Origin of the sequence: Lelliottia nimipressuralis (assembly GCF_004115925.1) — a bacterium.
GTDB classification, from domain to species: Bacteria; Pseudomonadota; Gammaproteobacteria; order Enterobacterales; family Enterobacteriaceae; genus Enterobacter; species Enterobacter nimipressuralis.
Genome location: NZ_SDDX01000021.1, coordinates 1 through 115,343 on the forward strand (window position 1 = coordinate 1; position 115,343 = coordinate 115,343).

General features: G+C 53.5%; 96 protein-coding genes, 2 tRNA genes, 2 pseudogenes and 1 other annotated feature (1 of these 101 running past the window's edge). Of the genes and pseudogenes, 33 read left to right on the top strand and 67 right to left on the bottom strand.

Annotation, left to right across the window (positions count from 1 at the left end; genetic code table 11):
- Together ETG88_RS17275 and ETG88_RS17280 are read right to left on the bottom strand one after the other, a co-directional pair.
- Positions 1-2,031: HAD-IC family P-type ATPase (locus tag ETG88_RS17275; RefSeq protein WP_129035938.1), on the bottom strand; the 2,031-nt coding region annotated here is incomplete at its 3' end.
- 51 nt (positions 2,032-2,082) lie between these two features.
- Entirely contained in the window at positions 2,083-2,514 is a 432-nt protein-coding gene (locus tag ETG88_RS17280) for a universal stress protein (RefSeq protein ID WP_100779664.1), read from the bottom strand.
- Between the two features lie 516 nt (positions 2,515-3,030).
- On the opposite strand from ETG88_RS17280, the gene ETG88_RS17290 reads away from it, so the two are divergent.
- Genes ETG88_RS17290 through ETG88_RS17300 form a run of 3 tightly spaced genes read left to right on the top strand, consistent with a single transcriptional unit; the run spans position 3,031 to position 8,140 of the window.
- On the top strand, positions 3,031-4,116 hold the full coding sequence (locus tag ETG88_RS17290) for an efflux RND transporter periplasmic adaptor subunit (protein ID WP_164971812.1): 1,086 nt from the start codon (positions 3,031-3,033) through the stop codon (positions 4,114-4,116).
- Positions 4,116-7,178 carry an efflux RND transporter permease subunit gene (locus ETG88_RS17295; RefSeq protein WP_129035940.1) on the top strand — a complete coding sequence of 1,021 codons (3,063 nt, stop codon included), beginning with the start codon at positions 4,116-4,118 and terminating at the stop codon, positions 7,176-7,178. Before ETG88_RS17290 ends, ETG88_RS17295 begins: the two co-directional genes overlap by 1 nt.
- Complete coding sequence (locus tag ETG88_RS17300; RefSeq protein WP_129035942.1) at positions 7,175-8,140, top strand: acyltransferase; 966 nt, start codon at positions 7,175-7,177, stop codon at positions 8,138-8,140. Before ETG88_RS17295 ends, ETG88_RS17300 begins: the two co-directional genes overlap by 4 nt.
- A gap of 25 nt (positions 8,141-8,165) precedes the next feature.
- Here the strand turns inward: ETG88_RS17300 and pagP are convergent, their stop codons facing one another.
- Positions 8,166-8,741 (bottom strand): lipid IV(A) palmitoyltransferase PagP, encoded by a 576-nt coding sequence (pagP, locus tag ETG88_RS17305; protein WP_369804788.1) that lies wholly within the window; start codon positions 8,739-8,741, stop codon positions 8,166-8,168.
- A gap of 223 nt (positions 8,742-8,964) precedes the next feature.
- Here pagP and shiA point away from each other — a divergent pair, with 223 nt between their 5' ends.
- The 3 genes from shiA to ETG88_RS17320 all read left to right on the top strand — a co-directional run bounded on the left by shiA (position 8,965) and on the right by ETG88_RS17320 (position 13,597).
- Positions 8,965-10,278 (top strand): shikimate transporter, encoded by a 1,314-nt coding sequence (shiA, locus tag ETG88_RS17310; protein ID WP_107703303.1) that lies wholly within the window; start codon positions 8,965-8,967, stop codon positions 10,276-10,278.
- Positions 10,279-10,354: 76 nt separating this feature from the next.
- Complete coding sequence (locus ETG88_RS17315) at positions 10,355-11,809, top strand: AMP nucleosidase (protein ID WP_107703302.1); 1,455 nt, start codon at positions 10,355-10,357, stop codon at positions 11,807-11,809.
- A 15-nt stretch (positions 11,810-11,824) separates the two neighbouring features.
- Positions 11,825-13,597, top strand: a complete 1,773-nt coding sequence (locus tag ETG88_RS17320; RefSeq protein ID WP_129035944.1) for an aminopeptidase P family protein — start codon at positions 11,825-11,827, stop codon at positions 13,595-13,597.
- Positions 13,598-13,692: 95 nt separating this feature from the next.
- Here the strand turns inward: ETG88_RS17320 and ETG88_RS17325 are convergent.
- The 3 genes and pseudogenes from ETG88_RS17325 to ETG88_RS22655 form a co-directional block, all read right to left on the bottom strand.
- Positions 13,693-13,768, bottom strand: a tRNA-Asn gene (locus ETG88_RS17325).
- 80 nt (positions 13,769-13,848) lie between these two features.
- Positions 13,849-15,291, bottom strand: coding sequence for a multidrug efflux MATE transporter EmmdR (gene emmdR / locus ETG88_RS17330; RefSeq protein ID WP_232731026.1), 1,443 nt, complete (start codon positions 15,289-15,291; stop codon positions 13,849-13,851).
- Between the two features lie 126 nt (positions 15,292-15,417).
- Positions 15,418-15,498: pseudogene (locus ETG88_RS22655) on the bottom strand (DUF5951 family protein); the annotation flags it as partial.
- Between the two features lie 21 nt (positions 15,499-15,519).
- Between ETG88_RS22655 and ETG88_RS17335 the strand changes: the two are divergent.
- Positions 15,520-15,595: transfer RNA gene (locus tag ETG88_RS17335), tRNA-Asn, on the top strand.
- Between the two features lie 111 nt (positions 15,596-15,706).
- On the opposite strand, the gene ETG88_RS17340 is transcribed toward ETG88_RS17335, so the two are convergent.
- The 4 genes from ETG88_RS17340 to dacD form a co-directional block, all read right to left on the bottom strand.
- Positions 15,707-16,042 (bottom strand): DUF496 family protein, encoded by a 336-nt coding sequence (locus ETG88_RS17340; protein WP_095282548.1) that lies wholly within the window; start codon positions 16,040-16,042, stop codon positions 15,707-15,709.
- Between the two features lie 168 nt (positions 16,043-16,210).
- A complete protein-coding gene (locus tag ETG88_RS17345; protein ID WP_129035946.1) occupies positions 16,211-17,269 on the bottom strand; it encodes an FUSC family protein in 1,059 nt (352 codons plus the stop codon).
- A 99-nt stretch (positions 17,270-17,368) separates the two neighbouring features.
- The gene (gene sbmC / locus ETG88_RS17350; RefSeq protein WP_107703299.1) at positions 17,369-17,842 is read right to left on the bottom strand and encodes a DNA gyrase inhibitor SbmC; all 474 of its coding nucleotides are present in this window, start codon (positions 17,840-17,842) and stop codon (positions 17,369-17,371) included.
- A 120-nt stretch (positions 17,843-17,962) separates the two neighbouring features.
- Complete coding sequence (gene dacD, locus ETG88_RS17355) at positions 17,963-19,129, bottom strand: serine-type D-Ala-D-Ala carboxypeptidase DacD (RefSeq protein ID WP_129035948.1); 1,167 nt, start codon at positions 19,127-19,129, stop codon at positions 17,963-17,965.
- A gap of 198 nt (positions 19,130-19,327) precedes the next feature.
- On the opposite strand from dacD, the gene sbcB reads away from it, so the two are divergent.
- Positions 19,328-20,764 (top strand): exodeoxyribonuclease I, encoded by a 1,437-nt coding sequence (gene sbcB, locus ETG88_RS17360; RefSeq protein WP_187469896.1) that lies wholly within the window; start codon positions 19,328-19,330, stop codon positions 20,762-20,764.
- Positions 20,765-20,827: 63 nt separating this feature from the next.
- Here the strand turns inward: sbcB and ETG88_RS17365 are convergent, their stop codons facing one another.
- The 4 genes from ETG88_RS17365 to ETG88_RS17380 form a co-directional block, all read right to left on the bottom strand.
- Positions 20,828-22,186 carry an APC family permease gene (locus ETG88_RS17365; protein WP_164971814.1) on the bottom strand — a complete coding sequence of 453 codons (1,359 nt, stop codon included), beginning with the start codon at positions 22,184-22,186 and terminating at the stop codon, positions 20,828-20,830.
- On the bottom strand, positions 22,176-22,238 hold the full coding sequence (yoeI, locus tag ETG88_RS22605) for a membrane protein YoeI (protein ID WP_100780850.1): 63 nt from the start codon (positions 22,236-22,238) through the stop codon (positions 22,176-22,178). Before yoeI ends, ETG88_RS17365 begins: the two co-directional genes overlap by 11 nt.
- Positions 22,239-22,459: 221 nt before the next feature.
- Positions 22,460-23,389, bottom strand: coding sequence for a LysR substrate-binding domain-containing protein (locus tag ETG88_RS17375; protein ID WP_100780849.1), 930 nt, complete (start codon positions 23,387-23,389; stop codon positions 22,460-22,462).
- Between the two features lie 41 nt (positions 23,390-23,430).
- On the bottom strand, positions 23,431-24,255 hold the full coding sequence (locus ETG88_RS17380) for an SDR family oxidoreductase (protein WP_107703296.1): 825 nt from the start codon (positions 24,253-24,255) through the stop codon (positions 23,431-23,433).
- Between the two features lie 175 nt (positions 24,256-24,430).
- On the opposite strand from ETG88_RS17380, the gene hisL reads away from it, so the two are divergent.
- The 9 genes from hisL to hisIE all read left to right on the top strand — a co-directional run bounded on the left by hisL (position 24,431) and on the right by hisIE (position 31,686).
- The gene (gene hisL, locus ETG88_RS17390) at positions 24,431-24,481 is read left to right on the top strand and encodes a his operon leader peptide (protein ID WP_099516347.1); all 51 of its coding nucleotides are present in this window, start codon (positions 24,431-24,433) and stop codon (positions 24,479-24,481) included.
- Positions 24,457-24,580, top strand: a sequence feature (His leader region). (Overlaps the previous gene by 25 nt.)
- A 36-nt stretch (positions 24,581-24,616) precedes the next feature.
- Positions 24,617-25,516 carry an ATP phosphoribosyltransferase gene (gene hisG / locus ETG88_RS17395; RefSeq protein WP_100779649.1) on the top strand — a complete coding sequence of 300 codons (900 nt, stop codon included), beginning with the start codon at positions 24,617-24,619 and terminating at the stop codon, positions 25,514-25,516.
- Between the two features lie 53 nt (positions 25,517-25,569).
- Positions 25,570-26,874, top strand: a complete 1,305-nt coding sequence (gene hisD, locus ETG88_RS17400; RefSeq protein WP_129035953.1) for a histidinol dehydrogenase — start codon at positions 25,570-25,572, stop codon at positions 26,872-26,874.
- Positions 26,871-27,932, top strand: coding sequence for a histidinol-phosphate transaminase (hisC, locus tag ETG88_RS17405; RefSeq protein ID WP_129035955.1), 1,062 nt, complete (start codon positions 26,871-26,873; stop codon positions 27,930-27,932). The genes hisD and hisC overlap by 4 nt, the downstream gene beginning before the upstream one ends.
- Positions 27,929-28,996 (top strand): bifunctional histidinol-phosphatase/imidazoleglycerol-phosphate dehydratase HisB, encoded by a 1,068-nt coding sequence (hisB, locus tag ETG88_RS17410; protein ID WP_129035957.1) that lies wholly within the window; start codon positions 27,929-27,931, stop codon positions 28,994-28,996. The genes hisC and hisB overlap by 4 nt, the downstream gene beginning before the upstream one ends.
- Complete coding sequence (gene hisH / locus ETG88_RS17415) at positions 28,996-29,586, top strand: imidazole glycerol phosphate synthase subunit HisH (protein ID WP_107703291.1); 591 nt, start codon at positions 28,996-28,998, stop codon at positions 29,584-29,586. The genes hisB and hisH overlap by 1 nt, the downstream gene beginning before the upstream one ends.
- Positions 29,586-30,323, top strand: coding sequence for a 1-(5-phosphoribosyl)-5-[(5-phosphoribosylamino)methylideneamino]imidazole-4-carboxamide isomerase (hisA, locus tag ETG88_RS17420; protein ID WP_129035959.1), 738 nt, complete (start codon positions 29,586-29,588; stop codon positions 30,321-30,323). The genes hisH and hisA overlap by 1 nt, the downstream gene beginning before the upstream one ends.
- Complete coding sequence (gene hisF, locus ETG88_RS17425; RefSeq protein ID WP_100779643.1) at positions 30,305-31,081, top strand: imidazole glycerol phosphate synthase subunit HisF; 777 nt, start codon at positions 30,305-30,307, stop codon at positions 31,079-31,081. Before hisA ends, hisF begins: the two co-directional genes overlap by 19 nt.
- The gene (hisIE, locus tag ETG88_RS17430) at positions 31,075-31,686 is read left to right on the top strand and encodes a bifunctional phosphoribosyl-AMP cyclohydrolase/phosphoribosyl-ATP diphosphatase HisIE (protein WP_129035961.1); all 612 of its coding nucleotides are present in this window, start codon (positions 31,075-31,077) and stop codon (positions 31,684-31,686) included. Before hisF ends, hisIE begins: the two co-directional genes overlap by 7 nt.
- Positions 31,687-31,725: 39 nt before the next feature.
- Here hisIE and wzzB read toward each other — a convergent pair whose 3' ends face one another.
- Positions 31,726-32,706, bottom strand: a complete 981-nt coding sequence (gene wzzB, locus ETG88_RS17435) for an LPS O-antigen chain length determinant protein WzzB (RefSeq protein WP_129035963.1) — start codon at positions 32,704-32,706, stop codon at positions 31,726-31,728.
- A 193-nt stretch (positions 32,707-32,899) separates the two neighbouring features.
- Here wzzB and ETG88_RS17440 point away from each other — a divergent pair, with 193 nt between their 5' ends.
- Positions 32,900-33,904, top strand: coding sequence for an NAD-dependent epimerase (locus tag ETG88_RS17440; protein ID WP_129035964.1), 1,005 nt, complete (start codon positions 32,900-32,902; stop codon positions 33,902-33,904).
- Positions 33,905-33,958: 54 nt separating this feature from the next.
- Here the strand turns inward: ETG88_RS17440 and ugd are convergent, their stop codons facing one another.
- The 39 genes and pseudogenes from ugd to ETG88_RS17635 form a co-directional block, all read right to left on the bottom strand.
- Complete coding sequence (ugd, locus tag ETG88_RS17445; RefSeq protein WP_129035966.1) at positions 33,959-35,125, bottom strand: UDP-glucose 6-dehydrogenase; 1,167 nt, start codon at positions 35,123-35,125, stop codon at positions 33,959-33,961.
- 253 nt (positions 35,126-35,378) lie between these two features.
- A complete protein-coding gene (gnd, locus tag ETG88_RS17450; protein ID WP_100779638.1) occupies positions 35,379-36,785 on the bottom strand; it encodes an NADP-dependent phosphogluconate dehydrogenase in 1,407 nt (468 codons plus the stop codon).
- A gap of 207 nt (positions 36,786-36,992) precedes the next feature.
- Entirely contained in the window at positions 36,993-37,799 is an 807-nt protein-coding gene (locus ETG88_RS17455; protein ID WP_129036054.1) for a glycosyltransferase, read from the bottom strand.
- A 2-nt stretch (positions 37,800-37,801) separates the two neighbouring features.
- Positions 37,802-38,863, bottom strand: coding sequence for a glycosyltransferase family 4 protein (locus ETG88_RS17460; protein WP_164971815.1), 1,062 nt, complete (start codon positions 38,861-38,863; stop codon positions 37,802-37,804).
- Positions 38,864-39,009: 146 nt separating this feature from the next.
- Positions 39,010-39,984, bottom strand: coding sequence for a polysialyltransferase family glycosyltransferase (locus ETG88_RS17465; protein WP_129035969.1), 975 nt, complete (start codon positions 39,982-39,984; stop codon positions 39,010-39,012).
- Positions 39,981-41,285 carry a DUF6418 domain-containing protein gene (locus tag ETG88_RS17470; RefSeq protein ID WP_129035971.1) on the bottom strand — a complete coding sequence of 435 codons (1,305 nt, stop codon included), beginning with the start codon at positions 41,283-41,285 and terminating at the stop codon, positions 39,981-39,983. Before ETG88_RS17470 ends, ETG88_RS17465 begins: the two co-directional genes overlap by 4 nt.
- A gap of 196 nt (positions 41,286-41,481) precedes the next feature.
- Positions 41,482-42,735: a lipopolysaccharide biosynthesis protein gene (locus tag ETG88_RS17475; RefSeq protein WP_129035972.1), complete on the bottom strand. Its 1,254-nt coding sequence runs from the start codon at positions 42,733-42,735 to the stop codon at positions 41,482-41,484.
- A gap of 71 nt (positions 42,736-42,806) precedes the next feature.
- Entirely contained in the window at positions 42,807-43,361 is a 555-nt protein-coding gene (locus ETG88_RS17480) for an acyltransferase (RefSeq protein WP_129035973.1), read from the bottom strand.
- On the bottom strand, positions 43,358-44,122 hold the full coding sequence (locus tag ETG88_RS17485; protein ID WP_129035974.1) for an oxidoreductase: 765 nt from the start codon (positions 44,120-44,122) through the stop codon (positions 43,358-43,360). Before ETG88_RS17485 ends, ETG88_RS17480 begins: the two co-directional genes overlap by 4 nt.
- The gene (locus ETG88_RS17490) at positions 44,123-44,824 is read right to left on the bottom strand and encodes an acylneuraminate cytidylyltransferase family protein (protein ID WP_129035975.1); all 702 of its coding nucleotides are present in this window, start codon (positions 44,822-44,824) and stop codon (positions 44,123-44,125) included. It lies immediately after the preceding gene.
- A complete protein-coding gene (locus ETG88_RS17495; RefSeq protein ID WP_129035976.1) occupies positions 44,821-45,789 on the bottom strand; it encodes a Gfo/Idh/MocA family protein in 969 nt (322 codons plus the stop codon). Before ETG88_RS17495 ends, ETG88_RS17490 begins: the two co-directional genes overlap by 4 nt.
- Positions 45,789-46,847 (bottom strand): nucleotidyltransferase family protein, encoded by a 1,059-nt coding sequence (locus tag ETG88_RS17500; protein WP_129035977.1) that lies wholly within the window; start codon positions 46,845-46,847, stop codon positions 45,789-45,791. The genes ETG88_RS17495 and ETG88_RS17500 overlap by 1 nt, the downstream gene beginning before the upstream one ends.
- A 20-nt stretch (positions 46,848-46,867) precedes the next feature.
- A complete protein-coding gene (locus ETG88_RS17505) occupies positions 46,868-47,503 on the bottom strand; it encodes an acetyltransferase (protein WP_129035978.1) in 636 nt (211 codons plus the stop codon).
- Positions 47,496-48,569, bottom strand: a complete 1,074-nt coding sequence (gene neuB, locus ETG88_RS17510; protein ID WP_129035979.1) for an N-acetylneuraminate synthase — start codon at positions 48,567-48,569, stop codon at positions 47,496-47,498. The genes ETG88_RS17505 and neuB overlap by 8 nt, the downstream gene beginning before the upstream one ends.
- A gap of 6 nt (positions 48,570-48,575) precedes the next feature.
- Positions 48,576-49,745, bottom strand: a complete 1,170-nt coding sequence (gene neuC, locus ETG88_RS17515) for a UDP-N-acetylglucosamine 2-epimerase (RefSeq protein ID WP_233446120.1) — start codon at positions 49,743-49,745, stop codon at positions 48,576-48,578.
- The gene (locus ETG88_RS17520; protein WP_129035980.1) at positions 49,745-50,887 is read right to left on the bottom strand and encodes a LegC family aminotransferase; all 1,143 of its coding nucleotides are present in this window, start codon (positions 50,885-50,887) and stop codon (positions 49,745-49,747) included. The genes neuC and ETG88_RS17520 overlap by 1 nt, the downstream gene beginning before the upstream one ends.
- A 15-nt stretch (positions 50,888-50,902) precedes the next feature.
- Positions 50,903-52,093, bottom strand: coding sequence for a UDP-N-acetylglucosamine 4,6-dehydratase (locus tag ETG88_RS17525; protein WP_129035981.1), 1,191 nt, complete (start codon positions 52,091-52,093; stop codon positions 50,903-50,905).
- Positions 52,094-52,547: 454 nt separating this feature from the next.
- Positions 52,548-53,444: a GalU regulator GalF gene (gene galF, locus ETG88_RS17530; RefSeq protein ID WP_129035982.1), complete on the bottom strand. Its 897-nt coding sequence runs from the start codon at positions 53,442-53,444 to the stop codon at positions 52,548-52,550.
- Between the two features lie 216 nt (positions 53,445-53,660).
- Positions 53,661-54,656 (bottom strand): NAD-dependent epimerase/dehydratase family protein, encoded by a 996-nt coding sequence (locus ETG88_RS17535; RefSeq protein ID WP_102104085.1) that lies wholly within the window; start codon positions 54,654-54,656, stop codon positions 53,661-53,663.
- Between the two features lie 180 nt (positions 54,657-54,836).
- Positions 54,837-56,234, bottom strand: coding sequence for a colanic acid biosynthesis protein WcaM (wcaM, locus tag ETG88_RS17540; RefSeq protein WP_129035983.1), 1,398 nt, complete (start codon positions 56,232-56,234; stop codon positions 54,837-54,839).
- A gap of 11 nt (positions 56,235-56,245) precedes the next feature.
- Positions 56,246-57,466, bottom strand: a complete 1,221-nt coding sequence (gene wcaL / locus ETG88_RS17545) for a colanic acid biosynthesis glycosyltransferase WcaL (RefSeq protein ID WP_123427439.1) — start codon at positions 57,464-57,466, stop codon at positions 56,246-56,248.
- Entirely contained in the window at positions 57,463-58,743 is a 1,281-nt protein-coding gene (wcaK, locus tag ETG88_RS17550; RefSeq protein ID WP_100779621.1) for a colanic acid biosynthesis pyruvyl transferase WcaK, read from the bottom strand. The genes wcaL and wcaK overlap by 4 nt, the downstream gene beginning before the upstream one ends.
- A 19-nt stretch (positions 58,744-58,762) precedes the next feature.
- Positions 58,763-60,241: a colanic acid undecaprenyl disphosphate flippase WzxC gene (gene wzxC, locus ETG88_RS17555; RefSeq protein ID WP_102104089.1), complete on the bottom strand. Its 1,479-nt coding sequence runs from the start codon at positions 60,239-60,241 to the stop codon at positions 58,763-58,765.
- 32 nt (positions 60,242-60,273) lie between these two features.
- A complete protein-coding gene (gene wcaJ, locus ETG88_RS17560) occupies positions 60,274-61,668 on the bottom strand; it encodes an undecaprenyl-phosphate glucose phosphotransferase (protein WP_100779619.1) in 1,395 nt (464 codons plus the stop codon).
- A gap of 48 nt (positions 61,669-61,716) precedes the next feature.
- Positions 61,717-63,087, bottom strand: a complete 1,371-nt coding sequence (gene cpsG / locus ETG88_RS17565) for a colanic acid biosynthesis phosphomannomutase CpsG (protein WP_107703268.1) — start codon at positions 63,085-63,087, stop codon at positions 61,717-61,719.
- 110 nt (positions 63,088-63,197) lie between these two features.
- The gene (gene cpsB / locus ETG88_RS17570; protein ID WP_100779617.1) at positions 63,198-64,634 is read right to left on the bottom strand and encodes a mannose-1-phosphate guanyltransferase; all 1,437 of its coding nucleotides are present in this window, start codon (positions 64,632-64,634) and stop codon (positions 63,198-63,200) included.
- 3 nt (positions 64,635-64,637) lie between these two features.
- Positions 64,638-65,861, bottom strand: coding sequence for a colanic acid biosynthesis fucosyltransferase WcaI (gene wcaI, locus ETG88_RS17575; protein ID WP_129035984.1), 1,224 nt, complete (start codon positions 65,859-65,861; stop codon positions 64,638-64,640).
- Positions 65,858-66,337, bottom strand: a complete 480-nt coding sequence (locus ETG88_RS17580; RefSeq protein WP_107703266.1) for a GDP-mannose mannosyl hydrolase — start codon at positions 66,335-66,337, stop codon at positions 65,858-65,860. Before ETG88_RS17580 ends, wcaI begins: the two co-directional genes overlap by 4 nt.
- Before the next feature lie 2 nt (positions 66,338-66,339).
- Positions 66,340-67,305: a GDP-L-fucose synthase gene (gene fcl, locus ETG88_RS17585; RefSeq protein WP_129035985.1), complete on the bottom strand. Its 966-nt coding sequence runs from the start codon at positions 67,303-67,305 to the stop codon at positions 66,340-66,342.
- 3 nt (positions 67,306-67,308) lie between these two features.
- A complete protein-coding gene (gene gmd, locus ETG88_RS17590; RefSeq protein ID WP_100779613.1) occupies positions 67,309-68,430 on the bottom strand; it encodes a GDP-mannose 4,6-dehydratase in 1,122 nt (373 codons plus the stop codon).
- Positions 68,431-68,455: 25 nt separating this feature from the next.
- Positions 68,456-69,004, bottom strand: a complete 549-nt coding sequence (wcaF, locus tag ETG88_RS17595) for a colanic acid biosynthesis acetyltransferase WcaF (RefSeq protein WP_102104095.1) — start codon at positions 69,002-69,004, stop codon at positions 68,456-68,458.
- A gap of 15 nt (positions 69,005-69,019) precedes the next feature.
- Positions 69,020-69,765 (bottom strand): annotated as a pseudogene (gene wcaE / locus ETG88_RS17600) (colanic acid biosynthesis glycosyltransferase WcaE).
- Between the two features lie 16 nt (positions 69,766-69,781).
- Positions 69,782-71,002, bottom strand: a complete 1,221-nt coding sequence (gene wcaD, locus ETG88_RS17605; RefSeq protein ID WP_100779610.1) for a colanic acid polymerase WcaD — start codon at positions 71,000-71,002, stop codon at positions 69,782-69,784.
- Positions 70,977-72,194, bottom strand: a complete 1,218-nt coding sequence (gene wcaC, locus ETG88_RS17610; RefSeq protein ID WP_129035986.1) for a colanic acid biosynthesis glycosyltransferase WcaC — start codon at positions 72,192-72,194, stop codon at positions 70,977-70,979. Before wcaC ends, wcaD begins: the two co-directional genes overlap by 26 nt.
- Positions 72,191-72,679 (bottom strand): colanic acid biosynthesis acetyltransferase WcaB, encoded by a 489-nt coding sequence (gene wcaB, locus ETG88_RS17615; RefSeq protein WP_100780848.1) that lies wholly within the window; start codon positions 72,677-72,679, stop codon positions 72,191-72,193. Before wcaB ends, wcaC begins: the two co-directional genes overlap by 4 nt.
- A 2-nt stretch (positions 72,680-72,681) precedes the next feature.
- Positions 72,682-73,524, bottom strand: a complete 843-nt coding sequence (wcaA, locus tag ETG88_RS17620) for a colanic acid biosynthesis glycosyltransferase WcaA (protein WP_100779608.1) — start codon at positions 73,522-73,524, stop codon at positions 72,682-72,684.
- 83 nt (positions 73,525-73,607) lie between these two features.
- A complete protein-coding gene (wzc, locus tag ETG88_RS17625) occupies positions 73,608-75,770 on the bottom strand; it encodes a tyrosine-protein kinase Wzc (protein ID WP_107703264.1) in 2,163 nt (720 codons plus the stop codon).
- A 2-nt stretch (positions 75,771-75,772) separates the two neighbouring features.
- Entirely contained in the window at positions 75,773-76,216 is a 444-nt protein-coding gene (wzb, locus tag ETG88_RS17630; protein WP_100779606.1) for a low molecular weight protein-tyrosine-phosphatase Wzb, read from the bottom strand.
- Between the two features lie 6 nt (positions 76,217-76,222).
- On the bottom strand, positions 76,223-77,362 hold the full coding sequence (locus ETG88_RS17635; protein ID WP_100779605.1) for a polysaccharide export protein: 1,140 nt from the start codon (positions 77,360-77,362) through the stop codon (positions 76,223-76,225).
- 694 nt (positions 77,363-78,056) lie between these two features.
- Here ETG88_RS17635 and ETG88_RS17640 point away from each other — a divergent pair.
- Positions 78,057-79,640: a TerC family protein gene (locus ETG88_RS17640; RefSeq protein ID WP_100779604.1), complete on the top strand. Its 1,584-nt coding sequence runs from the start codon at positions 78,057-78,059 to the stop codon at positions 79,638-79,640.
- A 47-nt stretch (positions 79,641-79,687) separates the two neighbouring features.
- Here ETG88_RS17640 and asmA read toward each other — a convergent pair whose 3' ends face one another.
- From asmA to udk, 3 genes are all read right to left on the bottom strand, one after another.
- Entirely contained in the window at positions 79,688-81,535 is a 1,848-nt protein-coding gene (asmA, locus tag ETG88_RS17645; RefSeq protein ID WP_129035987.1) for an outer membrane assembly protein AsmA, read from the bottom strand.
- 22 nt (positions 81,536-81,557) lie between these two features.
- A complete protein-coding gene (gene dcd, locus ETG88_RS17650; RefSeq protein WP_100779602.1) occupies positions 81,558-82,139 on the bottom strand; it encodes a dCTP deaminase in 582 nt (193 codons plus the stop codon).
- A 91-nt stretch (positions 82,140-82,230) separates the two neighbouring features.
- A complete protein-coding gene (gene udk, locus ETG88_RS17655; RefSeq protein WP_100779601.1) occupies positions 82,231-82,872 on the bottom strand; it encodes a uridine kinase in 642 nt (213 codons plus the stop codon).
- Between the two features lie 342 nt (positions 82,873-83,214).
- Here udk and ETG88_RS17660 point away from each other — a divergent pair, with 342 nt between their 5' ends.
- Positions 83,215-86,544 carry a diguanylate cyclase gene (locus ETG88_RS17660; protein ID WP_107704247.1) on the top strand — a complete coding sequence of 1,110 codons (3,330 nt, stop codon included), beginning with the start codon at positions 83,215-83,217 and terminating at the stop codon, positions 86,542-86,544.
- Here ETG88_RS17660 and alkA read toward each other — a convergent pair.
- Entirely contained in the window at positions 86,509-87,381 is an 873-nt protein-coding gene (alkA, locus tag ETG88_RS17665; protein WP_123427421.1) for a DNA-3-methyladenine glycosylase 2, read from the bottom strand. The genes ETG88_RS17660 and alkA overlap by 36 nt on opposite strands.
- A 132-nt stretch (positions 87,382-87,513) precedes the next feature.
- On the opposite strand from alkA, the gene yegD reads away from it, so the two are divergent.
- The 10 genes from yegD (at position 87,514) to yegS (ending at position 103,190) form a co-directional block, all read left to right on the top strand.
- A complete protein-coding gene (gene yegD, locus ETG88_RS17670) occupies positions 87,514-88,866 on the top strand; it encodes a molecular chaperone (protein WP_129035988.1) in 1,353 nt (450 codons plus the stop codon).
- Between the two features lie 207 nt (positions 88,867-89,073).
- Positions 89,074-90,321: an MdtA/MuxA family multidrug efflux RND transporter periplasmic adaptor subunit gene (locus ETG88_RS17675; protein ID WP_129035989.1), complete on the top strand. Its 1,248-nt coding sequence runs from the start codon at positions 89,074-89,076 to the stop codon at positions 90,319-90,321.
- Complete coding sequence (locus tag ETG88_RS17680) at positions 90,321-93,443, top strand: MdtB/MuxB family multidrug efflux RND transporter permease subunit (RefSeq protein ID WP_129035990.1); 3,123 nt, start codon at positions 90,321-90,323, stop codon at positions 93,441-93,443. The genes ETG88_RS17675 and ETG88_RS17680 overlap by 1 nt, the downstream gene beginning before the upstream one ends.
- Positions 93,444-96,521: a multidrug efflux RND transporter permease subunit MdtC gene (gene mdtC / locus ETG88_RS17685; protein ID WP_129035991.1), complete on the top strand. Its 3,078-nt coding sequence runs from the start codon at positions 93,444-93,446 to the stop codon at positions 96,519-96,521.
- Positions 96,522-97,937, top strand: a complete 1,416-nt coding sequence (locus ETG88_RS17690) for an MFS transporter (protein WP_102104104.1) — start codon at positions 96,522-96,524, stop codon at positions 97,935-97,937.
- The gene (baeS, locus tag ETG88_RS17695) at positions 97,934-99,337 is read left to right on the top strand and encodes an envelope stress sensor histidine kinase BaeS (protein WP_129035992.1); all 1,404 of its coding nucleotides are present in this window, start codon (positions 97,934-97,936) and stop codon (positions 99,335-99,337) included. Before ETG88_RS17690 ends, baeS begins: the two co-directional genes overlap by 4 nt.
- Entirely contained in the window at positions 99,334-100,056 is a 723-nt protein-coding gene (baeR, locus tag ETG88_RS17700; RefSeq protein WP_123427411.1) for an envelope stress response regulator BaeR, read from the top strand. The genes baeS and baeR overlap by 4 nt, the downstream gene beginning before the upstream one ends.
- A 135-nt stretch (positions 100,057-100,191) precedes the next feature.
- Positions 100,192-100,524 (top strand): YegP family protein, encoded by a 333-nt coding sequence (locus tag ETG88_RS17705; RefSeq protein WP_129035993.1) that lies wholly within the window; start codon positions 100,192-100,194, stop codon positions 100,522-100,524.
- 153 nt (positions 100,525-100,677) lie between these two features.
- The gene (trhP, locus tag ETG88_RS17710; protein ID WP_100779590.1) at positions 100,678-102,039 is read left to right on the top strand and encodes a prephenate-dependent tRNA uridine(34) hydroxylase TrhP; all 1,362 of its coding nucleotides are present in this window, start codon (positions 100,678-100,680) and stop codon (positions 102,037-102,039) included.
- A 251-nt stretch (positions 102,040-102,290) separates the two neighbouring features.
- A complete protein-coding gene (yegS, locus tag ETG88_RS17715) occupies positions 102,291-103,190 on the top strand; it encodes a lipid kinase YegS (RefSeq protein ID WP_100779589.1) in 900 nt (299 codons plus the stop codon).
- An 87-nt stretch (positions 103,191-103,277) separates the two neighbouring features.
- Here yegS and ETG88_RS17720 read toward each other — a convergent pair whose 3' ends face one another.
- The 7 genes from ETG88_RS17720 to fbaB all read right to left on the bottom strand — a co-directional run bounded on the left by ETG88_RS17720 (position 103,278) and on the right by fbaB (position 111,000).
- Positions 103,278-104,051, bottom strand: coding sequence for an ABC transporter ATP-binding protein (locus ETG88_RS17720; RefSeq protein ID WP_102104106.1), 774 nt, complete (start codon positions 104,049-104,051; stop codon positions 103,278-103,280).
- Positions 104,052-104,060: 9 nt separating this feature from the next.
- Positions 104,061-104,924: an ABC transporter ATP-binding protein gene (locus ETG88_RS17725; RefSeq protein ID WP_129035994.1), complete on the bottom strand. Its 864-nt coding sequence runs from the start codon at positions 104,922-104,924 to the stop codon at positions 104,061-104,063.
- Positions 104,896-105,801 carry an ABC transporter permease gene (locus tag ETG88_RS17730; RefSeq protein ID WP_123427338.1) on the bottom strand — a complete coding sequence of 302 codons (906 nt, stop codon included), beginning with the start codon at positions 105,799-105,801 and terminating at the stop codon, positions 104,896-104,898. The genes ETG88_RS17725 and ETG88_RS17730 overlap by 29 nt, the downstream gene beginning before the upstream one ends.
- On the bottom strand, positions 105,798-106,835 hold the full coding sequence (locus ETG88_RS17735; protein ID WP_129035995.1) for an ABC transporter permease: 1,038 nt from the start codon (positions 106,833-106,835) through the stop codon (positions 105,798-105,800). Before ETG88_RS17735 ends, ETG88_RS17730 begins: the two co-directional genes overlap by 4 nt.
- Positions 106,832-108,448: an ABC transporter substrate-binding protein gene (locus ETG88_RS17740; protein ID WP_100779584.1), complete on the bottom strand. Its 1,617-nt coding sequence runs from the start codon at positions 108,446-108,448 to the stop codon at positions 106,832-106,834. The genes ETG88_RS17735 and ETG88_RS17740 overlap by 4 nt, the downstream gene beginning before the upstream one ends.
- A gap of 33 nt (positions 108,449-108,481) precedes the next feature.
- Positions 108,482-109,636 carry a mandelate racemase family protein gene (locus tag ETG88_RS17745; protein WP_100779583.1) on the bottom strand — a complete coding sequence of 385 codons (1,155 nt, stop codon included), beginning with the start codon at positions 109,634-109,636 and terminating at the stop codon, positions 108,482-108,484.
- 311 nt (positions 109,637-109,947) lie between these two features.
- Entirely contained in the window at positions 109,948-111,000 is a 1,053-nt protein-coding gene (fbaB, locus tag ETG88_RS17750; RefSeq protein ID WP_129035996.1) for a class I fructose-bisphosphate aldolase, read from the bottom strand.
- Between the two features lie 252 nt (positions 111,001-111,252).
- On the opposite strand from fbaB, the gene ETG88_RS17755 reads away from it, so the two are divergent.
- The 3 genes from ETG88_RS17755 to ETG88_RS17765 are packed head-to-tail and all read left to right on the top strand — an operon-like array spanning position 111,253 to position 114,484.
- On the top strand, positions 111,253-112,530 hold the full coding sequence (locus tag ETG88_RS17755) for a nucleoside permease (RefSeq protein ID WP_100779581.1): 1,278 nt from the start codon (positions 111,253-111,255) through the stop codon (positions 112,528-112,530).
- Entirely contained in the window at positions 112,527-113,531 is a 1,005-nt protein-coding gene (locus ETG88_RS17760; RefSeq protein WP_129035997.1) for an ADP-ribosylglycohydrolase family protein, read from the top strand. The genes ETG88_RS17755 and ETG88_RS17760 overlap by 4 nt, the downstream gene beginning before the upstream one ends.
- Positions 113,528-114,484 (top strand): PfkB family carbohydrate kinase, encoded by a 957-nt coding sequence (locus tag ETG88_RS17765; protein ID WP_129035998.1) that lies wholly within the window; start codon positions 113,528-113,530, stop codon positions 114,482-114,484. The genes ETG88_RS17760 and ETG88_RS17765 overlap by 4 nt, the downstream gene beginning before the upstream one ends.
- Here ETG88_RS17765 and ETG88_RS17770 read toward each other — a convergent pair.
- Positions 114,458-115,204 carry a GntR family transcriptional regulator gene (locus tag ETG88_RS17770; protein WP_129035999.1) on the bottom strand — a complete coding sequence of 249 codons (747 nt, stop codon included), beginning with the start codon at positions 115,202-115,204 and terminating at the stop codon, positions 114,458-114,460. The genes ETG88_RS17765 and ETG88_RS17770 overlap by 27 nt on opposite strands.
- A 49-nt stretch (positions 115,205-115,253) precedes the next feature.
- A protein-coding gene (gene thiD / locus ETG88_RS17775; protein ID WP_129036000.1) for a bifunctional hydroxymethylpyrimidine kinase/phosphomethylpyrimidine kinase crosses the window boundary here: on the bottom strand, positions 115,254-115,343 show its end. The gene runs 711 nt beyond the window's last position; only the last 90 of its 801 coding nucleotides appear in the window; the start codon falls outside the window, past its right edge; it ends in the stop codon at positions 115,254-115,256.

Sequence of the window (115,343 nt, forward strand, 5' to 3'; positions counted from 1 at the left end):
GCTGGCGATGGTGGCGAAGTTATCATCCGTAAGCACCATATCCGCCGCCTCTTTGGTCACTTCGGTCCCTTTGATACCCATGGCGATACCGACGTCAGCCTGTTTCAGTGCAGGCGCATCGTTAACCCCATCGCCGGTCATCCCGACCACCTCTTTCTTACTTTGCAGCGCCTGCACCAGACGGAATTTATCCTCCGGGCTGGTACGGGCAAAAATATCATAGCTCTGCGCCGCTTCGCTCAACTGCTGGTCATCCATGACCTCCAGCTCACGTCCGGTAATCGCGTTCCCGGCATTGCCAATTCCCAGCATTTTGCCGATGCTCATTGCCGTTTGCGGGTGGTCGCCGGTGATCATTTTCACGCGAATGCCCGCCTGCAGGCATTCGCCAATTGCGGTAATGGCTTCCGGGCGCGGCGGGTCCATCATTCCGGCAATACCGAGCAGAATCACGCCCTGCTGCAAATCCGGATGGTCCAGCGTCGTTTGATCAACACCTGCGGGCTTCCAGGCTGCCGCCACCATACGTAAACCTTCCCGCGCATACTCTTCAATCTGCGCTTCCCAGTAAGGTTGATTCAGCGGTTGCAGCCCGCTTTCCGTCTGCTGATGCTGGCACAGCCTGAACAGCACGTCTGGCGCACCGGTAATCAGGATCACCTCTTCATCGCCGATGCGATGGAGGGTCGACATGTATTTATACTGGGAATCAAACGGGATTTTGCTGCGCAACTCCGTCTGCAAAGGCGGCAGCGGCACTTTAGCGGCCAGCACCTTCAGCGCCCCTTCCGTTGGGCCACCGGTAATTTTCCACATCCCCTGTTCGTCTTTCATCAGCTGGCTGTCATTGCAAAGATCGATCGTGCGCAGATAGCGCTCGAGCAGCGAACCGTGAGTCACCGCCACCGGTGTCGGGTCGTCAATCGGGTGAATATTCCCCACCGGCTCATAGCTATCACCTTCGACGCGATAGATTTTCTCCGCCGTGATCACCGCTTTCACCGTCATCTCATTCATGGTCAGGGTGCCGGTTTTATCTGAGCAGATTACCGTCATCGCCCCCAGGGTTTCGACCGTCGGCAGCTTGCGGATAATCGCTTTCTGCCGCGCCATGGTCTGTACACCCAGGGAGAGAATAATCGAGATAATCGCAGGCAGACCTTCCGGGACCGACGCCACCGCCAGGCTGATGAGCGATAGCATCAGCTCGGAAACCGGCATATCGCGGAACAGCAGGCTGAAGACGAACAGCGCCGCCATCATCACCAGGATAATAATGAAAATGGCTTTGCCGAGCTTATCCATCTGCACCAGCAGCGGCGTGCGGTGCTGTTCAATATCCGCCATCATCTGGTTGATATGGCCCAGCTCCGTGTCGCCGCCCGTCGCCACCACAATGCCTTTACCGCCACCGGCGCTGACCGTGGTCCCGGAGAACAGCAGATTGGTGCGATCCCCCAGCGGCAGCTCCCCTTCCAGCCTCTCGGTGCTTTTTTCCACGACGGTAGACTCCCCCGTCAGAATCGCCTCCTCCACCCGAAGGTTGTGCGCTTCAAGCAGTCTTAAATCGGCAGGAATTCGATCGCCCGCGCGGATCACCACGATATCCCCCGGCACCAGCGCAGTGGTCGGGACCGTTTCATGATTGCCGTGACGAACCACCACCGCTTCGCTGGAGAGCATATTGCGAATGCTCTGCAGGGATTTTTCCGCATTACTTTCCTGAATATGGCCAATGAGGGCGTTGATTACCGCCACGCCAAGTATCACCAGCGTATCAACCCAATGCCCCATTACGGCGGTCAGCAGCGCCGCCGCCAGCAGGACATAGATCAGGACATCTTTAAAGTGCGCCAAAAAGCGCAGCCAGGCGGGTTTGCCGGGTTTCTGCGGCAGGGCATTTTCACCGTACTGCGACAGGCGCGCCGTCGCGTCCGCCCCGCTGATGCCGTCTGGGGTACTGTTTGTTTGAGCCAGGGTTTCTTCTACGGAGAGCCGGTAAAAGGGCTGGACCGGTTTTTCTGTATTCATTCTTCCGTCCTCAAGTCCTGCAACGAAAAACGCACACTGTCACTTTCGCTCTCAGCGCACGACAAAAACCGGAACGTGGGCATAGCGAACAATATTGGCCGCATCCGAGCCGAGCAAATGGGTCTGAATATTCGGGTTGCGCGAACCGATAATGATCACCTCTGCCATCAGCTCGTCGGCGAGTTTGGTGACCTCATCGCGCACGTTGCCGCTGCGCACGTGAAAATGGAGCCGATCGGCTGCGAAAGTGGTTTTCTGCGCCAGAGCAGTGAGTTTTTCTTTTGCGTTATTAATCATATAGTCATCCATCTTTCGCGCGTCGGAAATAAACCCGCGCGTCAGTTCCGGCGAGAATTTTGGAATCACATGCAATAAGTGGATATCAGCGGAAGCCGCCTCGGCGAGAAACTGTGCGTGAGCCAGCGCCTTATCGGCCAGCCCGATTTCATAGACATCGACCGGGACCAGAATATTTCTGTACATAGTGAGCATCCTTTAATTACCAATAGAATATGTAATGAATAACGCTACGGGTCATGACACACAGGGGAATAAGCACCACAACCGGGTACAAAGAAATGAACGGGATGCTATTAAACGTAGCACAGGACACTCGGTATTTTCTGACGTCTGACTAATCTCATGAAAAATAATAAATTAACGTTTAGTTCTTTCGCATATCTCATTCAAAGGTAGCAATTTCATCTGCCTGCCAATTTTAGGCGCTGTTTAACCTTTTCCCGCTTCACAGGCTATGCTTTGCTTAAACATCCGCGACTGACGCTGCATGAGCCGCCCTGGCTTACCGGCGTTGAGATCCTGGGAGGAATGATGTTTGGATATAGCCTGATTCGCCTCGCGTTGTTTATTGTGCTGGCCATTGTGTCCAGTGCCGCCGTAGGACTCTTTACGTATCTAATGGTATCCGCCTTCGCCGAATAAAACCGTTCAAGGTAAGTATTCGTAATAAATGGTGTTTTTATTTATTAGGGGAATAGTGTGAATCGTTACGTTTCGCTTATACCGGCCCTTATTCTTGGTATCACCGCCTGCGATCAAAAAGCACCAGATGTTCCGCCTCAGCCGAGAATGGTGAAAGTCGCCACGGTGATGGATGCCGGCCAGGCGCAACAGCGCGTCTTTCCGGCAAGGATTGAGTCCGGCGATGCCACCGACCTCTCCTTTAAGCGCGGCGGACAGATTGAAACGCTCGATATCCGTCAGGGTACCCCTGTGAAACAGGGCCAGCAGCTGGCGAGCCTCAATGCGCGCGAAGCCCAGCAGCGGGTAAGAGACCGCCAGACCTCCGCCACGCTTGCCCAGCGCCAGTTCGACCGTTTTCAGACGCTGGCCGGACGCCAGGCGATCTCCAAAGCCGAGATGGACGTACAGCGCGCTACCCGTGACTCCGCCAATGCCGCCCTAAAAATCGCCCAGGAAGAGCTGAGCCAGATGACGCTCACCGCGCCTTTTGCAGGCACCGCGGCAAGCGTTCAGGTACGTAATCATCAGGTGGTTGCTGCCGGACAGCCGATCGTGACCCTGACCCGAACGGATCTGCTCGACGTGGTGTTTAGCATTCCCGAAAACCTGTTCAAAACCCTGGATATCCGTAATGCTGATTACCGCCCGCTGGTGAAAATTAACGCCCTGCCGGGGCGCGAATTCAGCGCGGTCTATAAAGATCATACGGGCAGCAGTGACAGTAACACCCTCACCTGGCAGGTGATTTTAACCATGCCGCGCCCGGATGATTTCCCGGCTGTCGGCGGCGTTAGCGGCACCGTGACGGTTAATCTGGCGAATCTTCCGGCGGGCGCGGGGCGCAATGCGCTGGTTGTGCCGGTGGAAGCGGTGTTCAATCCGGATAACAGCCCGCGCAACGAGCCGCACGTGTGGGTGGTCAAAGGCGAGGGTGATACGTTGCAGCTGGAAGATCGCAAAGTCACGGTCGGACAAGTTACCGCTCAGGGGATTATCATTACCGACGGGCTTAAGGCCGGAGAGCGCGTGGTGGCTGCGGGCGTCGGCGAACTTCACGCCCAACAGCCGGTGCGGATCTGGACCCGTGAGCGAGGCCTGTAATGGATATCTCTCGCCAGTTTATCGATAACCCCATTCGCGTCTGGCTGACGGTTCTGCTGCTGGGTGTCGGCGGTATTTTTGCGCTGCTGAACATTGGTCGCCTGGAAGATCCCACGTTTGCTATTAAAACGGCGGTTGTCATCACCCACTATCCCGGCGCCTCGGCCCAGCAGGTGGAAGAAGAGGTCACGCTTCCCCTGGAAAATGCCCTGCAACAGCTGCCCTACCTCGATAACATTAGTTCGATCTCGTCAAACGGTCTGTCGCAGATCACCGTGAATATCGCCTCGCGCTACCACTCCAACGAACTGCCGCAAATCTGGGATGAGCTGCGCCGCCGGGTGGGCGACGCCTCGCGCCAGTTTCCACCGGGCGTGGTGACACCGTTCGTCAATGACGACTTCGGCGATGTGTTTGGTTTTTTCTTTGCCCTTTCCGGCGACAACTTTACCAACCCTGAGCTGGCCCAGTATGCCGATCAGCTGCGCCGCGAGCTGGTGCTCATCCCCGGCGTCGGGAAAGTGGCGATTGGCGGTGCGGTTCCGCAGCAGATTAACGTCGACATTTCGCTCCCAAAAATGGCGGCGCGCGGGATCACTCTCGGGCAGATTTCAACCCTGCTGGGGCGGGTAAACAGCGTCGCCAACGCCGGGGAGATCCTCTCCGGCAGCGAATCCATTCGCCTGCACCCGACGGGCGAATTTGAAAATCTCGACGAACTCGGCGACATGATTATCACCCCGCCCGGCGTCGGGGCCGCGACGCGTCTGCGCGATATCGCCACCCTTTCTCGCGGGCTGACGGTGTCGCCGTCGAGTATTTACCATGCCAATGGCCGCCAGGCCGTGACCATGGGCGTTTCCTTTATTCCGGGCGTCAATGTGATCGACGTGGGCCACGCGCTGGAGGCCAAACTGCAGCAGATGTCAGCGGAAAAACCGGCGGGCATCAACATCGATCTGTTTTACGATCAGGCCGCCGAAGTGGGCCACTCGGTGAACGGTTTTATCATTAACTTTCTGATGGCGCTGGCAATCGTGATCGGCGTGCTGCTGATTTTTATGGGATTACGCAGCGGCATCATTATCGCCCTCTCGCTGGCCCTGAACGTGCTGGGCACGTTGCTGATCATGTACCTCTGGGGTATTGAGCTACAGCGCATTTCCCTGGGCGCGCTGATTATTGCCCTGAGTATGCTGGTCGATAATGCGATTGTGATCGTCGAAGGGGTGCTGATTGCACGCCAGCGCGGCTCCACGCTGATGACCGCGATTAACTACGTCATTCGCCGCTCGGCCCTGCCCCTGCTGGGCGCGACGGTAATCGCCATTCTCGCCTTTGCGCCGATTGGCTTATCCCAGGATTCAACAGGCGAATACTGTAAATCCCTGTTCCAGGTGCTGCTGATCTCCCTGCTGCTGAGTTGGTTCTCGGCGCTCACCATCACGCCGGTGATGATCAAGTGGTGGCTGTTTAAGGGGCAGAAAACCGCTGACGCCCCTGCGGATGCCGATCCCTATAATCAGCGGTTTTACCGCCTGTATCAGCATATGCTCAACGCCCTGTTGCAGCGCAAAGCCATTACTCTGGCGCTGATGGTGGTTCTGCTGGCGGCCGCTATTTGGGGGTTTGGTGCAGTCCGGCAAAACTTCTTCCCGTCGTCGAATACGCCCATCTTCTTTGTCGACCTGTGGCTGCCCTACGGCACGGATATCGCCCAGACCGAAAAGATCACCAGCGAAATTGAAAATTCGATCAATGGCCAGCCCGGCGTGGTGACCACCGTCTCAACGATTGGTCAGGGGAGTATGCGTTTTATTCTGACCTACAGCGGCCAGCGCCAGTACAGCAACTACGCGCAGATCATGGTGCGCATGGACGATCAGAGAAATATCGCCGCCCTCACGCGCCACGTCGACGACGATATTGCCCGGCATTATCCCGAAATTAACGCCAGTACCAAACGGGTGATGTTTGGCCCGTCCGGCGACAGCGCCATCGAAGTGCGCATTAAAGGGCCGGACCCGGACCGGCTGCGCCTGATCGCAAGCCAGGTGGATGCGATTCTCGCCCGCGACCCGGCTACCGACAGCGTGCGCAATGACTGGCAAAACCGCAGCAAAGTGATTCGCCCGCAGTACGTCGCGGCATCCGGGCGTGAGCTGGGGGTGGATAAACAGGATATCGACAGCGCACTGGAGATGAATTTCTCCGGCAGCCGCGTCGGGCTATATCGGGAAGGCTCCGATCTGCTGCCGGTCATCGTGCGCCCGCCGGAAAGCGAGCGCCAGGACGCAAACCATCTGAATAACGTGCTGGTCTGGAGTCAAAACCGTCAGCAGTATATTCCCCTGAGCAACGTGGTGAGCGGCTTTGCCCTTGAGTGGGAAGATCCGCTGATCCTGCGCCGGGACCGCAGCCGGGTGCTGACGGTGCAGACCGATCCCGACCCGCTCAGTCAGGAGACCTCCGGCGATATTCTGGCGCGGGTAAAACCTGACATTGACGCCCTGCCGCTGCCACACGGCTACAGCATCGAGTGGGGCGGCGACGCGGAAAACTCCAGCGAGGCGCAGCAAGGTATTTTCACCACGCTGCCGCTGGGTTTTCTGGTGATGTTTATCATCACCATTCTGATGTTTAGCTCGGTGAAAAACGCGGTGGCGATCTGGCTGACGGTGCCGCTGGCGCTGATTGGCGTGACGCCGGGCTTTTTACTCACCGGCATTCCCTTTGGCTTTATGGCGCTCATAGGACTGCTGAGTCTGAGCGGGATGCTCATTCGTAACGGCATCGTGCTGGTGGAAGAGATCGAGCAGCAGAAAGAGCACAAAGCGCAGTACCAGGCGATTGTTGATGCCGCTACGTCACGTTTGCGCCCTATCCTGCTAACCGCCTTCACCACGGTGCTGGGCCTCGCTCCGCTGCTGCGCGATGTCTTCTTCCAGAGCATGGCGGTGGTGATTATGTTCGGCCTGGGCTTTGCAACCATCTTGACCCTGCTGGTACTTCCGGTTATTTATGCCTGTTTCCACCCCACGGAGAGGGAACGACCCCAATGAACCCCACAGGGCTGAACATCATTAAAACGCTGGGATGCATGACGGCGGTGACGTTTTTCACGCTGTACCACACCTGGGATCGCTACGATTACGATTACCACTGGATCCTTGGCTTTCTGACCTTTATCTCGACCATCGCCACCCCGCTGTTTTTTGTGGTGGCGGGATATCTGGATGCCCAGTCGCGCCACGGCTCGCGCTGGCAGCTCGATAAAATCAAAGCCGTGGTGATGGTTTTTCTTTTCTGGATGACGGTCTACTACCTGTGGGAGCCGTATCAGCGCGGGTATTTAATCCAGCCGTGGTTTGTTTTCACCTTCATCGTGATTTACACCTTCCATCCGCTGATCGAGTGGCTAAGCCAGCGGCGCAACCTGTTGATTGGCGTGACCTTCGCCCTGCTAATCTTTGCCTATAGCTATGATTTGCTGTCGGCACTCTACCCGGAAAAACATTTGCTCTCGCTGCCCCCGCAGTACCGGCTCTGGACCTGGCTGCTGTTCTATCTCACCGGACAGATCTTTTTCGACCCGGTTATTTCCGCCTGGATCAGCAAGGGTAACGTCGTGAAAACGGCCATTGCGGCCATTCCGGTGATTTATCTGTTCACCTGGTTTTATGAGCAGCACTTCTTTTTCGCCCTGTTCAAGGCGGATCGAAACGCGTTCATTCTGACCGGCTCCCAGATTTATATCCTGATTGTGGCGCTGGTGATTGCCGCTAACGGCGTGCGTTTTCGGAAAAATATCGAATTCAAAGAGGCCATTTTAGCCGCCGTCAGCAAAACGATGACCGGGGTGTATATTCTTCACTACTCCGTGTTTCATCTGCTCACCTCGCTGATCCCGGTGACGTCGCTCACCACCAAACTGCTGCTGATTGCGCTGACGTTTATCGCCTCGGTGCTGATTTCGATGCTGGCCCTGTCAAACTCGGTGGTGAAAAAGATCATCACCCTTTAATGCGAGGTGGCGCTGCGCCTTGCAGCTAAAACCCGTAACGCAACCAGGCAAACAGCACGTTGCCGTTGTTATAGGTCCCGGGAATATAGGTGAACTGCACGTTTAGCCGTTTATACCCGGCCGAGAACAGCGGCAAAATAATCGGCAGCGGCACATAGTTGGCAAAATCCTGGCGGGCGGTGATCCCCGCCGTCACGCCCAGTCCAAGGCGAAAATCGCGCGCATTATCGAGATACCAGCCCTTCTCCCAGCCGTAGCCGATAATCGGCTGCCATTCGTTATGAGAGTCTTTAAACATCATCGCGTAGAGGGAACTCCAGTTCCCCGCTTCGTTATAACGGGACACGCCAAACCCGCCCCCCCACGGCGTTTCATTGTATTTATCCGTTTTCTCTTTATCGTACATAAAGCGCGCATGCCAGCTCAAAAAGGGCAGATAGAGATCGTAGTTTTGCGGGGCGTTCCACGTCTGGGAGACATCGCTGGTAAGATTGTTCCACCAGCCGGTAATGCGCTGTTCCCCGTAAACGCCCGGTTCAGCATACAGGGGAGCCACAAACCACATCAGCATAATGAGTAAGACAATCCGAATCGGGTGCATCATCATTCCCTCAGCAAAATCGTTCTGCGATAAGTATTACTGTAACCCCTTTCTGGAAACTCCTTCGCCGCGTTTTGGAAATTTTACCGCCTCAGACGGATAAAATTGTTTTCGCCTGCTGCCTGTCGGGGTAGTCTCATTGTTCCCGTCTCTCTGACGGGGACGATGTGAGCAACCTTTTAGCATACTAATAATTAGAAATTTGGTACTGACAGGACAAAAAATGGACTCCACCCTCATCTCCGAACGCCCCAACGAGGAGACACCATCGCTTAACCGCGCCCGACGCGCTGCTCTTGGTAGCTTCGCCGGTGCCGTCGTCGACTGGTATGACTTTCTGCTCTACGGCATCACTGCCGCTCTGGTGTTTAACCGCGAATTTTTTCCCCAGGTCAGCCCGGCGATGGGCACGCTCGCCGCGTTTGCCACCTTTGGCGTCGGCTTCCTGTTCCGTCCGTTAGGCGGTGTGATTTTCGGCCACTTCGGTGACAAACTGGGCCGCAAACGGATGTTAATGCTCACGGTCTGGATGATGGGCATCGCCACCGCGCTGATCGGCATTCTGCCCTCCTTCGACACTATCGGCTGGTGGGCACCGGTGTTGCTGGTGACCCTGCGCGCGATTCAGGGCTTTGCCGTGGGCGGCGAATGGGGCGGTGCGGCGCTGTTGTCCGTCGAAAGCGCGCCGAAACATAAGAAAGCCTTTTACAGCAGCGGCGTACAGGTGGGGTATGGCGTTGGCCTGTTGCTCTCAACAGGGCTGGTGTCACTCATCAGTTCGCTCACCACCGACGAGCAGTTCCTGAGCTGGGGATGGCGCATTCCGTTCCTGTTCAGCATCGTGCTGGTGCTGGCCGCCCTGTGGATCCGCAACGGCATGGAAGAGTCCGCCGAATTTGAAAAGCAGAAGAGCGAACCGCCGGTGGCGAAAAAACGCCTGCCGGTGATGGAAGCGTTGCTGCAGCATCCCGGCGCCTTCATGAAAATTATCGCCCTGCGCCTGTGCGAACTGCTGACGATGTATATCGTCACCGCCTTTGCCCTCAATTATTCGACACAAAACCTCGGCCTGCCGCGTGAGCTTTTTCTGAATATTGGTCTGCTGGTCGGCGGAATCAGCTGTCTGACGATCCCCTGTTTTGCCTGGCTGGCGGATCGCTTTGGTCGTCGCCGCGTGTACATCACCGGGGCGCTGATTGGCAGCCTCAGCGCCTGGCCGTTCTTTATGGCGCTGGAAGCTCAGTCAATGTTCTGGATTGTGTTCTTCGCCATTATGCTGGCCAATGTCGCCCATGACATGGTGGTGTGCGTGCAGCAGCCGATGTTTACCGAGATGTTTGGCGCAAGCTATCGCTATAGCGGTGCGGGCGTCGGCTATCAGGTGGCGAGCGTGGTGGGCGGCGGATTTACGCCGTTTATCGCCGCCGCCCTCGTGACCTTCTCCGGCGGAAACTGGCAGAGCGTGGCGGTCTATCTGCTGGCGGGCTGCCTGATCTCCGCGATGACGGCGCTGCTGATGAAAGAGTCTCACGAATGATGTCCTGACTTTTTTTTCACATGTGGGTGACATACTATCGAGTGACGTCGCACATCTGTGGATCAAGGAGACAGACATGAATAATAAGGGCTTAAGCCTGACACCTGCTCAGGCTCTGGAAAAGCTGGAGGCGTTGTACGATCAATCGGTTAACGCCCTGCGCAACGCCATTAGCGAGTATATTGAGAACGGAACGCTTCCTGATGAAAAGGCCAGAATTGATGGCCTTTTTGTTTATCCCTCGCTTTCGGTGACCTGGGACGGCGGCACCACCACCACGCCAAAAACCCGCGCCTACGCACGCTTTACCCATTCAGGATGCTACTCCACCACCGTTACCCGCCCTTCCCTGTTCCGCCCTTATCTGGAAGAGCAACTGACGCTGCTGTATCAGGATTACGGCGCCCATATCGCCGTAGAGCCGTCGCTGCATGAAATTCCTTACCCGTACGTCATCGACGGCTCAGCGCTGACGCTGGACCGTTCCATGAGCGCCGGGCTGACGCGCCATTTCCCGACCACCGAGCTGTCGCAGATTGGCGATGAGACCGCCGACGGGATTTACCATCCTGCGGAGTTTTCTCCGCTGTCGCACTTCGATGCCCGACGCGTCGATTTCTCCCTGGCACGCCTGCGTCACTACACCGGGACCCCGGTTGAACATTTCCAGCCCTTTGTGCTGTTCACCAACTACACCCGCTATGTAGATGAGTTTGTGCGCTGGGGCTGCAGCCAGATCCTCGACCCGGACAGCCCGTACGTGGCGCTCTCCTGCGCGGGTGGGATCTGGATCACCGCCGAGACCGAAGCGCCTGAAATGGCGATTTCCGATCTGGCGTGGAAAAAGCACCAGATGCCAGCCTGGCACCTGATCACCGCTGACGGCCAGGGGATTACCCTGATCAACATCGGCGTCGGCCCGTCGAATGCTAAAACCATTTGCGACCATCTGGCGGTGCTGCGCCCGGACGTGTGGCTGATGATCGGCCACTGCGGTGGGCTGCGTGAAAGCCAGCTGATTGGCGACTACGTGCTGGCACACGCGTATCTGCGTGACGATCATGTTCTCGACGCTGTGCTGCCGCCAGATATCCCCATTCCAAGCATCGCCGAAGTCCAGCGCGCCCTGTACGACGCCACCAAACAGGTGAGCGGAATGCCGGGTGAAGAGGTCAAACAACGCCTGCGCACCGGCACCGTGGTGACGACCGATGACCGTAACTGGGAGTTGCGTTACTCCGCCTCCTCCCTGCGCTTTAACTTAAGCCGCGCGGTGGCGATCGACATGGAAAGCGCCACCATTGCCGCCCAGGGCTACCGTTTCCGCGTTCCCTACGGCACGCTGCTGTGCGTTTCCGATAAACCGCTGCACGGTGAGATTAAACTTCCGGGCCAGGCTAACCGCTTCTACGAGGGGGCGATTTCCGAGCATCTGCAGATCGGAATCCGCGCGATTGATTTACTGCGTGCGGAAGGCGACAAGCTGCATTCGCGCAAACTGCGTACCTTTAACGAGCCGCCGTTCCGCTAAAAACAAGGATAACTCATGCACACCTCATCACCCCTTACGGCGCTTCGCCAGTGGCTACAGGAAAACAGCCTCGACGGCATGATCGTGCCGCGCACGGATGCGTGGCAGAGCGAATACTGCGCACCGCATTTCGAAAAACTGGCGTGGCTGACCGGCTTTGACGGCTCTGCGGGGCTGGCGCTGGTCCTTAAAGATCGCGCCCTGCTGTTCGTCGATGGCCGCTATCAGGTGCAGGCCCGTGTGCAGGTCAATATGGATGATTTTGCGATCCATCATCTGCACAACGAACCGCTGGCCCAGTGGCTGGAAAACAACGCGAGCGCAGGCGTGCGCATCGCCTTTGATCCCCTGCTGATGACTCACAACGAGTATCAGCAGCTTGCTGCCACCGCCTGTGAATTTGTCCCGCTTGAGACATCGCCTTTCGACACGCTCTGGACCGACCGCCCTGCCGCCCCGGCAGGCTTGATCCGCGAAATGCCGGTGGCAATCAGCGGTGAAAGCAGCGCCGACAAACGTCATCGTGTGGCGCAGTTGCTACAGGATAACGGCGCGGATTATCTGGCAGTAACCATGCCGGATAACATCGCCTGGCTGTTGAACGTGCGTGGCTGCGACATCCCCACCAGCCCGGTTCCGCTTTCGTTTGCGCTGTTGAGCCGCACGGGCGACGTGGAATGGTTCGTTAATGGGGACAAAATCCGCGATCTGCCCGCCTCTGCCCTGGAGGGGATTGTCGTCTCACCGCAGGATGATTTTGTGCCTCGCTGCAAGCAGCTGGGTGAAGGCAAGCGCGTGTGGCTGGATGCGGATTCCGCGCCCGTCGCGCTGCGCTTTGCGATTGAGCCGCAGGGAGAGATCCTCTGGCAGGCCGATCCGGTGACGCTGATGAAGGCGAATAAAAATCCGGTCGAGCTGGAAGGCTATCGCGAATGCCACCAGCAGGACGGCGCCGCCTGGGTGAATTTCCTGGCCTGGCTGTCTCACGAAGTCCCTCAGCGCGAGGCCGCAGGCGAGCCGCTGACCGAGCTGGAAGCGCAGGCGCAGCAGCTGGTCTTCCGCGAGCAGCAGCCTGGTTTTATTGAGCAGAGCTTCGAGACGATTTCGGCCTCCGCCAGTAACGCCGCGATGTGTCATTACCACTCCAGCACAGCATCAAACAAAGCGATCACCAGCGGGCATTTCTACCTGAATGATTCGGGCGGCCAGTATCAGAACGGCACCACCGATGCGACCCGTACGCTCGCGTACAGCAAGCTGGACCCGCAACAGCGCCTGCACTATACCGCCGTGTTGAAAGGCTTTTTATCCCTGATTTCACTGCAGTTCCCGTCGGGCACGCAGGGGCATCAGCTCGATGCGTTCGCCCGCCGTCCGCTGTGGGAGCTGGGGCTGGATTACGATCACGGTACCGGCCACGGCGTAGGGCATCAGCTGCTGATCCATGAAAATCCGCAGCGTATCGCCAAAAAAGTGAATCCGTGGCCGCTGGTGGCCGGGAATATCATTACCATCGAGCCAGGATATTATCAGGCCGACAGTCACGGTATTCGCATTGAGAATCAGGTGGAGATCGTGGAGAGCATGCCAGGCTTCTGCAAATTTGCCTCGCTAACACTGATCCCGATTGATTTGAGCCAGGTGGAACTCGCGCTGCTGACCGAGCAAGAGAAGCAGTGGCTGGATGATTACCATCAGCAGGTGCGGGACGTGTTATCGCCACGGGTGAACAGCGATGCGCGTCCGTGGTTGTTTGAAGCGACGGCTCCGATTCGCGTGAACCGATAGCGTGGCGTGTTGCCCGGTAAGCGAAGTCGCTATCGGGCAATTTCCCTGAACGCAGAAAAGCAAAAAGCCTGCTGTAAAAGCAGGCTTTTCAAATTTGGCTCCTCTGACTGGACTCGAACCAGTGACATACGGATTAACAGTCCGCCGTTCTACCGACTGAACTACAGAGGAATCGTGTGAACGGGGCGCATATTATCGACGCCACCTTTCGTTGTCAAAGACAGATTGCAGAAAATCGTTCGATTGCTGCTTTATTCCTCAGTTCGCACATTTGTCATCCGTTCTGACACGTCAGGAGCAGCATTCGTGGTCTTGATGCGCGGATATTTCCACAGCCAGCGGCCGCTGACCATTCGCCAGTAGAACAGTGCACCGCGCACCGCCCAGTCGAGGAACATCCCCAGCCAGACGCCCACCACGCCCATCCCGAGCATAATCCCGAGTCCATAGCCCGCCACCACGCGACAGCCCCACATGCCCAGCATCGACACCCACATCGCAAAGCGCGCATCACGCGCCCCTTTCAGCCCCGCAGGAAGCACCCAGGAGGCCGCCCAGATCGGCATAAAGGCCGCGTTCAGCCAGATGAGGATTTTAACCACCTCTTTAACGTCATCCTCATGGGTGTAGAACGAGGCCATCAGCCCTGCGAACGGCGCGGTTCCCCATGCGATAATCGTCAGGCCAATCGTTGACAGCCAGAACACGTGGCGCAGCTGGCGCTCCGCCTGAGCAATCTGCCCTTTGCCGAGCCGTTTACCGGTGATGATCGTGGAGGCCGAACCGAGGGCGTTCCCCGGCAGGTTAATCAGCGAGGCGATTGAAAACGCGATGAAGTTACCGGCGATGACATCGGTGCCCATTCCGGCGACAAACATCTGGGTCAGCAGTTTCCCGCCGTTAAACAGCACCGACTCAATGCTGGCAGGAATACCGATTCCCATCACTTCCCAGATAATGGCGAAATTCAGCGGGCGGAAGTAGCTTTTCAATGAAATACGCAGCGCGGGATTAAGACCAATCATCAGCACCGCAACAATCGCGGCCGCACCGATGTAGCGGGAGATAGTCAGCCCCAGCCCGGCACCGACAAATCCCATGCCATCCCAGGAGAAAAGCCCGTAAATCAAAATGCTGCTGATAATGATATTGAGGATGTTCATCCCACCGTTAATGAGCAGCGGAATTTTTGTGTTGCCCGCACCGCGAAGCGCACCGCTGCCAATCAGCGTAATGGCCGCCGCCGGATAGCTCAGCACCGTCATTTCGAGGTACGTCAACGCCAGGCCTTTTACTTCACTGGTTGCCTCCCCCGCCACGATATCGATAATCTCTTTACCGAAATAGTGGATCACCGCCGCCAGGATGATCGAGAAGATGGTCATGATCATCAGGGATTGTCTCGCTGCCTCGCGGGCGCGTTTCGGGTCGAGTTTCCCGAGACTAAAGGCCACCACCACCGTGGTACCGAGATCGATGGCCGCAAAGAATGACATCACGACCATGTTAAAACTGTCCGCAAGACCCACGCCCGCCATCGCCTCTTTACCCAGCCAGCTCACGAGGAACGTGCTGAGGACGCCCATCAGCAGGACGCAGGTGTTTTCCAGAAAGATAGGCACAGCAAGAGGGGTGATTTCACGCCAGAACAGTACACGATAGCTTTTACGTTTGGCATACCAGGGCGTACGCATGACGGCATGGCGCAGAGCGGAAGTGACGTTCAAAATGGACCTTAACGAGAGAAAGTTGAAACTCCATTTCAAATAATGAGGGAGAAACGCTAATCCTGCAAAGTATTTTCCATAAAAAATTGTAGAGAATGACGACAAACTGTCGACAGAATCAGCAGTTGAACCATTGAGTGTAAGATCAAGTTTGACAAAAGTTTTTTCGCCGCTAAGATAAGCCTCCTAACCGATTCCTCTGTAGTTCAGTCGGTAGAACGGCGGACTGTTAATCCGTATGTCACTGGTTCGAGTCCAGTCAGAGGAGCCAAATTTGAAAAGCCTGCTTTTAAAGCAGGCTTTTTGCTTTTCTGGGCCTGTAAAATACCCAAAAAAAAGCCCCCCTGCTTTCGCAGAGGGGCCGTATCAATCTTCGCGACAGTTACTCGCTTTTCGCTTCGCCGTTTTTGATTTCGCCAATCACTTTCAGCTTCTTGGAGATGTCACGACGCTCTTTGGACAGCTCAGCATTTTTGATGATGTAGTCGTCTACGCGATCTTCGTAGTCGGTTTTCATGCTGGCGATAATGCCCTGAATGGCTTCAACGCTCATACCTGGCTTGATGTAGTCGCTCAGGTTATCAAGCAGCAGAACGCGTTTCTGGTTGTCACGGATCTTCTTCTCAACGTCCTGGATTTCACGCTGCAGTTTGTTTTTGCGGCGGAACAGGCGGACGAATTCCAGAACATCCTGGAACGAAGGCTTAGTAGTTTCCATTTTGATACCCCTGCTAATGTAAGATTCGGATTCGTTTAAGCAACCACTGTGCAGATAACCTTACTGACAGCCGCTGCGAATGACAATGACTATATCGTTTGATCCTATCATAACCCCAATCGCTGCTGAATCGAAGCAGCAGGCGTCACAACGGGAGATAGCTGCTTTTTATTTGCGCAGTGCCCGGCAGATAAGATGCGACAAAAGCTCCAGCTGTCGCGCCATTTCCATGCTCAACCATACATAGCCGTGGATAGGCGTTTCCGCCACGCCGTCACCCTGATGCTCGTTGATCAGCTCTCTTAACTCGGCGGTGATCTCATTCAACCGCTCGCTGTTGGCGAGAATCGGCTGCGGGTTCCCCTCATACAGCGCGTGAGCGATAGTCAGCAGCGTTTGCTGCGTCATCTGCTGCGTTTCCTTGAGCGTATGGGCATTCAGCAGCACAAAGTGGCTGGCGCGCGAGGCCCAGTGCGCATTGATCTGCAATTCGAGCATACACACCAGATTACGACTGACCGTTTGAATCGCCTCAAAGATAGACTTTTGAATATGCGTCTCTTTGCTGGCGGGGGCAATAATCCCGCGCATTTTGACGATATCGTTGAGAATTTTTTGCAGATGCTTTTCGAGGCGTGGGCGTTCCACCAGATTCGGGGAAAAACCCGCCTGATAGACACGGTTGACGGCGGTCACGTAGTTCGCCATCTGAATACGCCAGTGCAGGAATGCACGCTGCGGCCAGATGCCGGTGAAGAGCATCGCCAGAAGCGATCCCAGAATGACGTCGCAGCTTCGCCAGAGCGCAGTGGCCATATCCCCCGCCGGGGCGCCAACGACCACCGAAAGGGTGATGCCAATCAGCAGCGCCTGATAGGGCTTTTTACCGAGCGCCAGCCAGCCGCACAGGAACATCGCCCCTGCGCACCACAGCAACATCACGGGAAGTGAAATCAGCTCCAGTTTTAACGCAATCAACCCAAGCGCGGAGCCAAAAATGGTGCCGCCAATACGCTCAAAGGCGCGCGGGACCACGTTTCCCCAAAAAGAGATTGGCCCCATGATCACCACCAGCGTGATTAACGGCCAGGTCCCTTCAGGGATATGCAGCAGTCTCACCAGCAGGAAAGTGAGAATAAACGCCAGCGCGATACGACAACCATGCACAACGCGATAGTGTCGGTATAAACGGATTTCAAAAGGAGTTAATGATTTGTCGGGACGCACACCCGCTCTCCAGCTACACGGCAAATCACAATTGTACTGTGTTTTCTGCCGGACGCATCACGTCCGACAGAAAAACCACACAAATAACAGGATTGCTGCTCAACCCACTTTATTTTGCACCGCGACGTACATTTCGATATCCCAGTAACCATCGACATTGCCATCATTCAGGTAGCGCTCAAAGCACGGTTTGGGAGCGATCTGGTAATGGTGATCTTCAAGAAGACTGTTGAAGAAGCTATACCACGGCGTGGCAAAATCGTGGTTTTCGACACGCGCAACGGCGACGGCATAGTCGCCTGCGGCGATTTCAGTGTGGATAACGCCTTCACTGTTCGCGGGGATCTGAAAATCTTCCGGGACCGTCACTGCCGTATCGCAGCGCAGTTTTTCCGCGGGGACTTCATCGGGATTGTCGTAATAGACCGCCACCCATTCGAGGGGCTGGATGTGGTTGCCATCGACCCACATCGCCAGCTGTTCAAAACCCTGTTTGACCGTTTGCTCCCACGGGCCAACCATATGAAAACCAGCGATTTTACGTTTTGGTTGCTGCTTGATGCTGTAGTCCATACTGCCTCCGTTTATTACTGTATATTTATACACTATAAAGCAGATTCGTTATGTCCGGCAAATGCGAGATGTTTATTATGTGAGCAGACTCGCAGGAGTGCCAGTCTGCTCTTTGGGCCGTCAGGCTTTGTGGTGCAGATAGTCGCTCAGACGTGAGAAAAGACCGCCCTTGTTGACCTTCTCCAGCGTCACCAGCGGCCAGTGTGCAACGACTTTATCGCGGTCATACAGCTCAATTTCACCCACACGCTGATGCGCGGCGATAGGCGCTTCCAGCTCTTTTTTATCGAGTACATATTTGGCTTTCATGTTCGCCACTTCTGATTTTGGCAGCGCCAGCCAGAAATCCTGATCCGTTCCGAGGGAAATTTGCTCTTTATCGCCGTACCAGATGCGCTCCGTGCCGACCTGTTTTCCACTGCGCAGAATCTGCACGGTATCGAAGTTTTGCTGACCCCAGTGGAGCAGCTTGCGGGCCTGATCTTCGCGCCCTTTCGGGCTGTCTGCCCCCATCACCACGGCAATCAGGCGACGCTGACCGTCCACCGCCGACGCAATCAGGTTAAAGCCCGCCCCGGAAGTGTGCCCGGTCTTCAGCCCGTCGACATTCATGGTTTTATCCCACAGCAGCCCGTTACGGTTTTGCTGGGTGATCCCGTTCCAGGTGAGGCTCTTTTCACTGTACATGTGGTAGAAGTCCGGCTCGCCGTGAATAATCGCCCGCGACAGCACCGCCAGATCGTAAGCCGAACTGTGCTGACCCGGAGCGTCCAGGCCGTGCACGGTTTCAAAGTGCGTATCACGCAGGTTCAGCTTTTGCACGTAGTCGTTCATCATGTTGACGAACTGCGGCTGGCCGCCTGCGACGTGGTCGGCTAAGGCGACACAGGCGTCGTTGCCGGAATCCACAATCAGGCCACGGCTCAGGTCGCGAACGGTGACGCGATCCCCCGCTTTCAGGAACATCAGCGACGACCCGTCGAACACCGGATTGCCTTTCGCCCACGCGTCGCGCCCGACGGTCACGATGTCATCGGGGGTAATACGATGGCTATCGATCGCGCGGTCGACCACATAACCGGTCATTAGCTTGGTAAGGCTGGCCGGATTACGCTGTTGGTGCTCGTTGCCCGCTGTTAAAATTTGACCAGTAGTGTAATCCATCAGCACCCAGGAGCCTGCCTGAATGGCCGGCGGCTGCGGCGAGTAGTCCATGGGATCGGCAGCCAGGGCAGACGTAATACTCGAAGCGAGTAAAGAAACAGCAATAAACAGACGGCGTTTCAACGAAATTTCCTCAGGTCATTTAAAATCGTTGCCCTTTTTACGGAAGTTCTCGCTCCATTACCTGTTTAAATTGCAAAAAAATGTGACGTAACGCAGAGATTTAGCGGAAGGCCGCGCGCAATTCTGGCACTGAAAAACGCTTTTTATTCGGCGTGTCGCCGCCGATCGTTTACCATAGCAGTGTCACTTTTTAACAGGATGGTATTACTGGTGTCTGATTCCGCCGCGCTTCCCACATTTCTCTTTCACGATTACGAAACCTTTGGCACCAGCCCGTCGCTGGACAGGCCTTCGCAGTTCGCGGCGATCCGCACCGACGCTGATTTCAACATCATTGGCGAGCCGGACGTTTTTTACTGCAAGCCTGCCGACGACTATCTGCCCCAGCCCGGCGCCGTGATGGTGACCGGCATTACGCCACAGGAAGCGCGTGAGAAAGGCGTGAACGAAGCCGAGTTTGCCCGTCGCGTTCATGACCTGTTTACCGTGCCAAATACCTGCGTGGTGGGCTATAACAACATCCGTTTCGATGATGAAGTTACGCGCAATATCCTCTACCGCAATTTCTACGATCCGTACGCCTGGAGCTGGCATAACCGCAATTCGCGCTGGGACCTGCTGGACGTGATGCGTGCCTGCTACGCTTTGCGCCCTGAGGGGATCAACTGGCCTGAGAATGAGGACGGGTTACCCAGCTTCCGTCTTGAGCATCTGACCCGCGCCAACGGCATTGAGCACAGCAATGCGCACGATGCAATGGCCGATGTGTACGCCACCATCGCCATGGCGAAGCTGGTGAAAACCGCGCAGCCTAAACTGTTCGACTATTTGCTCAGCCATCGCAGCAAGCAGAAACTGATGACCCTGATTGACGTCCCGCAGATGAAACCGCTGGTGCATATCTCCGGCATGTTCGGCGCATGGCGTGGAAACACCAGTTGGGTCGCGCCGCTGGCGTGGCACCCTGATAATCGCAATGCGGTGATTATGGTCGATCTGGCAGGCGATATTTCCCCCCTGCTTGAACTGGACAGCGACGCCCTACGCGAACGTTTATATACGCCGAAGAGTGAGCTGGGCGATAACGCCGCCGTTCCGGTTAAGCTGGTGCATATCAACAAATGCCCGGTGCTGGCGCAGGCGAACACGCTGCGCCCGGAAGATGCCGACAGGCTGGGTGTAAACCGCCAGCGTTGCCTCTATAACCTGAAAGTGCTGCGCGACAACCCGCAGGTGCGTGAAAAAGTCGTGGCGATATTTGCCGAAGCCGAGCCTTTTGTGCCATCTGATAACGTCGATGCACAGCTCTATAACGGCTTTTTCAGCGATGCCGACCGCGCTGCCATGAATATCGTCTTGCAGACAGATCCGCAAAATTTACCGGCGCTGGATATCACCTTTGCCGATAAACGTATCGAGAAGCTGATGTTTAACTACCGGGCACGTAACTTCCCTGGCACCCTCGATGAAGCCGAGCAGGAGCGCTGGGTGCAGCACCGTCGTAACGTCTTTACGCCGGAGTTTTTGCAGCAGTACGCCGATGAGCTGGAAATGCTGTATACGCAGTATGAAGGGAACGCTGAGAAACAGGCGCTGCTTAAAGCGCTGTACCAGTACGCGCAAGAGATTGTCTGAGGGTTTCAGGCATAAAAAAACCGGAGACATATGCTCCGGTTTTTTTTTCGTCATCGCTCAGGATCAGGCGATATCTTCGTACTGTGGAACCGGGTTGCGGAAGCTTTTGGTCACGCAAGCCAGGTACACCAGGCCGATACCACCCCAGATCAGGCCCAGAATCATTGAGCTTTCTTCCAGGTTAATCCACAGCGCACCCACCGTCATCGCACCACACATCGGCAGGAACAGGTAGTTGAAGTGGTCTTTCAGCGTTTTGTTGCGCTTCTCACGGATCCAGAACTGAGAGATCACGGAGAGGTTAACAAAGGTAAAGGCCACCAGCGCACCGAAGTTAATCAGCGCCGTTGCGGTTACCAGGTCAAATTTAATCGCCAGCAGCGCGATAGCGCCTACCAGCAGCACGTTCCATGCCGGGGTACGCCATTTCGGATGAATGTAGCCGAAGAAGCGAGTCGGGAACACGCCGTCGCGACCCATCACGTACATCAGACGAGAAACGCCTGCGTGAGCGGCCATGCCGGAGGCCAGTACGGTGACGCTTGAGAAGATCAGCACGCCCCACTGGAAGGTTTTGCCCGCCACGTACAGCATGATTTCAGGCTGAGATGCGTCCGGATCTTTAAAGCGAGAGATATCCGGGAAGTACAGCTGCAGGAAGTAAGAGGCACCGATAAACACCAGGCCGCCCAACAGCGCAGTCAGCAGAATTGCGCGCGGAATGACACGCTCTGCGTCTTTAGTCTCTTCAGACAGAGAAGAGATGCCGTCAAAGCCGAGGAACGAGAAGCACAGAATTGTCGCGCCAGTAATCATCGGCACCACGTGTGCGCCTTCAGACCAGAACGGACGGGTGCTGGTCAGCGTACCTGCGCCTTCACCGTGTGCCACACCGTAGATGATCATGCCGACGATAACCGCCACGATGCCCATCTGCAGAATAACAATCAGGGTATTGAAGTTAGCCACGGTCTTGATGCTGCGCAGGTTAGAGATGGTCATAAAGGCCACCAGCGCGACAACGAAGATCCACGACGGTACGGAAGGCACCAGCGCTTCAAAGTAAATTTTTGCCAGCAGAATGTTGATCATCGGCATGAACAGGTAGTCCAGCAGAGATGACCAGCCCACCATAAAGCCAACAGCCGGGCTAATGGATTTCTGAGCATAGGTGTACGCAGAGCCAGCGGACGGGAAACGGCGAACCAGTTTGCCGTAGCTCAACGCTGTAAAGAGAATAGCGACCAGCGCAAAGGCGTAAGCCGTTGCAACGTGACCGTCAGTGAGGCCTGAAACGATACCAAACGTATCGAACAGCGTCATCGGCTGCATATAGGCGAGGCCCATCATGACAACCGGAATCAACGTAAGTGTTTTACGTAATTCCACGCGAGAGGTTTTTGGAGTAGCGTTATGCGACATGGTTATTCTCCTTTACGGTGAAAACCGCCACGTAAGCAAAAGATTGCCCCATTTTCTGGATTCCTCAGCGACAACAACTGTCGGATTTTAGTAAGTATCTATCCGGTACGAAGCCCGGCCTCTTTGTTTTTAAATGGCGTTTGTTACATGCAAAAAAAATAACCGACGCCTTTTATATCGTCGGTTAATCTCATTTTTTTGCAGCGGCGCATTTTGCCCCATCTTTGGCATAAAAGGCAATAGATTCAGAACCCCTTCGCGATTTTCTTTTTACTAAGCGGTTGATATTCCGCCCTCAGGTAAAGTGTAAACGGCAGCGATAGCACTATTTGCTAAAATCTCATCCCGCCACCATGCGCTGGCAAGCCCAGCCGTCTGTTCATTCCACCCCACCCACACCGATTCGCTGTTGGTTTGCGCCAGCACTTGCTTTTCAACCAGCGCTCCACTTTCAATGAATCGCTGAGCGAGATAACGCGGTAAATACCCGCAGCCCAGGCCGCTGATTTGCAGCTCCAGCTTGGTTTTAAAGTCAAAAACGGTGATCGCTTCCTGATCGTCGAGCAGTTGCGATGAGGCGGCGCACTCAGGCAGCGAGCTGTCGCCCACGACGATTGCGCGACAGCCTTTAATGACGCGTCGCGGAATCGGCTCTGGCTCCTGAGCAAGAGGATGATGCGGAGCGACCACGAAAACCTGTTCAAGGGTACCGATACGCGCAAACCCAAAATCGCTCGACTGGGGTGGATCGCGCAAGGCACCGACGATGATATCCGCCCTCCCCTGAGTGAGTGCCTCCCAGGAGCCGCCCAGCACGCCGTTGATAAATTTGAGTCGGGTGACGCTGTGACGCTGATAAAACGCTTCGATCAGCGGAGAGAGTAATGAGAAGGGAAACGTATCATCCACGCCGATGATAAGCTCATTTTCCCAGCCCTGATGCAGCTTGATCGCCTGTTTTTCCAGCTCGCGCACCGTGTGAAGTACCTCGCGCCCCTTCTCGAGCAGCATCTGCCCTGTTCGGGTGAAACGCGCGCGGTGACCGCTGCGATCGAGCAGTTGAATATTGAGGTCACTTTCGAGCTTGTGGACGGTGTAGCTTAACGCCGAGGGAGTTTTGAAGAGCTTCGCTGACGCGGCAGCAAAGCTCCCCTCTTTTTCGAGTGCATCGAGGATAATGAGAACATCCAGCAGCGGTTTCATGTCGCCCCCAAAACGGTGTGCGATCAAACCCGCTGGCAGGGTTATTCCATTGGCATCACCAGCGGATCGGGATATTGATACTCAAATCCCAGTTCACGACAAATACGATTGCCATCAATCACTTTGCCTTGCCCTTCCCCAGATGCGTCGCGAAATTGCGGCGGCTCAAGCCCAAGCTGTCGGGCCATCACGGGATAAAACTGACTTCGCGCCGGATGAGAGGGCGCACATATATTATAGATGTGACCGCCCTTCGGGGCCTGTAACAGGAGCGTAATTGCACCGATCACGTCTTCAAGATGAACAAGATTGACGCCATGTTGCCCGTTCGGTGCCGTTTTCCCGGCAAAGAATCGCCCCGGATGACGTTCTGGCCCGACTAAACCGGCGAGGCGTAAAATGTCCACCTGGGTACCCGGTAAATTGTGCAGCCAATCTTCCAGCTCTTTCAGCACGCGCCCACTGGCGGTGACGGGCTTGCGCTCGGTACTCTCTTTCACCGTGCCTTCCACATCGCCGTATACCGACGTCGAGCTGGTGAAAATAATGCGCGGAATATGATGCGCCAGGGCGCTGTCGACAATCTCCTGCACGGCCTGGCGGTAAAACTCCTCGCCCGGCCCGCTGCGGCGTGCGGGCAGCGTGATCACCAGCGCATCCACATTCATCAAGCTGTCGAGATCGTCCGTATCGCACACCAGCTCCGGTTCCAGGCGTAACTCGACGCCCTCAATGCCGCACATTCGCGCGGCCTCAACGCCGTCCACCGTGGTTTTGCTGCCGGTCACCTGCCAGCCTCGCGCCGTTAACGACATCGCCAGCGGCATGCCTAACCATCCTAAACCGACAATTGCGACCTTTTTCATGCGTTTTCTCCTGGCTTGCACGCGTCTGACTTAAGGCTACGCCAGCGCTGAGGAACTGACAATTCATAGCATCAATATGAAATGAATTAATGATTAAAAAAAGCCCTTGCTTTACACCGTGAATGTGGTTTAGGTTAAAAGACATCAGATGCATAAGCATTCACAGAGAATTTATATGACACGCGTTCCTTTTAAAAACCACCATCATCACCATCATCCTGACTAGTCTTTCAGGCGATGTGTGCTGGAAGACATTCAGATCTTCCAGTGGTGCGAGAACGCAAGAGAGAGCCCCCGGAAGATCATCTTCCGGGGGCTTTTTTTTTGGACCGTATCCAGACAGGGTAATAAGGACAACAGAATGTTAGATAACTCACGTTTACGCATAGCTATTCAAAAATCAGGCCGCCTGAGCGACGATTCACGCGAATTACTCTCCCGCTGCGGGATTAAAATTAACCTGCACACGCAGCGCCTGATTGCCCTCGCTGAAAATATGCCGATCGATATCCTGCGCGTTCGCGATGACGACATTCCAGGCCTGGTGATGGATGGCGTGGTTGATCTTGGCATCATCGGCGAAAACGTGCTGGAAGAAGAGCTGCTGACCCGCCGCGCGCAGGGCGAAGACCCGCGCTATTTCACCCTGCGTCGTCTGGACTTTGGCGGTTGCCGTCTCTCCCTCGCCACCGCAGTGGATGAGGCCTGGGACGGCCCGGCTGGGCTGAACGGCAAGCGCATTGCCACCTCTTATCCTCACTTGCTGAAACGCTACCTCGATCAAAAAGGCGTGCAGTTTAAATCCTGTCTGTTAAACGGTTCCGTCGAAGTGGCCCCACGCGCCGGACTGGCGGACGCCATTTGCGACCTGGTCTCTACCGGCGCAACCCTCGAAGCAAACGGCCTGCGCGAAGTGGAAGTGATTTACCGCTCGAAAGCCTGCCTGATCCAGCGCGATGGCGACATGCCAGATGCCAAGCAGCAGCTGATTGACCGCCTGCTGACCCGTATTCAGGGTGTGATTCAGGCTCGCGAATCGAAATACATCATGATGCACGCGCCAACCGAACGTCTGGATGAAGTGATTGCTCTGCTGCCAGGCGCGGAACGCCCAACCATTCTGCCGCTGGCGGGCGATCAGCAGCGCGTAGCGATGCATATGGTCAGCAGCGAAACCCTGTTCTGGGAAACCATGGAAAAACTGAAAGCCCTGGGTGCCAGCTCCATTCTGGTGCTGCCGATTGAGAAGATGATGGAATAATTCCGCGAACAGTGCCCGGTCAGCGTTCGCGCATCCGGCAAAAGGAAAGTGATATGAGCTTTAATACAATCATCGACTGGAATACCTGCAGCACTGAACAACAGCGTGAACTGCTGACGCGCCCGGCCATTTCGGCTTCGGACGGCATTACCCGCACCGTGGCGGAAATCCTGGATAACGTGAAAGCCCGCGGCGACGACGCACTGCGCGAATACAGCGCCAGGTTTGACAAAACCGACGTCGGTGCGCTGAAAGTGACGGCGCAAGAAATTGATGACGCCTGCAACCGTCTTGGCGATGACATCAAGCAGGCGATGGCCGTGGCGGTCAAAAACATCGACACCTTCCACACTGCGCAGAAACTGCAGGTGGTGGACGTCGAAACCCTGCCCGGCGTGCGCTGCCAGCAGGTGACGCGCCCCGTGGCCTCCGTCGGACTCTACATTCCCGGTGGCTCCGCCCCGTTGTTTTCCACCGTCTTAATGCTCGCCACGCCGGCGCGTATCGCCGGTTGTCAGAAAGTGGTGCTCTGCTCGCCGCCGCCGATTGCCGATGAGATCCTCTACGCGGCAAAACTGTGCGGCGTGCAGGACGTCTTTAAAGCAGGCGGGGCGCAGGCCATCTCCGCCCTCGCGTTTGGTACCGAATCCGTACCGAAAGTCGATAAGATTTTTGGGCCAGGGAATGCCTACGTCACTGAAGCCAAACGCCAGGTCAGCCAGCGTCTGGACGGTGCGGCGATTGACATGCCTGCGGGCCCGTCGGAAGTGCTGGTGATTGCCGACAGCGGCGCGACGCCGGACTTTGTGGCCTCTGACCTGCTCTCTCAGGCCGAACACGGTCCCGATTCCCAGGTGATTTTGCTGACGCCGGACGCCGACATGGCGCAGCGCGTGGGCGAAGCGGTTGAGCGCCAACTGGCAGAACTGCCGCGAGCCGACACGGCACGCCAGGCGCTCTCTGCCAGCCGCCTGATCGTGGCGAATTCGCTCGAGCAGTGCATCGCCATCTCTAACCAGTACGGCCCGGAGCACCTGATTATTCAAACCCGCGACGCTCGTTCTCTGGTCGATGGCATCACCAGCGCCGGTTCCGTGTTCCTCGGTGACTGGTCGCCTGAATCCGCAGGCGATTACGCCTCTGGCACCAACCACGTGCTGCCAACTTATGGCTACACTGCAACCTGTTCAAGCCTGGGGCTGGCTGATTTCCAGAAGCGCATGACCGTGCAGGAGTTGTCCCGCGAAGGTTTTGCCGCCCTCGCCTCCACGATTGAAACGCTGGCCGCCGCCGAGCGCCTGACCGCCCACAAAAACGCCGTGACGCTGCGCGTTGCCGCCCTGAAGGAGCAAGCATGAGCATTGAAGAATTAGCCCGCGAAAACGTTCGTCGACTGACACCCTATCAATCTGCTCGTCGCCTGGGGGGGAATGGTGATGTCTGGCTGAACGCCAATGAATTCCCGACGGCAGTCGCGTTCGATCTTTCCCAGCAGACGCTGAACCGTTATCCGGAGTGCCAGCCAAAGGCGGTGATTGAGAATTACGCCCAGTACGCGGGCGTGAAGCCGGAGCAGGTGCTGGTCAGCCGTGGGGCCGATGAGGGTATCGAACTGCTGATTCGCGCCTTCTGCGAGCCGGGCAAAGACGCGGTGCTCTATTGCCAGCCGACTTACGGCATGTACAGCGTTAGCGCCGAAACGTTTGGCGTGGCGTGTCGCAACGTGCTGGCGCTGGATGACTGGCAGCTTGATCTCCCGACCATCGCCGATAATCTTGACGGTGTGAAAGTGATTTTCGTCTGCAGCCCGAATAACCCAACCGGCCAACTCATTAATCCGCAGGATATCCGCACCCTGCTTGAGATGACGCGCGGCAAAGCGCTGGTTGTTGCCGATGAGGCCTATATCGAATTTTGCCCTCAGGCGACGCTGGCGGGCTGGCTGGAAGAGTATCCGAATCTGGTGGTGCTGCGTACGCTGTCGAAAGCCTTCGCACTGGCCGGTCTGCGCTGCGGATTTACGCTGGCGAATAAAGAGGTCATCGATCTGCTGATGAAAGTGATCGCCCCTTACCCGCTGTCAACGCCGGTCGCGGATATCGCCGCGCAGGCGCTGGCCCCCCAGGGCATCAACGCCATGCGTGAGCGTGTAGCGCAGATTCTGGTGGAGCGTCAGTATCTCGTCTCTGCCCTGAAAACGTTGCCCTGCGTGGAGCAGGTTTTTGAGTCGGAAACCAATTACATCCTGGTGCGCTTCACCGCCTCCAGTGCCATATTTAAATCTTTGTGGGATCAGGGCATTATCTTACGAGACCAAAACAAACAACCCTCCCTGAGCGGCTGTCTGCGCATTACCGTGGGCACCCGGGAAGAGAGTCAGCACGTGATTGACGCCCTGAAAGCGGAGAAAGTATGAGCCAGAAGACCCTTTTTATCGATCGCGACGGCACTATTATTGCTGAGCCACCAAGTGATTATCAGGTCGATCGATTCGACAAACTGGCTTTTGAAGCTGACGTGATCCCGGTTCTGCTTAAGCTGCAGAAAGCGGGCTATAAGCTGGTGATGATCACCAACCAGGACGGACTGGGCACCGACAGCTTCCCGCAGGCCGATTTCGATGGCCCGCACAACCTGATGATGCAGATCCTCACCTCGCAGGGTATTACCTTCGATGACGTGCTGATCTGCCCGCACCTGCCAGCGGATAATTGCGACTGCCGCAAACCGAAAGTGAAGCTGGTTGAGCGCTATCTTGCCGAAGGCGTGCTGGATAAAGCAAACAGCTATGTGATTGGCGATCGCGCAACCGATATCCAGCTTGCCGAAAACATGGGCATTCAGGGGCTGCGTTTTAATCGCAATGAGCTGAACTGGGCGACGATTGGCGAGCAGCTCACCAAGCGTGACCGTTACTCCCACGTCGAGCGCAACACGAAAGAGACGCAGATTGACGTAAAAGTGTGGCTGGACCGCGAAGGCGGCAGCAAAATTCACACCGGCGTCGGTTTCTTCGATCACATGCTGGATCAGATTTCGACCCATGGCGGATTCCGCATGGAGATCAACGTGAAGGGCGATCTGTACATCGACGATCACCACACCGTTGAAGATACCGGCCTGGCATTGGGCGAAGCCCTGAAGCTGGCGCTTGGCGATAAGCGCGGCATTAACCGTTTTGGTTTTGTGCTGCCAATGGACGAATGTCTGGCCCGCTGCGCGCTGGATATCTCCGGTCGTCCGCACCTGGAATATAAAGCCGACTTTACCTATCAGCGCGTCGGCGATCTGAGCACCGAGATGGTTGAGCACTTCTTCCGCTCGCTCTCCTACACCATGGGTGTGACGCTGCACCTGAAAACCAAAGGCAAAAACGATCACCACCGCGTCGAGAGCCTGTTTAAAGTCTTTGGCCGCACGCTGCGCCAGGCGATCCGCGTGGAGGGCGATACGCTGCCTTCATCGAAAGGGGTGTTGTGATGAACGTGGTCATTCTGGATACCGGTTGTGCGAATCTCAACTCAGTGAAATCAGCCATCGCGCGCCACGGCTATGATCCGGTGGTCAGCCGCGACCCGGACGTCGTACTGCGCGCCGACAAACTTTTTTTACCGGGCGTCGGAACGGCGCAGGCGGCGATGGATCAGATCCACGAGCGTGAGTTGGTCGAGCTGATTAAAGCCTGCACCCAGCCGGTGCTGGGCATTTGTCTGGGGATGCAGATCCTGGGGCGTCGCAGCGAAGAGAGCAATGGCGTGGACCTGCTGGGTATCATCGAAGAAGATGTGCCAAAGATGACCGACTTTGGCCTGCCGCTGCCGCACATGGGCTGGAACCGCGTTTACCCGAAAGCGGGTGACCGGCTGTTTCGCGGTATTGAAGACGGGGCCTATTTCTACTTTGTGCACAGCTACGCCATGCCACTGAACCCGTATACTATCGCCCAGTGCAATTACGGCGAGCCATTCACGGCAGCGGTCAACAAAGATAATTTCTTTGGCGTGCAGTTCCACCCGGAACGTTCGGGTGCTGCGGGTGCGCAGTTGCTGAAAAATTTCCTGGAGATGTGATGATTATTCCCGCATTAGATTTAATTGACGGCACCGTTGTCCGTCTCCATCAGGGCGATTACGGCCAGCAGCGCGACTACGGCAACGATCCCCTGCCGCGTTTGCAGGATTATGCGGCGCAGGGCGCAGAAGTGCTGCACCTGGTCGATCTCACGGGCGCAAAAGACCCGGCGAAACGTCAGATTCCACTGCTGAAAACCCTGGTCGCGGGCGTTAACGTTCCCGTGCAGGTGGGCGGTGGTGTGCGTTCTGAAGAGGATGTTGCCGCCCTGCTCGAAGCCGGTGTGGCACGGGTAGTAGTCGGCTCGACGGCGGTCAAAAACCCGGAGCAGGTTAAAGGCTGGTTCCGCCGCTTTGGCCCCGACGCGCTGGTGCTGGCGCTGGATGTGCGCATTGATGAGCAGGGTAACAAGCAGGTAGCGGTCAGCGGCTGGCAGGAAAATTCCGGCGTGACGCTGGAAGAGCTGGTTGAAATTTATCTCCCCGTAGGGCTGAAACATGTCCTTTGCACGGATATCTCCCGCGACGGGACGCTGGCTGGTTCTAACGTCTCGCTGTATCAGGAAGTGTGCGCCCGCTATCCGCAGGTGGCTTTCCAGTCATCGGGCGGTATTGGCGATTTAGCGGATGTCGCCGCTCTGCGCGGCACCGGCGTGCGCGGCGTCATCGTGGGGCGCGCTTTACTGGAAGAGAAGTTTACTGTGACGGAGGCGATTCAATGCTGGCAAAACGGATAATCCCGTGTCTGGACGTGCGTGATGGCCAGGTGGTGAAAGGCGTGCAATTCCGCAATCACGAAATCATAGGCGACATCGTCCCCCTCGCAAAACGCTATGCTGACGAAGGCGCAGACGAACTGGTCTTTTACGATATCACCGCCTCCAGCGATGGCCGTGTGGTCGACAAAAGCTGGGTCGAGCGCGTAGCGGAAGTGATCGATATTCCGTTTTGCGTGGCGGGCGGAATTAAATCGGCGGAAGACGCTGCGCAGATCCTCTCCTTCGGCGCAGATAAAATTTCCATCAACTCCCCTGCCCTGGCAGATCCGGAGCTGATTACCCGTCTGGCGGATCGCTTTGGCGTACAGTGTATCGTGGTGGGGATTGATACCTGGTACGACGCGGCAACCGGCAAGTATCACGTAAATCAATATACGGGCGATGAAAACCGCACCCGCGTGACGCAATGGGAAACGCTGGACTGGGTGCAGGAAGTGCAAAAACGCGGCGCAGGTGAAATCGTACTGAACATGATGAACCAGGATGGCGTGCGTAATGGCTATGACCTGGAGCAGCTCAAAAAAGTGCGTGCCGTGTGCCGCGTGCCGATGATTGCCTCTGGTGGTGCTGGAACGATGGAACACTTTCTGGAAGCCTTCCGCGACGCGGATGTCGACGGCGCGCTTGCTGCGTCGGTGTTCCACAAGCAGATTATCAATATTGGCGAGTTAAAAACGTTCCTGATTAACCAGGGCGTGGAGATTAGGGTATGTTAACAGAACAACAACGGGCTCAGCTGGACTGGGAAAAAACGGACGGATTATTGCCGGTGGTTGTGCAGCACGCCGTGTCAGGCGAAGTCCTGATGCTGGGCTATATGAACCAGGATGCACTGAGCACGACGCTTGAGAGCGGGAAAGTCACCTTTTTCTCGCGCACTAAACAGCGTCTGTGGACCAAAGGCGAATCCTCCGGTCATTTCCTCAATGTGGTGAGCATTACCCCTGACTGCGATAACGACACCCTGCTGGTACTCGCAAACCCTATCGGGCCAACCTGCCATCTGGGCACCAGCAGCTGTTTTGGCGATGCCAGCCATCAATGGCTGTTCCTGTATCAGCTCGAACAACTGCTCGCCGCGCGTAAAACCGCCGATCCGGAAAGCTCGTATACGGCAAAACTTTACGCGAGCGGAACCAAGCGTATCGCGCAGAAGGTGGGTGAAGAAGGCGTGGAAACGGCACTGGCCGCAACCGTAAACGATCGCGATGAGCTGACCAACGAGGCGTCTGATTTAATGTATCACCTGCTGGTGTTGCTGCAGGATCAGGAGCTGGATTTAACGGCGGTGATTGAGAATTTGCGAAAACGGCATAAATAAAAAAGACCGGGGAAACCCGGTCTTTTTTTTATGTGATTATCAAGCTTTTGGTTTGTAGTTGCGCAGCGCGTTGCGCCCTAATACAACGCCAGAACCGATAATGCCGCCCAGCAGAACAGCCAGAATTAGCGTGATACCTTTCTTCGGACTATCGCGACGGATAGGCAGGTTAGGTTTCATGACATAGCGGTAGGCATGAATGCTAGCCGGATCGACATTAAGATTCTGAATATCTAATAAATTCTGTTTAGTCTGATAATAAGCACCAGAGAAGACCAGAGGACGCGTAGACTCGTGTTCAATCATTGAATTCAGCGCTTCACTGCCCAACAGGAACATTGTGTCCTGTGTGACATCCTGCGTCTGCTGGATTTGAGGTGTCGTGATTTTCGCGGCCTGCGCGAACTTCAATGCCTCTGTAATCTGTTTAATACGCAGATCTTTCTGTTCTTGCGAGACTTTTTCCTGGTTCTGTAAAGAGTCATTCAACGTAATGATTTGCTGTTTGATGTTGTCTTTAAGGTCAACATCCAGTTCTTTCGCCGTCTGCTCGTCAATTTGCTGAATATATTGTGCCAATTGTTTTTGTGCAGCTTCAGCGGTTTCGCCGACATAGCTTACGGTTAAGGGCAGCGATTGCCCTTTGACTGCTGCCTCAATGGTCAATTTTTCAGGGGATTCCTGATTTTCTAAAGCCTGTGCTAACGCGGAAAATGCGGAGTTGAAGCGCCCGACAACACGGACTTGAGTATCAAGCATAGAGGGTGCAGCTGATCCATACAGAATATTCAGAGCGTTAGTGTAGGTGGCAAGCTGAGCGGCATCCGGCTGGGTAATTATCGCGCTAGAGGTCCATTTCTCTTTTGCAATGGTTATATAAATGCCGGCAAGCACTATCGCTATGGCTACAAATGCAGCAATGATCCACTTCCCACGCCAAAGCTGTATGATTAAATCTAATAAATCAATCTGTTCCGGGTCATGCCGACTGCTGACCTCGTTATTGCTGTTCTGAGACATACAATCCTTAACGGTGAAATTAGCGTAATAAAATTTTCTAACTAGTCTATCTCGTACTGATAATTTTTCTATAAGAATCCGTTGAGAATCTGCCGACTGGTGAAGTTTTGCTTACTCCACGCTAAGAGGTATGATGTGCGTCATAGGTTTTATGCTTAACAGATAGCTGTTTTTGATAGCAAAGAGGATGGATATGAAATTTCTGGTCACTGGTGCAGCGGGTTTTATCGGCTCACACGTCAGTAAGCGTCTTTTAGACGCCGGGCATCAGGTTGTCGGTATCGACAATCTCAACGACTACTACGATGTCAACCTGAAGCAGGCGCGCCTGGATCTGCTGACATCCGGGAATTTCAGCTTTCATAAACTCGATCTGGCCGACCGCGAAGGCATGGCAGCCCTGTTTGCCAACGAGAAGTTTAACCGCGTCATCCATCTGGCCGCTCAGGCTGGCGTGCGTTACTCGCTGGAAAACTCGCATGCCTATGCTGATGCCAACCTGACCGGGCATCTCAACGTACTTGAAGGTTGTCGCCATAATAAGGTTCAGCACCTGCTGTACGCCTCCTCCAGTTCGGTTTATGGCCTTAACCGTAAAATGCCCTTCTCGACCGATGATTCGGTAGACCATCCGGTATCACTTTACGCTGCGACCAAAAAAGCCAACGAGCTGATGTCGCATACCTATTCGCATCTCTATAACTTGCCGACCACCGGCCTGCGCTTCTTTACGGTGTACGGGCCGTGGGGCCGTCCGGATATGGCGCTGTTTAAGTTCACTAAAGCCATGCTCGAAGGCAAAAGCATCGACGTATACAACTACGGCAAGATGAAGCGTGATTTCACCTACATTGACGACATTGCCGAAGCCATTATTCGTCTGCAGGATGTTATTCCACAGGCAGATGAAAGCTGGACCGTTGAAGCAGGTACGCCAGCGACCAGCTCCGCTCCCTATCGCGTCTACAACATCGGTAATAGCTCGCCTGTTGAATTGATGGATTACATTACAGCGCTGGAAGAAGCGTTAGGCATTGAAGCAGATAAGAATATGATGCCGATTCAGCCGGGTGATGTACTGGAGACCAGCGCGGATACCAAAGCGCTGTACGAGGTGATTGGTTTTAAACCTCAGACCTCTGTGAAAGAAGGCGTGAAGAATTTCGTCGACTGGTATCGTGATTTTTACAAGGCTTAAAACAACAATGCCCGGCAGTGCCGGGCATTTTCTCGATGCGTTTAGCAATAAAGATTAATCACTTCCGAACAGATCGCGGGTATAAACTTTATCTGCCACATCCGCCAGCTCTTCTGCCATACGGTTTGAAATAATTACATCGGCATCTTTCTTGAATGCGTCCAGATCGCGAATGACCCGTGAATGGAAGAACTCGTCTTCTTTCATCGCCGGTTCATAAATAATCACTTGCACGCCTTTCGCCTTAATACGCTTCATGATCCCCTGGATGGAGGATGCGCGGAAGTTATCCGACCCGCTCTTCATGATCAAACGATACACCCCCACCACTTTCGGCTGACGCGCCAGAATGGAGTCAGAGATGAAATCTTTACGCGTACGGTTTGCTTCCACAATCGCGGAAATCAGGTTGTTTGGCACAGTCTGGTAGTTTGCGAGCAGCTGCTTGGTATCTTTTGGCAGACAGTAACCGCCGTAGCCGAATGACGGATTGTTATAGTGGTTGCCAATGCGCGGGTCCAGGCAGACGCCTTCAATGATCTGTTTGGTGTTCAGGCCAAGGCTTTCCGCGTAGCTGTCCAGTTCGTTGAAGAAGGCCACACGCATCGCCAGATAGGTATTGGCGAAAAGCTTGATAGCCTCAGCTTCAGTGGTGTCGGTGAACAGCACATCAATATCTTTCTTGATCGCCCCCTCCTGTAACAGCGCCGCAAAGCGCTCGGCACGTGCGGAACGCTCACCAATAACAATACGCGATGGATAGAGGTTGTCGTAAAGTGCCTTACCTTCACGCAGAAATTCTGGAGAGAAGATCACGTTATCGATACCCAGTTTCTCTTTAATTAACTGGGTGAACCCTACAGGGATAGTTGATTTGATGATCATCACGGCTTCAGGATTCAATGCCACTACATCTTTAATCACTGCTTCTACGCTGGAGGTATTGAAGTAGTTGGTCTTAGGATCATAATCCGTTGGAGTGGCGATAATCACATAATCTGCACCGCGGTATGCGTCTTCTTTATCAGTTGTAGCGCGGAAATTCAGAGGCTTATTGGACAAATAGTCCTGGATCTCTTTATCAACAATCGGAGAGATCTTCTGGTTGAGCATATCCACTTTGGCCTGCACGATGTCCAGCGCCACCACTTCATGGTTCTGCGCAATCAGAATACCGTTAGATAGACCGACATAGCCTGTTCCGGAGATTGTAATTTTCATTCGTTCTACTTCTTCAAGTATGAGTGTCAGGAGGCATCAGCAACGCCACCACAGTAAACAACTGTTGAGGTTTTTACCTCTTATGTTTATGCACTGTCAAGGCAAAGCCCTTACTGCCGGATCGAGATAAAAGAGTGAATTATTCTGTGATAACAGGATTGTGTTGCACAAAGCGAGGAGACACGGGGAAAGGAAGAATAAAAAAGCCCGGTAACGAAAACCGGGCCATGCTATCAGACTGAGTTAAATCAGATTAATCCAGCCATTCGGTGTGGAACACACCTTCTTTGTCAGTACGCTTATACGTGTGCGCACCGAAGTAGTCACGCTGCGCCTGGATCAGGTTTGCAGGCAACACCGCTGCACGGTAGCTGTCGTAGTACGCAACTGCTGCTGAGAAAGTCGGAACCGGAATACCGTTCTGGACCGCGTATGCAACAACATCACGCAGTGCTTGCTGGTAGTCGTCAGCAATTTTCTTGAAGTACGGTGCCAGCAGCAGGTTAGCAATGCCTGCGTTTTCCGCGTAAGCATCGGTGATTTTCTGCAGGAACTGGGCGCGGATGATGCAACCGGCGCGGAAGATCTTGGCGATCTCACCGTAGTTCAGATCCCAGTTGTTCTCGTCAGATGCAGCACGCAGCTGAGAGAAGCCCTGTGCGTAAGAGACGATTTTGCCCAGGTACAGTGCGCGGCGAACTTTCTCGATGAACTCAACTTTGTCAGCGGCAGGTTTAGCCTGTGGGCCAGACAGCACTTTAGAGGCTGCAACGCGCTGCTCTTTCAGAGAAGAGATATAACGTGCAAACACGGACTCAGTAATGAGAGACAGTGGCTCACCGAGATCCAGAGAGCTCTGGCTGGTCCATTTACCGGTACCTTTGTTCGCCGCTTCGTCCAGAATTACATCAACCAGGTATTTACCCTCTTCGTCTTTCTTGGTGAAGATGTCTTTGGTGATGTCGATCAGGTAGCTGTTCAGCTCGCCGGTGTTCCACTCAGTGAAAGTCTGCGCCAGCTCTTCGTTAGACAGATTCAGGCCGCCTTTCAGCAACGAGTAGGCTTCAGCAATCAGCTGCATGTCGCCGTATTCGATACCATTGTGAACCATTTTCACATAGTGACCCGCACCGTCTGGACCGATGTAGGTCACGCACGGTTCGCCATCTTCTGCAACAGCGGCAATTTTAGTCAGAATAGGCGCGACTAGCTCATACGCTTCTTTCTGACCGCCAGGCATGATCGATGGGCCTTTCAGGGCGCCCTCTTCACCGCCAGACACGCCGGTACCGATGAAGTTGAAACCTTCCGCAGAAAGCTCACGATTACGACGAATGGTGTCGTGGAAGAAGGTGTTACCACCATCAATGATGATGTCGCCTTTATCCAGATACGGCTTCAGGGAGTCGATAGCAGCATCAGTACCCGCGCCAGCTTTCACCATTAACAGGATACGACGCGGCGTTTCCAAGGATTCAACAAACTCCTGCACCGTATAGAAGGGAACCAGCTTCTTGCCAGGGTTCTCGGCAATCACTTCTTCGGTTTTTTCACGGGAACGGTTGAAAACGGAGACGGTATAACCACGGCTTTCGATGTTGAGCGCCAGGTTGCGCCCCATCACTGCCATACCGACAACGCCGATCTGTTGTTTGGACATTACATACTCCTGTCAGGTGTGGTCACCGCGACTTATGCGCGGCTTGAAATGTGGTTTAGATGTTAACTCAGGATTAAACCGCATGACAAAGGTTTGTTCACTAGAATTAATGGCAATTGTAACCATGCTAGAGTACAGCAGGATTTCATTCCTTCAGCATGACATATATCGCTCACAAAGATCAGCAACCTGGAATCTCGTTTGTAGTCATTTACGAAGAATGCGATAAATCAACCTGAGCATAGAAATAGGAATTAAACGAGGAATGCATCTTATTAAAAAAGTATTAATTGTTTCGACCCCCCCCAAAAAACCAAGTCTGAATTTCAATCGAGCAAGAAGATATTCACTCTTGATATAGTTGAATCCTCGTCTTCTTAAAAGCATGGCGTCCCCGCAGCGAGCAAAGACTAAAGTATTGGGGAGATTTTTCGTCAAAAAACCCTGATTTAATAGTCTTAACCATAAGTTATAATCTTCCATGTAGAGGTGATGAACATAACTGCCAACGGAAAATATTGAATCTCTTTTATACATTACTGTCATATGATTAAATGGGTTACGTGATTTTGCACTTAATATTATTTCTCTATGATTTAGAGGTACACGTCTTATCCCTGTCACATTGGAAATTGAACCATCGAACTCACTGATAGCTCCTCCAACCAATATCAGCTCTGGTTCTTCTTTAAATGCGTGTATTTGCAATTTAAAGCGCTCGTTATGACATATGTCGTCAGTATCCATGCGAGCTACTAAATTGAAACTACATTTATTAAGCCCATAATTTAGTGCATACCCTAGACCAACATTTTCTGCGAGAGGATAGATTTTTAATGGTAACTCACCGCTCCATTTAATCAGAATATCATTAAGTTCTGCTGTGATTGGCCCATCGAGCACAATTACTATTTCACTAGCTTTTAAAATTTGTTTTGACAAGCTATCAAGGCATTGCTCTAAATAAAGAGGGTTTTCATTTATGTAAAGTGACATAAGCACGCTAAATTCCATCACTAATTCAACACTCCTTGATAAAAATCATAATATTTATAAGCTACCTTTCTTATATCATACTCATTCAATAATCTTTGAAATGCAATTTCTGTGAACTTAGAGTTGTTATTACTAATATTTTTTATGGCGCTGATGAATCCATAAACAGAACCGTCGAATTTATTAAGACCGACATCTAATAATAACTCATTAAATACAGGGAGATCACGACATACAACTGGTAGTTTAGCCGCGATCGCTTCGAAGAGGCTAAGTCCAAAGGATTCACTTCGGCTTGGCATGGCATAAATATCAAAATAAGGAAGATAAGGAATGGGATTATCTACAAATCCAATAAATAAGCAGCGGTCAATTACCCCCAATTGGCTTGCCAATTCAATTAAATCATTTTCTAGAACGCCGCCACCCACAAATACAGCAGCATAATCAGGCAATTGAGGTAACGCTCTAACTATGATGTCAAGACTTTTTATCTCGGTAATTATTGAGGTTGAACCAATTATTTTTTTATTTTTTTTGAATTTACTTAGGACTTCAAGGACTTTTAGATCTATAGATTCATTATTACGCATTTTTCTTAGAACTAAGTTTACATCAATTCCACTACCCACTTTATGCACATTACCGCCAACAAGACTTTTATAATATTGTTTGCCAATGTCAGTAAAAACCACCCTATGAGCGACATGTTTCACAACATTAATCCATAGACAAGTATATAATTTTTTTTTCAAGCCATTATAACGACCAGCAATATCATGCTCTATAAAATTGTGCATTGTAGAAACATGGACTGTTCTAATAAAAAGTCTTGACAGCAACACACCATACAAGTCTGGGAAAAATCCATGTGTATGTATCACATCAAATTTTGATAATTTTCTAATTTTTTCAAAATTAAAAGTTAACTGTGTACATTCGACAAAATCGAAATCTAAGCATTTATTTTTGCAATCGCGGAGATAAAAGATTTCTATATAGCATCCTAATTTAGCAAGAGCCCTAGACAAAGCTTCAACATGAATGCCAGGCCCACTTCTTTCAAGACTCGGTAATATCATTGCAACCCTCATTCCCCCCCCTACACATATGCATCACTTATAACACTCACATTAATCTATACAAATAGTGCATTCATAACGAATTAGGAACTGAAATAAAATAAATTTTTCTAAAAAATCAACGACAAAAATTCATCTAACACATTTTATTCTGATAATTCATCCTGTATAAGCCACTTCATTTTAATCAATGAAGAATTTATAGCTGTTGAATTAAAAGTTAACCCTATATCAAACTCCACATCAAAAAGTGATAACAATTCAAAGGGAAAATTGCCACTTAACCTTTGTACACTTTCATGTATATATATATCATCATTCTCAATAGGATGCATTTTCAAATATACTTTATAATTCATTTTTTTTAAAACTTCAATTCTTGAATTAAAAAGAAATGCCAACTCTTCCTTTGAATGAAAACCATACAAATAGGTGGGCTGCGTTAATACAATTGCTCGCTTCTCCTTATTCCCTAATGAAAAATCGCAATTAAAGTCAGCAAAAAACAACTTGATAAGCAGTTTTTTATCAGCAGATGAGATTTTCTTAATGCATTCAACATCATTAATTTCCTTAATCTCAAATTTAAAATCCTTGTATCCCTGCTGTGCAAATGAATCCAACAATTTCTTTTTGTCTCTTATGTAAAAACATACAATATTATCAATTGAATTTTTTTTGATTAATAAAAGCTTTTTAATAGTCTCATTTATTTTATATTTAATGTTATTATTAGCTAATTTCTCAAAAAGTACGCCTTTGCGATAAGTACCTTCACCTTCCTCATAAAAAACAACATCATCTGGGACGCCAAAATTAGCTATAACTATAGGAAAACGACCAATGCACCCATCTAAATAAAAAGTTATATTGTCTTTTTTCATTTTAAAAGGATATATTAAAATACGATAAAGTATACTTGAAATATAATCTTTTAAATTATTTTCAAAAATTATAACTTGTTCCACTTTATCTAGTCTAGATAAATTAGATAATTTTTCCTTAAGTTCGACAGACTCTCGAACATTAATTATTAAAATATTTCTTTCATTTTCATTCATTATAGAGTAGACGAAAGGTAACTTATTATAATTCCATAAAAAAAAATAATTTACTTTCATACTGTTTTAACCCTGATTAGGAATCCTTTGCTTAAGCTATATACAATATAGGCTATAAATATTACCAGAGTTCTTTTCTCAAAAAGTAAATTTATATCACCTTGGGCAGTCACCCTTATAATCACTTCTAATAACGGGCCTAAAAATAAAAAAGATAAAATGTCACCACTTTCAAATGACGATAATACATCTCTCTTAATTAATATTATTAAGCTGCCAACAGTAAGAATCAATAGAATAATTCCTGTATATCCAAAGTAGTAATATCCAATTGCAGGAAAACCATTAGCCAAACTTTGCCCCCTGGAAGTATCAGAGCGCCAGGCACTTAAATATTTTGCAGGAGCAACAACATTCATTAATTGATTCATACCACGTTCGAATTTATCACCATCTTCATTAAAGTTTTTTAGAAAAAGATCCCAACGAATCCTTTGGGACACTTGATTATTATCATTTATCGTCCACCAGATTTGACCCGCAGCTTCTACGCGTTTTTGTACTTTCTCTAATGCCGTTGTTTTAGAATCGTAGTTTTCAACGGTTTGATAATTAATAAATATTATACCAAACAAACCACAGACGAGTAATAGCAGTAAAGTTCTTATTTTCTTATTTAATTTAACACTCAATGAAAGAGCACTGTTTGCACTATAGAACAATGTAATAGGAAGACTGAAAGAATAAATTACAACCAATAATTCGCCTCCCTTTATAGAGCAAAGTAAATGATAAAGAACTATAAGAAAAAAATACAGCAAATATTTTTTAGATCTATAATTAAAGTAATAATAACCTAAAGCTAAACATACAAAACTTAACCTCCCTTTAATAATATTAATATACTCAGGAACAATAGAACCAAAATAAATAGACCTATGTATATTGTTAAATAACGGAATCCCGGTTTTCAAAAAAGTTCCGTACAGAGTAATTATCACACAGATAACTAAAAGATCGAATAATCGTCTATCAAACACCAATGAGGATTTTATTCTTCTCGATTTTATCGGATAAATCAAAAACTCGATAAATATCATCGAAAAGAAAAGGTTTACAATAAAAGTGCCATTCCAGTAAGAATATTGATCGATCTCAAAAAGATATGCACCTCTTTCGATTAACATCCCTCCAACCAGCATCGGGATTAATATTATAAAATAAAGTAAATTGTTGGCATATTCAACTGGTCTAAATATAAAAATTGATCCAAGATACACTAACAGTAACATCAACCCCAACAAATTTACATCGTTACCAAAATTACTAAATACGACTAATAATAATGCAATAATTAACATTATCATTCTTGAAAATGCAAACTTGCTTACATTCACCGAAAGTGTCCTTCATATTTATTAAATTGCATTACAACATGCGTGTCGAAACTAAGAATTACGTTTACACATGTTTTAAAACACAATGAAAGCATGTCATGCTTATAGTCATGAATTCACAAAAATCGAAAATTAAAATTGTTTATAGAAACAAGTTAAATTACTTTTTTTGATATATACTCCATGAAACTAAATTTAATTTAGATGATAACCACCATGTAGCGAAAAATCGAATGCACATCGAGATACAAAAAGCAATAGCCACACCCTCGATACCGTTGACACGTATAAGAACAAGTAACAAAATTATATTAAACACACCCGTAACTATAGTCACTATGGATAAACGCCCAGTACGCTTTGCATAAAAGAGATAGTTCGTGACCATGAGGTACATACCACCAAAACATTGACCAAGACAGAGCCAGCCGATGACTTCAGTTGCTTTTTCGAACTTAGAACCACCGATAATAATTACTACCAAAGGCCCAATAATAAATGACAAGCATCCGAGTATAAATACTATGATAAAAAACAAATATGTATACTTTACAATTCGCTTTAATTGTTCAACTTTATTCTCAGCCAAGCTTTTAAATAGCCAAGTAATCATCGCTTTATTTATAGCATCAAATACAACAGCAACACCAAGGCTGAGTTGAACAGCAAACATATAAATCCCAGCATCAGAGATACCAAGTTGCTTGTTTATGAAAAATCTATCTAATGTATTAAGGAAAAACATCCCGACAACATGAGGAACTAAAGGAAGACCAAAGGATAAAGCATCAAATATATAATCTTTACGAAAAGCACTCAACTTTATTAAATTATTTTTATACAATAATAATATACTTAGCAGAGCATAAATTACTGTTGTCCCGAGTATTGCATCAACTCTACCTTGAGCGCCATGCTTAAAGAAAACCACAAGTACAACAGAAAAACCAAAATTAAGAATACTTTGACTAACTTGCATAGCACCAAATTTAAATGCTTGCTCTCTAATTTGCCATTGTCCGAGTCGAAATTGTATAACAAAATTTGCAAATGAGATAACTAATGCCAAATATACCCAAGATACAGGTATACTGAGCCATGCCATTATATGGCCAGATAAAAAAAAGATAATGACACTTATAGCTAAAATTGACATTAATAATATATGTAAACATGCACCATTAAAGGTAGGAAGTGAATCAAGCTTTCCATCGTAGAAACGTCTGTTAGCAGCTCCTACAGTATTTAAACCAACAAGTGCGGCAAGGCCTGTTATAAGTGTCTGAAACATTGCTATTTGTCCATACTCATCTGGAGTTAAATTATGTGTCAGTACTGGCAACAACAAGAATGGAATTATAGCGTTTAATACATTTGAAGATAAATACACCCCTGAACGTTTAAATATGCTCATAATGGGTGACCAAAATGGTATTAGTATAAAAGGTCATCCCCGAAAACTCGATGACAAAAACAAAAGTAATATTATTCATTCAATTTTTTGATCACTTTGGCTGGATTCCCTACTGCAACATGAAAAGCAGGAATACTTTTTGTTACTAGGCTATTTGCACCAATAACAGAGTTCTCACCAATTGTAACTCCAGGTAAGATTGTTACATTTGCACCAATCCAACAACCGCGTTGAAGTTTTACCGGTAGTATCTTAGAGTGCCCTTGTAGGGATATGGGTTTACTCATATCAGTGTAAGTGTGATTAGAAACATATATATTAACACCTGATCCAATCAATACGTCATCCGAAATATCAATATGAACATCGCCACCGCCCTCTAATGGGGAAGCAAAGAGCATTGTTCCTGGCCTAATAACAACATTACTTCCTATAGATATTTTCTGTGTTTCAATAGCATACGCAAAAGGTCTAAAAGAGGAATTATCGCCAAATTTTTTAAATTTTCTCTTACAAAGCACCTTTCCCAAACGGCTTGAATGTAGTAAAAGATGCGTTAGTGGTATATCAGGTCCTAGTCGATTACACGAAATCCAAAATTTTATTTTTTTCACGATTGAAATCATAGTGAGAATCCATCATCAACAATGATATTTTGCCCAGTTACATACCTTGAATGTTCTGACAGTAAGAAAACTATAGATCCTGTCATTTCATTCACATCTAACATTCCCGTACCATGAGTATTTTTTTTATAGGCCTCACAGAATTCTTTTGGCTGATTATCAAATATACCGCCAGGGCTGACAGAGTTAATACGGAAGCCACTATCATTGACATATGCCACGATATATTTATTCAATTGTAATAGTGCAGATTTAATTGCAGCATATTCAACAGGCATGGTCATTTGAGTGTTATTATAAATATCAAACTTAGGAGCAATAACACCATAAATTGATGATATATTAACCATAGATATTGGTTTTTGTAACCGTGTGAATAAAATTGCTGCTTGTTGACTGATTAAAAAGGAACTGCCTAAATGTAGCGAAAGGTTTTCATTGAAGCTTGCCAATGTCACATCGAATAATTTTCTACCGTAATCTTTATTTCTTGGATATGTTGCATTAACAATACCATCAATATCACTGAGACTATTAAAGAAAGCTTTTAAATCTTTTTCATTAGTGACATCAATCTCCGCATATGTAATATCTACGCTGGAAGCTGCTACCCCTTGAGTAGTCAATCTTTTTTTTATATGGTCACTGTCCAGATCTACGGCGATGACTTTTGCACCATTTGCAAGACACGATTTCGTCAAGCATGCACCCAATAAACCTGCGGCACCGAAAATAACAACATTTTTATTATTTAATACCATTTATTTTAATTCCATTTTATTCGTTAAAATAACGTCTGCCATTATAAAATCATAAATATCATCTATATCAACAGCACGTTCTTTCGGAACTTCTATTGATGTAACATTCCCTGAAAACAACCCAATATTACTTAAAATAAATTCAGGCGTAGAAACGTAAACAACCGTTGTTATATCGAAAACATCAGGGCAATCTTGACGCCTTGAAACTTCACCATCGGGGCTAATCACCAATTCGTTCCAGCCATCATTATTAATTTTAACCATATTAAAATATGGGCTACGAGATGCCGGTGTTACGGCAATGCAAACATCTGCATTAGTCTTAATTCGTTTTGCAATGGCACCTTCTACATCTTGTACCTCACGAAGAGGGCTAGTAGCAGGGAGACTAATAAATTGTTCAAATTTACCGTAATGCTCTGTTACCCATTCGATTGCATGCCGCCATGCAAGCCACTCAGGACTTTTGTCCCCAGCAAGATCATCAGGCCTGTCTATAACAATAACATCTTCAAATTCTAATGCTTTTTGTTTAATGTGTTCATCATCAGTTGAGACAAACAGTTTGTCAATCGAGGGTGAAAATTGTGCAATCTCAATTGCATATTGTAATAACGACTTTCCATGCAACTCTCTAATATTCTTGCCTGGAAGGCCTTTAGAACCACCACGAGCGAAAATAAATGCATAATTTTTCATTTTATTGAGCCATTTTTTTTTATCTGATTCACTAACTTTATTGTTTGAACTGCATCTGCTAATTTGATACATCGATTTTTACGAGCATGTATATAATTATCAAAATCTCTTATCATATCTATATACATATTATTTTTATCGTACTTCGGTTCGCTGTAAACTATCACTTCTTCAGATTTACTAATTATCTTCACTTCATTATTAATCAGGTCCCATTCTACTCGGCCATCGGTTCCTAAGAAACAACATTTCCTGACTGCTTTCTTCTGAAGAAAGTCGAGATGAATGTTGATGATCGTTTTATTTTTTGAAATAGCGACAATATCGGCAATGTCTTCAACATCGATATTAAGTGTATTGGAGTTACGCACAATTGCATGACACACATCAAGTTCGCCAAAAAACCACCGTGAATAGTCTAGTTCATGGCTCAATTCAAGAAGGGCTCCACCACCCAGAAATTTATTAGCGGACACGCTTTTTTTATAGTTTTTACTTGTACGCCAATCAGGAAGAAATTGGCCGATTTCAATAAATGCATTGAATATCGCACCAGCTTTTTCCTTTTCAAGAATTTTTTTCAAAATAATCGCTGACGGTAGATAGCGTAAACAATACCCCACGGCAACAACTGCATCTAGCTGTACAGAAGCCTCCAGCAATTTTTCGGCATCTGATGTTGAAGCAACAACCGGTTTCTCTATTAAGACTGGGATGCCTGCTTTCATAAACGGGAGTGCATGCTCAGCATGTAGGGTTGCTGGCGATGCTATAATAGCCATTTCAACAACATGCAAAAGTTCATCTATGTGATTGACCAGCTGGTCGCAATCACTTATTTGCCGATTAATACTCCGGCCAGAGGCCGACATAGCATAAATTTTAATCCCTGGATAGAGTTTCTTAAGATTGCAACGATGCCTGTCTGCAATGTTACCTAAGCCAATTACGGCAGCACCTTTCATTAATCCATACCTAATGTAAAATAATCTGCTTGTGCTCGCTTAAAGTCTTCCATTCTCCCAATATCTAGCCAATACTCATGTATTGGGAACATTAAAATATTTTTATTTTTACCCATATGCTCTTCAAGTAGTGTTGGCATATCAATTCGATGATTTTTGGGAACACTTTTGAATATTTTTGGTGAAACTACATATATTCCAGCATTGATGAAAAACCTGTGGGTTGGTTTCTCATCCATTGAGATAATTTTATTACCATCTCCTGTGATAACGCCGTAAGGAATTTGGTAATCGTACTCACGGACACACATCGTTGCATCAGCTTTGCTTTCTATGTGAAATTTCACCAAACGTTCATAGTCAACATTAGTTAATACATCTCCATTAATCATAATCAACGGATGTTCGTCCGATAATTCTTCTGGCAGTAGACCTAAAGCGCCTCCAGTCCCCAAGGGCTTGTCTTCATACACATACTGAATTTTTGATTCAAACAAATCGCCATTACCGAAATACTGTTTAATTATCTCAGGCATATAATGGGTCGAAATATAGAAATTATTGAAGCCAGCTTTTATGAAGCTGCGAATAACGGTTTCTAGTATCGGCTTGTCGCCAATACGAAGCATAGGTTTTGGACAGATATCAGTTAACGGTTTCAGCCTTGTACCAAATCCACCTGCCATAATGAAAACAGGATTGGGATATTTCTTCTTATCATTTACTGACTGGATCGTCTCCAACCCAATTACTTTTCCATCGGACAAAATTGGTACAGAGAGAATACCCTTTGACTTCATCAACTCATTTAACTCTGCGGAAGAGACGCTGGTTGTAGCCGTTACTGGTTGTGTATTCATGACCTGTGCAGTTCTAGCAGAAAGATCAAGATTGTTCAGCAGTCCCCTTCTTATGTCACCATCAGTAATTACTCCTAACAAATTATTATCTCTATCAACAACCAGTGCGATACGTAAAGCTTCTCGATTAATAATTTCGAGTGCATCACGCAGAGAGCTATCCGGTTGGATTAGCACATTTTTCCATTGCTGCATCATTAATTACCTTCTGTAGGGCACTATTTGATAACCGACTTAACCGGATAACAAACTTGTCCACTGTCTAGCGATTGCACTAAAATCGCGCCAGCACCGACCATAGAATTATTGTGTAGCATCATGCTCGGTATTATAATTGAACCTGCACCAACAAAAACTGATTCACCTGTTTTGACTTGCCCGCATAAAACAGCACCAGGGCCAATAAAGCAATGGTCTCCTAGCAGGCAGTCATGTTCTATAACCGCTCGTGTATTTATAATTGAATGACTGCCGATAACAGCACCAGGGTTAACTATCGCTCCTGACAGTATTTGTACACCTTCCCGTAAAAGGACATTGCTGGCAACTGATGCATTCTTTGCGATGACATTAGAGAAGCGATATCCATGACGCAAATAGGTTTCCGTGATATTTTTTCTCAACGTCGATCGTGGAACCATACCAATGCCATTAACTAATTCAATATCATTATGCGAGAACTGAAATATTTCATCGTCTGAGTGTAGTATTTTGGCTCCTTTGAAGATATTCCTTCCGGATATATCATTTGGACTCACGACAGCTATGACTTCTCGCTTTTCTGAAAGCAAAATATCCATCAGGACACTGGCATGACCGCCACCGCCGATAAGAACAACTGGTTTTTTATTCAATAATCAGGTCTCCTGGCAAGTACTCTCTAGTAGATACTTTATCAAGCATATCCCAATAGCTATAAGGCGACATACCGTTTCCCGGTCTTTTTATTGTCATATTTGAGGCTGTGAAGGGTTCCCCAGCAAAGATCTTATGCACAGCTACCAGGCTCTTTCTTGCTACCGATTTATTCTTAATTTCTGAGACCGTAGGCGTCTTCACCCGATTTCCAAGTGCCATCTCAATTTGCCGGATCGCTTTTACCATAGCATTCAATTCTTCTGGTTCAAGCGATGCTTTATGATCAGGACCTTCCATATGTTTATCCAACGTAAAATGCTTTTCAATCAACACCGCCCCTCGAGCTACTGCCGCAATCGGAATGGTTATACCTTCACTATGATCTGAATAGCCAGCAGGAAGATCAAATGCAGCCTGTAATGAATCCATTGCCCTGAGATTAATTTCATCCATTGGAGCAGGATATTCAGTAGTGCAGTGAAGGATGGTCACTTTTTGTTTCAGTGCCTTCTGCCCTTCTGGCGTTGCATAGGCCTTTTCGAATGCTTCAATGCACGGTTTTTCATCGCTAGGAGTGGTGTATCCGAACGCAATGACGCCCAGAGCTGCCTCGATTTCAGAAAGCGTGGCCATACCTGTTGAAATTATAATATCAAGGCCAGTTCTGGCATGTTCAAGAACCAGCGGTGCATTGGTAAGCTCCCCGGAGGGTAATTTTAAACGCTTAATTCCAAGTTCATTGACTAAAAAATTAAGGCTTACTGAGTCAAATGCCGTTGACAAAAACTCTATACCTAACGACTTACAATGTTTTACCAGCGCATGATGAGCTTCCCATGACAATTCAAGCCGACTCAACATCGCTAACTGCGATTCATTTTTTTTAGTATTTGCAACCTGATAATCGGCCTGCCTGGCCTGTTCAGTTACCAAGTTCTTTGCCTTAAACGTTTGGAACTTAACAATATCTGCTCCAGCTTTATAAGCAGCATTAACAAGTTCGAAAGCAATCTTTTCGTCGCCGTTGTGATTAACACCGGCTTCAGCAATGATAAGCGTCATATAGTGTCACTTAATGTCGTAAAAAGTTTTACCCGGAACAAAATGCAGGGACTTAATCATTTCGATGATCTTTGAACTTGCATCTCCCTGGCCATATGGATTCGCAATTTTTTCTTCGGGATCTTTATAACTGCGCGCAATGGCGGTATTTAGCGCCTGCGTGATTGATTCCTGTGTAGCATCGCAATTCAGGACGCTTCGGGCGGCAAGCCTTCCTTTTTGTCGCTTACCGATATTGACAGTCGGTACATCAAACGCAGGGACTTCAATAATCCCACTGGACGAGTTCCCCACTACCGCCGTCGCATGTTTCACAGTACTGAGATAGCGCACCTGTCCCAGGGAGGGAATAGCCAGTACGCGGTCTGATTGCCTCGCGGCATAGTCCTCGAGCAGCGGAATAATCTTTCTCCCTCCATCATCTGCATTAGGATAAGTCAGGATGATCTGGTGGTCTGGGTACTGGTCAAGCGCCGCTAATAATGCGTTAAAACTCGCTTCCGCAGGCTCATCACCTAAGGTTACAGGATGATAAGTCACCAACAAGAATGGCTTTTTAAGCGGAAAATTGAGAGAGGCACCTAACTCTTCAACAGACATAAAATGTCCGCGTTTAAGATGATCCAATCCTATTGCACCGACATTTTCGACGCGAGAAGGGTCTTCACCCAACTGGATTACGCGATTTCGGTAGGCCTCTGTTGAGGTCCCATGTAGGTAACTTAGCTTGGTAATGGCGTGTCTGATGGCATCGTCATAGGCACCTTCCGTTATTTCGCCGCCATGCAGGTGCAAAATGGGGATGCGGAGAATCATTGCCGTTTGCGCGGCCGCCAGCGCTTCAAAGCGGTCACCCAGCAACACTAAAATATCCGGCTTTAATCTTGCTAACGCATCAGCAAAACCCAATACACCCAGCCCCATACTTTTTGCAGTACCTACCGGCGTATCTGAGGAAAGCAGAATTTCAATCTTCTCATCAATTGAAAAACCATCCTTTTCAATTTGCTGCCAGGTATTTCCAAACTCCGGAGAAAGATGCATGCCGCTAACGAGAAGCTGCAACTCCAGCTCATTATCATTCTGGACATCTTTCAATAGCCAATAGAGTAAGCCATATTCAGCTCGTGTGCCGGTAAATATCGCAACTTTGCGTTTTTCTGCTCCCATTTCCATTATTCCAGCGGAGAACTAGGAATATTTACCAGACGCGCTTCAATCTGTTCAGAATTTTTAAGATCGTCACGCATCGCTTTATCAAACATCGGCAGACGATGCATCAATTTCCAGATTGGCCGCGCCATGACTTTCGCTTCATTCATTTGTGCAAGGATTGCATCTCTGGAATCCAGATTTTCACAAATAACCGCGTTCAGCCAATAGTTGGATTGCGCGTACTCAGGTTCTTTTACGAATTTAAATTCTGAATCCGCAAAGAATGTCTCATAGCGCTGCGCCAGATCGCGTTTCTGTTTCAGGAAAGAATCAAGACGTTCCATCTGACCGCAGCCAAGTGCGGCATTCAGGTTTGGCATGCGATAGTTAAATCCCGGCTCGTCATGATAGAACTCATATGGATGCGGCACTTTGGCAGTGGTGGTGACATGTTTCGCACGTACGCCATCTCCTGATGAGCGGCAGAAGACCATTCCGCCGCCGCCTGTCGTAATAATTTTATTACCGTTAAAGCTCAGTGCACCATATTCGCCAAGCGTACCTGTGTGTTTGCCCTTGTAAAAAGAGCCCAAGCTTTCGGCGGCGTCCTCAACAAGAATGATATGCCACTTCTGACAAACAGCGATGAGTTCATCCAATTCTACTGGATGACCAAAAGTGTGCATTGGCACTACGGCACGAACAACCTGACGTGTTTTACGGTGCACACACCCTTTTTCAGTCAGTTCTGTATTCTCGGATAGCCAATTCTCAAGCGCAACAGGGCAAAGACCCAAACTCATCGGAGAAACATCAGTGAAAACAGGTTCTGCTCCAAGATGATATAGAGCATTACATGTAGCGACAAAGGTCAATGCCTGAGTCACCACCAAATCGCCACGCTTAACACCCGCCAGATACAGAGCCGCACTTAGCGCTGCCGTGCCATTAACGGTTGCCACCGCGCGCGCAGTACGCGTGTAGTCTTCTATTTTGCGCTCAAAATCGTCTACATATTTGCCAACGCTGGACACAAATGTACTTTCAAGCGTATCCAGTACATATTTTTTCTCGTTGCCATTGAAAACTGGCGCATGCAAAGGAATAAAATCATCCGTTTTGTATACGTCGCGAACAAATTCGATAATTGATTTGATATTCATTCGAGGATGCCTTGCTTACATTTTACTATCGAGGTATTTTCCGGTTTCTTTATGACCAAAATCTGGAATCATTTCAAAAAATAGCTTAACAATATCTTCTTTATTCCACTCAAGAGAGGTCTTCATCTCCTGAATTCTTCCTTCAAAATGCGCCAACAATGCCGGGTCGTAAAGTGGCTCATTTTTTATGATGCCAAGATTAATAAAACGCTCCATATCGAGCGTTTCTTTATCGGTAAAGAACTCTTCAAAATCCTTCTCACCCGTTGTGTCGCTTGAGGTAAACAGACACGGCCACTTCCCTTGGGCAGGTAATGTTTTCGCCAGTTCACGTGCCTCATCTTCGCTTTCACAGAGATGCGGTTCATACCCACGCTGTTTTAAATACAGAACGGCGATATCTGCAAAGGAAATAAGGTGGAGAGCCTCGCTCAGTTTCGGGAAAAAGATGTCTCGATTATCACCAAAGATACACGACATCAGGCACAGCTCACCTGACTCTTGTGGAGTAACAAAGTAACGCTTGATATCGTTAGGCGCCACCAGCGGTTGCTGCTTTTGAAGACGCTGGTTAAAACCATGCAGAAGAGAACCATCAGAGAAAGCAACGTTGGCAAAACGCGCGGTAGAGATTGCCATCTTTTCGCTCTTGCGCATCAGGAACATCTCCATAATGCGCTTAGAAGCCCCCATCATATTGACTGGGTTTGCTGCTTTGTCTGTTGAAACGCAGAAGAATTTTTTGACTCCAGAGGCAATAGATTGTTCGATCGTTTTATCTGTGTTGAGGACATTCACCTCAATCATACGCATCAACGTGAACGGATCTTTCTCACTACGCACATGTTTTAGCGCGGAAAGATTTAGCACGTAGTCATACTTCCCGTCTGCTTTGATAAAAGCATCATACTCAACTGAGCCAATATCAAGAGCAAACGTCTGGAAATCCCCATCAATATATCCGAATGAACTACGAATATCGCGCACCAACTCAACCATATTGTTTTCGCTAATATCCACAACATGAAGTTTTTGCGGGTTACGTTTAAAGATTTCTTTGGTTACCGCCTGACCAATTGAACCGGCACCACCCAGGACAAGAAAACGGGATGAGGAAACAATTCGTTTTAATTTTTTTTCATTTCCAGAAACATCATCACCGAATAATGCTTTGTTACGACCAATGAGTTGGAGAATATTATCCATTTTTTGACCCAGTTAATAACGTGTTATTACCGAAAAACAACTTGAATCCGAGTTAATCAGACCCGAGTAGCCTCATCCTGTATATGATGATTATCTGTGCAGCTCAGAACTTAATTGTCTGAAATCAACTTGCTGATGAAACACTGGCACGCTACCGCCCCTGGCTCGACAGCTACCAGTGCACTGAGGAATAAGCAGAATGTGAGGTTCTTCAGTCAGTTCTCTGACAGAGATGTTGCTAAGCAACATTGACCAAACGTTAATTGTCGTCCTAATCGCCCTCAGAAACAAGCAGAAATCACTATCGAGAATCCCAAAAATACACCGTGTAACTTATTGTAATCTGGATACTTTGAAAACAAAAAACGGCAACGAGCATTCTTGAGGATTTGCCTTCACTCAGAATGATCGGTTGCCGTTACTTTAATGCTGCACGATTACGGGGCCTGTAAAATCACTCGCTCGTCAGCAGTTTCTCAATGCTCTTACGGAACTTCGCCCCTTCCTTCAGGTTGCGCAGCCCATAGTTCACAAACGCCTGCATATAGCCCATCTTCTTACCGCAGTCGTAGCTTTCACCGGTCATCAGCATCGCATCAACCGACTGTTTTTTCGCCAGTTCTGCAATGGCATCCGTCAGCTGAATACGGTCCCAGGCACCGGGTTCCGTTTTTTCCAGCTCGGCCCAGATATCAGCGTTCAGTACATAGCGGCCTACTGCCATCAGGTCAGAAGCCAGTGTCTGCGGCTGATCGGGTTTTTCGATGAATTCAACGATACGGCTCACCTGCCCTTCTGAATCCAGCGGCTCTTTGGTTTTAATCACAGAGTACTCAGACAGATCGCCTTTCATGCGTTTTGCCAGCACCTGGCTACGGCCCGTTTCATTGAAACGCGCTACCATAGCGGCGAGGTTATAGCGCAGCGGATCGGCTGAAGCGTTGTCCAGAATGATGTCTGGCAGCACCACGATAAACGGGTTGTCACCGACAACCGGACGCGCGCAGAGAATGGAATGTCCAAGACCCAGCGGCTGTGCCTGGCGCACGTTCATGATAGTCACCCCTGGCGGGCAGATAGACTGCACTTCGGCCAGAAGCTGACGCTTAACGCGCTGCTCAAGCAGCGCTTCGAGTTCGTAAGAGGTGTCGAAGTGGTTCTCTACCGCATTCTTGGAAGAGTGAGTCACCAGAACGATTTCTTTGATCCCTGCAGCAACAATCTCGTCGACGATGTACTGGATCATCGGCTTGTCAACGATCGGCAGCATCTCTTTAGGAATCGCTTTTGTGGCTGGCAGCATATGCATGCCCAAGCCCGCTACCGGAATGACTGCTTTCAAATTAATCATTATTTCTTCCACCTTAAAATGGTTGACGAATTATAGACTCTTACCGGAAAACAGCCTAGCTGAAGAGTCCTGATAAACGTCGCATGCGAATCACATTCTAACGAATACTCACTTAACTTACCCTTTACACGATAAGGTGAGAGCCAGAATTATCGGAATCCTGCAGGATAGATGTTACTCCACCTGTTTTTCCGAATAATCGTAGCTACAAGCCACTCATTCAGATACAAATGTGATGTCATCCTTTTTCTCGTGGACGAACTCGTGTTTCAACGTACGATCGAGTCCCTGAGAAAGGGTGTAGGGTGCTCTAAAGCCAGAACTATGCACTTTCGTTGCATCGAATTGCGTTGTGGCACAGAACTTCTTAACACGAACAGAACTGATAGCGTACTTTTTGCCCGTAATTTTGCTCAATACGTCAAAGCAATACCCGCCTAACATACCTAATGGGTAAGGTAGATGAACCGACGGGATTTTTTTGCTCAGACTTTTCTCAACTTCTGCTACTAGCTGATTCATATTCAGATCAGGCTTGTCGACATAGTTATATACGTCATAGCCAGGCTTGACATTCGTGAGCTTAAATTTAATAAACTCAACGATGTTGCCAACATAAGCCATCGATTTATAATTCGTCCCTGCTCCAACCATGGCAAATTTACCCCCTGCAATTTGCTTCAGCAGATTGTAGACATTACCGCGGTTGCGCTCGCCGAAGATCACAGTTGGTCGAACAATGGTCAGAGAGCGTTCCTGAGGCGCTTTATCGAACCATTCACGCAACACCTCTTCCGCCTGCCATTTGCTCTTTCCATAATGGTTGAACGGGTCTTGCTGATGAGTCTCATCCGGATTCACTTTATTGAGTCCGTAAACGGCGACGGAACTGGTAAAAATGATGTTGTTTACATTATTTTTTTCCATTGCTGCTAGTACGTTACGCGTCCCCTGAACATTGACATCATAATAAAGTGACGTCGGGCTAACGTCATCGCGGTGCTCAGCAGCAAGCAGCACAACGGTGTTAAATCCAGCAAGCGCCAGGTCGAGTTGTTCCTGATTGCGAACATCACCAGACACAGTGATCTCAGGGTAAAAATGACTTTGTTGCTTGTCGAAATTGGTCACATCGAAATTTGCCTGAGAAATCTCAATCAGACGGGTCCCAACAAAACCAGATGCGCCAATAAATAAAACTTTATCGTTCATAAACCACTCAATAAGTTAGATGTAGAGCGTCCTCTGGTCATTTATACATCTATTCCCTGAGGTGCCAGCCTGTAGACCAGATAAACTTCAAACAGTAATGGCACGGATTATAGCCCCTAAGAAGAGTGACTTCAGTAACAAATTCTTAGGGGCTACGGTATTTTTGATGCAGCAGAAAAGTTATCTTTGCTTATGAGGAAGTGAAAAATTCAGCCTCTCCACATTCACCACCTGCTGATCCACCCGGTCGATATCCACCGAACTCTGCCCTTTTTCATTCACCGCATGGATATTCGCCAGTGAGAGCAGCGTCTCATCTTTCGCCATAAACTTGCCTCGCACGTCTTTGCGCAGGTCAAAATTCATCTTCAGCGCGGGCCCGACTGTCGCCTGCTGCATCACGTTGATGTTGCGTAAAAACAGGTGCTGCGGTTTGTTGTGCAACTCCAGCGTCGCGCGCTGCATCTGCACGTTGGTGATGGCGACAAACGAGGTCGCGTTGCCCGATGAAACCTGTATGCCGCGCAGTTTGTATGCCAGCTGTCGATTATCCAGGCGGATATTGTTGAGCCTGAAGTTTTGCGGAATCGACAGGTAATCGCCCTTAACCACCCCGTAACCGATGAGCATCCCGGCGCTGTTGACCATATCAACATTATCGATGACAAAGTTATCGCAGCCATAAATCGCCACCGTGGCGTTATCAATCCCGGCTTTTTTACTGAAATCCGGGGTGATGTTTTTGGCTTTCACATTACGAATAATAAAGTGCTTACCGTTTTCCACATGCACCAGTTGCCGACAGTTACTGCCCGTAATGTTCGCCACCACAAAGTTCTTCACGGTCTGCTTTTCCGGGTAGTCGTTATCGTAGGTACTTCCGGCGAGGCCAATACCGATGCCCCAGTTAATCTTGCCGTTGGTACAGTTGATATTGTCGATTACATGGTCGGAGATCAGGATATTGCGGTCGTTAATGGCAACGTTCCATTCGATCGCATCGCCCTGCAAATGGCTGAAACGGCTGTTCGTGATCCGCGCGCCGTCGACCTGATTATGGAATCCCTGACGCAGAATGGCGTAGTTGGCCTGCGACACGCTGATGTTATCGATCAGCAAATTCCGCATCACCCGCGGTTTTTTACCGCCGATGTAAATCTGCGTCACCGGACCAAAGCCGCTCATCGCCAGCCCCTGAATCACGCAGTCAGAGCCACGCACATCCAGGGTGATGTTTTCCGTGCGGCCCTTCCCTTCGCCGATCACCTTGCTGCCCTCCTGTAACACAAAGCGCCCACGCCCGTTGCCGGTGAGCGCCCCGCGAATCAGCAGGGTCTTGCCATCGGGGATAAATATCCCGGTGTTGATGTTCTCGCAGGTGAGTCCCGCCGGAACCACCACCGTATCGCCGTCGACAAAGGCCTGCTTAAAAGCAGCGATCCAGTCCTTGCGATTGTACTGGCTGATATCGACCGTGCCGCTGCCCGCCGCGCGTGCGAGACGTGACGTGAGCAACGGCGTCGCGGCCAGCAGCGAGCAGGCGGTCACAAAGTTGCGTCGGGTTATTTTTTTCAGCATACCACCTCGGCTTATAGCGTTTGTAACAGGCTCGCTAACTGACGATTTATTACCTGCTGATTAAATTCGGTTTCGACTTTTTGTCGCGCGTTATGCAGCACCGGCGCCAGCTCCTGCTGGTCGATATCGCTGAACGCGGCCAGCCTGTCGGCAAGCGCGACCGCGTTATTTTCCGGCACCAGCCAGCCGGAATGGCCAGGCTCGATCAGCTCCGGGATGCCGCTGTGCACGGTGGAGACCACCGGAATACCCACCGCCATCGCCTCCATCAGGGCCACAGGAATTCCCTCCATATCGCCATCCGCACCGGTCACGGACGGCAGCAGGAACACATCGGCGTCGTCGAGCATGGCTTTGACTTCATGACTCGGCTTAAAGCCCGGCATCTCAACAAAACCTTCCAGCTGGTATTGCTCGATCAATGTGCGCAAGCGGCGCTCCCACGGGCCAATCCCGAGAATGCGATAGTGAAAATCCACTCCACGCGCCCTGAGCTGACGGCAGGCTTCAATCGCCACGTGCAGCCCTTTTTTCTCGGTGAGACGCGCCACAGAGATAATTTGCAGCGGTTTACCCGGCACCTTGACCGGGCGCTGGGTAAAGCGCTCCATGTTCACGCCCATCCGCGACACGGTGATTTTATCGGACGGACAGCCCATGGTTTTCAGCCGCCCGGCCCAGAGTTCGCTGATTGGCAGCATCATGTCGCCGCGACGAAATAGCTGCTGATATTCACCGGTGTAATGGTTCAACACCTCATGACTGGAGATGTCGATCCCGTGGAAAATGGTCGCGATTTTGCCGTCAATCACCCCCAGCTCGCGCAGTTTTGCCGCTGTCACGCCCGCCGGGCCAAAGTGGGCGATAAACACATCAGCGCGAAATGGCCGGGCCGTTTGCCCGCGAATCGAGGAGAGGATCAGGTTGCGCGCTTCAGCGCCGTAGCGGGAAACGTTGAGCGCCCGCCAGGTTGATGTGCGATGCAGCCCGCGCAGCGTCTGGCCTGCACGGTAGCGCAGCTTCGCCAGGCGGCCCTGTGGCTCATCCTGCAGCCAGCGGGTTTTCGCCGCAAGATCATACTGCGTCCAGGCCGCATGGGTATTCTGCGTATCGCCCTTTTGCAGGGCGACAATCTCCACGTCATATCCCATATCGATAAACGCGGTGATTTGGTTCAGCACAAAGGTCTCCGACGAGAGCGGGAATTTCAGCAAGAAGAAACCAACCTTCATTTGCCCTCCCCGATGCGATCGAGGACGGATTTGACCATGCTAATCCCGTTTTCCCGCTCGGCTTTCACCGCGTGCGCCAGACGTTCATTGATTGCCGGAAGCTGACCGAGCGTATCGCCCACCATCGCGCCCAGAGAACCGTCCAGCAGATGGCGAATATCCACCGCCATCTCCGGCATGCCCAGCTGCTGCATAATGCCCGCCGATTTGTGTTCATAGTTGATGGCGATAGCCGGCGTGCCAAAGTTCATGGAGATGATCGCAGAGTGCAGGCGTGTGCCCACCGTCAGGTCGCAGGCGGAAAGCAGCTTGCCCATCTCCAGATCGTTAAGCTCATCCATCACCACGTGGTAGCGCGACGGATCGTTCACGAGGTTGCGCAGGTTCAGCGCCACCATCCGGTCATCTTTGTTGTAGCTGTCGATCCCGGTACAAGTGGAGAGCGCCAGCACCTGATAGCCGCTGTCGAGCACGCGATTCACCACGTCGGCGAACGCCTGCTCGTAAGCCGCCTGAGTGGTGCCCAGACGCTTATCGAACGGCGCCAGTTCACGCAGGGTAATAGCCACAGTTTTCTGTTTCGCCGCCACGTTCAGCCAGTGCTGGACCGCATAGCTGGCCTCAAAGTTATCGTTCTGGTGATCCACAAGCCAGGCCGTATCCACCCCGTGCTCAACTTTTGAGGTATCAATTTCGCTGCGCTTCATCAGATCCAGACTCACGGATTCGCGCAGGATCAGCGCATCGCAGTGGCCAAACACATAGTTCGCCAACTGGTTAAATTGCGGGTCCTGGAATGGCCCGACGCTGTGGCCAATCATAAACAGCGGCTTTTTCGCCATAAAGGTGCAGAGCGCATGCTCGAACTGCGGCACGCCGTACAGATCGACAAAGAACGACCCGCCAACCTGAATAATGGCGTCATAGCCCGACAGCAGGCGCACAAAATCGGTAAACCCCTGGGCGATAGCAATGTTGCGCAGCTTGCCGGTATCGGTGACACGCGACAGCAGCACCTGATGCTGATAGCGGCGGCGCAGCACTTTTTTCACGCGGCCCACAACGCCTGCGGCGGTATTGTGCTGTTTCATCTGGCTGTAGAGCGGATCGCCCATCACCGGGCGGTTGAGTAACCACGACGAGCTCACCGGATAGCGGCTCATCACATCCACTTCTGTCTCAGGCTCGAGTGTGTTAATGGCATCCAGCAGACCGCGCAGAATGGCGCTGTCGCCACGGTTGCCGCAGGTATGGTTGCCCAGAATCAATAATTTCATAATGACCTCTTAAAAAAAATCAGCCTGCACGAAGCAATGTTTTCATTTTTTCGCTGCGACAAAACTGGCGCTTCATCTCAACCACCAGCGCATTACGGGACAGCACAATCATCACCACAAACGCCAGCGCACCGGCGGCGATCTGCACCGCCAGCAACGCGCCCAGCGGCAGATGTCCGTTGAGCACAAACCCTAATCCGTAACTCACAGCCAGCGTCGGCAGCGACAGATAAAACGGCAGCCACAGGCTCAGGATGTACTGGCGATAGCTGGAGCCGAGCACCGGTTTAATCATCACGAAGTAGCTCAGCACGGTGTTGATTATCTGCACCAGCAGGAAGCCAAGCGTTACGCCAATCGCGCCCGCCATGTGGCCGCCGACGATAATCGCCGGAATAAACAGGAACGTTTTAAAGACGTTGAATTTGAAGCTGATATCGACGCGCGCTTTGGCCATCAGCAGGGAACCAATCGGGTTACCGACGGAACGCAGCAGGCCCACCACGCACAACAGCTGCAGGATCGGGATAATCCCGCTCCACTTCTCGCCAAACACCAGCGGAACAAAGTTATTGGAGACCACCATCAGCCCGAGCAGCGCCGGGAAGTTAATAATCCCCACCACCGACAGCAGCTTGTAGAAGTTCACGCGCAGCTTGTCCGTGTCGTCCTGAATTTTGGCGAACGCCGGAAACAGCACGCGGGTAATGATCGGATTGAGTTTCATCGGCGGAACAACCGCCACGTTGTACGCCAGGTTATAGCCACCCGCGACGCTGGCACCGAGAATACGCGCCAGCACCAGCGTGGAGAGATTGGTATTCACATAGTTGATAATGCTGTCGGCAGTCAGCCACGCGCCGAAACGCAGATTGGAGGAGACAGACGCCAGCGAAAAGTGAAAACCGGGGCGGTAAATCTTTCGGCCAAAGAAGCCGAACAGCAGCGTACGCACCGCCGTATTGACCAGATACCCGAGGATCGCCGTCATCGCCAGCGGCCAGAAATGGGCGCTGACCACGGTGAAGGTAAAACCTGCCAGCACCGAGGTAGTCTCGATCATGCCGATCTTGTTGAACTCCAGCTCTTTTTGCATCAGCGCGCGGAACTGCTGACCGTGCGGGATCACCACAAAGGCAAACGACAGGGTGCGGATAAGCGGCGCAAGATCCGGGTTGTTCAGCACATCGCCGATAACGTCACTCAGCAGAAACACCACCACAAACACCGCAATCCCCAGCCCAACGTTCAGCCAGTAAAGCGTCGTGAGTTCAAGATGACTGATCTCTTTGCGCTGAATAATCGAGTTGGCAATGCCGAAGTCCGACAGGGTATCCGCCAGCGCGATAATCACCAGCGAGACCGTCAGCAGGCCGAACTGGTGATTATCAATAATCCGCGCCAGCACCGTCATCTGCACCAGCCCGAGGCCGATGATGATGATGGTGGCCATCGCCGACCACTTGGCCCCGCTGATGGTTTTTTCACGTAAACTCATGACCACTCCTTTAAGCCTGTTCCATCAGGCACTTAATACGCGGCTTTATTGACAAAGCCCTTAAAGATGGTCAGAAACACGATTTTGATATCGAACCAGACGCTCCACTCGCGGATGTATTCCAGGTCGAACTCAATGCGTTTTTCCATTTTTTCCAGCGTGTCGGTTTCGCCGCGCCAGCCGTTGATTTGCGCCCAGCCGGTAATGCCTGGCTTCACTTTGTGACGCAGCATGTAGCCCTCGATCAGCGCACGATACTGCTCGTTATGCGCCACCGCATGCGGACGTGGCCCGACAATCGACATTCCGCCGGTCAGCACGTTGATAAACTGCGGAAGTTCGTCGAGGGACGTGCGGCGCAGGAAGTTGCCCACGCGGGTGACGCGCGGATCGTTCTGCGTGGCCTGAGTCACGACCCTGTCGTTTTCCATCACCTTCATCGAGCGGAATTTCCATACCATGATCGGCTTGCCGTCCATCCCGTAGCGGGTCTGGCGGAAAATAACCGGGCCTGGCGAGGTGATTTTGACCGCCAGCGCAATGCCGCACAGCACCGGGGAGATCAGCAGCAAAATCAAAGAGGAGAGCACGATATCTTCTGCGCGCTTGAGCAGACGGTTGATCCCGGAGAGCGGCGTGTCATACAGCGGTACCACCGGCACGCCGTTCACTTCTTCAATACGCGAGTGCAAAATGTTGAAGGTAAACACGTCAGGGATCAGGATCACCGAGCAGGTGGTGTCGGCCAGCTCACGCATCAGGTGTTTGATACAGGACTCTTCGCTCATTTTGAGGGCGAGATAGACGTTGTGAATTTTGCCCGCGCGCGCATCTTCGATCAGCTGGTCGTAGTTACCCGCCCAGTCCGACGTCACGCCGCCCGGTTTAGCATCGTGATACACCCCCACCACGTCGAAGCCCAGCCACGGCTCTTTGCGAAAACTGTCCAGCAGCGCCTGACCCACGGGTAAATCCCCGGCCACCGCCACGTAACGCTTGTTATAGCCGCGGTTACGCAGCCAGCCTGCGATAAAGCGGATCAGGGAACGGCAGACCACCATCCCGACGCTGGTTAACGCGTACCAGCAAAGATAGGTTTTCAGGCTGTTATCAAAGTCGCTGCTGAATGCCACCAGCCCGGCGCTGAAAATCAGGCTTAAGGTCCAGTTTTGCAGAAGTAACATCAGCTCGGTGGTGATTTTGACGCCACGGTAAGAGCGATAAAAATCGGTCATCCCGCCGATCATCTGAAAGACCACCAGCGCCAGCAGCGCCATCAACAGATGCATGTATAAAAACGACAGGTCGCTTAGCTGACACACCACCCACAGCCCACCGAACATGATGGTGATATCAGAAAAACGCTGCACCATAGAGATTAACGATGCATTCGTTTTGGCTCGCTCGCGCTTTTTTAGATTTGTCATCGTTGTTCCTGTTATCGGGTTCCCTCTCCCATCGGGAGAGGGCAATGATCACTGTTTCAACAGCGCCAGAATGTCCTGCGTTCGTGCCTCCATCAGCGGAACGTCGGCACGCGACTCCACGTTCAGGCGTACCACCGGCTCGGTGTTCGACGAGCGCAAATTAAAGCGCCACTGCGGGAACGACATGCTGATCCCGTCCGTACGGTCGATTTCGAGGGCGTGCAGAGCAAAATGCTGCTCGACGCGGGCGATAGACTCGGCAGGCTGTTCCAGCTTGCTGTTGATTTCGCCGCTCGCCGGGAACGCCGCCATGCGGTCGCGCACCAGTTCGCCCAGCGTTTGCCCCTTGAGGCACAGCAGCTCGGTCACCAGCAGCCACGGGATCATCCCGCTGTCGCAGTAGGCAAAATCACGGAAGTAATGGTGGGCGCTCATCTCGCCGCCATAAATGGCGTCTTCTTCGCGCATGCGCTCTTTAATGAACGCGTGACCGGTCTTCGACATCACCGGCGTGCCGCCCGCAGCGCTGACCACATCGACGGTGTTCCAGGAGAGACGCGGGTCGTGAATGATTTTCGCCCCCGGGTTTTTCTCAAGGAAGGCTTCAGCCAGCAGGCCGACAATGTAATAGCCCTCGATAAACTGACCTTTTTCATCGAACAGGAAGCAGCGGTCGAAATCGCCGTCAAAGGCAATCCCCATATCCGCGCCGTGCTCGATTACCGCGTTGCGGGTATCGTCGCGGCACTCTGGCAGCAGCGGGTTCGGGATCCCGTTCGGGAAGTTGCCATCCGGGGTGTTGTGGACTTTCACAAAGGTGACCGGCACGTTCAGCGCCTTAAAACGGGCTTCAAGGGCGTCCACCACCGGACCCGCCGCGCCGTTGCCGGAGTTAATCACCAGCTTCAGCGGCTTGAGGTTTGCCACGTTGATATACCCCAGCAGATGGTCGATATACGCGTTGCGCAAATCAATCTGCTGATAGCTGCCGCGCGCGGCGTCGTTCACCGGCGGGAAGTCGTTGGCTTCCGCCAGACGCTGCACGTCGCGAAGCCCAGTGTCGCCGCTGATCGGGCGCGCGCCTTCGCGCACCAGCTTCATGCCGTTGTAATCCATCGGATTATGGCTGGCGGTGACTTCGATGCCGCCGTCCACGCCCAGGTGGAAAGTGGCGAAATAGATCTCTTCGGTGCCAGACAGGCCGATATCAAGCACATCCACACCGGCGTCCTGCAGCCCTTTCGCCAGCGCCAGTTTCAGCGCTTCACTGGTGAGACGCACATCGCCGCCGAGCACAATGGTTTTCGGTTTCAGGTATTCGCCGTACGCGCGGCCAATGCGCCACGCGATATCTTCATTCAGCTCTTCACCCAATTTGCCGCGAATATCGTAGGCTTTGAAACAGGTTAACTTATTCATGTTTTTACCCTTCTTCAGGCAACAGTCGGCCCTGACCAGAAAGTGGCCAAAAATTATCGTTGTCGTTATTAGCCGGATGGCGCAGTGCCATCGGGCATTCTTAACCGGTGCTAAACCCGCCCGTACCGATCCTGGAACCGGACAATATCGTCCTCTTCCAGATAGGAGCCGGATCGCACTTCGATCAGATCGAGAGGAATTTTCCCTGGGTTTTCCAGACAGTGCGTCGCGCCCAGCGGAATATAGATAGATTCGTTTTCGCCAAGCAGTTTGATCTCACCATCAATGGTGACTTTCGCCGTCCCCGCGACCACCACCCAGTGTTCGGCGCGATGATGATGCATCTGCACAGAAAGCCCCTCGCCCGGTTTGACGGTAATACGCTTCACCTGATAGCGATCGCCCGCGTCGATGGAGTCATATTTGCCCCACGGACGGTACACTTCGCGGTGAATGTGATGCTCATGACGGCCATCAGCTTTAATCTGCTCAACGACTTTTTTGACGTCCTGGACGGAGTTTCGGTCGGCAATCAGCACCGCGTCTTTGGTCTGTACCACCACCAGATCTTTGACGCCGACCGTGGTGACCAGGCCGGATTCCGCATAGACATAGCTGTTTTCGGTTTTATGGCTGATAACATCGCCATGATGGACGTTGCCTTCCGCCGTATGGGCGCTGATTTCCCACAGAGAGGACCAGGAGCCGACATCGCTCCAGCCCGCATCCATCGGCACCACCACCGCGTCCGCCGTGCGTTCCATTACCGCGTAGTCCACGGACTCTTCCGGGCAGGCGAGGAACGCCGCTTCATCCACGCGGATGAAGTCGAGATCCGGGTCTACCACCGCCATCGCTTTTTCGCAGGCGCGGAGAATATCCGGGCGATATTTTTCCAGCTCTTCCAGATAACGCCCGGCGCGGAACAGGAACATCCCGCTGTTCCAGTAGTATTCGCCGCTGCCGACATAGGCCTGAGCGGTTTCCAGATTCGGTTTTTCGACAAACTGCGCCACGTTAAAGGCCACGCTGTCGCCTTCTCCGGTCGTTACATCGCCGCGACGGATATAGCCGTAGCCGGTTTCCGGGAGATCCGGCACGATGCCGAAGGTCACCAGTTTGCCGCTTTCGGCGTAAGGAATGGCGGCGCGCACCGCGTTACGGAAGGCGTCTTCCTGCTGAATCACATGGTCAGCTGCCAGCACCAGCATCAGCGGATCGCAATCCGGGCTGCTGCGTCGCGCGGCCAGTGCCGCCAGGGCGATCGCCGGGGCGGTATTACGGCCTGCCGGTTCCAGAATGATGTTTTCCGTCAGCTTATTCAGCTGACGCAGCTGTTCGGCGACAATAAAGCGGTGCTGCTCGTTGCAAATCACCACCGGACTTTCGCACTCCACGCCGTTCAGACGAGACACCGTCGTTTGCAGCATGGTGAGTTCCCCTTTCAGGCAGAGGAACTGCTTGGGATAGAGCACGCGGGACAGCGGCCACAACCGACTACCGGAGCCACCCGCCATCACGACCGGGTACAATTTATTCTGACTCATTATTCATCCCCGTATATCTGCAATAAATTGGCTAAGCACGTTCTCTTTTTCGAGCGTGCGTTCGGCATAATCACGTGCCACCGTGTTCTCTTTTGGCATCGCGAGAGCCTGTTCAATTCCGGCGACCAGCGCCGTTACCGACTCCGGCTCAACGCAAACGGCGATCCCCGGATAGCTGTCGCACAGCTGGCCTAACTCGGTTTCCGGCTCGGCGGTGATCACCGCATTGCCGCCGACGGCCAAAATGTTGGTCAGCTTGGAGGGCAGAACCGCATCTGCGGCGCCGCGCTTTTGCACGACCAGGTGGCAGTCGCCCATCTTCAGCAGGGCTGGCAGCGCCTCATAAGACTGAAGCGGGAAAAATTTCACATTGTTCAGGCCGCGTTCGCTGACCATTTTCTCAAGCCGGGCTTTGCCACCGCCCTGCCCGACAATCACAAACATCCACGGGTAATTGCGAAGCTGCTGCGCGGCGTCGATAACGCTTTCCAGCCCCTGTTTTTCCCCGATGTTGCCTGAGTAAAGAATGATTTTTTGATCAGAAGGCAGACCAAGCTGGGTGCGTAAGGCCAGCGCATCGCTCTCCGTTACATCGCGAAAACGCGCCACTTCGGACCAGTTTGGGAAAAAGATCACTTTCTGCGCCGGGACGCCCTTCTCCTGCGCTTTGTTCATCATCGAGCGCGAGATGGTTGAGACGTAATCGACGTTATGCAGGCCGCTGCGCTCAAAGGCGCTGGCCAGTTTCGCGACTTTCCCGCCTTTACCTTTCCCGGCCATACCGAGGCCGAGCATCGCGTCGACTTCATAATCCTGAATGTGCAGCAGGGTGCGTGCGCCAGAGAGTTTGCCCAGCAGGCGCATGCCTGGCGTGCAAAACAGCGTTGGCACCACGCCAATAATGCGGTCCGGCTTCCAGCGACGCTGGGCCATCAGCGGGAAGAAACTGCTCAGAGCAAAGCTTCCCAAATGCAGCAGGCGTTTAAGCGTCGAGGGCTGTTTCGGCACATACAGCGGGCAGCGCCAGACGGTCGCGTCCCCCTGCTCGCGGCGATAGCGCCAGCTGGAGTAGCGCTCGCCGACTTTCCATTCCGGGTAGTAAGGCGGGGCCGTAATGACCCGCACCTCGTGACCCTGACGGGTCATCCATTCGACCATCTCACCGGTGTACTTACCGATACCGGTTAGCTCCGGCGAGTAGTTGATGCCGTAGACCAAAATCTTCATAGTCCCGGCACCTCAGCCTGACGTTCCGCCAGGAAGTAGGCGCGACTGTTGTCGTGAACGTTGTCACTGGCCAGCAGTGCGGCCTGTTCCAGCCAGCGGTAATCGTCGTGCTGAGAATCAGGCAGACGCAGGTCTGCCTCACTCACCTTCAGGCGAAAACCGAGCACCACGTAATGGGTGCTAAAACCGGTGCCGGAAAAGTTATCGTCATAGAAGTGCTGCCAAACCCCGTAAAACTGGCCCGCCGCCATCGGCAGACGCAGCCCCAGCTCCGCCAGGGTGAGACGTTCAAACGCAGTGTCTAACGTCTCATCCTTTTGCACGCGTCCTCCCGGAACAAACCAGAACCCTTGTGCCGGGCGATTGGTGCGTTTACCGAGCAGAAACTCACCGCGTTCGTTCTCCACGATCAAATCGATGGAGATCAGCGGAGTGGAGCGGACTACCGTGGCAAAATCTTCCTGACTTAAAAACATGATTACCCCCGGAAGCGATGCTGGTTTTCCAGGAACCACTGGTACGTACTGGCCAGTCCCTGTTCGAGAGACACTTCGTGATACCAGCCGAGCTGGTGCAGACGCGTCACGTCCAGCAATTTACGCGGTGTGCCGTCGGGCTTAGTGGCGTCGAAAACCACGCGGCCTTTGTAACCCACCACCTGGGCAATGGTCTGCGCCAGTTCGCGAATGGTGCAATCCACGCCGGTGCCGACGTTGATGTGCGACAGCATCGGCTGGGTGTTCTCAGCCCACACCTCGCGATCCAGTTCCATCACGTGAATGCTGGCGGCAGCCATGTCATCCACATGCAGGAATTCGCGCATCGGCGTCCCGCTGCCCCACACCACCACATCAGGCGTTTTGGCGGCGGTCGCTTCGTGGAAGCGGCGCAGCAGCGCCGGGATCACGTGCGAGTTACTCGGGTGGAAGTTATCGTGCGGCCCGTACAGATTGGTTGGCATCACCGAGCGATAGTCGCGGTCATACTGGCGGTTATAGGACTCGCACAGTTTGATCCCGGCAATCTTGGCGATAGCATACGGCTCGTTCGTCGCTTCCAGCGTGCCCTGCAGTAGCTCGCTCTCAGCGATCGGCTGTTTGGCCAGCTTCGGGTAGATACAGGATGAGCCGAGGAACAACAGCTTATTCACGTTGTGCAGATGCGCCGCGTGAATGATGTTGCTCTCGATCATCATGTTTTCGTAGATGAAATCCGCCGGGTAGCTGTTGTTGGCGACAATGCCGCCCACTTTCGCCGCCGCCAGATACACCTGGTCAATGCGTTCGTTAGCAAAGAACTGCTGCACCGCCTGGCTGTCCAGCAGGTTCAGCTCGTCGCGGGTGCGAAGAATCAGCTCTGCATCGCCACGCTGTTCCAGCTGGCGAACGATGGCCGATCCCACCATTCCACGATGACCAGCGACAAAAATACGTTGTTTGGTCATGACTCAGGACTCCAGCGCGATGGCAACCTCGTAGCCATGGGACTTCAGCAGGGAGTGTTTTTTCGCTGCTTCGAGATCGTGGGCAACCATTTCAGAGACCATCTCCTGCAGAGTGATTTCCGGTTTCCAGCCCAGTTTTTCGTGCGCTTTGGTTGGGTCGCCGAGCAGGGTTTCCACTTCCGCAGGACGGAAGTAACGCGGGTCAACCTGAACAATCACATCGCCCGGTTTCACGCCCGGTGCATCGTGACCGGTCACAGAAACCACCACACCACGCTCTTCAACGCCGGTGCCTTCAAAGCGCAGTTTGATACCGAGCTGTGCGGCTGCCATTTCAACGAACTGACGCACGGAGTACTGCACGCCGGTGGCAATCACGAAATCTTCCGGTTTGTCCTGCTGCAGCATCATCCACTGCATTTTCACGTAGTCTTTCGCATGGCCCCAGTCACGCAGGGAGTCCATGTTGCCGAGATGCAGGCAGGATTCCAGGCCCTGCGCGATGTTAGCGATCGCACGGGTGATTTTACGGGTCACGAAGGTTTCGCCACGGCGTGGGGATTCGTGGTTGAACAGAATGCCGTTACAGGCGTACATGCCGTAGGATTCGCGGTAGTTCACGGTGATCCAGTAAGCGTAGAGTTTGGCGACAGCGTAAGGAGAGCGCGGGTAGAACGGCGTGGTCTCTTTCTGTGGAATTTCCTGCACCAGGCCGTACAGCTCAGAGGTGGATGCCTGGTAGAAACGGGTTTTCTTTTCCAGACCCAGGAAGCGGATGGCTTCCAGCAGGCGCAGCGTGCCCATTCCATCGACGTCTGCGGTGTATTCCGGGGATTCGAAGGAGACAGCCACGTGGCTCATTGCGCCCAGGTTGTACACTTCATCCGGCTGCACTTCCTGCAGGATACGGGTCAGGTTGGAGCTGTCGGTCAGGTCGCCGTAATGCAGATGGAATTTCGGGTTTGCAGCATGCGGATCCTGATAGATGTGGTCCACACGCTCGGTGTTGAACGAAGAAGCGCGGCGTTTAATGCCGTGAACTTCATACCCTTTCTCCAGCAGAAACTCCGCCAGATAAGAACCATCCTGCCCGGTAACGCCGGTGATGAGAGCGACTTTAGACATGTTTATATTCCTCTACTTATCGAATTTAATCAGTTTCAACGCGTTCGCGTATCACCACTGCGGGGTTGCCACGGCAAATCTTATTTGCCGGTAGCGATTTAAAAACGCTGCTGCGGGCGCCAATAACGGTGCCATCGCCAACAGAAACACCAGGTGCAACAAAAACATCTGTCGCCAGCCAGCATTTTTCGCCAATCACAATAGGCGTGGCGTTAATATCGAAATGCTGACTCATAAAATCGTGACTGCCGGTACACAAATAACACTTTTGTGACACCACAGAGTGGGCGCCAATCGTAATATCGCCCAGGGTATATAACACCGCGTCATCACCCACCCAGGCGTAATCACCGAGGGTTAATTTCCATGGATAGGTAATTTTCACGGACGGGCGAATAACCACATTTTTGCCAATTTTTGCGCCAAATAAACGCAACAAAAAGGCTCGCCAGCGATACAGCACCTGCGGTGACCAGGCAAATAATGTTGCCTGTACCGCCCACCACAGCTGCACTTTTATTCCATTTCCACCGCGAAAACCTTTCGGGACGGTAAAACCACTGAGATCCTGCATCACCTTTCCTTATATTCAGGCTTTGTTATATAAGGCTTTCGTTTTGCCCGTCGTTTTCAGACGTAATAAATAGGATAATTCCGCCCAGAAGCCCGGTACGCGCAATATGTTGCGCTGGACTTTTTTAGCATCCTGGCACAATTCCAGATTATTCGAGGTTGACACACCCCCCATCGAGAATTCTGATACCAGCCCTTTAATTCGACGGAACGGATAGCCTGATTTATACAAACTGGCGGCGAGTGCATAATCAGATGACACTTTATATTGCAAATCGTACGGGTGGTTTTTCAGGCCTGCCGTCGGGAAGAAAATCGCCTGATGACTGGCAGGCAAACTGTGTAGATATACCAGCCGCTTTTGGCGCTACGACGAATTTTAGTGCCATCGCCGAAATCGAGTAGTGCATCACCGATAAACATCGCTTCTTCTTTCTGGCGCGACAGCTGCCGGGCAAACAGCGCCACATCGTCGTGGAAAACATCACCGGAATTGAGGAAGATCGCATAGCGCCCTTGCGCCATGTCGATGCCTTTATTCATCGCATCGTAAATGCCTTTATCTTTCTCGCTGATGTAACGTAAGTTGAACTCACCGTTGAGTTTTTCCAGAAACTCCGCGGTGCCATCGTCAGAGCCGCCATCGACCACAATCCATTCAAACGTGAGGCTAGGATCGCGGGCCAGATTGCGCAGCGAGCGCCAGGTTTTGACGACCCCTTCGTGATTGCGAAAAGCGACTGTAATGACGCTAAGAAACATAAACCACCTCGTTTCGTCATACGTTCGTAATATTAAGCGCTTTGCGCAGAATAAACGGGCAGACAATTAAGAATGCATATTCCGGGCTAAATATTGACCCGGTAAAAAACAGCGACACCGGCGTAAAAAGATAAAGCTGCACACGGAAATTCTGATTATCACCAAACGCGTTAATCATCATTTTGAACACTTTAAACAGGTACCATGCTGTTAACAGTACGGCGAACCAGGAAAAGTAAATAATTAACAGATACAGCCCATTGTCTATGGTTTTACCGACATCCGCACCGTTAAAGATTCCGAATGATGCAACATATTCGTAAAGTGAGCCAAATCTGACTACGCCATCAATATGGGTTAATGAATACCCCACCATCACCAGTGGCCCAATGATACGATAATATGATGACGAACCTTCCGTACCTAAATCACCGAGACGCGTGGCGATGTAGGGGAATGCAAAAACAATACCCACTAAAAATACGGCTAATGAAATGATAGCCAGGGGTAGTTTTTTCTTAATCGCGTCTTTATTCAGGTACTGAAAGGCCCACTCCAGCAGGTAAAACAAGATAAATGTCATTACCCCAGAGAAAGAGCCTGACAGAACAATCCCTGCAAGAATCATAGCATCGGTCTTAGGGGTTTTGATACCAAACTGTTTGATGCTGAGCCAAATTGAGATTAGTGCCAGAGCAAAAAACGCCGGTTCAAAATAAAGCGCGGTGGTGCGTTTGCCACCAAATTTAATGAAGTTCAGAACATAGCTATTACTGTAAATCAGATATTTCGAAATCATCTCCATCAGGCTACTGCCGCCGGTCAAAATAATTTGCGCCATTTCCATAGCGGCAAGCATAACAATGAACGCAACGGCAATATAAAAGAACCTAAGGATTTTCCGATAATTGTGCGGCGAAATAGTTTTAAACCTAATACTCCACACCATACCAATAATAATGACGATATAGACAAATAACATGGTGGAGGTGACGTACTTGCTGGCATCCAGCGACTGACCAAAGATGTAGTTAAATGCCGTTAAGCCAAACCCCAGCCCCAGGGCAATCATCAGTTTCTTCACGCTAATTTTGTCGACATAGAGCAGCAACAAAAGCGGTAAGAAAGTCACGATGGTGATCGGGAAGCTTTCGCCCAACTGGGCAATTTTGACGTTAACCAGCAGATAGATCAGCGGTAACAGCAGGTAGCTACAGATTCTGATAGAACGAGACATACTCCTCCAGCATCTGTTCACCGCTGTAAGCCTTGCGGCTGCGGTTGCGGAACGATTCCAGGCTGGTGTTAAAAACAGCCTGCGCGATCTCGGCTTTTGGTCGTTGTACCAGCGGCAACACCTCGTGCTCGCTGAAGGTTTTGCCGCCTGATTTCTCCAGCACTTCGCGCGCGGCGTCGCTGTGGGTGGCGATCACCGGCACGCCGATGGAGAGCGCTTCGCACAGAATTAGCGGGTAGTTGTCCACGCGAGAGCTAAACACCAGCGCGTCCATGCCGTTCAGGGCGCTCATCAGCTTGCGTTTATCCGTTTCAAAGCCGTGATTAATCACGTTCGGCCCTTCAAACGGCGAGAATTTGCCGAAGGTGTGCAGCTCAATTTTGTCGCCGAGCGCCATCATGTCGCGCACCAGCTGTTGATTGGTTTTGCCGTCGTAGCGCAGATCGTGCGCAACCACCGCAATTTTCGGCTTACCCGGCGTCACTGCAACCGGTGTGAGTTCCGCCAGAATGTCTTCGGTCGCCACATCAATGCCGTTATTAATAATTTTGCAGCGCCCGACGCCATACAGGCTGTTAAAGGCATCCGCTACGTGCTGGCTCGGGGAGATAAAGTGGCAGCCGAGGGCCATCATATCGCGGAACAGCTGACGTTTTCCCGCCACCAGCTGGTGCGCGCGATCCACTTTCACCGGCGGATAGTTGCTGAGCGTCGGGCATTTCTGGCAGTTCGTTTTCCAGCCTTCGCAGCCATCGGTGAACGCGCAGCGTCCGGTAACGCTCCAGTGATCGTGCAGGGTCCAGACAAACGTGGTGTCCGGCTTGTGCGCCTGCACGTTTTCACAAAAGGCAACCACCTCTTCGAGTTTCAGCCAGTAGCTGTGCATAACGTGGAAATGCAGAACCACCGGGCCGGGAGTACGTGTCACGGTGCGGTAGAGGTTATTCAGATTGCCGAACAGATCGCGGTTGAACAGACGAAACAGCGCGATGTTTGCCACCGATGTCAGACGCGGGGTCTGCTTAAGGACGTGCGGATAGCTATCGTGGCTGACGCTTTTTTTACCGCCCTTGCCGTAGCCATACACAAAGCGGGACTTGAACCCTTTTTGCAGCGCACGCTGATGCAGATCCAGCGCCACACCGGCCGCCCCGCCTTCGGCAAGACGGACGTTAAATTGCAGAATATTCATTTCAACACCTTCACGCGGGCTTTTTCACCCACCACCAGCGCGTTATCCGGGATGCTGTCCAGCACCACGCTCCCCGCGCCAACGGTGACGTTGTTGCCAACGGTAATCTCACCAATCATCACCACATTGGCCCCCAGCTCGACGTTGTTGCCAATCACCGGGCAGGCCAGGCTGTCCGGGCCACGGTTACCGATAGTGACGCCGTGGCGAACGGTGAAATCATCACCCGCGACCACGAATTTATTGATAACGATGGCGTAGCCGTGGTGAATGGTAAAACGTCGTCCGATGGTGGCCGCCGCCTGGATTTCATAGCCAAACAGGCATTCAGTGATGATGCGGTACAGCACCAGAACCGGCGCTGCCCACAGGTTATTGAGCACATTCTTCTTGCGCCAGACGGAGCAGAAATGGGCGATGCGATACGCCAGAACCATGCAGCACGGGCGCAGGCTCCAGCTGTTTGCGCGGCAATCTTCCAGAATCATTATTTCCCCCGCAGCCCGTCGGCCAGACGCTTAGTGTTTCGCACGGAAAAGAGCGTCAGCAGCGTGCGCCAGTTCATGCGCTTATTGCGGATCTGATAGAGGGTAAACAGCTGATATTTACGGCTGGCACGGTCGAACTTGTCCTTGTGCTTGCGATAGAAGTGGAAGTAGCCGGAGAATTTTTTCGGCGATGAGGTGATCTGCATTTCACCGTGATTGATGTGCAGAATTTGCGTGGCGTCATCCACTTTCCAGGGTTCGCCATACTCCACTACCATACGCAGGAAAATGTCGTAGTCCTGCGCCGCTTTCAGTTCCGTATCGAACAGGCACTCTTTAAAGCGCCATGCCCAGGTAAAGACCTGGTTGCCGATGATATTGCGTTTGTAAAACAGACGGCGCGAGTACGGTGATTTCGGGTACAGCGGCAGGCTGGCGGGCTGGGAGTAAACTTCGCCCTGGCAGACATAGTCGTTGGCATACAGAAACGCGTGGGTGACCAGCTGATGTTTATGCGCCAGGAAGGTCGAAAGACGGTTGGGCGTCCACTCGTCGTCGTCATCGATGCCGGTCAGGAATTCCCCTTTCGCCTGCAAAATCGCCTGGTTGCGCACCGCGCACGCCCCGGAGTTGATGGCGTTGTGGGTATACATCACACGCGGGTCGTTCAGCTCGGTGACGAATTTTTGCAGCTGCTCGAAGGATGACGAGCAATCATCCACGATGATCAATTCCCAGTGGTCATAGTCCTGACGTAAAACCGATTTAATCGCGCGGATCGCCAGCTGCTGACGATTCCAGGTTGGCATATAGATGGAGATCAAAGGGCGTGGTGTTGTCATTTTATTCCCCGGATGGCTTGTTGCCCTCACCCCTGCCCTCTCCCGATGGAAGAGGGAATTAAGGTTAGGGTGAGGGAAAACGATTATTTACTGTCAGACTTATATTCGTACTCGTAATACCCGTAATCCTGGTACCCGGTTGCGCGGCGGAAGATGGAGTTCAGAATCACCCCTTTCACTTCGATGCCGTTCTGCTCGAAGCGACTCAGGCTGGTTTCCACCTCTTTCAGGGTGTTCACCGCATAGCGCGCCACCATCAGGGTGGTCCCGGCGTGGCGGCCCACAATCGCGGCGTCGGTGACGGCCAGAATTGGCGGCGTATCAATCAGCACCAGGTCGTAGTGTTCACTCGCCCATTTCACCAGCTGCGCGAAACGTTCGCTCATCAGCAGTTCGGACGGATTCGGTGGCACCTGGCCGCGCGGCACGAGGTCAAAATTGGTAATGGAGGTCGGCTTGGCGCACTGGCTGATCTCCCCTTTGCCGAGCAGAATTTCCGACAGACCGTTGACGTTGTTGGTGCCGAGCAGTTCGTGGGTATAGCCCTTGCGCATATCACAGTCGATCAGCAGCACACGTTTGTTGGTCTGACTGATTACCGCCGCGAGGTTGGCACACACGAAGGTTTTACCAATCGACGGGCTGACCCCGGTGAGCATCAGGACGTTATTTTTGGCCTGCATCATGGCGAAGTGCAGGCTGGTACGCAGGCTGCGCACCGCTTCAATCGCCAGATCCGTTGGGTTACCCACGGCCAGCAGCTGGCTCTGTTTGTAACGTTTGACCCCTTTGACCGTTTTGACGCTATCGCGCGATTTCTGCCATTCCGACAGCGGAATGCTGGCATAGACGCTGATACCGTTCTCTTCGAGGACCTGCGGGCTTTCGATACCGCGGTTAAACAGGGAGCGCAGCAGCACACCGACGATGGAGAGCATCAGGCCGAGAATAATGCTGCCGAAAATGATCAGCGCTTTCTTCGGTTTCAGCACGCCAGGCTGGGTGATAGCGGAGTCAACGATGCGCACGTCACCGACGGTACTGGCTTCGGTGATTTTCAGTTCTTGCTGTTTATTCAGCAGCTGCATGTACACCTGCTGGCCCGACTCCACATCGCGCGTCAGACGCACAATTTCCTGCTGGGTTTTCGGCATCGCGGTGACGCGGTTGTTGAGTTTCGATTTCTCATCTTCCAGCGCCTGGCGTTTTTCCAGCAGCGTGCGGTAAGCCGGGTGGCGTTTGGTGTAAAGCTTGGAGATTTCCGCTTCTTTGAAGGTCAGCTCGTTTAACTGGGCATCGATGTTAACCATCGAATCGAGCACCGATTTCGCTTCCAGCGGCAGATCGACGGAGTCTTTCTGCTGGCGATAGGCGTTAAGTTTGTTCTCCGCGTCATCCAGACGGGTACGCACTTCCGGTAGCTGTTTCGCAAGGAAAGCGAGGCTCTTCGCCGCCTCTTCCGACTTGCGCTCCACGTTCTGCTCAAGGTAGTTACGAGTAATGCTGTTCAGGACGTTGCGGATCATCTCCTTATCTTCACCGGTGAAGCTCAGGCTCAGCACGCCCGTGTCTTTGCCATTTTCGGTGACGGTCAGGTTGTTTTGCAGATTGTTGATCATGCCAAGCGTCGAGAATTTGCTGACGGTAAATTCACCGCCCTCAGCCGCCTGAATGGCGCTGACCATCATGGTGACACCGTTTTTAGACAGCAACTGCCCCACTTCGCCGCGTGCGCTAAAGCCCGCATCGCTGGTCAGTTCATACTGCTTAGGGCCGAGCACCGTCAGGGTGAACACCTGATCCGCCGAACCTTTTGGCAGGGTAAAGGTGGTGACTTTAACGGTATCGTTTTGACGCCCCATCAGTCGGTCCCAACCGGCACCAAACACCGGGAAGGTGTTTTTGCTGACGGCGATATCCAGGTCGAGATCATCAACGGTTTTACCGAGGACCATGCGCGACTGAATCAACTGGATTTCCGCATCGGACGCCGGTGGCTTATTCGCCAGCGCCGAACCGATATCCTGCACCAGTGAGTTACCGGAGTTTTGCTCGATCTGCACCAGCGCATCGGCACTGTAGATAGGCGTAGCAAACAGGGTGTAGATCACGGCGGCGATCGCAAAAACCGCGGTAATGCCCAGCACCCACCAGCGCGCCTCGACCACCGTCCCGACCAGACGGCCAATATCAATTTCATCACTGCCCGAGATCGGGGCGGCAGAAGGTTTTGTTTTTTCTGTCATTGTTATCCCTGCTGAGCTTTCAGTGCCTGCGCCCACTGTTGGGCAGACTGGTCTAGTAAGGTATAAACCGCCTCAAATGCCTCACGGCTCTTGCGATACGGATCGGGAATTTCGCGCTCACTGTCCCAGTGACCAAACAGCATCACTTTGCCGCGCATCTCCGGTGCGATTTCGCACAGCGCACTAATGTGGCGTTTTTCCATCGCTAGGATCAGATCGTACTCCCGGCACATCCGGCCAGAGACCTGACGGGCCACGTGCCCGTCGAGGGAGAGGTTATGCGACTTCGCCACGCTCGTTGCGCGCTCATCCGCCCCCTTCCCCACCAGCGCCCCCAGCCCTGCGGAGTCCACCACCAGATCGGGCTGATAATTTTTCAGCAACCGTTCAGCCGTGGGGGAACGGCAAATGTTCCCCACGCACACCACCAGAATTTTGTTAAACATCGCGGGTTACCAGGTATGAATGTCGCGCGCCGTGTCCGTCATGTAGCGAACGCCACTGATGGTTGGCAGCAACTGGTTGATCAGACGATTCCAGCGTGTGACTGGCGCGGTAGTGACATAGACCACATCGTATGGCTGCAGACGGAATTCCGTCGCCATCACCAGGGAGGTCGCATCGGACATATCCAGCTGATAGATGTTGGCAATCTTGCCTTTCGCACTGCCCTCGCCTTTCAGCGGACGGATCACGAAGATGCCGCTGGCGTTAGACGACGTCAGATCCAGACCTTCCGCATTCCCCAGCGCTTCGGTCAGGGTCATGCCGCTGAAGTCCATTTTGAGGGTGCTCTGTTTTTTAACTTCGCCCATCACGAACACTTTCAGATCGTCGTTGCGCGGCACAAACAGAATGTCGCCCGGATAGAGCAGACGGTTTTGGCTCAAATCGCCGTTCTGCATCAGCGCCTGGAGTGAAATGCGCTCCTCTTTGCCGTTGTGCGTCAGCACCACGTTGCGCCAGTCGGCCGCGTCCGTTAACCCGCCTGCGGTGTTGATGGCGTCGAGAATGGTCAGCGGCACGTTGGTGATCGCCTGCTGGCCTGATTTATTGACCTGGCCGGAGACGTAGGCTTTCTGCGAACGGAATGCGGCGATATTAACGTCCACCTGCGGGTCAGCGATGTACTGCGCTAAACGGCCGGTAATATCACTACGAATTTCTGCGAGGGTTTTCCCCACGACGTGCACTTTACCGATGTAGGGATAGAACATGGTGCCATCAGGCTGCACCCAGTTACCGGTGTCGCTGGAGCTGCGGTATTGCCCTGCGGGAGTGGTCAGTTCCGGGTGATCCCAGACGGTGACGCTCACAACGTCGCCCGGCCCCACGCGGTATTGATAAGAGGCAATTTCCTGATCCAGAGACATATTCGGCTGCGCAACATTCGGACGCGGGCGTAATTGTTCGACGATACGCGGCGTTAATGGATAAACATTCACCATTTTGTCGAGATCAAAATCAGCATCCTGTTGCTTGATCACATCCTTGCCCATTGTTGACATATTGCTGCCGGGAAAGACCGTACAACCACTCATCAAGGTCACAGACACCAATAATGGCATCAATTTCATTTTGGATTTCATCATTGATTATTTATCACTTTGGCAGAGTAATTATCCTGTGCAATTTAAATAAGCGCGGGTTGTTTAGGCAATCAGAATGCAGTTAATAAAATAGAAATATAACTGGCATCAATCCTAAAAAACGCTTATTCATCCATTGGCTATTGACAGAATAATCGAGGCTGATTCACACGCTTTCAGGCACGCTACCGCCCTTGGCTTTCAGTTACCAATCCACTGACGAAACAATGTATTATGGATAGACACCCTCTAAAATTAGGTCTTGCAGGATAAATATATCCGGCATTTTCAATGCCTGAGCGGTAATGAATGTTCGCTCTTAAGACCGTTACATAAATAGCAGCAAGAAGATTTAACATTTGATGCCTGGAGAATTGTTGCAGCTAACCTAATAGCAGGCAAGGAGACAACCGTCCTATTATTGGTTTTTAAGAATAATATTAAGCGCAAAGTTTTATGGTTTTAGGAATTTCTTTATATTGACAAAATACGGACATAAAACATTTCATGCGATATTTCCTAATTATCCGCTTAACCGGATAATTTCACTTTCATATAGAAATAACAGGGTTATTCGCCGTGGCTATTTGCCGCGCTTTCATTAAGAGAAATCTCAAGCAGTCATTGCAATTTTAGCCAGCTTTATCCATGATCGAAGTGTGACAAATGTCATATCTTCAGAGGTACTGCTATTACTATGGAATGGATTGCCGATCCATCAATCTGGGCCGGGCTGGTGACGCTGGTCGTCATCGAATTAGTGCTTGGCATCGATAACTTGGTCTTTATTGCCATCCTCGCCGAAAAATTGCCCCCGGCGCAGCGCGACCGCGCACGCGTTACCGGTTTGCTGTTGGCGATGGTGATGCGTTTGCTGTTACTGGCTTCGATCTCCTGGCTGGTCACCCTGACCACTCCCCTCTTCTCGTTCCACGGCCTGAGCTTTAGCGCCCGTGACGTGATCATGCTGTTTGGCGGGCTGTTCCTGCTGTTCAAAGCCACCGTTGAGCTGAACGAACGGCTCGAAGGGAAAGACAGCGAGAACCCCACCCAGCGTCGTGGGGCGAAGTTCTGGCCCGTGGTCGCGCAAATCGTGGTGCTGGACGCGGTCTTCTCGCTGGATTCCGTGATTACCGCCGTGGGGATGGTCGATCATCTGCCCGTCATGATGGCGGCAGTGATTATTGCCATCACGCTGATGGTGATGGCGAGCAAGGCCCTGACGCGCTTTGTGAACAGCCATCCAACGATTGTGATTTTGTGTCTGAGCTTCCTGCTGATGATCGGCTTTAGCCTGGTCGCAGACGGCTTTGGCTTCCATATTCCAAAAGGCTATCTGTATGCGGCGATCGGTTTCTCGGTGATTATTGAATCCCTGAACCAGCTGGCGATTTTCAACCGCCGCCGTTTTCTCTCTGCCAATCAGACATTGCGTCAGCGCACAGCGGAGACCGTTCTGCGTCTGCTCAGCGGTAAGAAAGAGGACGCCGAGCTGGATGCAGAGTCAGCGTCACTGCTTGCCGATCACGACGACAGCCAGATCTTTAACCCGCAGGAGCGGCGGATGATTGAGCGCGTGCTCAATCTTAACCAGCGCTCGGTCAGCAGTATCATGACGTCGCGCCACGATATCGAACATATCGACCTGAATTCGCCGGAAGCGCAGATCCGCGCCCTGCTGGATAAAAACCAGCATACCCGCGTGGTGGTGACCGGCGGTGATGATGAGGAAGGTCTGCTTGGGGTGGTGCACGTCATTGACCTGCTCCAGCAGTCCCTGCGCGGTGAGCCACTGGATTTACGTGCGCTGATCCGCCAGCCGCTGGTGTTCCCGGAAACCCTGCCGCTGCTTTCGGCGCTGGAACAGTTCCGCAACGCGCGCACCCACTTTGCCTTTGTGGTCGATGAGTTTGGCTCCGTTGAAGGACTGGTGACGCTGAGCGACGTGATGGAAACCATCGCCGGTAATTTGCCTAACGAAGTGGATGAGATCGACGCCCGCCACGACATCCAGAAAAATGCCGATGGGTCATGGACTGCCAACGGTCATATGCCGCTGGAAGATCTGGTGCAGTACGTTCCATTGCCGCTGGATGAGAAGCGCGAATACCACACGATCGCCGGTCTGCTGATGGAATACTTACAGCGCATTCCGCAGCCGGGTGAAGAGGTTCAGGTAGGGGAATATGTGCTGAAAACGCTGCAGGTGGAGAGTCATCGCGTGCAGAAAGTGCAGCTGATACCCCTGCGTGGGGAGGACGATTTGGATTTTGAGGTTTGATCTCTTCTTATCCCCCTCTCCCGTTCAAGGAGAGGGGGATGATTGGATCAGAGCTTATCTAAAAGCTTCTTCACATCTTTGCTATTCTGCGAATCTTTATTCTTATCCGCCCACTCATTCAGACGGCGTTTCGCTTCATCCTGCAGATGTTTACGCAGGATCTGGTCAACCTGAAGACTGTAATTCAGCTCCTGCCATCTGCCGTAAACGTTGAGTGGGATAGCCGTCTCTTTCAGGACATCAATCAGTGGGCCTTCGCCTTCCCAGCCGGACATCACGCGGACATTAAAGCGCGTATCCGTCGTCTCTTTCACCAGATCCATTGTGCCTTTGCCCGTGACCGCCAGCATCGAGGATTGCCCCTGCATGTCATCGAGCGTGAGCTGCCCGTTGTCCAGCGTCAGATCGGTGGTAAAGGTGTCGAGTTTCGTCGCGCTGTCGAAGTTCTCTTTGGCTTTGACATTGCTGCTGCGCTCGACGGCCTGCTGCACCAGCTGCTGGAAGTTCAGCCCTTCCATGCGGCTGTTGGCGAGGTCAACGTGCGCCTGCCCCTGCCAGCTGTGACGGAAGGCGTCAGCGTCAATCTTATCGCCGGAGAAATCCCCCGCCATGGTCAGATTACCGGTCAGCGCGATAGGATAATCGAAGGCTTTAAGGATAGTGCCAATCTCGATGTTCTCAAGACGCGGCTGGAACTCGGCCTTCGCCATATCCTTACGCACGTCCAGCATGCCAGGCAGTGAAATATGCCCCGCCCCCATCTGACCGCTTAGCTCGGAAATGACCAGTAAACCGTTGTGGTTCAGCATCTGGCTACTGACGTTAGTGAAGTCGATGCCCCGCCAGCGCACCGCGTTGGCTTTAAGCAGAATATCCGCCGTAAAGCTGCGCAGCCCGTTGTAGTCTGGCGCGTCGACGTTTGACGCAATAACCGGTCGCATCTGTTTCGGCAGCCCGGGTGCCTGAGCGTCGTCACCCTCTTTCGCCGTGACCGGCTGCGGAGGCAACAGATTTTCCAGGTTGAGCTTGTCGAACTGAAGATCAAAGACCCATTTTGGCTCTTCGCCCAGCAGCACGCTGGCACGACCTTTTAATGCACTGTCATTTGCCTGCAGGTTGAGATTATTCAGCTCGAGCTGTTTTTGCTCTTCACGCCACATCGCCTGCAGCGTGCCCTGGCCGGTGATCCCTTGCGTCGGGAGATCGGCGCCAGCGAGTTGCCAGTTCAGCTGTTGAATATCGGCGGTAAGTTGATGCGGGTAGTCCGACGCGTTGACGCGGGCATTTAGCGACAGAGTCAGGTCACGCTGATTGCGATTAATGCGACCTGAAAAATCGACCGTCGCCAGATGATGCGGGTCCTGTTCCATCGTCAGATTGATGTTGCGCACGGTGACCTGGTCATCATCCTCATGCTGGAAGACCAGCACGCTGTCCGCGACTTTCAGACTGGCGATATCAAATGACCAGCCCGCATCTTCGGGGACGTCGGGGAGTGAATTAGCGCGAGGGGCGACAGGCTCACCCGGCTTGCGGACGGCTTCTGTTTGCGGCGTCAGCTGAATGACAGCACCTTTCAGCATCACCTGGCGAACCTGTAGCTGGTGCGAAAGCAGCGGCATTAAGGCGACGTCCAGACGCATATTGTCAGCAGAGACCACCGGCAAAGCGGCGCCCGGTGCAGTCAGTGACATGCGGCCAGACAGAATGCTGAGCTGCGGCCAGACGTGCCAGCGAAGAGGCCCATCCAGCTTCAGTTCATACCCGCTTCGAGCTTCGACCTGGCGGACCATGTAGGCGCGGAAATCATTGGGGTTAACCAGCAGAACCAACGCTGAAAGGCCAGCAACCAGCACCACCAGCAAAATCATCAGCGTTGTAAGAACTCTTCTCATGGCATCCTCGATGAAGCCTAAATCAGTCTTTATCAATACGACTGGCAACCGCACCCTGCTGGTCGCGGTACTTCGCGTCCTGACGGCGGTTGTAAGGGCGCTCGGCCGGGCCGGTCAGCGGCTCGAAGCTCAGCGCACCAATCATCATACCAGGGCGCAACGCCAGCGGTAATTTACCGGCATTAAAGAACTCAAGCACGATACGGCCAGACCAGCCGGGATCAATACGGTGCGCGGTGACGTGCACCATCAGCCCCAGACGCGCCAGAGACGAGCGACCATCGAGCCAGCCCACCAGATCGGCAGGCAGCGTGACGGATTCATAGGTCACCGCCAGCGCCAGTTCGCCCGGGTGCAGATAGAAAGCATCGCCTTCCGCCAGCACAATTTCATCGCTCATGACGCGATCGAGCGCGGCGCTGACTTCGTCTTTCGGTCCGCTCAAATCAATAAAAGGTGCGGTGTGGCCGCTGAAAGTACGGAATTTATTGCCCAAACGCACATCAACGGTGACACCGTTAATGCGTTCTACTGGCGGACGCGGGGTGATAGACAGACGCCCTTCATCCAGCCAGGCTTCTATATCTCGGTCACAAAGACGCATGACACTTTCTCCTTTCGTGCATCAAACCCTGAAACCGCACTGGCTTCAGGGCAAACCCGGTTATCTCTGAACGGTACACAATTCGGGCGTATTATTCAAAAAACTGGCTAATTTTCGCTTTCAGGATATCGATAGCAATGCGGTTTTTACCCCCGCGCGGCACGATGATATCAGCGTACTGTTTGGACGGTTCGATAAACTGCAGGAACATCGGACGTACGGTTTTCTGATACTGCGCCATCACGGAGTCCATCGAACGACCACGCTCGTTCACGTCGCGCTTGATACGACGCATCAGACAGATGTCCAGCGGCGTGTCGACGAAAATCGAGAAGTTCATCGCTTCACGCAAGCGCGCATCGGTCAGCAGCAGGATGCCTTCCAGAATGATGACCTTTTTCGGTTCAATGTGAATCGTTTCTTGCGTACGCGTGTGGTCGACATAGCTATAGACCGGCAGATCGATAGGCGTGCCGCTTTTGATCATTTGCAAATGCTGGAACAGCAGGCTGTGATCCATGGCATTAGGATGGTCGTAATTCGTTTTTACGCGTTCTTCCATCGACAGATGGGATTGATCTTTATAGTAGCTGTCTTCGGGAATGACGCCGATGTGCTCATCACCAACTTGTTCGCGCAGTTCGCGATAAAGCGTACTGGCAATAAGACTTTTACCTGAAGCTGATGCGCCGGCGATGCCTATGATGACGCACTGATGAGACTTATCAGTCATAAATTTAGCGACCTGATTAACCTGGATGTAAAGGAAGGACGACGCCTGAGCGTCAAACGCGGCAATTATAGGGATTTCGCGTGCCTGATACTAGTGGAAAGGGCAGGTAATGCGAGAGTCATTCCAAATCCCTCTTTTCGCCCTGACCGAAATTTTAACGGTCATTTTTAACGCGTTAAACCTGAAATTTCTGCTGACTAAGTATTTAATAACTCTATGATGACAAATTATGAGCAGTCGGCATATGAATTGTAAATTGTTTGTACTAGCATAATCCAAATTAAAATTCTCATTCGTGCGGACCTTGTTCCTGGCAGCATGGCGTCTCTGGATAAAGCGGTAATGAATAAACAATACCAGCATGTTTTGGTGACTACCCCACATCCTTTACTACGGCTTGTCAGTCTTGGTCTGGTGACCTTCATCTTCACCCTTTTCTCGCTCGAGCTGACGCGTTTCGGTACTTTACTGGCACCGTTATGGTTCCCGACGTCGATCATGATGGTCGCCTTTTACCGCCACGCCGGGAAGATGTGGCCGGGAATCGCCCTCGCCTGCTCGTTTGGTAACATTCTTGCCTCGTGGATGCTGTTTTCCTGGGAAACCCTCAGTTTCTGGTACACGGCCATCAACGTGATCGAAGCGTGCGTCGGCGCGCTGCTGCTGCGTAAATTATTGCCCTGGTATAACCCGCTTAAAAATCTTAGCGACTGGATTCGTCTGGCGATAGGCAGCGCCGTTGTACCGCCGCTGTTAGGCGGCGTTCTGGCCTGGCTGCTGGTCCCCAGCGCCGAGCCGCTGCGTAACTTTTTTGTGTGGGTGCTTTCAGAATCTATTGGCGCGCTGGCGCTGGTCCCACTCGGTCTGCTGTTTAAACCGCACTATTTACTGCGCCACCGTAACCCGAAACTGCTGCTGGAAACCCTGCTCACGATGGCGGTCACGCTGGTGCTGTGCTGGGTGTCGATCACTTTCCTGCCCTGGCCGTTTACCTGCGTAATTGTATTACTGATGTGGAGCGCGGTGCGTCTGCCGCGCATGGAGGCGTTCCTCGTCTTTCTGGTGACGGTGATGATGGTGTCGCTGATGATTGCGACCAAACCGGCGCTGCTCACGCCCCAGAATACCGACGTGATGCTCAACGCCCCGTGGCTGCCCTTCCTGATGATGCTCCTGCCGGCGAACGTGATGACCATGGTGATGTACGCCTTTCGCGCCGAGCGCAAGCACATCACCGAGAGTGAAGAACGTTTTCGTAATGCGATGGAGTATTCCGCCATCGGCATGGCGCTGGTCGGCATTGAAGGGCAGTGGCTGCAGGCAAACAAGGCGCTGTGCCAGTTCCTTGGCTACTCGCAGCCTGAGCTGCAGGCCCTGACTTTCCAGCAGTTGACCTGGCCGGAAGATTTAAATTCCGACCTGAAAAGCCTGGAAGATCTGGTACGTGGCGACATCAATAGCTATTCAATGGAAAAGCGCTACTACACCCGAAACGGCGAGGTGGTCTGGGCGCTGCTGACGGTCTCCGTGGTGCGTCATACGGACGGCTCCCCGCTCTATTTCATCGCGCAAATCGAAGATATCAACGACCTCAAACACACGGAGTGGGTCAATAAGCGCCTGATGGAGCGTATTACGCTCGCGAACGAAGCGGGCGGCATCGGTATCTGGGAGTGGGATTTACAGCCGGATGTGATCAGCTGGGACAAACGTATGTTCGAGATGTACGAGATCCCGTCGCATATCAAACCGACCTGGCAGCTGTGGCACGAGAGCATGCTTCCGGAGGATCGCGAGCATGCCGAACAGGTGATCCGCGATGCCCTGATGGCGCGCGTGCCGTTTAAGCTCGAATTCCGCATTCGCGTCAAAGAGGGTGTACGTCATATACGCTCGCTGGCGAATCGGGTGCTCAACAAGCAGGGCGAAGTCGAACGCCTGCTCGGCATCAATATGGACATGACCGAAGTTAAAGAACTTAACGAAGCCCTGTTCCAGGAAAAAGAGCGTCTGCATATCACCCTCGACTCTATCGGCGAGGCGGTACTGTGTACCGATATCGATATGCACGTCACCTTTATGAACCCGGTCGCGGAGAAAATGAGCGGCTGGACGCAGCAGGAAGCGATGGGACAGCCCATCCTCAATGTGCTGCACATTACCTTCGGCGAGAACGGCCCGCCGATGGAAAATATTCACAGCGGCGATATGTCACGTTCTGATATTAATCAGGATGTGGTCCTGCACAGCCGCAATAGCGGCAGCTTCGATATTCACTACAGCATCACGCCGCTGAGCACCCTCGACGGGCAGAATATCGGCTCGGTGCTGGTCATCCAGGACGTCACCGAGTCGCGCAAAATGCTGCGTCAGCTAAGCTACAGCGCCTCTCACGACGCCCTCACCCACCTGGCGAACCGCGTCAGCTTTGAAAGCCATCTCAAGCGTCTGCTGCAAACCGTGCATGACACCCATCAGCGTCACGCGCTGGTCTTTATCGATCTCGACCGCTTCAAAGCGGTGAACGACACCGCAGGCCACGCGGCGGGTGACGCCCTGCTGCGCGAACTGTCGTCTCTGATGCTGAGTATGCTGCGCTCAAGCGACGTGCTGGCGCGACTGGGCGGCGATGAATTTGGCCTGCTGCTGCCGGACTGTAACGTCGAGAGCGCACGCTATATCGCGGGTCGAATTATTCATGCCATCAACGATTACCACTTCATGTGGGAAGGCCGCCTGCACCGCATCGGCGCCAGCGCCGGGATCACGCTGATTGACGACACCAACAGCCTGGCCGCAGAAGTCATGTCCCAGGCTGATATCGCCTGTTACGCCTCGAAAAACAACGGTCGCGGCGTGGTAACGGTTTACGAACCGCAGCAGGAGAGAATTCACAGCGCGCGCAGCATGATGTCGCTGGATGAACAATGGCACATGATCAAAGACAACCATCTGCTGATGATTGGCCGCAGCGTCGCGTCGCCGCGCATTCCGGAGAGCAGCAACTTCTGGCTGGTCTCCCTGCGGCTGTGGACCAGCCAGGGCGAAGTGCTCGAAGAGCACGCGTTCCGCTCGGGGCTGGCAGAACCGGATCTGCTGCATGCCCTCGACCGCCGTATTTTCCAGGAATTTTTCCGCGCCTTTGCCGTTCAGGTAGCGAATAAAGGGATGGGTGTGGCGCTGCCGCTCTCACCTGAGGGGATGTCCAGCTCGACGCTGGTGAATGAACTGCTCGATTTGCTGGAGAAAAGCCCGCTGCCGGGGCGTCTGCTGCATCTGGTGATTCCGGTCGAAACCCTGCAAAACCAGGATGCGACGATTCAGGACGGGCTGCAAAAACTGCGTCAGGCCGGTTGCCGCATTATTTTGAGCCAGGTCGGACGCGATATGGACATCTTTAACCACCTGAGCGCCCACATGGCGGATTACCTGCTGCTGGACCCGGAGCTGGTGACCAACGTTCACGGCAATCTAATGGACGAAATGATGGTGACCATTATCCAGGGCCACGCGCAGCGGCTGGGGATGAAAACCATTGCCGGGCCGAGCAATCAGCCGCTGATGATGGATACCCTTTCCGGCATTGGTATCGACTTCATCTATGGCGATTCCATCGCCGAACCGCAGCCGCTGGAGCTACTGCTCAACACCAGTTATTTCGCTATCAACTGAGGGTGCCCAGTTTTCCGTATACCAGATATGGAGCAGCGCATAAGACCGCCACGGCTGCCAGCGCAGCGCATACTTGCGGATCTGCGCCGGCGTCATACCGGCGAAGCGCTGTTTGATCAGATAGTCATCCGGCAAGAACACATCTTTCGCCTGCCAGCCGCGCAGGGCTAAGTAGTTAGCCGTCCAGCGCCCGATCCCGGGCCGCGCCTGAAGCGCCTTCATTCCGCTCTCAATATCTTCCGGCGGCTGGAGCGGAAAAGTGCCGTCAACGACCGACTGCGCAAGGTGAATCAACGACTCCGCGCGTTTCACCGGCATCCCCAGCGCCTTGAGCGCCAGCGGATCGGCAGCAGCCAGTGCCGCCGGGGTCGGGAAGCAGGTGTATTCCGGGAATCCCTTCAGCGGTTCGCCGCACAGCGCGACCACGCGCGCCGCGAGTTTCGCCGCCATCGACACACTCACCAGCTGCCCGAGAATCGCCCGCACACCTTGTTCGTACGCATCCATCGCCCCCGGCAGGCGTAATCCTGGACGTGCTGCGCCCAGCTCACCCAGCGTGGCAGCGATGTGCTGCGGATTGCAGGAGAGATCGAACAGGCGTTCGATACGCGCCAGGCAGTTCTGCGCGACCGGCACCAGCCCTTCGCTGAGCGTGACCTGCAGGGTGCAATCCGCCAGCGATGGCGTGACCCGAAACAGCCCCTGATGGCCGTCGCAGGTGAAACTGCGCTCGTAATAGGTATCGGTCACGGTCTCCACGCCCGCGACCGCACGCGCGCCAAGAAAGCCAAACATCCATTGCCAGTCGTAGGGGGGTTGCCAGTTCAGGGTGTACATCATCGCTCCTTTTGTTGTCTTCACAGCATAACCCGACCTTACGCGGTGTGCCTTGCTTTCATATTCCTGTTGTCGTGAGCGAGACATTTCGCTAAAGTCTCGCCCCTTCTCAACGGCATGGGGATTACGTCAGTGTTTATTGGTTTTGACTACGGTACGGCAAACTGCTCTGTGGCGGTGATGGATGACAACACGCCACGTCTGCTGAAAATGGAAAAAGAGAGCTCGCTGCTGCCGTCGATGCTGTGTGCGCCGACGCGCGAAGCCGTGAGCGAATGGCTGTATCGCCACCATCAGGTTCCGGCGACTGCCACAGAGACGCAGGCGTTACTGCGTCGTGCCGTGAATTTCAACCGCGACGAAGATATCGACGTCACGCCGTCCAGCGTACAGTTCGGTTTGTCCTCTCTGGCGCAGTACATTGAAGATCCGGAAGAAGTTTACTTCGTTAAATCCCCCAAATCCTTCCTCGGTGCCAGCGGGCTTAAGCCGCAGCAGGTAGCCCTGTTTGAAGATCTGGTGTGCGCGATGATGCTGCACATTCGCAACCAGGCGCAGACGCAGGTATCGGACGCGATCACCCAGGCCGTCATTGGCCGCCCGATTAACTTCCAGGGGCTGGGCGGCGATGAAGCCAACCAGCAGGCGCAGGGTATTCTTGAGCGCGCGGCCCATCGCGCCGGTTTCCGCGACGTTGTGTTCCAGTATGAGCCGGTCGCTGCGGGTCTGGATTTTGAAGCGACGCTGCGCGAAGAGAAACGTGTGCTGGTGGTGGATATCGGGGGGGGTACTACCGACTGCTCCCTGCTGCTGATGGGGCCTCAATGGCACCAGCGCCGCGACCGCGAAAACAGCCTGTTAGGGCACAGCGGTTGCCGCGTAGGCGGTAACGATCTGGATATCGCCCTGGCATTTAAAAGCCTGATGCCGCTGCTCGGTATGGGCGGGCAAACGGAAAAAGGGACCGCCCTGCCGATTCTGCCGTGGTGGAATGCCGTCGCGATTAACGACGTTCCGGCGCAGAGCGATTTCTACAGTACTGCTAACGGACGCTTCCTGAACGACCTGGTGCGTGACGCCCAGGACGGCGACAAAGTGGCCCTGCTGCATAAAGTCTGGCGTCAGCGTCTGAGCTACCGTGTGGTGCGCAGTGCGGAAGAGAGCAAAATTGCCCTCTCCGATGCGACCGAGCACGCCGTCACGCTGCCGTTTATCAGCGACGAACTGGCGACCGCCATTTCTCAGCATGGGCTTGAGACGGCGCTGTCGCAGCCACTGCAGCGCATTCTGGAGCAGGTTCAGCTGGCGCTGGAAAACGGTCACGAGAAACCGGATGTGATCTATCTGACGGGCGGTAGCGCACGTTCACCGCTGATCAAGAAAGCGCTGGCAGAACAGTTGCCGGGCATTCCGATTGCCGGTGGCGATGATTTTGGCTCCGTCACCGCCGGGCTGGCACGCTGGGCGAAGGTAATGTTCAGCTGATATTTGTCGGGGTCTGTGCGGGCTGATGCCCTCCCCCCGCGCCCGGTAAGAGCGAGAAATCCTCAAAACGGCAGCTCAGGTTGCCGTTTTGCTTTTATCTCTCAGACAAATCCAGACAGTCTTTCATATTTCCTCCATTATTCCACTGCGTTGCCTGACTAAACTAGTATCATTCCCCGAAGTGTTTCAGGAAGAGAACGTATAACGATGAAAGGCAGCAAAAAATTCCGCTGGGCAATCGCCGTCGGTGTCATTGTGGTGGCCCTTGCCGCCGCGTGGTACTGGCACAATCAATCGGCGCAGAGTGCCGCTCCGGCAGGCGCTAACGGCCAGACGCAACGCCCTGCGGGCGGTGGACGTCACGGCATGCGCGGTGGCGCGCTTGCCCCGGTACAGGCCGCGACCGCCGTCAGCAAATCGGTTCCTCGTTATCTCACCGGTCTTGGGACGGTTACCGCCGCAAACACAGTAACCGTGCGCAGCCGCGTCGATGGACAGCTGATGGCGATCCACTTCCAGGAAGGCCAACAGGTCAAAGCTGGCGATCTGCTGGCTGAAATCGATCCGAGTCAGTTCAAAGTGGCCCTCGCACAGGCGCAAGGCCAGCTCGCCAAAGATAAAGCAACGCTTGCCAACGCCCAGCGCGATCTGGCGCGTTATCAGCAACTGGTAAAAACCAACCTCGTTTCCCGTCAGGAGCTGGACACGCAGCAGTCGCTGGTGAGCGAAGCCCAGGGCACCATTAAAGCGGATGAAGCCGCCGTCGCCAGCGCACAATTGCAGCTCGACTGGAGTCGCATTACCGCGCCGATTGACGGACGCGTCGGCCTGAAACAGGTCGATATCGGCAACCAGATATCCAGCGGCGACACCACCGGTATCGTGGTGCTCACCCAAACGCATCCAATTGATCTCGTCTTTACCCTGCCGGAAAGCGAAATCGCCACCGTCGTTCAGGCGCAAAAAAACGGCCAGACCCTGGCGGTAGAAGCCTGGGATCGTGCGAACAAAGCCAAGCTGAGCGACGGCCAACTGCTGAGCCTGGATAACCAGATCGATACCACCACCGGCACCATCAAGCTTAAAGCCCGCTTTACCAATCAGGATGACGCCCTGTTCCCGAACCAGTTCGTCAACGCGCGGATGCTCGTCGCTACCGAGGAGAATGCGGTGGTGATCCCAACGGCGGCGCTGCAGATGGGCAACGAAGGCAACTTTGTTTGGGTGCTGAACAGTGACAATAAAGTCAGCAAACATCTGGTGAAACCGGGTATTCAGGACAGCCAGACGGTGGTCATCAGCGCGGGCCTTTCCGCAGGCGATCGCGTGGTAACGGACGGGATCGACCGTCTGACCGAAGGGGCCAAAGTCGAAGTCGTTGAAGCACACACGGATACGGCCACCAGCGAAAAACCGGCTAAACGTGAACACGTGAAACAGGGAGCGGCGTCCTGATGCAGGTATTGCCACCCAGCTCCACAGGTGGGCCATCACGCCTGTTCATTTTACGCCCCGTCGCCACCACGCTGCTGATGGTGGCGATCCTGCTGGCAGGGATTATCGGCTATCGCTTCCTGCCCGTGTCGGCCCTGCCCGAAGTGGATTACCCAACGATTCAGGTCGTCACCCTCTATCCTGGCGCCAGCCCGGATGTGGTGACGTCGGCGATCACTGCCCCGCTGGAGCGCCAGTTTGGGCAGATGTCGGGCCTGAAACAGATGTCATCGCAAAGCTCCGGCGGCGCGTCGGTGGTGACGCTGCAATTCCAGCTCACCCTGCCTCTCGACGTGGCCGAGCAGGAAGTGCAGGCGGCGATTAACGCAGCCACCAATCTGCTGCCCTCCGACCTGCCCAATCCACCGGTTTACAGCAAGGTCAATCCGGCGGATCCGCCGATCATGACCCTCGCCGTCACCTCCTCCGCCATGCCGATGACACAGGTGGAAGATATGGTGGAAACGCGCGTGGCGCAGAAAATCTCCCAGGTCTCCGGCGTCGGGCTGGTGACACTCTCCGGTGGTCAGCGTCCGGCCGTGCGCGTGAAACTGAACGCCCAGGCGATTGCCGCCCTCGGATTGACCAGCGAAACCATCCGCACCGCCATCAGCAGCGCCAACGTCAACTCGGCAAAAGGCTCGCTGGACGGCCCAACGCGCGCCGTCACGCTCTCGGCTAACGACCAGATGCAGTCCGCCGACGAGTATCGTCAGTTGATTGTGGCTTACCAGAACGGCGCCCCCATTCGCCTCGGTGATGTGGCCACCGTAGAGCAAGGTGCAGAAAACAGCTGGCTCGGCGCATGGGCCAACAAACAGCAGGCGATTGTGATGAACGTCCAGCGCCAGCCGGGCGCGAACATTATCGACACCGCCGACAGCATTCGCACTATGTTGCCGCAGCTGATCGAGAGCCTGCCGAAATCGGTGAGCGTCAAGGTCCTGTCGGATCGCACCACCAATATCCGCGCCTCCGTCAGCGACACCCAGTTCGAGCTGATGCTGGCGATTGCGCTGGTGGTGATGATTATTTACGTCTTCCTGCGTAATGTTCCAGCGACCATTATCCCTGCCGTCGCCGTTCCGCTGTCGCTGGTCGGGACCTTTGCGGTAATGGTGTTCCTCGATTTCTCCATCAACAACCTCACCCTGATGGCGCTCACCATCGCCACCGGGTTCGTGGTCGATGATGCAATCGTGGTCATCGAGAACATTTCGCGCTATATCGAAAAAGGCGAGAAGCCGCTGGCCGCAGCGCTAAAAGGCGCAGGCGAGATCGGCTTTACCATTATCTCCCTCACCTTCTCGCTGATTGCGGTGCTGATCCCGCTGCTGTTTATGGGCGATATCGTTGGCCGTCTGTTCCGCGAATTTGCCGTCACCCTGGCAGTGGCGATTCTCATCTCCGCCGTGGTCTCCCTGACGCTGACGCCGATGATGTGCGCCCGCATGCTGAGCGCGGAATCCCTGCGCAAGCAAAACCGTTTTTCTCGCGCCTCCGAGCGCCTGTTTGAACGCGTGATTGCGGCCTATGGCCGGATGCTGACCAAAGTGCTCAATCACCCGTGGGCGACGTTGAGCGTCGCGCTGGGAACGCTGGCCCTGAGCATGCTGCTGTGGGTGATGATCCCGAAAGGCTTCTTCCCGATTCAGGATAACGGCATTATTCAGGGTACGCTGCAGGCGCCGCAGTCCGTCTCCTTCGCCAGCATGGCCCAGCGCCAGCAGCAGGTGTCCGAGGTGATCATGAAAGATCCGGCGGTCGAGAGCCTGACGTCGTTTGTCGGCGTGGACGGCACCAATCCGTCGCTGAACAGCGCTCGCCTGCAGATCAATCTCAAACCGCTGGACGACCGCGACGATCGCGTGAATACCGTGATCGAACGGCTGCAAACTGCGGTGGCAAGAGTGCCAGGCGTCGAGCTGTATCTCCAGCCGACTCAGGATTTGACCATCGATACCACCGTCAGCCGCACCCAGTACCAGTTCACCCTGCAGGCCACCAGCCTGGAGGCGCTTAGCACCTGGGTTCCGCAACTGGTCAGTAAGCTCCAGGAACTGCCGCAGCTGTCGGACGTGAGCAGCGACTGGCAGGATCAGGGGCTGGCTGCCTACGTCAACGTTAACCGTGACACCGCCAGCCGTCTGGGCATTTCCATGGCCGATGTGGATAACGCGCTGTACAACGCCTTCGGCCAGCGCCTGATCTCCACGATTTACACCCAGGCCAACCAGTATCGCGTGGTGCTGGAGCACAACACTGAACAGACGCCGGGCCTTGCGGCGCTGGATTCGATTCGCCTGACCAGCAAAGACGGCGGGATGGTGCCGCTGAGCGCAATTGCCACCGTCGAGCAGCGCTTTACGCCGCTCTCCATCAACCATCTCGACCAGTTCCCGTCCACCACCATTTCGTTTAACGTGCCGGACAATTACTCCCTCGGGGAAGCGGTGGAATCCATTCTCAACGCCGAGAAAACCCTTAGCTTCCCGACGGATATCCAGACCCAGTTCCAGGGCAGCACCCTGGCGTTCCAGGCCGCACTCGGGAACACCATCTGGCTTATCGTTGCGGCGGTCGTGGCGATGTATATTGTGCTCGGCGTACTGTATGAGAGCTTTATCCATCCGGTGACGATCCTCTCCACCCTGCCCACGGCGGGCGTGGGCGCGCTGCTGGCGCTGATGCTGTCGGGCAGTGAGCTGGATGTGATTGCGATTATCGGCATTATTTTGCTGATCGGCATCGTCAAGAAAAACGCCATCATGATGATCGACTTCGCCCTTGCCGCCGAGCGCGAACAGGGCATGGCCCCGCGCGAGGCCATTTTCCAGGCCTGCCTGCTGCGTTTTCGTCCGATCCTGATGACCACCATGGCCGCCCTGCTTGGCGCACTGCCGCTGATGCTCAGTACCGGCGTCGGTGCGGAATTGCGCCGTCCGCTGGGGATCGGTATGGTCGGCGGTTTGCTGGTCAGCCAGGTGCTGACGCTGTTCACCACGCCGGTGATTTACCTGCTGTTTGACAGCCTGGCGCTGAGGCTCAAAGCGCGCTTCCCGAAACGTGAAGAGGAGGCGTAAGTGAAGTTTTTCGCCCTCTTCATTTACCGCCCGGTGGCAACGATTTTGATCTCCCTCGCCATCACCCTGTGCGGCGTGCTCGGCTTCCGGCTGCTGCCGGTGGCCCCGCTGCCGCAGGTAGATTTCCCGGTGATCATGATCAGCGCCTCCCTGCCCGGCGCGTCGCCAGAAACGATGGCCTCATCGGTGGCCACGCCGCTGGAGCGCTCTCTCGGACGCATTGCGGGCGTCAGTGAAATGACCTCCAGCAGTTCCCTCGGCAGCACGCGAATCATTCTGGAATTCAACTTTGACCGCGATATCAATGGCGCCGCCCGCGACGTGCAGGCCGCCATCAACGCCGCGCAAAGCCTGCTGCCCAGCGGGATGCCGAGCCGTCCTACCTATCGCAAAGCCAACCCGTCCGATGCGCCGATCATGATTTTAACGCTGACATCAGACACCTACTCCCAGGGCGAACTGTACGATTTCGCCTCGACGCAGCTGGCGCAGACCATCGCCCAGATCGACGGCGTCGGCGACGTCGATGTCGGCGGTAGCTCCCTGCCCGCGGTGCGCGTGGGCCTGAACCCGGAAGCGCTGTTTAACCAGGGGGTCTCGCTGGATGATGTGCGCACCGCCATCAGCAACGCCAACGTGCGCAGGCCGCAGGGGGCGATTGAGGACAGCAGCCATCGCTGGCAGATCCAGACCAACGATGAGCTAAAAACCGCGGCGGAATATCAGCCGCTGATTATTCACTACAACAACGGCGCGGCGGTGCGTTTAAGCGATGTGGCAAGTGTCACCGACTCGGTGCAGGACGTGCGTAACGCCGGGATGACGAACGCCAAACCGGCAATTTTGCTGATGATCCGCAAACTGCCGGAAGCCAATATCATCCAGACTGTGAACAGCATTCGCGAGCGTCTGCCGGAACTGCAGGAGACAATTCCGGCGGCGATCGATCTGCAAATCGCCCAGGATCGCTCCCCGACTATTCGCGCCTCGCTGGAAGAGGTCGAGCAGACGCTGATTATCTCCGTCGGGCTGGTTATCCTGGTGGTGTTCCTGTTCCTGCGCTCCGGTCGCGCGACGCTGATCCCTGCCGTGGCGGTGCCCGTATCGCTGATTGGCACTTTCGCCGCCATGTACCTGTGCGGATTTAGTCTTAATAACCTGTCGCTGATGGCCCTGACTATCGCCACCGGATTCGTGGTCGATGACGCCATCGTGGTGCTGGAAAATATTTCGCGCCATCTGGAAGCGGGGATGAAACCGTTGCAGGCCGCGCTTCAGGGGACGCGCGAAGTAGGCTTTACGGTGCTCTCCATGAGCCTGTCGCTGGTGGCGGTATTCCTGCCGCTGCTGCTGATGGGCGGACTGCCGGGGCGGTTATTGCGCGAGTTCGCCGTCACGCTTTCTGTCGCCATAGGTATCTCGCTGGTGATCTCCCTGACCCTGACACCGATGATGTGCGGCTGGATGCTTAAGCGCAGCAAGCCCCATTCCCAGCCGCGTAAAAAAGGCGTTGGCCGCCTGCTGGTGGCGATGCAGGAGGGTTACGGCAAGTCACTGAAATGGGTGCTGAACCACACGCGAATCGTCGGTTTTGTGCTGGTGGGTACCATCGCGCTCAACGTCTGGATGTACATCAGCATTCCGAAAACCTTTTTCCCCGAGCAGGACACAGGCGTGCTGATGGGCGGGATTCAGGCGGATCAGAGCATTTCGTTCCAGGCGATGCGCGTGAAGCTGCAGGATTTCATGAAGATCATCCGGGAAGATCCTGCCGTCGATAACGTGACGGGCTTTACCGGCGGTTCGCGCGTTAACAGCGGGATGATGTTTATCACCCTGAAAGCACGCGGCGAGCGCAACGAAACGGCGCAGCAGGTGATCGACCGCCTGCGCGTGAAGCTCGCCAAAGAGCCGGGCGCGAATCTGTTTTTGATGGCCGTTCAGGATATCCGCGTCGGTGGGCGTCAGGCTAACGCCAGCTATCAGTACACCCTTTTGTCAGACGATCTGGCTGCCCTGCGCGAGTGGGAGCCGAAAATCCGTAAAGCGCTGGCGGCCCTGCCGGAGCTGGCCGATGTGAACTCGGACCAGCAGGATAACGGCGCGGAGATGAACCTGACCTATGACCGCGAAACCATGGCGCGGCTCGGCATTAACGTTGAAGCGGCCAACAGTTTGCTCAACAACGCCTTTGGTCAGCGCCAGATTTCCACTATCTACCAGCCGATGAACCAGTACAAAGTGGTGATGGAGGTCGATCCGCGCTACACCCAGGACATCAGCGCGCTGGATAAGATGTACGTTATCAACAACGACGGTAAATCGATCCCCCTCTCCTACTTCGCCAGCTGGCAGCCCGCCAACGCGCCGCTGTCGGTAAACCATCAGGGGCTGTCGGCGGCGTCAACGGTGTCATTTAACCTGCCGACCGGCTCGTCGCTTTCTGAGGCCAGCGATGCGATCAACCGCGCCATGACCCAGCTTGGCGTGCCGTCGACCGTGCGCGGCAGCTTTGCAGGCACCGCGCAGGTGTTCCAGGAGACGATGAACTCACAGGTGATTTTGATTCTGGCGGCGATTGCAACGGTCTATATCGTGCTCGGCATTCTGTACGAAAGCTACGTCCATCCGCTGACGATCCTCTCCACTCTGCCGTCAGCGGGCGTCGGCGCGCTGCTGGCGCTGGAGTTATTTGGCGCGCCCTTTAGCCTCATTGCGCTTATCGGGATCATGCTATTAATAGGCATAGTGAAGAAAAACGCGATCATGATGGTCGATTTCGCCCTCGACGCGCAGCGCAACGGCAATATGTCGCCGCAGGACGCCATTTTCCAGGCCTGCCTGCTGCGCTTCCGCCCGATTATGATGACCACGCTGGCGGCGCTGTTTGGCGCACTGCCGCTGGTGATTTCCGGCGGTGATGGCTCTGAACTGCGCCAGCCGCTGGGGATCACCATCGTCGGCGGGCTGGTGATGAGCCAGCTGTTGACACTCTATACCACACCGGTGGTGTATCTGTTCTTCGACCGCCTGCGGGTGCGTTTTTCACGTAAAAACAGAGAAACGGTAAGCGAGTAAATGACTGATCTGCCCAACAATGTTCGCTGGCAACTGTGGATTGTCGCCTTCGGCTTCTTTATGCAGTCGCTGGATACCACCATTGTTAACACCGCCCTCCCCTCGATGGCGAAAAGCCTGGGGGAGAGTCCGCTGCACATGCACATGGTCATCGTCTCCTATGTGCTGACGGTGGCGGTGATGCTGCCCGCCAGCGGCTGGCTGGCGGACAAAGTTGGGGTGCGCAATATCTTCTTCACCGCCATTATTCTGTTCACCCTCGGCTCGCTGTTTTGCGCGCAGGCCGACACGCTGAACGAGCTGGTGATGGCGCGCGTGTTGCAGGGCGTCGGCGGAGCGATGATGGTGCCCGTCGGCAGACTGACGGTGATGAAAATCGTGCCGCGCGAACAATATATGGCGGCGATGACCTTCGTGACGCTGCCCGGCCAGGTCGGGCCATTGCTCGGCCCTGCCCTCGGCGGGATTCTGGTGGAGTACGCCTCCTGGCACTGGATTTTCCTGATTAATCTTCCGGTCGGGGTTGTCGGCGCGATCGCCACGCTGTGGCTGATGCCGAACTACAAAATGCAGACGCGGCGCTTTGATCTCTTCGGTTTTGTGCTGCTGGCAGCGGGCATGGCGACGCTGACCCTGGCGCTGGACGGGCAAAAAGGGCTGGGGATTTCCACCCTCACGCTGGCACTGCTGGTGACTATCGGCGTTCTGTCGGTGCTGTGGTATCTGTGGCACGCCAGGGATAACGACCAGGCGCTGTTCAGCCTGTCGCTGTTTCGCAATCACACCTTCCGCCTCGGGCTGCTCGGCAGCTTCGCCGGGCGTCTTGGCAGCGGCATGTTGCCGTTTATGACGCCGGTGTTCCTGCAGATCGGACTGGGCTTTTCGCCGTTCCACGCCGGTTTGATGATGATCCCGATGGTGCTTGGCAGCATGGGCATGAAACGCATTGTGGTGCAGGTGGTGAACCGCTTTGGCTATCGCCGGGTGCTGGTCGCCGCAACGCTGGGACTGGCGCTGATCAGCCTGCTGTTTATGGCCGTGGCGCTGATGGGCTGGTATTACGCTCTGCCGCTGGTGCTGTTCTTCCAGGGGGTGATTAACTCCACGCGTTTCTCGTCGATGAACACCCTGACGCTGAAGGATCTGCCCGACGAGCTGGCGAGCAGCGGCAACAGTTTGCTGTCGATGATCATGCAGCTCTCCATGAGCGTGGGCGTGACCGTCGCGGGCCTGCTGCTCGGCATGTACGGTCAGCATCATCTGGGCGCTGATACTGCCGGCGCGCATCAGGTCTTCCTTTACACCTATCTCAGCATGGCGGTGATTATCGCCCTGCCCGCCTTAATTTTCGCCCGGGTCCCGGATGATACCAGCAAGAACGTCGTCATCAGCCGACGTAAAAGGAGTGAGTCATGAAATTCTGGCGCCCCGGCATTACTGGAAAATTGTTTCTGGCGATTTTCGCCACCTGTATCGTGCTGCTTATCACTATGCACTGGGCCGTGCGGGTCAGCTTCGAACGGGGTTTTATCGACTACATTAAGCGCGGAAACGAACAGCGGCTACAGGGCTTGAGCGACGCGCTCGCCGATCAGTATGCCCTGCACGGTAACTGGCGTTTCCTGCGTAATAACGACCGCTTTGTGTTCCAGATCCTCAAATCGCTTGAGCACGATAACGACGACGATCGCCCGGGGCCGGGGATGCCGCCACACGGCTGGCGCACACAGTTCTGGGTGATCGACCAGGATAAATACGTGCTGGTCGGGCCTCGCGCGCCGGTTCCACCTGACGGCACGCGGCGGGCCATTATGTTTAACGGTGCCACTGTCGGCTGGGTGATCGCCTCTCCGGTCGAACGGCTGACGCGCAACACGGATATCAACTTTGATCGCCAGCAACGCCAGACCAGCTGGCTGATTGTCGCCCTCTCCACCCTGCTTGCGGCACTGGCGACGTTCCCGCTGGCGCGCGGCCTGCTGGCACCCGTCAAACGGCTGGTGGAAGGCACGCACAAACTGGCGGCAGGAGACTTTACCACCCGCGTGGATACCCGTAGCCAGGACGAACTGGGCAAACTGGCGCAGGACTTCAACCAGCTCGCCAGTACGCTTGAGAAAAACCAGCAGATGCGCCGCGATTTTATGGCCGATATTTCCCACGAGCTGCGCACGCCGCTGGCAGTGCTGCGCGGTGAACTGGAAGCCATTCAGGACGGTGTACGCCAGTTTACGCCTGAGTCCGTCACCTCGTTGCAGGCAGAAGTGGGCACCCTGACCAAGCTGGTGGACGATCTGCATCAGCTTTCCATGTCCGATGAGGGCGCGCTGGCCTATCAAAAAGCGCCTGTCGATGTGATCAATATTCTGGAAGTGGTCAGCGGTGCGTTCCGCGAACGCTTCGCCAGCCGAAATCTGAACATTGAACTCTCCCTGCCGGATAGCGCCGTGGTCTTCGGCGATCCGGACCGTCTGATGCAGCTGTTTAATAACCTGCTGGAAAACAGCCTGCGCTATACGGACGGCGGCGGCGCACTGCGCATTTCTGGCCGCGTCGAAGACGGGCGTTTCGCCCTCACCTTTGCCGATTCCGCGCCGGGAGTGCAGGACGCGCAGCTGGAGAAACTGTTCGAGCGCTTTTACCGCACCGAAGGCTCCCGCAATCGTGCCAGCGGCGGTTCGGGTCTGGGGCTGGCGATTTGCGTTAACATCGTCGAGGCGCACGGGGGCACTATCCGCGCCGCCCATTCGCCTTTTGGCGGGGTTAGCATTACAGTAGAGTTACCGCTGGAACGCGATTTATCGAGAGAAGTATGACTGAGTTACCCATTGACGAAAACACACCACGCATTCTGATCGTGGAGGACGAGCCTAAGCTTGGGCAGTTATTGATCGACTATTTACGCGCGGCAAGCTATGCCCCCACGCTGATTAATCACGGCGATCAGGTGCTGCCCTATGTGCGCCAGACGCCGCCGCATCTGATCCTGCTGGATCTCATGCTCCCTGGCACCGACGGCCTGACGCTGTGCCGCGAAATCCGCCGTTTTTCCGACGTGCCGATAGTGATGGTAACGGCGAAAATCGAAGAGATCGATCGCCTGCTGGGGCTGGAAATCGGTGCCGATGATTACATCTGCAAACCCTACAGCCCGCGTGAAGTGGTCGCCCGCGTGAAAACGATTCTGCGCCGCTGCCGTCCACAGCGCGAACTTCAGGTGCTCGACGCCGAAAGCCCGCTGATTGTCGATGAGAGCCGCTTCCAGGCAAGCTGGCGCAGCAAACTGCTGGACCTGACACCGGCGGAATTCCGCCTGCTGAAAACCCTCTCTCACGAGCCGGGGAAAGTGTTCTCCCGCGAACAGCTGCTGAATCATCTCTATGACGATTACCGCGTGGTGACGGACCGCACCATCGACAGCCATATCAAGAACCTGCGCCGGAAACTGGAATCGCTCGACGCCGATCAGTCGTTTATCCGCGCGGTGTACGGCGTGGGGTATCGCTGGGAGGCGGATGCCTGTCGGATCGCGTAAAAGATTCCCCCAAATCTGACCCGCCTGCTGGCGGGTTTTTCTTCACTAGAAAGTCTCACATTATCATCCATACTCTTCTTGTCGGTGCGTTTAGCTGTCGCCTGTTTCTCGTTAACTTTCCTCAAGGAGTGTTTTATGGCTGGTTGGTTCGAACTAAGCAAAAGCAGTGACGGGCAGTTCAGATTTGTTCTGAAAGCAGGAAACGGAGAAATTATCCTCACCAGTGAGCTGTACACCACCAAATCCGCAGCAGAAAACGGCATTGCCTCCGTGCGTACCAATAGCCCGCACGACGAGCGCTATGAGAAAAAAACGGCGACCAACGGGAAATATCACTTCAACCTGAAGGCGGCAAACCACCAGGTGATCGGTTCAAGCCAGCTTTATGCTTCCGAGCAGACGCGGGAAAGTGGTATCGCCTCGGTGAAAAATAATGGCTCCAGCCAGATGGTGAAAGATTTAACCTGACCCGCCAGACCCGCCGGGCAGGCTTTGCCGCCAACCGGCGCTTTACCTCCCTCCCCCGCAGCGCTACAATGCCCGCCCTTAAAGTAGGGGATCTCCCCTTACCGCTGCACCGGGTGCACGCGGATCTGACCTGTCATCAGAACGAGAACAAACATGTTTAAACCAGAACTCCTTTCCCCGGCGGGAACGCTGCAGAATATGCGTTACGCTTTCGCTTACGGTGCCGATGCGGTGTATGCGGGCCAGCCGCGTTACTCTCTGCGCGTGCGTAATAACGAATTCAACCACGAGAATTTGCAGCTCGGCATCAACGAAGCGCATGCCCTGGGCAAGAAATTTTACGTGGTCGTGAACATCGCGCCGCACAACGCCAAGCTGAAAACGTTTATTCGCGATCTGAAGCCGGTTGTGGAAATGGGTCCTGATGCGCTGATTATGTCCGATCCCGGTTTAATCATGCTGGTGCGTGAGAATTTCCCGGAGATGGATATCCATCTTTCCGTGCAGGCCAACGCCGTCAACTGGGCGACGGTCAAATTCTGGAAACAGATGGGCCTGACGCGTGTGATTCTGTCGCGCGAGCTCTCTCTTGAAGAGATCGAAGAGATCCGCACCCAGGTGCCGGAAATGGAACTCGAAATCTTCGTTCACGGCGCCCTGTGCATGGCCTACTCTGGCCGCTGCCTGCTCTCCGGCTACATCAACAAGCGCGACCCGAACCAGGGAACCTGCACTAACGCCTGCCGCTGGGAATATAACGTCCAGGAAGGGAAAGAAGATGATGTGGGCAACATCGTGCACAAGCATGAACCGATTCCGGTGAAAACCGTGGAGCCGACGCTGGGCGTGGGCGCACCAACCGACAGCGTGTTTATGATTGAAGAGGCCAAACGTCCGGGCGAATACATGACGGCGTTTGAAGACGAACACGGCACCTACATCATGAACTCCAAAGATCTGCGCGCGATTGCGCACGTCGAGCGTCTGACGCAGATGGGCGTGCACTCGCTGAAAATCGAAGGCCGCACCAAGTCCTACTACTACTGCGCCCGTACCGCACAGGTGTACCGTAAAGCCATCGACGACGCCGCAGCGGGAAAACCGTTTGATACCAGCCTGCTGGAAACCCTGGAAGGCCTGGCTCATCGCGGCTACACCGAAGGCTTCCTGCGTCGTCATACTCATGACGATTATCAGAACTACGAGCACGGCTACTCCATCTCCGAGCGCCAGCAGTTTGTCGGCGACTTTACCGGCGCGCGCAAAGGCCCGCTGGCGGCAGTGGCAGTAAAAAATAAATTCACCAAAGGCGACAGCCTGGAGCTGATGACCCCGCAGGGCAATATCAACTTCACGCTGGAGCATCTGGAAAACGGTAAAGGCGAAGCAATCACCGTCGCCCCTGGGGATGGTCACACCGTGTGGCTGCCGGTACCGGAAGAGGTGGAGCTGGAATACGCGCTGCTGATGCGCAATTTTGCTGGCGAAAGCACCCGTAATCCGCACAGTAAATAGTCAACTGTCGGGATTTTTTCAGCATGGGATAATTCTTAGAATCGGATCACATACCGCTTCGTTCAATACGGGTATTATCCCCTGCGCTGAAAAACATAACCCATAAATGCTAGCTGTACCAGGAACCACCTCCTTAGCCTGCGTAATCTCCCTTACGCAGGCTTATTTTTTGCCCTTTCATCCTGTTCTTACCCGCTTTTTCCCTCGCTGGGATACACTCTTGTTAGTGCTAAAAAAGGGAGCAACGCTGAATGGCGACATATCCGGATAGTTTATTGATCCTCAACGGCAAAAGCGCAGGCAACGACCTTCTGCGCCAGGCGATTGCCGACTTGCGTGATACTGGCGCGAACATTCACGTTCGCGTGACCTGGGAAAAAGGCGATGCCGCGCGGTATATCGACGAAGCCTGTCGGCTTGGGGTGGCGACGGTGATCGCCGGGGGCGGCGATGGCACCATTAACGAAGTCGCGACGGCGCTGATTGAACACGATAGTGCTCAGCGCCCGGTAATGGGCATTTTACCGCTCGGTACCGCCAATGATTTCGCCACCAGCGCAGGCATTCCGGAGACGCTGGACAAGGCGCTCCAGCTGGCTATTGTCGGGAAACCGGCAGCGGTGGATATTGCCCAGGTGAATGATAAAACCTGTTTTATCAATATGGCGACGGGCGGATTTGGTACGCGCATTACCAGCGAAACGCCGGAGAAACTGAAAGCAGCCCTTGGCGGTGTGTCGTATCTGATTCACGGTTTGATGCGCATGGATATGCTCAAGCCCGATCGCTGCGAAATTAACGGTGAAAACTTCCACTGGCAGGGCGATGCGCTGGTGATCGGTATCGGAAACGGGCGTCAGGCGGGCGGCGGACAGCAGCTGTGTCCGGACGCGTTGATCAACGATGGGCTGTTACAGCTGCGTATCTTCACCAGCGACGGCATGCTGCCTGCCCTGTTCACCACACTGACCCGCCCGGAAGAGAGCCCGAATGTGCTCGACGGACAGTCCGCGTGGTTTGAAATTATCGCCCCACACGGCATGACCTTTAATCTCGACGGCGAGCCGCTCAGCGGGGAACATTTCCGTATTTCCCTGCTTCCCGGTGCGCTGGAGTGCCGTTTGCCGCCGGATTGTGCGCTTCTGCGGTGACCGTTTTGCCAGGCGACGCTTTCCTTGCACGAGCCTGCACACCCGTAGGCCCGCAAAGGTGCAGCTACCACCCGGCCCCCACGCCACTTAATACGCCGCCACCTCGCGCGCCATCTCCCGGCTGTACTGCTGGCTGGCATTGACCAGCATCCGCGTATAGTCGGTTTTGGCGTTTCCGGCGACCAGTTCATCCACGCTCAGGGTCTCCAGAATCTTGCCGTACTGCATCACCGCCACTTTCTGGCACAGGTGCGCAATCACGCCCAGATCGTGCGTCACCATTAAATAGGTGAGATTCGATTCGCGCTGGAGTTCCGCCAGTAAATTAAGGATCTCCGCCTGCACTGACACGTCCAGCGCCGACGTCGGTTCATCCAGCAGCAACACCTGCGGCTCCAGAATCAGTGCCCTGGCGATGGCCACGCGCTGACGCTGCCCACCGGAGAGCTGATGCGGATAGCGATCGCGAAACGCCCGGTTCAGCCCCACTTTATCCAGCAAACCGTGGATACGCCGGTCGCGATCCTGAATGCCGTGGATTTGCAGCGGCTCTTCCAGAATATCGCCGATTGTATGACGCGGATGCAGCGATCCGTACGGGTCCTGAAAGACCATCTGCACGCGACGGCAACGCTCAGCGTTAATCTTTCGCCCCAGCGGTTTCCCGTCGATGGCAAGTTCGCCGTCCCAGTGGGTGAACAGCCCGGCCAGACATTTCAGCACCGTGGTTTTGCCGGAACCCGACTCCCCCACCAGCCCGTAAATTTCCCCTTCGCCGACGTGAATATTCACATCGCTCAGCACCTGATTGCGCTTTTCACCCTCGCCAAAGGCCAGGTTGAGGTTGTTAATCTCGATCATCTCTGCTCCTTACTCCGTAAGCCAGCTGGCCTGACGCTGCAATACCGGCAGCACCGGACGGCGGTGGTTAAGTTCCGGCAGGGCGCTGATTAACCCCTGGGTATAAGGATGCTGCGCCTTGTGCAGATCGCAGGCGGCGATGGATTCCACCACCCTCCCGGCGTACATCACCAGCACCCGGTCACAGAAACTGCGCACCAGGTTGATATCGTGGCTGATAAAAATCAGCCCCAGGCCGCGGGATTTCACCAGATCGTCCAGCAATCCCAGCACCTGCAAACGCACAGAGACATCCAGCGCGGAGGTCGGTTCATCGGCGATCACAAGCTCGGGATCGGTGATCAGCATCATGGCGATCATGATGCGTTGCCCCTGGCCGCCGGAAATTTCATGCGGATAGAGGTGATAGACCCGCTCCGGCTGGCGAATGCGCACCACGTCGAGCATCTCCAGCACTTTGGCTTTGGCCTCGGCTTTGCGCCCCGGATGGTGCGTCAGCCAGGCTTCGGCGATCTGATCGCCGACACAGACGACCGGATTGAGAGAGTATTTCGGGTCCTGCATGATCATTGAGATGCGCTTACCGCGAATGCCGCGCATTTGCGCCTCGCTGACGCTGCGCAGATCGACATCGCCAAACTGCATCCTGGTTGCGCTGATGCGCGCTTTTGCCGGGTGCAGACGCAAAAGCGCGCGCCCGACGGTGGATTTCCCTGAGCCGGACTCGCCGACAATCGCCAGCTTTTCGCGTCCGAGCTGGAAGGAGACGCCGCGCACGGCATGGGTCACCGCGCCGCCGTTGATAAAATCGACGTGCAGATCGCGCACATCGAGCAGTGGAACGTTATTCGCTGCGAGGATCGAGGATGTCACGTAGGCCATCTCCTAAGAAGTTGAACGCCAGGCTGTTGATCAGAATCGCCAGCCCCGGAATAGTCACTACCCACCAGCACTCCATCATGTAAGTGCGCCCGCTGGAGATCATCGCGCCCCACTCCGGCTCCGGCGGCTGCGCGCCCAGGCCGAGAAAGCCCAGACCGGCAGCGGTCAGGATGATCCCCGCCATGTTCATGGTGATACGGATAATCACCGACGGCAGACACAGCGGCACGATATGACGCCACAGCACGCGGACGGGAGACGCGCCCTGCAGGCGTACCGCCGAGATAAAATCGGCCTGACGCAAAGAGAGCGTTTCCGCACGCGCCAGGCGCGCTATCGGCGGCCATGCGGTGAGCGTAATGGCAATCACCACGTGCTCCAGCCCCGGACCGAGCGCTGCCACGAATGCCAGCGCCAGCACCAGGCTCGGGAACGAGATAAAGATATCCGTCACCCGCATCAGCACCGCATCCACTTTGCCACCGAAATACCCGGCAGTGACGCCCAGCAGCAAACCGAGCGGCCCGACGGTGACCGACACCAGCAGCACGATATAGAGCGTGATGCGCGAGCCGTACACCAGGCGACTGAAAATATCGCGGCCAAACTCGTCGGTGCCGAACCAGTGCTGCGCATTCGGCGCGACCAGCGCATTGTTGAGGTCCTGCACCAGCGGGTTGTAGGGCGCAATCAGCGGCGCAAAGGCGGCCACGATCAGCAGTAGCAGAACAATCCCGCCGCCGATGGCAGTCAGCGGATTGCGCGCCATTTTGCCGACAAAACCGCCCGCCCGGTTCAGGGTGCGTTTAATACGCTGGCGGCTTTCGCTGTTGCGCGCCCCCAGCGGCGAATCCAGAGAAACGGTCATGATTTCGTCCTCGGGTCGAAGAGTTGATACAGCATGTCGGAGAGCAGGTTGAGCATCACGAAGATCAGCCCCACCAGCAGCACACAGCCCATCACCGCATTCATATCGCCGAGCAGCAGGCTGCCGGTGAGATAGGAGCCAAAGCCCGGCCAGGAGAAGACGGTTTCAATCAGCACCGCCCCTTCCAGCAGCGAGCCGTAGGCCAGCGCCACGACCGTTAACAGCTGAACGAGGATATTGCGAAACGCGTGATTCCAGATCACCTGACGCTCGGTTAAGCCTTTCACCCGCGCGGTGATGATGAACTCCTGGGAGAGCTGCGCCAGCATAAAGCTGCGCGTCATGCGGCTGATGTAGGCCAGCGAATGGAAGCCCAGTAACGACGCGGGCAGCACCAGGTGATTGATCGCATTCCAGAACACGGCGCTGTTTCCGGCCAGCAGCGCATCGATGGTCATAAGCCCGGTCCGACGCGGCACAATACCGTCCAGCCCCAGATCGAGCCGTCCCGCGCCGCCCACCCAGCCGAGCCAGGCGTAGAACAGCAGCAGCCCCATCATCCCGACCCAAAAGATCGGCGTGGAGTAACCCGCAAGGCTGATAATGCGCACCACATAATCAGAAAGACTGTTACGACGCGCCGCCGCCAGCACGCCAAGCGGAATGCCTAACCCCGCGCCGACGATAATCGCCATCGTCGCCAGCTCCAGCGTTGCCGGGAAGACGCGCAGAATATCGTCTGTGACCGGTTTGCCCGTCAGCAGCGCGTTATCCAGATCGCCGTGCAGCAGGTTGTTCAGATATATACCAAACTGCGTCAGCAACGACTGGTCGAAGCCCAACTGATGATAAACCTGCTGATAGGTGCTGTGGTCGGCATCCGGGCCGACAATCGCCAGCACCGGATCGACCGGCATCACGCGGCCAATAAAGAACGTCAGCAGCAGCAGGCCAAACAGCGTCACCAGCACCTGCGTCAGTCGCTTTGAGAAACGGCGGGTCCGGGAGCCGGGAGAGAGGATCGCGACGCTCATTTTTCACCTCCGGTTTTGTAGACTTCACGCAGGAAAGTGGTGGCCGACGGGTGCGACTGGAAGTTTTTCACTTCATTACGCACGACAACGGAATCCACCATCTGCGACAGCGGCACCATTGCCGGAATGAGTTCGTCGTAGCGCACCTGGATTTGCTGATAATCCGCCACTTGCTTCTGCGGATCGCGTTCCAGCAGTGCTTTGTCGATCATCTCGTTCAGCGGCTTGTCGTAGAAACTGGTGCGCCAGCCCTGGAAGTTGGTGAGCCGCGCTTCGTCGCTGTTGTCCGGGTTATAGACCAGCGCACGCAGGCTGGAGTGCGGGTGCGGTTCGACGCCGCTCCCGCCGCGCCCGACCAGCATGTCGAACTTACGCTCGCGCATGGCGCCGTAGATCTGATTGCCGGTACCGGTGATGATTTTGGCATTGATCCCCGCCTGCATCAGCGTCGACTGCACCGCGATGGCAATATTAAGGAACGGCTGATCCGCCAGCACGCGCAGGGTGGTGTCGAAACCTTCCGGATAGCCCGCCTCTGCCAGCAGCTTTTTGGCGCGCGGAATATCCAGCCGGTAACCCGGATCAGGGAGCGTCGACGGCATACCGGCTTTGATTGGGCGCTGATGCAGCACACCGTAGCCCGGCATCAGGGCTTTGTTGATGCCCTGATAATCAATCAGATAGCGCACCGCTTCGCGCACTTTCGGGTTGGCGAAGTGCGCCTCTTTCATGCTCATCGCCACGTAATAGACCGTCCCCTTCTGCACGGCTTCAACCGTAAGCTGAGGGTCTTTGCGCAGGGCGTTGATATCCGACACCGCCATGTTACTGGCAATATCCAGATCGCCTTTCTCAATCATCAGGCGCAGGGTTTGTGACTCCTGAAAGTGGCGCAGCACGACGCGATTCATTTTCGGTTCATCGCGCCAGTAGTGCGGGTTGCGCTGCATACGCAGCACATCTTTCGCCTGCCAGGTTTCCAGCATGAATGGGCCAGAACCGGCCTCGTTGGTGGTCAGCCAGCGGTTACCCCAGTCGTTATTCACCTCATGGGACTGCACCGTTTTGCTGTCGAGCACCCCCAGATTGCCGAGCGCCCCGAGAGAATAAATTACCAGCTGCGGATCGTTAGGCTTGGGCAGCACGATCTGCACGGTGTAGTCGTCGGTCGCGCGGATTTGCTGGTCGATGTTTTTCTTCGAAAAGCCGTAGGATTTCCAGACGGACGCCTGCGCCAGATTGAGGTGCAGCAGACGGCGCATCGACCACACCACATCCTGCGCCGTGAGCGGGTTGCCCGAGTGGAATTTGACGTTATCGCGCAGATGGAAAGTCAGGGTTTTGCCGTCTGGCGCAATATCCCAGGATTTCGCCAGCGCGGGCCTGACGTGGGTGAGTTCGTTCGGATCCAGCTCCACCAGCGAATCGTAGAGATTCACCACGATGCCAACCACTTCGTTGCCGGTCATCGCCGCCGGGTCGAGGGTCAGCAGGTTGTTCATGTTCATGCCGATGATGAGCTGGTCGGGCGGCGTTTTCGCGTACGCCGCACCGCTCCCCATCATCAGCGAGAGCGCGAGTACACACGCTCTGCACAGCGGAGTTTGTTTCATGTATATATCGCCTGTAGGGTACGTTTTTATGTGTCAGTCGTGGCTGACGATATTGGCTTCGATATACGCAAAATTAATGTCTTCGCCGAGTCCAGGGCGATTCGGCAGGCTGACCATGCCATGTTCATCCATCGGGTCGACCAGGCTGTGGAGATACGCCGCCGGTTGGTCGTAATCAAGGAACGGGTGCAGCAGGCCGCGCTCATACCAGCGGCAGTTTTTAATGGCGCCGATCACCGCGAGGCTTGCCGCGCCGTTACCGTGCACTTCACAGTCCATGCCGAAGGACTCCGCAAGGTTCGCCACTTTCAGCGTCGGTGAGATCCCGCCCACGCCGTTAGCGCCCGCGCGCAGAATGTCGCACGCCCCCGCTTTCACCCAGTCGGCACGGCTGTGGTGTTTTCCGCCCAGGCTTTCCGGGCCGATAATCGGGATCGACAGGTTTTCCGCAAGCCAGGCGTAGGAGGCCATGCTCTCCTCTTCCATCGGCTCTTCGAACCAGGCGAAGTTGAGTTTTTCCAGTTCTTTGCCGATGTACAACGCTTCAGTACGGCTGTACCAGTGATAGCCGTCGATCATCAGATCGATATCCGGCCCGACCGCTTCACGCACGGCGGCGCAGGCTTTGACGTCCATTTTCGGGTTTGGCGCAAACGAGACGGGTGGCATCCAGGTGTGAAGTTTGATGGCTTTGTATCCGCGCGCCACCAGGGTTTCAGCGAAGCTCGCGTACTCATCCGGCGTCGACAGGCCGCCTGGCAGATCATCGCCACACATGGTACTGCCGTAGGCCGGAACTTTATCGCGATAGCCGCCAAGCAGTTTCCAGACCGGCATATTCAGTTTGCGACCAATCAGATCCCACAGCGCCTGCTCGACGAACCCAAGCGCGCGCTCGGTGAGCTGGTGCGCGCTCCCGCGCTGCCAGTGCGCCAGCTCCTGCCAGATTTTCTCGCGATTGAACGCATCCTGGCCGACCAGCACTTTGCGAAAGAAGGTATTGACCACAAAGGGGCGCACCACTTCCGGCGGCGCGAAAGAGTACCCTTTGGTGCCATCGTCTGCCGTGATCGAGAGCATCGCCATTTTGGCCATACTTTCCGGGCCAGGGTGCGAGTGCCCGGCGCTGTCGGAGACCCGGCGCGTCGGGTACTGGAAGACGGTGACGTTTACAGATTCAATTTTCATTATCAGTCCTTAAAACAACAGAGGTTCAGAGCGACTTCGTAACTTGAAAAGCTGTTTCGAAAGTAACTTTAAGCGCAAAATTCGTCCGCTGCCTTAGACAAATTCCGCTAAGCATCGACCATTTATTGGGCATATGCACGGTGAGGAGTGACAGTTTTCACAAAAGAGAGGGGAAGTGTGAAGTTGATCGGGATAAGGGTTTGGCTGAAATGAAACGGGGTTTTGGGTTATCTCTTTTCCCATAGAAATGAGAGGGAAATTATCGGATCTGATAAATCCCCTCTCCGTTCGGAGAAGGGATTGCAGTAAACCTATGCGATAGTGACTTTGGTATCCAGATACACGTCCTGCACCGCATTGATCAGCTTAACGCCTTCGGTCATCGATTTTTTAAACGCCTTACGGCCCAGAATCAGGCCCATACCGCCCGCGCGTTTATTGATCACCGCCGTGCGCACCGCATCGGTCAGATCCGTTTCGCCGCCTGCCGCACCACCGGAGTTAATCAGCCCCGCGCGGCCCATGTAGCAGTTGGCGAGCTGGTATCGCACCAAATCAATCGGGTTTTCGCTGGTCAGTTTGCTGTAGACACGGTCGTCGGTGTAACCGAAGTTTACCGCCTTATAGCCGCCGTTATTTTCGGCCATTTTCTGCTTCACGATATCCGCGCCAATGGTCGCCGCCAGATGGTTCGCCTGGCCGGTGAGATCCGCAGAAACGTGGTAATCCACGCCATCTTTCTTGAAGGCGTTGTTACGCAGATAGGCCCACAGCACCGTGACCATCCCCAGCTCGTGGGCACGCTCGAACGCCGCGGAGATCTCCTCAATCTGACGACGGGACTGTTCAGAGCCGAAGTAAATTGTCGCCCCTACCGCCACCGCGCCCATGTTAAACGCCTGCTCGACGCTGGCGTATAACGTCTGGTCGTATTCGGTCGGGTAGCTCAGGGTTTCGTTATGGTTCAGTTTTACGAGGAAGGGAATGCGGTGCGCGTAGCGGCGCGACACGGAGGCCAGCACGCCGTAAGTTGACGCCACGCAGTTACAGCCGGCTTCAATCGCCAGCTCAACAATATTCTTCGGATCGAAATAGAGCGGATTGGCGGCAAACGACGCTCCCGCAGAGTGCTCGACGCCCTGGTCAACGGGCAGAATGGACAGATAGCCTGTTCCGGCGAGGCGCCCGGTGTTGTAAAGCGTCTGCATGTTTCGCAGAACCGCAGGCGGGCGATTGTTATCCATCATCACCCGATCAACGTAGTCGTGGCCCGGCAGGTAGAGCTGATCGGCTGGAATAGTCATACAACGATGCTGTAAAAGGCTGTCGGCGTCTTTGCCAAGCAGCTGCGCAATATCAGTCATAGCGATGCTCCCGTAAGTTCCGACATCGTGTCGGAGCGTGATATCCATACCCACATTTTTGTGAGCAGACTAAGCCTGGACCCGTCTTAGCCTATTTTCCAGCCTGAGTCATTTTTTTCAGCACAATCTGCTGGCTCGTTTCGTGTACAACAAAACTGTTACATTGATCAAACAATCATCGCAAAGGTATTTAAAAGGTATTATTGGGTGGTATGTTAAAGGCGTACCCTCTCTGACATGCAGGATTAAACAATGAAAACGAAAGTCCAACTGTCATTCATGATGTTTGTTGAATGGTTTATCTGGGGCGCGTGGTTTGTGCCGCTGTGGCTGTGGCTGAGTAAAAGCGGCTTTACCGCCGGGGAAATTGGCTGGTCGTATGCCTGTACCGCTATCGCCGCGATCCTCTCGCCGATCCTCGTTGGCTCGCTGACAGACCGCTTCTTTGCCGCGCAAAAAGTGCTGGCGGTGCTGATGTTTGCCGGGGCAATTCTGATGTACTTCGCCGCTCAGCAAACGCAGTTCAGCGCCTTCTTCCCGTTGCTGCTGCTCTACTCTCTGACCTACATGCCGACCATCGCCCTGACCAACAGCATTGCCTTTGCGAACGTCGACGACGTGGAGGCCGATTTTCCGCGCATCCGCGTGATGGGGACGATTGGCTGGATCGCCTCGGGCCTGGCCTGCGGGTTCCTGCCGCAGATGCTCGGCTACAACGATATTTCTGACACCAATATTCCCCTGCTGATGACGGCGGCCAGCTCTGCGCTTCTGGGCGTGTTTGCCCTGTTCCTGCCGAACACGCCGCCGAAGAGCACCGGCAAGCTGGATATCAAAGTGATGCTGGGGCTGGATGCGCTCATTTTACTGCGCGATAAAAACTTCCTCGTGTTCTTCTTCTGCTCGTTCCTGTTCGCGATGCCACTGGCGTTCTACTACATCTTTGCGAACGGTTATCTCACGGAAGTGGGCATGAAAAACGCCACCGGCTGGATGACCCTCGGCCAGTTCTCTGAAATCTTCTTTATGCTGGCGCTGCCTTTCTTCACTAAGCGCTTTGGTATTAAAAAGGTCCTGCTGCTGGGCCTGATTACCGCCGCCATCCGCTACGGCTTCTTTGTCTTCGGTGGCGCGGACCAGTACTTCACCTACGCGCTGCTGTTCCTGGGCATTTTGCTCCACGGCGTAAGCTACGACTTCTATTACGTCACCGCGTATATCTACGTGGACAAAAAAGCGCCTGTGCATATGCGTACCGCAGCGCAAGGGCTGATCACACTCTGCTGCCAGGGCTTTGGCAGCCTGCTGGGCTACCGTCTGGGCGGCGTGATGATGGAAAAAATGTTTGCCTATAAAGAGCCTGTGAACGGGTTGACCTTCAACTGGGCCGGAATGTGGGCGTTCGGCGGCATTATGATCGCCGTTATCGCCGTGCTGTTTATGCTGTTTTTCCGCGAATCGGATAAAGAGATCACCGCCATTGAGGTGGATGATGCCGATACTGCGCTGACACGAGGGGAAGTAAAATGAAAGCAGAACGTATTCTCGGTGCCCTGTACGGGCAGATGTTGGGGGATGCGATGGGCATGCCGTCAGAGCTGTGGCCAAGAAGCCGCGTGAAGGCCCATTTTGGCTGGATCGACCGCTTTTTGCCCGGCCCGGCAGAGAATAATGCCGCCTGTTATTTTGGCCGGGCGGAGTTTACGGATGATACCTCCATGGCCCTGAGCCTGGCGGATGCCATTATTGAATGCGACGGGCAGATTGATCCCGACGCCATCGGCAGGCATATCCTGCTGTGGGCCGAAGAGTTTGATGCTTTTAATAAGAACGTGCTCGGCCCAACGTCAAAAATTGCCCTTAACGCCATCCGCAACGGTAAACCGGTGAGCGAGCTGGAAAATAATGGCGTCACCAACGGCGCGGCGATGCGCGCCTCACCGCTCGGCTGCCTGCTCCCGGCCACTCGCCTTGAGCATTTTGTTGAGCAGGTGGCACTCGCTTCAAGTCCGACGCACAAATCGGATCTGGCGATTGCCGGTGCGGTGGTGATCGCCTGGGCAATCTCCCGCGCCATTGACGGGGAAAGCTGGCAGAACATCGTCGACGCCCTGCCCGGCATCGCGCGTTATGCCCAGGAGTCCAGATCCACCACGTTCAGCGCCTCTCTGGCTGCGCGTCTGGAGCTGGCCCTTAAAAGCGTGCGCGAGGCCAACGGCACAGACTCTGCCAGCGAGCAGATTTACCAGCTCGTCGGCGCAGGCACCAGCACCATTGAGTCCGTTCCGGCGGCGATTGCGATGGTGGAACTGGCCGGGACAGACCCGAACCGATGCGCAATTTTATGCGCGAATCTCGGCGGGGATACGGACACTATCGGTGCGATGGCGACCGCGATTTGCGGCGCGCTGCACGGCGTGCAGGCGATTGATCCGGCCCTGAAAGCCGAGCTGGATGCGGTGAATCAGCTGGACTTTGGCTACTACTGCGAGCATCTGCTGCACTATCGGGAAGAAAGAGAGGGCGCATGAGAACCGAACTTTCTCACCAGCTTGAAACCTTAACGGCCCAGCGTCCGGTAACGGTACTGGGTGCGGCGGTCATCGACGTGATCGCCGATGCCTACGCCCTGCCCTGGCGCGGGTGTGATATCGAATTAAAACAGCAGGGCGTGAACATTGGCGGCTGTGCGCTGAACATCGCTATCGCCCTGAAACGCCTCGGGATCACGGCGCAAAACGCGCTGCCGGTCGGGCACGGCGTGTGGGCCGATATCATTCGTAACGCCATGACAAAGCAGGATCTGCACAGCGCGGTGGAAGCCGAAAGCGGTGATAACGGCTGGTGCCTGGCGCTGGTGGAGCCGGACGGCGAGCGCACCTTTATGTCTTTCAGCGGCGTGGAAAACCAGTGGCAGCAGAGCTGGCTGGACGCGCTTGTGGTGCCGCCTCACAGCCTGGTATCGCTCTCAGGCTACCAGCTGGCCTCGCCGTGCGGAGACCTGCTGACGCACTGGCTGGAAGGGCTTAAAGACGTAACGGCGTTTATCGATTTTGGGCCACGCATCGCGGATATTCCTGATGCATTGATGGCACGTATCATGGCCTGCAAACCGATTGTGTCGCTGAATCGCCAGGAAGCCGTTATTGCGGCGGAGCGTCTAGGTGTGTCCGTGGAAACCCTCGGCAAGGCGTGGCAGGCGCATTACAGCTGCCCGCTGATTGTGCGGCACGATAAAGACGGCGCAGAGTATTACGACGGTGAAAATGCCGGGCACGTTCCGGCATTTCCCGCCACGGTGGTGGATACCATTGGTGCAGGTGACAGCCACGCAGGTGGAACGCTGGCCGGGCTGGCGGCGGGCTGGGCGCTGCCGGACGCCGTATTACTTGGCAATGCGGTGGCCGCGTGGGTAGTTAGTCATCGCGGCGGCGACTGTGCGCCGACGCGCGAGGAACTACTCCTCGCACACAAAGACGTATAAATCGCTGCGACAGTAGCTAATACTGTACTCAATCGGCCGGTGTTGCTGGTCAAGCGCGACTTGCTTGATCACCAGCACCGGTATTTTTTCGTCCATTTTGATGTGCATCTGGAATTCGCTGTCCGGCATCCGGGCGCTGACGCGCGAGCGGGTAAGCTGCGGAAAGATGTTCTGGCTGCGGAAATAGTCGTACAGAGAAATACCGATGGCATCAGGGTCGTGGATCAGCCCAACCGGCACCCAGGACTCTTCAATCGATACGGCGTCGTCGTCGACGTAGCGAATGCGTTTCAGCATAAAGACATCGCTTTGCGGTGCGATTGATAGCTCCGATGCCACCTCATCCGGGCATTTGACGATCCGTTTGTTCACCCACAGGGTGTCAGGCTTTTTGCCGCGCAGGACCACCTGCTGAGAAAACCCGCGCGCCTCCTTGAGGGAATACTCAAAGATGTTATTAATCTGCGTGCCATAGCCCTGAGAACGCGTGACCACGCCCTCCTCTTCCAGCGCCTGCAACGCTTTGCGCACGGTAATGCGCGACACCCCGGTCAACTGGCTCAGATCGCGCTCGCCCGGCAAAATGTTGCCATGCTCCAGCATTCCGCTGCGCACGGCGTTTTTTACCGTCTCGGCAAATCTCAGATAAAGCGGGGTATTATCCACCGCCGCAAACCGTTCATTCAGTTGAGCAATTAACCGGGTATGCGCTTGTTCCATCTCTGTTTTCCTGGCAGAAAGTCCTTATTCAGTATACTCCTTCAGCGCTTTACCACCATGCATGAAAATGGTGAACCGGGCCAATACCGTGACCGACTTCCAGAGTATCGGCTTTGGCGAGCGCCAGTGAGAGCCAGGC

What these genes read in the sequence shown, in the direction of transcription:
- ETG88_RS17280 (WP_100779664.1), bottom strand. Translation starts at nt 2,514, where the DNA reads ATGTACAGAAATATTCTGGTCCCGGTCGATGTCTATGAAATCGGGCTG.
- ETG88_RS17295 (WP_129035940.1), top strand. Translation starts at nt 4,116, where the DNA reads ATGGATATCTCTCGCCAGTTTATCGATAACCCCATTCGCGTCTGGCTG.
- ETG88_RS17300 (WP_129035942.1), top strand. Translation starts at nt 7,175, where the DNA reads ATGAACCCCACAGGGCTGAACATCATTAAAACGCTGGGATGCATGACG.
- pagP (WP_369804788.1), bottom strand. Translation starts at nt 8,741, where the DNA reads ATGCACCCGATTCGGATTGTCTTACTCATTATGCTGATGTGGTTTGTG.
- shiA (WP_107703303.1), top strand. Translation starts at nt 8,965, where the DNA reads ATGGACTCCACCCTCATCTCCGAACGCCCCAACGAGGAGACACCATCG.
- ETG88_RS17315 (WP_107703302.1), top strand. Translation starts at nt 10,355, where the DNA reads ATGAATAATAAGGGCTTAAGCCTGACACCTGCTCAGGCTCTGGAAAAG.
- ETG88_RS17320 (WP_129035944.1), top strand. Translation starts at nt 11,825, where the DNA reads ATGCACACCTCATCACCCCTTACGGCGCTTCGCCAGTGGCTACAGGAA.
- emmdR (WP_232731026.1), bottom strand. Translation starts at nt 15,291, where the DNA reads ATGCGTACGCCCTGGTATGCCAAACGTAAAAGCTATCGTGTACTGTTC.
- ETG88_RS17340 (WP_095282548.1), bottom strand. Translation starts at nt 16,042, where the DNA reads ATGGAAACTACTAAGCCTTCGTTCCAGGATGTTCTGGAATTCGTCCGC.
- sbmC (WP_107703299.1), bottom strand. Translation starts at nt 17,842, where the DNA reads ATGGACTACAGCATCAAGCAGCAACCAAAACGTAAAATCGCTGGTTTT.
- sbcB (WP_187469896.1), top strand. Translation starts at nt 19,328, where the DNA reads ATGGTATTACTGGTGTCTGATTCCGCCGCGCTTCCCACATTTCTCTTT.
- ETG88_RS17365 (WP_164971814.1), bottom strand. Translation starts at nt 22,186, where the DNA reads ATGTCGCATAACGCTACTCCAAAAACCTCTCGCGTGGAATTACGTAAA.
- ETG88_RS17375 (WP_100780849.1), bottom strand. Translation starts at nt 23,389, where the DNA reads ATGAAACCGCTGCTGGATGTTCTCATTATCCTCGATGCACTCGAAAAA.
- ETG88_RS17380 (WP_107703296.1), bottom strand. Translation starts at nt 24,255, where the DNA reads ATGAAAAAGGTCGCAATTGTCGGTTTAGGATGGTTAGGCATGCCGCTG.
- hisG (WP_100779649.1), top strand. Translation starts at nt 24,617, where the DNA reads ATGTTAGATAACTCACGTTTACGCATAGCTATTCAAAAATCAGGCCGC.
- hisD (WP_129035953.1), top strand. Translation starts at nt 25,570, where the DNA reads ATGAGCTTTAATACAATCATCGACTGGAATACCTGCAGCACTGAACAA.
- hisC (WP_129035955.1), top strand. Translation starts at nt 26,871, where the DNA reads ATGAGCATTGAAGAATTAGCCCGCGAAAACGTTCGTCGACTGACACCC.
- hisB (WP_129035957.1), top strand. Translation starts at nt 27,929, where the DNA reads ATGAGCCAGAAGACCCTTTTTATCGATCGCGACGGCACTATTATTGCT.
- hisH (WP_107703291.1), top strand. Translation starts at nt 28,996, where the DNA reads ATGAACGTGGTCATTCTGGATACCGGTTGTGCGAATCTCAACTCAGTG.
- hisA (WP_129035959.1), top strand. Translation starts at nt 29,586, where the DNA reads ATGATTATTCCCGCATTAGATTTAATTGACGGCACCGTTGTCCGTCTC.
- hisF (WP_100779643.1), top strand. Translation starts at nt 30,305, where the DNA reads ATGCTGGCAAAACGGATAATCCCGTGTCTGGACGTGCGTGATGGCCAG.
- hisIE (WP_129035961.1), top strand. Translation starts at nt 31,075, where the DNA reads ATGTTAACAGAACAACAACGGGCTCAGCTGGACTGGGAAAAAACGGAC.
- wzzB (WP_129035963.1), bottom strand. Translation starts at nt 32,706, where the DNA reads ATGTCTCAGAACAGCAATAACGAGGTCAGCAGTCGGCATGACCCGGAA.
- ETG88_RS17440 (WP_129035964.1), top strand. Translation starts at nt 32,900, where the DNA reads ATGAAATTTCTGGTCACTGGTGCAGCGGGTTTTATCGGCTCACACGTC.
- ugd (WP_129035966.1), bottom strand. Translation starts at nt 35,125, where the DNA reads ATGAAAATTACAATCTCCGGAACAGGCTATGTCGGTCTATCTAACGGT.
- gnd (WP_100779638.1), bottom strand. Translation starts at nt 36,785, where the DNA reads ATGTCCAAACAACAGATCGGCGTTGTCGGTATGGCAGTGATGGGGCGC.
- ETG88_RS17455 (WP_129036054.1), bottom strand. Translation starts at nt 37,799, where the DNA reads ATGGAATTTAGCGTGCTTATGTCACTTTACATAAATGAAAACCCTCTT.
- ETG88_RS17460 (WP_164971815.1), bottom strand. Translation starts at nt 38,863, where the DNA reads ATGATATTACCGAGTCTTGAAAGAAGTGGGCCTGGCATTCATGTTGAA.
- ETG88_RS17465 (WP_129035969.1), bottom strand. Translation starts at nt 39,984, where the DNA reads ATGAAAGTAAATTATTTTTTTTTATGGAATTATAATAAGTTACCTTTC.
- ETG88_RS17470 (WP_129035971.1), bottom strand. Translation starts at nt 41,285, where the DNA reads ATGTTAATTATTGCATTATTATTAGTCGTATTTAGTAATTTTGGTAAC.
- ETG88_RS17475 (WP_129035972.1), bottom strand. Translation starts at nt 42,735, where the DNA reads ATGAGCATATTTAAACGTTCAGGGGTGTATTTATCTTCAAATGTATTA.
- ETG88_RS17480 (WP_129035973.1), bottom strand. Translation starts at nt 43,361, where the DNA reads ATGATTTCAATCGTGAAAAAAATAAAATTTTGGATTTCGTGTAATCGA.
- ETG88_RS17485 (WP_129035974.1), bottom strand. Translation starts at nt 44,122, where the DNA reads ATGGTATTAAATAATAAAAATGTTGTTATTTTCGGTGCCGCAGGTTTA.
- ETG88_RS17490 (WP_129035975.1), bottom strand. Translation starts at nt 44,824, where the DNA reads ATGAAAAATTATGCATTTATTTTCGCTCGTGGTGGTTCTAAAGGCCTT.
- ETG88_RS17495 (WP_129035976.1), bottom strand. Translation starts at nt 45,789, where the DNA reads ATGAAAGGTGCTGCCGTAATTGGCTTAGGTAACATTGCAGACAGGCAT.
- ETG88_RS17500 (WP_129035977.1), bottom strand. Translation starts at nt 46,847, where the DNA reads ATGATGCAGCAATGGAAAAATGTGCTAATCCAACCGGATAGCTCTCTG.
- neuB (WP_129035979.1), bottom strand. Translation starts at nt 48,569, where the DNA reads ATGACGCTTATCATTGCTGAAGCCGGTGTTAATCACAACGGCGACGAA.
- neuC (WP_233446120.1), bottom strand. Translation starts at nt 49,745, where the DNA reads ATGGAAATGGGAGCAGAAAAACGCAAAGTTGCGATATTTACCGGCACA.
- ETG88_RS17520 (WP_129035980.1), bottom strand. Translation starts at nt 50,887, where the DNA reads ATGAATATCAAATCAATTATCGAATTTGTTCGCGACGTATACAAAACG.
- ETG88_RS17525 (WP_129035981.1), bottom strand. Translation starts at nt 52,093, where the DNA reads ATGGATAATATTCTCCAACTCATTGGTCGTAACAAAGCATTATTCGGT.
- galF (WP_129035982.1), bottom strand. Translation starts at nt 53,444, where the DNA reads ATGATTAATTTGAAAGCAGTCATTCCGGTAGCGGGCTTGGGCATGCAT.
- ETG88_RS17535 (WP_102104085.1), bottom strand. Translation starts at nt 54,656, where the DNA reads ATGAACGATAAAGTTTTATTTATTGGCGCATCTGGTTTTGTTGGGACC.
- wcaM (WP_129035983.1), bottom strand. Translation starts at nt 56,234, where the DNA reads ATGCTGAAAAAAATAACCCGACGCAACTTTGTGACCGCCTGCTCGCTG.
- wcaL (WP_123427439.1), bottom strand. Translation starts at nt 57,466, where the DNA reads ATGAAGGTTGGTTTCTTCTTGCTGAAATTCCCGCTCTCGTCGGAGACC.
- wcaK (WP_100779621.1), bottom strand. Translation starts at nt 58,743, where the DNA reads ATGAAATTATTGATTCTGGGCAACCATACCTGCGGCAACCGTGGCGAC.
- wzxC (WP_102104089.1), bottom strand. Translation starts at nt 60,241, where the DNA reads ATGAGTTTACGTGAAAAAACCATCAGCGGGGCCAAGTGGTCGGCGATG.
- wcaJ (WP_100779619.1), bottom strand. Translation starts at nt 61,668, where the DNA reads ATGACAAATCTAAAAAAGCGCGAGCGAGCCAAAACGAATGCATCGTTA.
- cpsG (WP_107703268.1), bottom strand. Translation starts at nt 63,087, where the DNA reads ATGAATAAGTTAACCTGTTTCAAAGCCTACGATATTCGCGGCAAATTG.
- cpsB (WP_100779617.1), bottom strand. Translation starts at nt 64,634, where the DNA reads ATGAGTCAGAATAAATTGTACCCGGTCGTGATGGCGGGTGGCTCCGGT.
- wcaI (WP_129035984.1), bottom strand. Translation starts at nt 65,861, where the DNA reads ATGAAGATTTTGGTCTACGGCATCAACTACTCGCCGGAGCTAACCGGT.
- ETG88_RS17580 (WP_107703266.1), bottom strand. Translation starts at nt 66,337, where the DNA reads ATGTTTTTAAGTCAGGAAGATTTTGCCACGGTAGTCCGCTCCACTCCG.
- fcl (WP_129035985.1), bottom strand. Translation starts at nt 67,305, where the DNA reads ATGACCAAACAACGTATTTTTGTCGCTGGTCATCGTGGAATGGTGGGA.
- gmd (WP_100779613.1), bottom strand. Translation starts at nt 68,430, where the DNA reads ATGTCTAAAGTCGCTCTCATCACCGGCGTTACCGGGCAGGATGGTTCT.
- wcaF (WP_102104095.1), bottom strand. Translation starts at nt 69,004, where the DNA reads ATGCAGGATCTCAGTGGTTTTACCGTCCCGAAAGGTTTTCGCGGTGGA.
- wcaD (WP_100779610.1), bottom strand. Translation starts at nt 71,002, where the DNA reads ATGTCTCGTTCTATCAGAATCTGTAGCTACCTGCTGTTACCGCTGATC.
- wcaC (WP_129035986.1), bottom strand. Translation starts at nt 72,194, where the DNA reads ATGAATATTCTGCAATTTAACGTCCGTCTTGCCGAAGGCGGGGCGGCC.
- wcaA (WP_100779608.1), bottom strand. Translation starts at nt 73,524, where the DNA reads ATGACAACACCACGCCCTTTGATCTCCATCTATATGCCAACCTGGAAT.
- wzc (WP_107703264.1), bottom strand. Translation starts at nt 75,770, where the DNA reads ATGACAGAAAAAACAAAACCTTCTGCCGCCCCGATCTCGGGCAGTGAT.
- wzb (WP_100779606.1), bottom strand. Translation starts at nt 76,216, where the DNA reads ATGTTTAACAAAATTCTGGTGGTGTGCGTGGGGAACATTTGCCGTTCC.
- ETG88_RS17635 (WP_100779605.1), bottom strand. Translation starts at nt 77,362, where the DNA reads ATGATGAAATCCAAAATGAAATTGATGCCATTATTGGTGTCTGTGACC.
- ETG88_RS17640 (WP_100779604.1), top strand. Translation starts at nt 78,057, where the DNA reads ATGGAATGGATTGCCGATCCATCAATCTGGGCCGGGCTGGTGACGCTG.
- asmA (WP_129035987.1), bottom strand. Translation starts at nt 81,535, where the DNA reads ATGAGAAGAGTTCTTACAACGCTGATGATTTTGCTGGTGGTGCTGGTT.
- dcd (WP_100779602.1), bottom strand. Translation starts at nt 82,139, where the DNA reads ATGCGTCTTTGTGACCGAGATATAGAAGCCTGGCTGGATGAAGGGCGT.
- udk (WP_100779601.1), bottom strand. Translation starts at nt 82,872, where the DNA reads ATGACTGATAAGTCTCATCAGTGCGTCATCATAGGCATCGCCGGCGCA.
- ETG88_RS17660 (WP_107704247.1), top strand. Translation starts at nt 83,215, where the DNA reads ATGAATAAACAATACCAGCATGTTTTGGTGACTACCCCACATCCTTTA.
- alkA (WP_123427421.1), bottom strand. Translation starts at nt 87,381, where the DNA reads ATGTACACCCTGAACTGGCAACCCCCCTACGACTGGCAATGGATGTTT.
- ETG88_RS17675 (WP_129035989.1), top strand. Translation starts at nt 89,074, where the DNA reads ATGAAAGGCAGCAAAAAATTCCGCTGGGCAATCGCCGTCGGTGTCATT.
- ETG88_RS17680 (WP_129035990.1), top strand. Translation starts at nt 90,321, where the DNA reads ATGCAGGTATTGCCACCCAGCTCCACAGGTGGGCCATCACGCCTGTTC.
- ETG88_RS17690 (WP_102104104.1), top strand. Translation starts at nt 96,522, where the DNA reads ATGACTGATCTGCCCAACAATGTTCGCTGGCAACTGTGGATTGTCGCC.
- baeS (WP_129035992.1), top strand. Translation starts at nt 97,934, where the DNA reads ATGAAATTCTGGCGCCCCGGCATTACTGGAAAATTGTTTCTGGCGATT.
- baeR (WP_123427411.1), top strand. Translation starts at nt 99,334, where the DNA reads ATGACTGAGTTACCCATTGACGAAAACACACCACGCATTCTGATCGTG.
- ETG88_RS17705 (WP_129035993.1), top strand. Translation starts at nt 100,192, where the DNA reads ATGGCTGGTTGGTTCGAACTAAGCAAAAGCAGTGACGGGCAGTTCAGA.
- trhP (WP_100779590.1), top strand. Translation starts at nt 100,678, where the DNA reads ATGTTTAAACCAGAACTCCTTTCCCCGGCGGGAACGCTGCAGAATATG.
- yegS (WP_100779589.1), top strand. Translation starts at nt 102,291, where the DNA reads ATGGCGACATATCCGGATAGTTTATTGATCCTCAACGGCAAAAGCGCA.
- ETG88_RS17720 (WP_102104106.1), bottom strand. Translation starts at nt 104,051, where the DNA reads ATGATCGAGATTAACAACCTCAACCTGGCCTTTGGCGAGGGTGAAAAG.
- ETG88_RS17730 (WP_123427338.1), bottom strand. Translation starts at nt 105,801, where the DNA reads ATGACCGTTTCTCTGGATTCGCCGCTGGGGGCGCGCAACAGCGAAAGC.
- ETG88_RS17735 (WP_129035995.1), bottom strand. Translation starts at nt 106,835, where the DNA reads ATGAGCGTCGCGATCCTCTCTCCCGGCTCCCGGACCCGCCGTTTCTCA.
- ETG88_RS17740 (WP_100779584.1), bottom strand. Translation starts at nt 108,448, where the DNA reads ATGAAACAAACTCCGCTGTGCAGAGCGTGTGTACTCGCGCTCTCGCTG.
- ETG88_RS17745 (WP_100779583.1), bottom strand. Translation starts at nt 109,636, where the DNA reads ATGAAAATTGAATCTGTAAACGTCACCGTCTTCCAGTACCCGACGCGC.
- fbaB (WP_129035996.1), bottom strand. Translation starts at nt 111,000, where the DNA reads ATGACTGATATTGCGCAGCTGCTTGGCAAAGACGCCGACAGCCTTTTA.
- ETG88_RS17755 (WP_100779581.1), top strand. Translation starts at nt 111,253, where the DNA reads ATGAAAACGAAAGTCCAACTGTCATTCATGATGTTTGTTGAATGGTTT.
- ETG88_RS17760 (WP_129035997.1), top strand. Translation starts at nt 112,527, where the DNA reads ATGAAAGCAGAACGTATTCTCGGTGCCCTGTACGGGCAGATGTTGGGG.
- ETG88_RS17765 (WP_129035998.1), top strand. Translation starts at nt 113,528, where the DNA reads ATGAGAACCGAACTTTCTCACCAGCTTGAAACCTTAACGGCCCAGCGT.
- ETG88_RS17770 (WP_129035999.1), bottom strand. Translation starts at nt 115,204, where the DNA reads ATGGAACAAGCGCATACCCGGTTAATTGCTCAACTGAATGAACGGTTT.